Origin of the sequence: Priestia sp. TSO9 (genome assembly GCF_021029645.1) — a bacterium.
Taxonomy (GTDB): domain Bacteria; phylum Bacillota; class Bacilli; order Bacillales; family Bacillaceae_H; genus Priestia; species Priestia megaterium_E.
In genome coordinates, this window is sequence record NZ_JAJEKD010000015.1 from 230375 (window position 1) to 343518 (window position 113144).

At 38.7% G+C, this 113144-nt stretch carries 131 protein-coding genes, 2 pseudogenes, 2 riboswitches and 3 other annotated features (2 of these 138 running past the window's edge); of the genes and pseudogenes, 48 read left to right on the forward strand and 85 right to left on the reverse strand.

The features are described from left to right. The 8 genes from aroC to allC all read right to left on the reverse strand — a co-directional run. Positions 1 to 620, reverse strand: partial view of a chorismate synthase gene (gene aroC, locus LJC66_RS15920; protein WP_230932998.1) — the 5' portion only. 547 nt of this gene lie to the left of the window's left edge; the window shows 620 of its 1167 coding nt (coding positions 1-620); it begins with the start codon at positions 618 to 620; the stop codon falls past the left edge of the window. A 48-nt stretch (positions 621 to 668) separates the two neighbouring features. Next, positions 669 to 869, reverse strand: a binding site (T-box leader). 6 nt (positions 870 to 875) lie between these two features. Further along, entirely contained in the window at positions 876 to 1949 is a 1074-nt protein-coding gene (locus tag LJC66_RS15925) for a bifunctional 3-deoxy-7-phosphoheptulonate synthase/chorismate mutase (RefSeq protein ID WP_013057698.1), read from the reverse strand. Positions 1950 to 2075: 126 nt separating this feature from the next. Beyond that, positions 2076 to 2282: a binding site (T-box leader), on the reverse strand. Between the two features lie 70 nt (positions 2283 to 2352). Beyond that, positions 2353 to 2558 (reverse strand) — a binding site (T-box leader). Positions 2559 to 2758: 200 nt separating this feature from the next. Further along, positions 2759 to 3217: a GNAT family N-acetyltransferase gene (locus tag LJC66_RS15930; protein ID WP_230932999.1), complete on the reverse strand. Its 459-nt coding sequence runs from the start codon at positions 3215 to 3217 to the stop codon at positions 2759 to 2761. Between the two features lie 59 nt (positions 3218 to 3276). Then, complete coding sequence (locus tag LJC66_RS15935) at positions 3277 to 3807, reverse strand: chromate transporter (RefSeq protein ID WP_230933000.1); 531 nt, start codon at positions 3805 to 3807, stop codon at positions 3277 to 3279. Continuing rightward, the gene (locus tag LJC66_RS15940; protein ID WP_230933001.1) at positions 3804 to 4388 is read right to left on the reverse strand and encodes a chromate transporter; all 585 of its coding nucleotides are present in this window, start codon (positions 4386 to 4388) and stop codon (positions 3804 to 3806) included. Before LJC66_RS15940 ends, LJC66_RS15935 begins: the two co-directional genes overlap by 4 nt. 24 nt (positions 4389 to 4412) lie before the next feature. Next, the gene (gene ggt / locus LJC66_RS15945) at positions 4413 to 6023 is read right to left on the reverse strand and encodes a gamma-glutamyltransferase (RefSeq protein ID WP_230933002.1); all 1611 of its coding nucleotides are present in this window, start codon (positions 6021 to 6023) and stop codon (positions 4413 to 4415) included. A 43-nt stretch (positions 6024 to 6066) separates the two neighbouring features. Next, positions 6067 to 7317, reverse strand: coding sequence for a pyridoxal-phosphate-dependent aminotransferase family protein (locus LJC66_RS15950; RefSeq protein WP_230933003.1), 1251 nt, complete (start codon positions 7315 to 7317; stop codon positions 6067 to 6069). Positions 7318 to 7329: 12 nt separating this feature from the next. After that, complete coding sequence (gene allC, locus LJC66_RS15955; protein WP_230933715.1) at positions 7330 to 8571, reverse strand: allantoate deiminase; 1242 nt, start codon at positions 8569 to 8571, stop codon at positions 7330 to 7332. Positions 8572 to 8877: 306 nt separating this feature from the next. Between allC and LJC66_RS15960 the strand changes: the two genes are divergently transcribed. Then, positions 8878 to 10461: a PucR family transcriptional regulator gene (locus tag LJC66_RS15960; RefSeq protein ID WP_230933004.1), complete on the forward strand. Its 1584-nt coding sequence runs from the start codon at positions 8878 to 8880 to the stop codon at positions 10459 to 10461. A gap of 64 nt (positions 10462 to 10525) precedes the next feature. Here the strand turns inward: LJC66_RS15960 and LJC66_RS15965 are convergent, their stop codons facing one another. Together LJC66_RS15965 and LJC66_RS15970 are read right to left on the reverse strand one after the other, a co-directional pair. Then, positions 10526 to 10840, reverse strand: a complete 315-nt coding sequence (locus LJC66_RS15965) for an MTH1187 family thiamine-binding protein (RefSeq protein WP_013083795.1) — start codon at positions 10838 to 10840, stop codon at positions 10526 to 10528. 124 nt (positions 10841 to 10964) lie between these two features. Then, positions 10965 to 12140 carry a C40 family peptidase gene (locus LJC66_RS15970; protein ID WP_025751189.1) on the reverse strand — a complete coding sequence of 392 codons (1176 nt, stop codon included), beginning with the start codon at positions 12138 to 12140 and terminating at the stop codon, positions 10965 to 10967. 451 nt (positions 12141 to 12591) lie between these two features. On the opposite strand from LJC66_RS15970, the pseudogene LJC66_RS15980 reads away from it, so the two are divergent. Then, positions 12592 to 14116 (forward strand): annotated as a pseudogene (locus tag LJC66_RS15980) (catalase); the annotation flags it as partial. 217 nt (positions 14117 to 14333) lie between these two features. Here the strand turns inward: LJC66_RS15980 and LJC66_RS15985 are convergent. Continuing rightward, positions 14334 to 14735, reverse strand: a complete 402-nt coding sequence (locus tag LJC66_RS15985; RefSeq protein WP_013057709.1) for a hypothetical protein — start codon at positions 14733 to 14735, stop codon at positions 14334 to 14336. Between the two features lie 303 nt (positions 14736 to 15038). Further along, on the reverse strand, positions 15039 to 16376 hold the full coding sequence (locus tag LJC66_RS15990; RefSeq protein WP_230933005.1) for a sodium-dependent transporter: 1338 nt from the start codon (positions 16374 to 16376) through the stop codon (positions 15039 to 15041). A 172-nt stretch (positions 16377 to 16548) separates the two neighbouring features. Between LJC66_RS15990 and LJC66_RS15995 the strand changes: the two genes are divergently transcribed. Next, positions 16549 to 17001: a hypothetical protein gene (locus LJC66_RS15995; protein ID WP_230933006.1), complete on the forward strand. Its 453-nt coding sequence runs from the start codon at positions 16549 to 16551 to the stop codon at positions 16999 to 17001. A gap of 42 nt (positions 17002 to 17043) precedes the next feature. Here the strand turns inward: LJC66_RS15995 and LJC66_RS16000 are convergent, their stop codons facing one another. Continuing rightward, complete coding sequence (locus LJC66_RS16000) at positions 17044 to 17469, reverse strand: DUF6843 domain-containing protein (protein ID WP_195696599.1); 426 nt, start codon at positions 17467 to 17469, stop codon at positions 17044 to 17046. Positions 17470 to 17658: 189 nt separating this feature from the next. Between LJC66_RS16000 and LJC66_RS16005 the strand changes: the two genes are divergently transcribed. Next, positions 17659 to 17805, forward strand: coding sequence for a hypothetical protein (locus tag LJC66_RS16005; RefSeq protein WP_195696598.1), 147 nt, complete (start codon positions 17659 to 17661; stop codon positions 17803 to 17805). 18 nt (positions 17806 to 17823) lie between these two features. Here LJC66_RS16005 and LJC66_RS16010 read toward each other — a convergent pair whose 3' ends face one another. From LJC66_RS16010 to LJC66_RS16080, 16 genes are all read right to left on the reverse strand, one after another. Further along, complete coding sequence (locus LJC66_RS16010; protein ID WP_013083802.1) at positions 17824 to 18240, reverse strand: DUF350 domain-containing protein; 417 nt, start codon at positions 18238 to 18240, stop codon at positions 17824 to 17826. Positions 18241 to 18254: 14 nt separating this feature from the next. Beyond that, positions 18255 to 19514 carry a glutathionylspermidine synthase family protein gene (locus LJC66_RS16015; RefSeq protein ID WP_230933007.1) on the reverse strand — a complete coding sequence of 420 codons (1260 nt, stop codon included), beginning with the start codon at positions 19512 to 19514 and terminating at the stop codon, positions 18255 to 18257. Beyond that, the gene (locus tag LJC66_RS16020) at positions 19514 to 19834 is read right to left on the reverse strand and encodes a hypothetical protein (RefSeq protein WP_013057715.1); all 321 of its coding nucleotides are present in this window, start codon (positions 19832 to 19834) and stop codon (positions 19514 to 19516) included. Before LJC66_RS16020 ends, LJC66_RS16015 begins: the two co-directional genes overlap by 1 nt. After that, entirely contained in the window at positions 19834 to 20292 is a 459-nt protein-coding gene (locus LJC66_RS16025; protein ID WP_230933008.1) for a hypothetical protein, read from the reverse strand. The genes LJC66_RS16020 and LJC66_RS16025 overlap by 1 nt, the downstream gene beginning before the upstream one ends. A gap of 115 nt (positions 20293 to 20407) precedes the next feature. Next, complete coding sequence (locus tag LJC66_RS16030) at positions 20408 to 20869, reverse strand: hypothetical protein (RefSeq protein WP_013083806.1); 462 nt, start codon at positions 20867 to 20869, stop codon at positions 20408 to 20410. A 434-nt stretch (positions 20870 to 21303) separates the two neighbouring features. Beyond that, the gene (locus tag LJC66_RS16035) at positions 21304 to 22191 is read right to left on the reverse strand and encodes a sulfite exporter TauE/SafE family protein (RefSeq protein WP_013057718.1); all 888 of its coding nucleotides are present in this window, start codon (positions 22189 to 22191) and stop codon (positions 21304 to 21306) included. A gap of 250 nt (positions 22192 to 22441) precedes the next feature. After that, the gene (locus LJC66_RS16040; RefSeq protein ID WP_230933009.1) at positions 22442 to 23536 is read right to left on the reverse strand and encodes an oxidoreductase; all 1095 of its coding nucleotides are present in this window, start codon (positions 23534 to 23536) and stop codon (positions 22442 to 22444) included. A gap of 90 nt (positions 23537 to 23626) precedes the next feature. Further along, positions 23627 to 24181, reverse strand: a complete 555-nt coding sequence (gene lepB, locus LJC66_RS16045) for a signal peptidase I (protein WP_013057720.1) — start codon at positions 24179 to 24181, stop codon at positions 23627 to 23629. A gap of 254 nt (positions 24182 to 24435) precedes the next feature. Beyond that, positions 24436 to 24870 (reverse strand): CBS domain-containing protein, encoded by a 435-nt coding sequence (locus LJC66_RS16050; RefSeq protein WP_230933010.1) that lies wholly within the window; start codon positions 24868 to 24870, stop codon positions 24436 to 24438. A 35-nt stretch (positions 24871 to 24905) separates the two neighbouring features. After that, positions 24906 to 26048: a KdpD-like non-kinase potassium sensor gene (gene kdpDN / locus LJC66_RS16055; protein WP_230933011.1), complete on the reverse strand. Its 1143-nt coding sequence runs from the start codon at positions 26046 to 26048 to the stop codon at positions 24906 to 24908. 53 nt (positions 26049 to 26101) lie between these two features. Further along, positions 26102 to 26668, reverse strand: coding sequence for a potassium-transporting ATPase subunit KdpC (gene kdpC / locus LJC66_RS16060; protein WP_230933012.1), 567 nt, complete (start codon positions 26666 to 26668; stop codon positions 26102 to 26104). A 13-nt stretch (positions 26669 to 26681) separates the two neighbouring features. Then, positions 26682 to 28757, reverse strand: a complete 2076-nt coding sequence (gene kdpB, locus LJC66_RS16065; RefSeq protein WP_230933013.1) for a potassium-transporting ATPase subunit KdpB — start codon at positions 28755 to 28757, stop codon at positions 26682 to 26684. A gap of 21 nt (positions 28758 to 28778) precedes the next feature. Further along, the gene (gene kdpA / locus LJC66_RS16070) at positions 28779 to 30440 is read right to left on the reverse strand and encodes a potassium-transporting ATPase subunit KdpA (protein WP_195697030.1); all 1662 of its coding nucleotides are present in this window, start codon (positions 30438 to 30440) and stop codon (positions 28779 to 28781) included. A gap of 24 nt (positions 30441 to 30464) precedes the next feature. Then, positions 30465 to 30545, reverse strand: a complete 81-nt coding sequence (gene kdpF / locus LJC66_RS28050; RefSeq protein WP_195697029.1) for a K(+)-transporting ATPase subunit F — start codon at positions 30543 to 30545, stop codon at positions 30465 to 30467. Between the two features lie 381 nt (positions 30546 to 30926). Beyond that, a riboswitch (cyclic di-AMP (ydaO/yuaA leader) is annotated at positions 30927 to 31067 on the reverse strand. A 15-nt stretch (positions 31068 to 31082) separates the two neighbouring features. Then, positions 31083 to 31220: a hypothetical protein gene (locus LJC66_RS16075; RefSeq protein WP_153254884.1), complete on the reverse strand. Its 138-nt coding sequence runs from the start codon at positions 31218 to 31220 to the stop codon at positions 31083 to 31085. A 72-nt stretch (positions 31221 to 31292) separates the two neighbouring features. Next, positions 31293 to 31435: riboswitch (cyclic di-AMP (ydaO/yuaA leader) on the reverse strand. Positions 31436 to 31593: 158 nt separating this feature from the next. Further along, positions 31594 to 32661 carry an undecaprenyldiphospho-muramoylpentapeptide beta-N-acetylglucosaminyltransferase gene (locus tag LJC66_RS16080; RefSeq protein WP_230933014.1) on the reverse strand — a complete coding sequence of 356 codons (1068 nt, stop codon included), beginning with the start codon at positions 32659 to 32661 and terminating at the stop codon, positions 31594 to 31596. Between the two features lie 177 nt (positions 32662 to 32838). Here LJC66_RS16080 and LJC66_RS16085 point away from each other — a divergent pair, with 177 nt between their 5' ends. Continuing rightward, the gene (locus LJC66_RS16085) at positions 32839 to 33174 is read left to right on the forward strand and encodes a CHY zinc finger protein (RefSeq protein WP_050689852.1); all 336 of its coding nucleotides are present in this window, start codon (positions 32839 to 32841) and stop codon (positions 33172 to 33174) included. A 19-nt stretch (positions 33175 to 33193) separates the two neighbouring features. Here LJC66_RS16085 and LJC66_RS16090 read toward each other — a convergent pair whose 3' ends face one another. Then, a complete protein-coding gene (locus LJC66_RS16090) occupies positions 33194 to 33508 on the reverse strand; it encodes an ArsR/SmtB family transcription factor (protein ID WP_013083811.1) in 315 nt (104 codons plus the stop codon). A gap of 204 nt (positions 33509 to 33712) precedes the next feature. On the opposite strand from LJC66_RS16090, the gene LJC66_RS16095 reads away from it, so the two are divergent. The 4 genes from LJC66_RS16095 to LJC66_RS16110 all read left to right on the forward strand — a co-directional run bounded on the left by LJC66_RS16095 (position 33713) and on the right by LJC66_RS16110 (position 36090). Beyond that, complete coding sequence (locus LJC66_RS16095; RefSeq protein ID WP_013057729.1) at positions 33713 to 33997, forward strand: putative quinol monooxygenase; 285 nt, start codon at positions 33713 to 33715, stop codon at positions 33995 to 33997. Between the two features lie 29 nt (positions 33998 to 34026). After that, positions 34027 to 34764 carry an oxygen-insensitive NADPH nitroreductase gene (gene nfsA / locus LJC66_RS16100; protein WP_195696588.1) on the forward strand — a complete coding sequence of 246 codons (738 nt, stop codon included), beginning with the start codon at positions 34027 to 34029 and terminating at the stop codon, positions 34762 to 34764. Between the two features lie 92 nt (positions 34765 to 34856). Continuing rightward, positions 34857 to 35294, forward strand: a complete 438-nt coding sequence (locus LJC66_RS16105; protein WP_230933015.1) for a hypothetical protein — start codon at positions 34857 to 34859, stop codon at positions 35292 to 35294. A 115-nt stretch (positions 35295 to 35409) separates the two neighbouring features. Then, a complete protein-coding gene (locus LJC66_RS16110) occupies positions 35410 to 36090 on the forward strand; it encodes a DUF4397 domain-containing protein (RefSeq protein ID WP_025751171.1) in 681 nt (226 codons plus the stop codon). Between the two features lie 35 nt (positions 36091 to 36125). Here the strand turns inward: LJC66_RS16110 and LJC66_RS16115 are convergent, their stop codons facing one another. Next, complete coding sequence (locus tag LJC66_RS16115) at positions 36126 to 36659, reverse strand: GrpB family protein (RefSeq protein ID WP_230933016.1); 534 nt, start codon at positions 36657 to 36659, stop codon at positions 36126 to 36128. A 560-nt stretch (positions 36660 to 37219) separates the two neighbouring features. Here LJC66_RS16115 and LJC66_RS16120 point away from each other — a divergent pair. Beyond that, positions 37220 to 38968 (forward strand): N-acetylmuramoyl-L-alanine amidase family protein, encoded by a 1749-nt coding sequence (locus tag LJC66_RS16120; protein ID WP_230933017.1) that lies wholly within the window; start codon positions 37220 to 37222, stop codon positions 38966 to 38968. A 32-nt stretch (positions 38969 to 39000) separates the two neighbouring features. Here LJC66_RS16120 and rpsN read toward each other — a convergent pair whose 3' ends face one another. Further along, positions 39001 to 39270, reverse strand: coding sequence for a 30S ribosomal protein S14 (gene rpsN / locus LJC66_RS16125; protein WP_098600994.1), 270 nt, complete (start codon positions 39268 to 39270; stop codon positions 39001 to 39003). Between the two features lie 413 nt (positions 39271 to 39683). Between rpsN and LJC66_RS16130 the strand changes: the two genes are divergently transcribed. The 3 genes from LJC66_RS16130 to LJC66_RS16140 all read left to right on the forward strand — a co-directional run bounded on the left by LJC66_RS16130 (position 39684) and on the right by LJC66_RS16140 (position 41497). Next, on the forward strand, positions 39684 to 39959 hold the full coding sequence (locus LJC66_RS16130) for an AbrB/MazE/SpoVT family DNA-binding domain-containing protein (RefSeq protein ID WP_013057736.1): 276 nt from the start codon (positions 39684 to 39686) through the stop codon (positions 39957 to 39959). Between the two features lie 120 nt (positions 39960 to 40079). Beyond that, entirely contained in the window at positions 40080 to 40541 is a 462-nt protein-coding gene (locus tag LJC66_RS16135; RefSeq protein WP_230933018.1) for a DinB family protein, read from the forward strand. A gap of 188 nt (positions 40542 to 40729) precedes the next feature. Beyond that, entirely contained in the window at positions 40730 to 41497 is a 768-nt protein-coding gene (locus tag LJC66_RS16140) for a class I SAM-dependent methyltransferase (RefSeq protein ID WP_195696582.1), read from the forward strand. A 15-nt stretch (positions 41498 to 41512) separates the two neighbouring features. Here the strand turns inward: LJC66_RS16140 and LJC66_RS16145 are convergent, their stop codons facing one another. Beyond that, positions 41513 to 42193 carry an FHA domain-containing protein gene (locus LJC66_RS16145; RefSeq protein ID WP_230933019.1) on the reverse strand — a complete coding sequence of 227 codons (681 nt, stop codon included), beginning with the start codon at positions 42191 to 42193 and terminating at the stop codon, positions 41513 to 41515. A gap of 288 nt (positions 42194 to 42481) precedes the next feature. Between LJC66_RS16145 and LJC66_RS16150 the strand changes: the two genes are divergently transcribed. Beyond that, the gene (locus LJC66_RS16150; RefSeq protein WP_155727968.1) at positions 42482 to 42646 is read left to right on the forward strand and encodes a hypothetical protein; all 165 of its coding nucleotides are present in this window, start codon (positions 42482 to 42484) and stop codon (positions 42644 to 42646) included. A gap of 58 nt (positions 42647 to 42704) precedes the next feature. On the opposite strand, the gene cobT is transcribed toward LJC66_RS16150, so the two are convergent. Beyond that, entirely contained in the window at positions 42705 to 43742 is a 1038-nt protein-coding gene (gene cobT, locus LJC66_RS16155) for a nicotinate-nucleotide--dimethylbenzimidazole phosphoribosyltransferase (RefSeq protein WP_230933020.1), read from the reverse strand. Positions 43743 to 43904: 162 nt separating this feature from the next. Here cobT and LJC66_RS16160 point away from each other — a divergent pair, with 162 nt between their 5' ends. Both LJC66_RS16160 and LJC66_RS16165 read left to right on the forward strand, forming a co-directional pair. Continuing rightward, a complete protein-coding gene (locus tag LJC66_RS16160; protein ID WP_153254895.1) occupies positions 43905 to 44771 on the forward strand; it encodes a YitT family protein in 867 nt (288 codons plus the stop codon). A gap of 66 nt (positions 44772 to 44837) precedes the next feature. Beyond that, positions 44838 to 45194, forward strand: a complete 357-nt coding sequence (locus tag LJC66_RS16165; RefSeq protein ID WP_230933021.1) for a hypothetical protein — start codon at positions 44838 to 44840, stop codon at positions 45192 to 45194. 327 nt (positions 45195 to 45521) lie between these two features. Here LJC66_RS16165 and LJC66_RS16170 read toward each other — a convergent pair whose 3' ends face one another. Then, complete coding sequence (locus LJC66_RS16170) at positions 45522 to 45968, reverse strand: GNAT family N-acetyltransferase (RefSeq protein WP_195696578.1); 447 nt, start codon at positions 45966 to 45968, stop codon at positions 45522 to 45524. Positions 45969 to 46153: 185 nt separating this feature from the next. Continuing rightward, complete coding sequence (locus tag LJC66_RS16175; RefSeq protein ID WP_230933022.1) at positions 46154 to 47323, reverse strand: MFS transporter; 1170 nt, start codon at positions 47321 to 47323, stop codon at positions 46154 to 46156. A 358-nt stretch (positions 47324 to 47681) separates the two neighbouring features. On the opposite strand from LJC66_RS16175, the gene LJC66_RS16180 reads away from it, so the two are divergent. Then, a complete protein-coding gene (locus tag LJC66_RS16180; RefSeq protein ID WP_230933023.1) occupies positions 47682 to 48245 on the forward strand; it encodes a YitT family protein in 564 nt (187 codons plus the stop codon). A 27-nt stretch (positions 48246 to 48272) separates the two neighbouring features. On the opposite strand, the gene LJC66_RS16185 is transcribed toward LJC66_RS16180, so the two are convergent. Beyond that, positions 48273 to 49157 (reverse strand): diacylglycerol/lipid kinase family protein, encoded by an 885-nt coding sequence (locus LJC66_RS16185; protein WP_230933024.1) that lies wholly within the window; start codon positions 49155 to 49157, stop codon positions 48273 to 48275. Between the two features lie 188 nt (positions 49158 to 49345). Here LJC66_RS16185 and LJC66_RS16190 point away from each other — a divergent pair, with 188 nt between their 5' ends. Further along, the gene (locus tag LJC66_RS16190) at positions 49346 to 49810 is read left to right on the forward strand and encodes a DUF4306 domain-containing protein (protein WP_223260182.1); all 465 of its coding nucleotides are present in this window, start codon (positions 49346 to 49348) and stop codon (positions 49808 to 49810) included. 55 nt (positions 49811 to 49865) lie between these two features. Here the strand turns inward: LJC66_RS16190 and LJC66_RS16195 are convergent, their stop codons facing one another. Next, entirely contained in the window at positions 49866 to 50969 is a 1104-nt protein-coding gene (locus LJC66_RS16195; RefSeq protein WP_195696575.1) for a citrate synthase/methylcitrate synthase, read from the reverse strand. Between the two features lie 409 nt (positions 50970 to 51378). On the opposite strand from LJC66_RS16195, the gene LJC66_RS16200 reads away from it, so the two are divergent. Beyond that, positions 51379 to 52293 (forward strand): LysR family transcriptional regulator, encoded by a 915-nt coding sequence (locus LJC66_RS16200; protein WP_195696574.1) that lies wholly within the window; start codon positions 51379 to 51381, stop codon positions 52291 to 52293. Between the two features lie 113 nt (positions 52294 to 52406). Here LJC66_RS16200 and LJC66_RS16205 read toward each other — a convergent pair whose 3' ends face one another. Beyond that, the gene (locus tag LJC66_RS16205; RefSeq protein ID WP_050689866.1) at positions 52407 to 53324 is read right to left on the reverse strand and encodes a DMT family transporter; all 918 of its coding nucleotides are present in this window, start codon (positions 53322 to 53324) and stop codon (positions 52407 to 52409) included. Between the two features lie 144 nt (positions 53325 to 53468). Here LJC66_RS16205 and pdxR point away from each other — a divergent pair, with 144 nt between their 5' ends. Next, complete coding sequence (pdxR, locus tag LJC66_RS16210) at positions 53469 to 54902, forward strand: MocR-like pyridoxine biosynthesis transcription factor PdxR (RefSeq protein WP_195696573.1); 1434 nt, start codon at positions 53469 to 53471, stop codon at positions 54900 to 54902. 85 nt (positions 54903 to 54987) lie between these two features. Here pdxR and LJC66_RS16215 read toward each other — a convergent pair whose 3' ends face one another. The 3 genes from LJC66_RS16215 to LJC66_RS16225 form a co-directional block, all read right to left on the reverse strand. Then, positions 54988 to 55812, reverse strand: coding sequence for an STAS domain-containing protein (locus LJC66_RS16215; RefSeq protein ID WP_047932508.1), 825 nt, complete (start codon positions 55810 to 55812; stop codon positions 54988 to 54990). Beyond that, entirely contained in the window at positions 55799 to 56464 is a 666-nt protein-coding gene (locus LJC66_RS16220) for a cobalamin B12-binding domain-containing protein (protein WP_050689869.1), read from the reverse strand. Before LJC66_RS16220 ends, LJC66_RS16215 begins: the two co-directional genes overlap by 14 nt. Before the next feature lie 354 nt (positions 56465 to 56818). Next, positions 56819 to 57082: a hypothetical protein gene (locus tag LJC66_RS16225; protein ID WP_082178482.1), complete on the reverse strand. Its 264-nt coding sequence runs from the start codon at positions 57080 to 57082 to the stop codon at positions 56819 to 56821. A 152-nt stretch (positions 57083 to 57234) separates the two neighbouring features. On the opposite strand from LJC66_RS16225, the gene ytvA reads away from it, so the two are divergent. Then, positions 57235 to 58017 carry a YtvA family blue-light photoreceptor gene (gene ytvA / locus LJC66_RS16230; RefSeq protein WP_230933025.1) on the forward strand — a complete coding sequence of 261 codons (783 nt, stop codon included), beginning with the start codon at positions 57235 to 57237 and terminating at the stop codon, positions 58015 to 58017. Between the two features lie 238 nt (positions 58018 to 58255). Then, positions 58256 to 59089 carry an STAS domain-containing protein gene (locus LJC66_RS16235; RefSeq protein ID WP_195696571.1) on the forward strand — a complete coding sequence of 278 codons (834 nt, stop codon included), beginning with the start codon at positions 58256 to 58258 and terminating at the stop codon, positions 59087 to 59089. Positions 59090 to 59125: 36 nt separating this feature from the next. On the opposite strand, the gene LJC66_RS16240 is transcribed toward LJC66_RS16235, so the two are convergent. The 3 genes from LJC66_RS16240 to LJC66_RS16250 all read right to left on the reverse strand — a co-directional run bounded on the left by LJC66_RS16240 (position 59126) and on the right by LJC66_RS16250 (position 61131). Next, positions 59126 to 59608 carry a hypothetical protein gene (locus tag LJC66_RS16240; protein ID WP_195696570.1) on the reverse strand — a complete coding sequence of 161 codons (483 nt, stop codon included), beginning with the start codon at positions 59606 to 59608 and terminating at the stop codon, positions 59126 to 59128. 138 nt (positions 59609 to 59746) lie between these two features. Beyond that, complete coding sequence (locus LJC66_RS16245) at positions 59747 to 60223, reverse strand: hypothetical protein (RefSeq protein ID WP_195696569.1); 477 nt, start codon at positions 60221 to 60223, stop codon at positions 59747 to 59749. Positions 60224 to 60318: 95 nt separating this feature from the next. Next, complete coding sequence (locus tag LJC66_RS16250; RefSeq protein WP_230933026.1) at positions 60319 to 61131, reverse strand: GNAT family N-acetyltransferase; 813 nt, start codon at positions 61129 to 61131, stop codon at positions 60319 to 60321. 198 nt (positions 61132 to 61329) lie between these two features. Here LJC66_RS16250 and LJC66_RS16255 point away from each other — a divergent pair, with 198 nt between their 5' ends. Together LJC66_RS16255 and LJC66_RS16260 are read left to right on the forward strand one after the other, a co-directional pair. Continuing rightward, positions 61330 to 61593: a GlsB/YeaQ/YmgE family stress response membrane protein gene (locus tag LJC66_RS16255; protein ID WP_013083841.1), complete on the forward strand. Its 264-nt coding sequence runs from the start codon at positions 61330 to 61332 to the stop codon at positions 61591 to 61593. Between the two features lie 158 nt (positions 61594 to 61751). Continuing rightward, positions 61752 to 61937, forward strand: a complete 186-nt coding sequence (locus LJC66_RS16260) for an aspartyl-phosphate phosphatase Spo0E family protein (RefSeq protein WP_050689875.1) — start codon at positions 61752 to 61754, stop codon at positions 61935 to 61937. Positions 61938 to 61980: 43 nt separating this feature from the next. Here LJC66_RS16260 and LJC66_RS16265 read toward each other — a convergent pair whose 3' ends face one another. Then, positions 61981 to 62796 (reverse strand): STAS domain-containing protein, encoded by an 816-nt coding sequence (locus LJC66_RS16265; RefSeq protein ID WP_195696567.1) that lies wholly within the window; start codon positions 62794 to 62796, stop codon positions 61981 to 61983. 350 nt (positions 62797 to 63146) lie between these two features. On the opposite strand from LJC66_RS16265, the gene LJC66_RS16270 reads away from it, so the two are divergent. Continuing rightward, positions 63147 to 63416, forward strand: a complete 270-nt coding sequence (locus tag LJC66_RS16270; protein WP_013083843.1) for a GlsB/YeaQ/YmgE family stress response membrane protein — start codon at positions 63147 to 63149, stop codon at positions 63414 to 63416. 279 nt (positions 63417 to 63695) lie between these two features. On the opposite strand, the gene LJC66_RS16275 is transcribed toward LJC66_RS16270, so the two are convergent. The 4 genes from LJC66_RS16275 to LJC66_RS16290 all read right to left on the reverse strand — a co-directional run bounded on the left by LJC66_RS16275 (position 63696) and on the right by LJC66_RS16290 (position 65882). After that, the gene (locus tag LJC66_RS16275; RefSeq protein WP_013057766.1) at positions 63696 to 64112 is read right to left on the reverse strand and encodes a YhfM domain-containing protein; all 417 of its coding nucleotides are present in this window, start codon (positions 64110 to 64112) and stop codon (positions 63696 to 63698) included. Between the two features lie 161 nt (positions 64113 to 64273). Further along, on the reverse strand, positions 64274 to 64438 hold the full coding sequence (locus LJC66_RS16280) for a hypothetical protein (protein ID WP_195696566.1): 165 nt from the start codon (positions 64436 to 64438) through the stop codon (positions 64274 to 64276). A gap of 12 nt (positions 64439 to 64450) precedes the next feature. Beyond that, the gene (gene clpP / locus LJC66_RS16285) at positions 64451 to 65032 is read right to left on the reverse strand and encodes an ATP-dependent Clp endopeptidase proteolytic subunit ClpP (protein WP_230933716.1); all 582 of its coding nucleotides are present in this window, start codon (positions 65030 to 65032) and stop codon (positions 64451 to 64453) included. A 427-nt stretch (positions 65033 to 65459) separates the two neighbouring features. Continuing rightward, a complete protein-coding gene (locus LJC66_RS16290) occupies positions 65460 to 65882 on the reverse strand; it encodes a MerR family transcriptional regulator (protein ID WP_230933027.1) in 423 nt (140 codons plus the stop codon). A 199-nt stretch (positions 65883 to 66081) separates the two neighbouring features. Here LJC66_RS16290 and LJC66_RS16295 point away from each other — a divergent pair, with 199 nt between their 5' ends. Further along, positions 66082 to 66525 carry an HIT family protein gene (locus LJC66_RS16295; protein WP_195697027.1) on the forward strand — a complete coding sequence of 148 codons (444 nt, stop codon included), beginning with the start codon at positions 66082 to 66084 and terminating at the stop codon, positions 66523 to 66525. A gap of 32 nt (positions 66526 to 66557) precedes the next feature. Here the strand turns inward: LJC66_RS16295 and aspA are convergent, their stop codons facing one another. Then, positions 66558 to 67988 (reverse strand): aspartate ammonia-lyase, encoded by a 1431-nt coding sequence (gene aspA, locus LJC66_RS16300; RefSeq protein ID WP_014459383.1) that lies wholly within the window; start codon positions 67986 to 67988, stop codon positions 66558 to 66560. Between the two features lie 20 nt (positions 67989 to 68008). Then, positions 68009 to 68992 (reverse strand): asparaginase, encoded by a 984-nt coding sequence (locus LJC66_RS16305; protein ID WP_025751148.1) that lies wholly within the window; start codon positions 68990 to 68992, stop codon positions 68009 to 68011. A 268-nt stretch (positions 68993 to 69260) separates the two neighbouring features. On the opposite strand from LJC66_RS16305, the gene LJC66_RS16310 reads away from it, so the two are divergent. Beyond that, complete coding sequence (locus LJC66_RS16310) at positions 69261 to 69617, forward strand: helix-turn-helix domain-containing protein (protein ID WP_028409189.1); 357 nt, start codon at positions 69261 to 69263, stop codon at positions 69615 to 69617. A gap of 23 nt (positions 69618 to 69640) precedes the next feature. Here the strand turns inward: LJC66_RS16310 and LJC66_RS16315 are convergent, their stop codons facing one another. From LJC66_RS16315 to LJC66_RS16325, 3 genes are all read right to left on the reverse strand, one after another. Next, positions 69641 to 70033 (reverse strand): hypothetical protein, encoded by a 393-nt coding sequence (locus LJC66_RS16315; RefSeq protein ID WP_230933029.1) that lies wholly within the window; start codon positions 70031 to 70033, stop codon positions 69641 to 69643. Between the two features lie 146 nt (positions 70034 to 70179). Further along, on the reverse strand, positions 70180 to 70350 hold the full coding sequence (locus LJC66_RS16320) for a hypothetical protein (protein WP_013083852.1): 171 nt from the start codon (positions 70348 to 70350) through the stop codon (positions 70180 to 70182). A 286-nt stretch (positions 70351 to 70636) separates the two neighbouring features. Beyond that, a complete protein-coding gene (locus LJC66_RS16325) occupies positions 70637 to 72127 on the reverse strand; it encodes an MFS transporter (protein WP_195696562.1) in 1491 nt (496 codons plus the stop codon). A gap of 295 nt (positions 72128 to 72422) precedes the next feature. Between LJC66_RS16325 and LJC66_RS16330 the strand changes: the two genes are divergently transcribed. From LJC66_RS16330 to LJC66_RS16350, 5 genes are all read left to right on the forward strand, one after another. Then, positions 72423 to 72737 carry an ArsR/SmtB family transcription factor gene (locus LJC66_RS16330; RefSeq protein WP_013083854.1) on the forward strand — a complete coding sequence of 105 codons (315 nt, stop codon included), beginning with the start codon at positions 72423 to 72425 and terminating at the stop codon, positions 72735 to 72737. Between the two features lie 70 nt (positions 72738 to 72807). After that, positions 72808 to 73236, forward strand: coding sequence for a DMT family transporter (locus tag LJC66_RS16335; RefSeq protein ID WP_230933030.1), 429 nt, complete (start codon positions 72808 to 72810; stop codon positions 73234 to 73236). A 12-nt stretch (positions 73237 to 73248) separates the two neighbouring features. Next, on the forward strand, positions 73249 to 73701 hold the full coding sequence (locus LJC66_RS16340; RefSeq protein ID WP_013057779.1) for a DMT family transporter: 453 nt from the start codon (positions 73249 to 73251) through the stop codon (positions 73699 to 73701). 240 nt (positions 73702 to 73941) lie between these two features. Continuing rightward, positions 73942 to 74397, forward strand: coding sequence for a hypothetical protein (locus LJC66_RS16345; protein WP_014459377.1), 456 nt, complete (start codon positions 73942 to 73944; stop codon positions 74395 to 74397). 400 nt (positions 74398 to 74797) lie between these two features. Beyond that, positions 74798 to 76420 carry a glutamate/serine transporter AimA gene (locus tag LJC66_RS16350; RefSeq protein WP_025751143.1) on the forward strand — a complete coding sequence of 541 codons (1623 nt, stop codon included), beginning with the start codon at positions 74798 to 74800 and terminating at the stop codon, positions 76418 to 76420. A 30-nt stretch (positions 76421 to 76450) separates the two neighbouring features. Here LJC66_RS16350 and LJC66_RS16355 read toward each other — a convergent pair whose 3' ends face one another. From LJC66_RS16355 to LJC66_RS16380, 6 genes are all read right to left on the reverse strand, one after another. Then, positions 76451 to 76870 (reverse strand): Rrf2 family transcriptional regulator, encoded by a 420-nt coding sequence (locus tag LJC66_RS16355; protein WP_195696560.1) that lies wholly within the window; start codon positions 76868 to 76870, stop codon positions 76451 to 76453. Positions 76871 to 76969: 99 nt separating this feature from the next. Beyond that, positions 76970 to 77614, reverse strand: coding sequence for a hypothetical protein (locus tag LJC66_RS16360; protein WP_230933031.1), 645 nt, complete (start codon positions 77612 to 77614; stop codon positions 76970 to 76972). A 191-nt stretch (positions 77615 to 77805) separates the two neighbouring features. After that, on the reverse strand, positions 77806 to 78171 hold the full coding sequence (locus LJC66_RS16365; RefSeq protein WP_195696558.1) for a hypothetical protein: 366 nt from the start codon (positions 78169 to 78171) through the stop codon (positions 77806 to 77808). Beyond that, positions 78168 to 78473: an antibiotic biosynthesis monooxygenase family protein gene (locus tag LJC66_RS16370; protein ID WP_013057785.1), complete on the reverse strand. Its 306-nt coding sequence runs from the start codon at positions 78471 to 78473 to the stop codon at positions 78168 to 78170. The genes LJC66_RS16365 and LJC66_RS16370 overlap by 4 nt, the downstream gene beginning before the upstream one ends. A gap of 163 nt (positions 78474 to 78636) precedes the next feature. Further along, positions 78637 to 79869, reverse strand: a complete 1233-nt coding sequence (gene ystJ, locus LJC66_RS16375; RefSeq protein ID WP_050691453.1) for an NADP-dependent malic enzyme — start codon at positions 79867 to 79869, stop codon at positions 78637 to 78639. A gap of 267 nt (positions 79870 to 80136) precedes the next feature. Next, complete coding sequence (locus LJC66_RS16380) at positions 80137 to 80931, reverse strand: AAC(3) family N-acetyltransferase (RefSeq protein WP_230933032.1); 795 nt, start codon at positions 80929 to 80931, stop codon at positions 80137 to 80139. Positions 80932 to 81248: 317 nt separating this feature from the next. On the opposite strand from LJC66_RS16380, the gene LJC66_RS16385 reads away from it, so the two are divergent. After that, on the forward strand, positions 81249 to 82253 hold the full coding sequence (locus tag LJC66_RS16385) for a DUF3231 family protein (RefSeq protein WP_195696556.1): 1005 nt from the start codon (positions 81249 to 81251) through the stop codon (positions 82251 to 82253). A gap of 236 nt (positions 82254 to 82489) precedes the next feature. Beyond that, positions 82490 to 83020, forward strand: coding sequence for a GNAT family N-acetyltransferase (locus tag LJC66_RS16390; protein ID WP_050691450.1), 531 nt, complete (start codon positions 82490 to 82492; stop codon positions 83018 to 83020). Between the two features lie 40 nt (positions 83021 to 83060). Here LJC66_RS16390 and LJC66_RS16395 read toward each other — a convergent pair whose 3' ends face one another. Then, complete coding sequence (locus LJC66_RS16395; protein ID WP_230933033.1) at positions 83061 to 83810, reverse strand: SDR family NAD(P)-dependent oxidoreductase; 750 nt, start codon at positions 83808 to 83810, stop codon at positions 83061 to 83063. 199 nt (positions 83811 to 84009) lie between these two features. On the opposite strand from LJC66_RS16395, the gene LJC66_RS16400 reads away from it, so the two are divergent. Next, on the forward strand, positions 84010 to 84276 hold the full coding sequence (locus tag LJC66_RS16400) for a hypothetical protein (RefSeq protein WP_028409202.1): 267 nt from the start codon (positions 84010 to 84012) through the stop codon (positions 84274 to 84276). Positions 84277 to 84325: 49 nt separating this feature from the next. Here the strand turns inward: LJC66_RS16400 and cysI are convergent, their stop codons facing one another. Continuing rightward, complete coding sequence (cysI, locus tag LJC66_RS16405) at positions 84326 to 86047, reverse strand: assimilatory sulfite reductase (NADPH) hemoprotein subunit (RefSeq protein ID WP_230933034.1); 1722 nt, start codon at positions 86045 to 86047, stop codon at positions 84326 to 84328. A 22-nt stretch (positions 86048 to 86069) separates the two neighbouring features. After that, positions 86070 to 87878 (reverse strand): assimilatory sulfite reductase (NADPH) flavoprotein subunit, encoded by a 1809-nt coding sequence (locus LJC66_RS16410; protein WP_230933035.1) that lies wholly within the window; start codon positions 87876 to 87878, stop codon positions 86070 to 86072. 620 nt (positions 87879 to 88498) lie between these two features. On the opposite strand from LJC66_RS16410, the gene LJC66_RS16415 reads away from it, so the two are divergent. Both LJC66_RS16415 and LJC66_RS16420 read left to right on the forward strand, forming a co-directional pair. Beyond that, complete coding sequence (locus LJC66_RS16415) at positions 88499 to 88681, forward strand: YolD-like family protein (RefSeq protein WP_013083869.1); 183 nt, start codon at positions 88499 to 88501, stop codon at positions 88679 to 88681. A 25-nt stretch (positions 88682 to 88706) separates the two neighbouring features. Continuing rightward, positions 88707 to 88859 (forward strand): hypothetical protein, encoded by a 153-nt coding sequence (locus LJC66_RS16420; protein ID WP_013057796.1) that lies wholly within the window; start codon positions 88707 to 88709, stop codon positions 88857 to 88859. A gap of 34 nt (positions 88860 to 88893) precedes the next feature. On the opposite strand, the gene LJC66_RS16425 is transcribed toward LJC66_RS16420, so the two are convergent. Both LJC66_RS16425 and LJC66_RS16430 read right to left on the reverse strand, forming a co-directional pair. Then, positions 88894 to 90501 (reverse strand): MDR family MFS transporter, encoded by a 1608-nt coding sequence (locus LJC66_RS16425; RefSeq protein WP_230933036.1) that lies wholly within the window; start codon positions 90499 to 90501, stop codon positions 88894 to 88896. Between the two features lie 22 nt (positions 90502 to 90523). After that, on the reverse strand, positions 90524 to 90976 hold the full coding sequence (locus LJC66_RS16430) for a MarR family winged helix-turn-helix transcriptional regulator (RefSeq protein WP_050691444.1): 453 nt from the start codon (positions 90974 to 90976) through the stop codon (positions 90524 to 90526). Positions 90977 to 91134: 158 nt separating this feature from the next. Between LJC66_RS16430 and LJC66_RS16435 the strand changes: the two genes are divergently transcribed. Next, positions 91135 to 91896, forward strand: coding sequence for a MerR family transcriptional regulator (locus LJC66_RS16435; RefSeq protein ID WP_195696551.1), 762 nt, complete (start codon positions 91135 to 91137; stop codon positions 91894 to 91896). Positions 91897 to 92135: 239 nt separating this feature from the next. Here the strand turns inward: LJC66_RS16435 and LJC66_RS16440 are convergent, their stop codons facing one another. The 4 genes from LJC66_RS16440 to LJC66_RS16455 form a co-directional block, all read right to left on the reverse strand. After that, entirely contained in the window at positions 92136 to 92669 is a 534-nt protein-coding gene (locus LJC66_RS16440) for a GNAT family N-acetyltransferase (RefSeq protein WP_230933037.1), read from the reverse strand. A gap of 44 nt (positions 92670 to 92713) precedes the next feature. After that, a complete protein-coding gene (locus LJC66_RS16445; protein WP_050691441.1) occupies positions 92714 to 93085 on the reverse strand; it encodes a hypothetical protein in 372 nt (123 codons plus the stop codon). 42 nt (positions 93086 to 93127) lie between these two features. After that, complete coding sequence (locus tag LJC66_RS16450) at positions 93128 to 93319, reverse strand: hypothetical protein (protein WP_014459359.1); 192 nt, start codon at positions 93317 to 93319, stop codon at positions 93128 to 93130. A gap of 84 nt (positions 93320 to 93403) precedes the next feature. Continuing rightward, a complete protein-coding gene (locus tag LJC66_RS16455) occupies positions 93404 to 93676 on the reverse strand; it encodes a hypothetical protein (RefSeq protein ID WP_230933038.1) in 273 nt (90 codons plus the stop codon). 219 nt (positions 93677 to 93895) lie between these two features. Between LJC66_RS16455 and LJC66_RS16460 the strand changes: the two genes are divergently transcribed. Then, positions 93896 to 94129: a hypothetical protein gene (locus LJC66_RS16460; protein WP_050691440.1), complete on the forward strand. Its 234-nt coding sequence runs from the start codon at positions 93896 to 93898 to the stop codon at positions 94127 to 94129. A 15-nt stretch (positions 94130 to 94144) separates the two neighbouring features. Then, positions 94145 to 95254: a GerAB/ArcD/ProY family transporter gene (locus LJC66_RS16465; protein WP_195696548.1), complete on the forward strand. Its 1110-nt coding sequence runs from the start codon at positions 94145 to 94147 to the stop codon at positions 95252 to 95254. A 20-nt stretch (positions 95255 to 95274) separates the two neighbouring features. Here the strand turns inward: LJC66_RS16465 and LJC66_RS16470 are convergent, their stop codons facing one another. Then, complete coding sequence (locus tag LJC66_RS16470; protein WP_050691438.1) at positions 95275 to 95991, reverse strand: CPBP family intramembrane glutamic endopeptidase; 717 nt, start codon at positions 95989 to 95991, stop codon at positions 95275 to 95277. A gap of 219 nt (positions 95992 to 96210) precedes the next feature. Between LJC66_RS16470 and LJC66_RS16475 the strand changes: the two genes are divergently transcribed. Beyond that, positions 96211 to 97398, forward strand: a complete 1188-nt coding sequence (locus tag LJC66_RS16475; RefSeq protein ID WP_230933039.1) for a macrolide family glycosyltransferase — start codon at positions 96211 to 96213, stop codon at positions 97396 to 97398. A 32-nt stretch (positions 97399 to 97430) separates the two neighbouring features. On the opposite strand, the gene LJC66_RS16480 is transcribed toward LJC66_RS16475, so the two are convergent. Then, entirely contained in the window at positions 97431 to 97928 is a 498-nt protein-coding gene (locus LJC66_RS16480; protein ID WP_195696545.1) for a DUF6584 family protein, read from the reverse strand. Between the two features lie 80 nt (positions 97929 to 98008). Between LJC66_RS16480 and LJC66_RS16485 the strand changes: the two genes are divergently transcribed. Beyond that, positions 98009 to 98287: an RNA polymerase sigma factor gene (locus LJC66_RS16485; protein ID WP_230933040.1), complete on the forward strand. Its 279-nt coding sequence runs from the start codon at positions 98009 to 98011 to the stop codon at positions 98285 to 98287. Between the two features lie 21 nt (positions 98288 to 98308). Here the strand turns inward: LJC66_RS16485 and LJC66_RS16490 are convergent, their stop codons facing one another. Continuing rightward, positions 98309 to 98626 carry a hypothetical protein gene (locus tag LJC66_RS16490; RefSeq protein ID WP_195696543.1) on the reverse strand — a complete coding sequence of 106 codons (318 nt, stop codon included), beginning with the start codon at positions 98624 to 98626 and terminating at the stop codon, positions 98309 to 98311. Positions 98627 to 98835: 209 nt separating this feature from the next. Here LJC66_RS16490 and LJC66_RS16495 point away from each other — a divergent pair, with 209 nt between their 5' ends. Further along, positions 98836 to 98955 carry a DUF4023 domain-containing protein gene (locus tag LJC66_RS16495; RefSeq protein ID WP_013057809.1) on the forward strand — a complete coding sequence of 40 codons (120 nt, stop codon included), beginning with the start codon at positions 98836 to 98838 and terminating at the stop codon, positions 98953 to 98955. A gap of 171 nt (positions 98956 to 99126) precedes the next feature. Then, a pseudogene (locus LJC66_RS16500) lies at positions 99127 to 100167 on the forward strand (alkene reductase); the annotation flags it as partial. Between the two features lie 29 nt (positions 100168 to 100196). Here LJC66_RS16500 and LJC66_RS16505 read toward each other — a convergent pair. The 4 genes from LJC66_RS16505 to LJC66_RS16520 all read right to left on the reverse strand — a co-directional run bounded on the left by LJC66_RS16505 (position 100197) and on the right by LJC66_RS16520 (position 105383). Continuing rightward, positions 100197 to 100919, reverse strand: coding sequence for a GDSL-type esterase/lipase family protein (locus LJC66_RS16505; RefSeq protein ID WP_195696541.1), 723 nt, complete (start codon positions 100917 to 100919; stop codon positions 100197 to 100199). 244 nt (positions 100920 to 101163) lie between these two features. After that, entirely contained in the window at positions 101164 to 104202 is a 3039-nt protein-coding gene (locus LJC66_RS16510) for an efflux RND transporter permease subunit (protein ID WP_230933042.1), read from the reverse strand. A 122-nt stretch (positions 104203 to 104324) separates the two neighbouring features. Beyond that, positions 104325 to 104774, reverse strand: a complete 450-nt coding sequence (locus LJC66_RS16515) for a DUF6188 family protein (protein ID WP_195696539.1) — start codon at positions 104772 to 104774, stop codon at positions 104325 to 104327. A 33-nt stretch (positions 104775 to 104807) separates the two neighbouring features. After that, positions 104808 to 105383 carry a TetR/AcrR family transcriptional regulator gene (locus LJC66_RS16520; RefSeq protein WP_230933043.1) on the reverse strand — a complete coding sequence of 192 codons (576 nt, stop codon included), beginning with the start codon at positions 105381 to 105383 and terminating at the stop codon, positions 104808 to 104810. Between the two features lie 260 nt (positions 105384 to 105643). Between LJC66_RS16520 and LJC66_RS16525 the strand changes: the two genes are divergently transcribed. Then, positions 105644 to 105937, forward strand: coding sequence for a DUF3817 domain-containing protein (locus LJC66_RS16525; RefSeq protein ID WP_013083888.1), 294 nt, complete (start codon positions 105644 to 105646; stop codon positions 105935 to 105937). A gap of 47 nt (positions 105938 to 105984) precedes the next feature. Here the strand turns inward: LJC66_RS16525 and LJC66_RS16530 are convergent, their stop codons facing one another. Next, positions 105985 to 106359, reverse strand: coding sequence for a DUF7674 family protein (locus LJC66_RS16530; RefSeq protein WP_013057816.1), 375 nt, complete (start codon positions 106357 to 106359; stop codon positions 105985 to 105987). 75 nt (positions 106360 to 106434) lie between these two features. Next, positions 106435 to 107712: an imidazolonepropionase gene (hutI, locus tag LJC66_RS16535; protein ID WP_195696537.1), complete on the reverse strand. Its 1278-nt coding sequence runs from the start codon at positions 107710 to 107712 to the stop codon at positions 106435 to 106437. 413 nt (positions 107713 to 108125) lie between these two features. On the opposite strand from hutI, the gene LJC66_RS16540 reads away from it, so the two are divergent. Then, complete coding sequence (locus LJC66_RS16540) at positions 108126 to 108389, forward strand: hypothetical protein (RefSeq protein WP_013057818.1); 264 nt, start codon at positions 108126 to 108128, stop codon at positions 108387 to 108389. Positions 108390 to 108423: 34 nt separating this feature from the next. On the opposite strand, the gene LJC66_RS16545 is transcribed toward LJC66_RS16540, so the two are convergent. The 3 genes from LJC66_RS16545 to LJC66_RS16555 form a co-directional block, all read right to left on the reverse strand. Further along, positions 108424 to 109251 carry an LCP family glycopolymer transferase gene (locus LJC66_RS16545; RefSeq protein ID WP_230933044.1) on the reverse strand — a complete coding sequence of 276 codons (828 nt, stop codon included), beginning with the start codon at positions 109249 to 109251 and terminating at the stop codon, positions 108424 to 108426. A gap of 133 nt (positions 109252 to 109384) precedes the next feature. Then, positions 109385 to 109927, reverse strand: coding sequence for a GNAT family N-acetyltransferase (locus tag LJC66_RS16550; protein WP_195696535.1), 543 nt, complete (start codon positions 109925 to 109927; stop codon positions 109385 to 109387). Between the two features lie 101 nt (positions 109928 to 110028). Beyond that, on the reverse strand, positions 110029 to 110442 hold the full coding sequence (locus LJC66_RS16555) for a hypothetical protein (protein ID WP_050691427.1): 414 nt from the start codon (positions 110440 to 110442) through the stop codon (positions 110029 to 110031). 181 nt (positions 110443 to 110623) lie between these two features. Between LJC66_RS16555 and LJC66_RS16560 the strand changes: the two genes are divergently transcribed. After that, positions 110624 to 111403 carry an undecaprenyl-diphosphate phosphatase gene (locus tag LJC66_RS16560; RefSeq protein WP_195696534.1) on the forward strand — a complete coding sequence of 260 codons (780 nt, stop codon included), beginning with the start codon at positions 110624 to 110626 and terminating at the stop codon, positions 111401 to 111403. Between the two features lies 1 nt (position 111404). Next, positions 111405 to 111743, forward strand: a complete 339-nt coding sequence (locus LJC66_RS16565) for a hypothetical protein (protein ID WP_195696533.1) — start codon at positions 111405 to 111407, stop codon at positions 111741 to 111743. A gap of 29 nt (positions 111744 to 111772) precedes the next feature. Here the strand turns inward: LJC66_RS16565 and qoxD are convergent, their stop codons facing one another. The 3 genes in view from qoxD to qoxB are tightly spaced (at most 3 nt apart) and all read right to left on the reverse strand, a layout consistent with a single transcriptional unit that may run on beyond the window. Continuing rightward, the gene (qoxD, locus tag LJC66_RS16570; protein WP_013057824.1) at positions 111773 to 112081 is read right to left on the reverse strand and encodes a cytochrome aa3 quinol oxidase subunit IV; all 309 of its coding nucleotides are present in this window, start codon (positions 112079 to 112081) and stop codon (positions 111773 to 111775) included. A 3-nt stretch (positions 112082 to 112084) separates the two neighbouring features. Then, complete coding sequence (gene qoxC / locus LJC66_RS16575; protein ID WP_050691426.1) at positions 112085 to 112693, reverse strand: cytochrome aa3 quinol oxidase subunit III; 609 nt, start codon at positions 112691 to 112693, stop codon at positions 112085 to 112087. Then, positions 112693 to 113144, reverse strand: partial view of a cytochrome aa3 quinol oxidase subunit I gene (qoxB, locus tag LJC66_RS16580; protein WP_050691425.1) — the end only. The gene runs 1492 nt beyond the window's last position; the window shows 452 of its 1944 coding nt (coding positions 1493-1944); the start codon falls outside the window, past its right edge; it ends in the stop codon at positions 112693 to 112695. Before qoxB ends, qoxC begins: the two co-directional genes overlap by 1 nt.

Here is a 113144-nt window from a genome sequence, read left to right on the forward strand (position 1 = left end):
GCATCATCAATTGCTTTCATCATTTTCTGTCCCGCTTCTTCATCTAAGCAGCGAACAGGTGACGCTTCTGTTTTTTCCTGAAGTTCTGTCAGTGACTCATATGCCGTTTTTTCAGCTTTCACACCGCCGATTTCAAGTACGTGACATGCAATATTTACGCCTACAGCTTTTAGTACTTGTTTGGCAACTGCGCCTGTGGCTACTCGTACCGTCGTTTCACGAGCAGATGAACGTTCCAATACGTTTCGCATATCTCTGTGGCCGTATTTAATCGCTCCATTTAAATCCGCATGACCTGGACGAGGTTTTGTAATTTGTCGCTTCACTTCTTCATCATGATCAACTGGATCAGCACCCATAATATTTCTCCAGTGAGTAAAATCTTTGTTTTCAACGACTAAAGCAATGGGTGAACCAAGCGTCTCACCGTGGCGAACCCCGCCTTTAATCTGAACTTGATCTTTTTCAATCTGCATGCGGCGTCCGCGCCCATGTCCCTTTTGTCTTCTTGCTAAATCTTCATTAATATGTTCGGCTGTTAATTCAAGCCCTGCCGGTACTCCTTCAATAATCGCTGTTAATTGAGGTCCGTGCGATTCTCCTGCTGTTAAATATCTCATATTATCGATTCCTTTCTGTTATAAAAAATAAAAAACTCGCCCCTACGTCATAGGGACGAGTTTTTCTCGCGATACCACCCTAGTTGCAAACATTGCTTGCCACCTCGAATTGTTAACGATCCGCTGACCGCTCTATAAAAGAGTACTCAAAGAGTGTAATTCGCTCACATTTGTGTACTGACTTCCACCAACCGTCAGCTCTCTGAGACAGGGAAATGTTTGCTACTAGTTTCTTATCACTGTATCACTATGAAATTAAGATAATTTTACTGCTGCACCTTTTAATTCTTCCATGAATTTGTGGAATTCAGGAATGTTCATTTGCTGTGCTGAATCTGATAGTGCTACTGCTGGGTCTGGATGAACTTCTGCCATTACCGCATCTGCGCCGATAGCAATCGCTGCTTTTGCACATGGTAATAGTAAGTCTTTGCGTCCTGTTGAATGCGTTACGTCTACTACAACTGGTAAATGTGTTTCTTTTTTCAAGATTGGAACAGCTGAGATATCTAATGTGTTGCGTGTTGCACGCTCGTATGTGCGGATACCGCGTTCACAAAGAATAATGTTTCCATTTCCGCGAGACATAATGTATTCAGCAGCGTTAATAAATTCTTCGATTGTTGCTGCCAATCCACGTTTTAAAAGAATTGGTTTGTCTACAGAACCTGCTGCTTTTAATAGCTCAAAGTTTTGCATGTTACGTGCACCAATTTGAATCACATCTACGTAGTCTAGAGCCGTTTCAATATCTTGAGGAGAAACAATTTCACTAATAATTGATAGGCCTAGCTCATCGCCTACTTGACGTAAGATTTTTAACCCTTCCACTCCAAGACCTTGGAAATCGTAAGGTGATGTACGTGGTTTGAACGCTCCGCCGCGCATTAACGTAATGCCTTGTTCTTTAAGCGCTAAGCCCACTTCTTTTACTTGTTCGTAGCTTTCTACTGCACATGGTCCCATCACAAATTCTAAGTTTCCAGGTCCTACTTTTGTACCGTTGATGTCAACGATTGTATCTTCGGATTTCTTTTTACGAGATACAAGAAGTGCTTTGCGGTGATCGTCTTCTTGAAGCTCTAAGCTTGCTTTGAAAATTTCTTTGAAAATATGCTGAATTGTTGAAGCTTCGAATGGTCCATTATGGTTAGCTAAGATTTGATCTAACGATTTACGTTCACGAACTGGATCAAAGCGATTCACACCTTGTGTACCTTTTACTTTTCCGATTTCTTGTGCGATTTCACCGCGTTTATTTAATAATTCTAAAATTTCTAAATTTATTTCGTCGATTTGTCCTCGTAATTGTTCTAGTGATTTTGTCATTTTAAAAATCCTCCTTTGATTTTATAACCTTGAACGGATCTTCTCGTTTAGTTTGTATTGAAAAATCCGTTTTACACCTACACAGCCGCTTATGCGGATATACAAAAAGTCCCTACTGATTGTATCAGTAGGGACGAATTGATCGCGGTACCACCCTAATTGCAAGCATTGCTTGCCTCTTCATTAAGATAACGGCTATTGCCGCTTTTGACTATCGCCAAAAGAAAGCTCCAAGAATGTAATTCGCAATCTCTTTTGTACTGATTCGCACCAACCATCAGCTCTCTGAATACAGGGAAGATTTTGCTACTATGCTCTTTTCATCGCTTGTAATGGATATAAAATTATAACGGACCGAAATACAAAAAGTCCCTACTCACCCTTAAGATTTTTCTTAAGAGTCAGTAGGGACGAAAATTCGCGGTACCACCCTAGTTGCAAGCATTTTGCTTGCCTCTTCATTAAAATAACGGCCAGGCCGTCTTTTCCTGCTCGGAAAAGATGCTCAAGGAATGTACTTCGAAAAAATTTGTGTTCTGACTCGCAGCAACCGTCAGCTCTCTGTTACAGGGAAATTTTTTCTACTAGTGCTCCTATCAACGCTCAGTATTGACTATGTATGTGTACTTGGATAATCAGTTCCGATCGTTTGAAACTGTTTGTCGCTTCCAAGTTGTGTGTAATGTTGTGTGATGTTGATTTGTATTATGAATGGTTTTTTTATCTTCGTCAACACTTTTTATTAATTTTTTTTATTTTTTAAAAACCACAGCTCTTTCAAACCCTTCTCTATCAAGAGTTTTGCTGCTCTAATTTTTTTCAAACTTGTATTCCATTTCAGATTCACATTCAATAAATCCATGTTTTTGATACAAGCTTTTTCCAGCGGAAGAAGCATTTAACCATATTCGATTTACGCCACTTTTTTGGCAGTACTGCATCAAATGCTTTAAAACAGCTGAAGAATAGCCATGCTTTCGGTGATCAAAAGCTGTATACATGTTCATAACATATGCTTCTTTTCCTTGGAGGTTACTCGGTGAAGGCGGACGTATAAAAAATCCGATGCTTCCTGCTGATACAATTTCTCCATCCGCTTTTAAAATAGCCGTATAGCTATTTGGATTATTTATATTTGCAGTAAAATATTTTTCTGTAGCTTTTTGAAACAGCTCCTCGTTGCCGTTTAATTCTCCCAGTTCTTTCATGAGCAACATTCGCAGTTTAACCAAATCCTGAACGTTTTCTAGCGCTGCTTTTTCAACCATGACTTCCCCTCTTTTCGTCTCTTTTACACAAAAAAACTCTCATTATTTGAGAGCTTCATTTAAGCAAGAAAAACAGCTCCGTATACGAGTGCTCCGACAATAACGAACGCTGGATGCACACGCGATTTTTCCAATAAAAGAAAGCTGGCTGCTACTAAAAATAAAGTTTGCCATATCCCTGAATCACCGTATGAATTCATAAAAAATTCATATGCCATCAAGCCCAGTAAAATAGCGATAACGGGACGAATGTAGTTCGTCATTTTCTTAACATTTGGCGAATCTTTATACTTAAATAATATTCGAAGTAAAATAACTAAAAGTAAAACCGATGGAGCAATCGTTGCAAAAAGAGCAATCACAGAGCCTAAAATCCCAGCCTGCTGATATCCGATAAACCCCGCCATTTTTGTTGCAATCGGACCAGGAAGCGCATTTCCAATTGCCAGCATTTCACTAAACTCTTTGACCGTAAGCCAATGGTAGCGATCTACGACTTCTTTTTGAATAAGCGGAATCGACGCAGGTCCGCCTCCATACCCTAAAATATTTGAAACAAAAAACGCCATGAATAGCTGAATATAAATCATACCGATTCCCTCTTCTGCTTGTGTTCAGCACTTTCGCCTTTTTTTCCTTTTCGTTTTAGCGGAATCCAAGCTGCCGCCATAAGAACAATAATAATGACCGCTGGATGGATATGGGCAAATTCCATTAATCCTAAGCTAATAATCAGTAAGATAATAGCTGGCGTCCACCCTAAACCAGACGTTGATTTTTTAAAAAAGTCCCACGTCATACCCGCGAGCATAACTCCCACTACAGGAACAACTGCTTTAGTCATGCCCATAACCCACGGCTGATCTTTAAATTGCGTTAAAGTTGTTAACAGCAATACCATTAAAAAAACGGTTGGAATAACGGCTGCAAATAAAGCTGTCCCGAGACCCAAAATACCGCCGACTCGATAGCCGATGTATCCAGCCAGCTTTGTAGCAATAGGCCCAGGCAGCGTATTGGCAATTGCTAACAAATCGCCAAATTCATCGTCATCCATCCACTTGTACGTATCGACCACTTCTTTTTTTACGAGTGGAATAGCTGAAGGTCCGCCTCCGTAGCCGAGCATACCTGAGCGAAAAAACGCTATAAAAATATCCAATTGTCGCATTTCTCGCGCTCCTTTCTCTGTGATCTAATAAGCAACGACCGCTCCGTCTGTTCGCGCTTCTGTGCCGCCGTATAATACACCGGTTTGTTCATCTCTTAAAATAATCTGTCCTCTTCCAAACGTATGTCTGCTCGTAGCCACATGAATATCATGCCCTTTGCGTTCTAATGCTTCTACAATATGTGAAGGCATTTCTTTTTCCACAAGAACCTTTTTATGTTCAATCCACTGCCATCTTGGTGCATCTAAAGCTGCCTGAGGATTTAGATGGAAATCGATCATATTCATGACGACTTGCACATGTCCTTGAGGCTGCATGAATTTGCCCATTACACCGAATGGACCTACAGCGCTTTTATTCTTTGTTAAAAATCCAGGAATAATGGTATGGTAGGTTCGTTTTCCAGGCTCTAATCGGTTATGGTGCTGTGGGTCTAACGAAAAATTATGCCCGCGGTTTTGCAGGCATATGCCCGTATTAGGTACGACAAGTCCTGAGCCAAAATCCATGTAATTACTTTGAATGAATGATACCATGTTTCCTTCTCCATCAGCTGTCGCTAAATAGATCGTGCCGCTATGAGACGGCTGTCCGGCTTCGGGAATAAGCGCTTTTTCGCCAATCAGCCCTCTGCGCTTGTTTGCATAAGAATCATTCAACAAATCTTCAACTGCTACTGTCATTTTATCAGCATCTGTAATGAATTTTTGTCCATCTGCAAACGCTAGCTTCATGGCTTCAATTTGCTTGTGATATGTATCGACAGAATCTTTGGCATCGAAAGAAAAGCCTTTTAGCGTATTTAAAGCTAAAAGTGCAATAAGGCCTTGGCCGTTTGGCGGAATTTCCCACACATCATATCCTCGGTAAGAAGTTGAAATTGGCTTCACCCACTCTGCTCTAAAAGCTGCTAAATCTTCTTTTGCTAAAAATCCGCCGTGTTTTTTCGAAAAAGCTGCTATTTTATCAGCTAAATCCCCTCTGTAAAAAGATTCTCCATTCGTTTCGGCAATTTCAAGCAGCGTAGCAGCGTGGTCCGGTGATCGCCACATTTCCCCTACTTTAGGAGCAGATCCATTGTTGGTGAATGTCTCAAACCAGTGCTTATATTCGTCACCTTTTAACGCGTGTGTAAATCGTTCAAACGCTCGTTCCCAATTGTACCCTAAAATTGGGGAGATTGGGAACCCTTCTTGTGCATACGAAATAGCAGGCTGCAGCACTTCTTTTAACGACAGTCGCCCAAAGCGTTTTGACAGTTCCGCCCACGCACTCGGGGCACCTGGGACCGTAACAGGAACAAAACCGCGAACCGGCATCTCTTTTATCCCCATGGCACGCAGAGCCTCAATAGAGATAGAAGCAGGAGCAGGACCGCTCGCGTTGAGTCCGTATAGCTCTTCATTGATCCACACGAGAGCAAATGCGTCTCCGCCAATTCCATTTGACGTAGGCTCTACAACCGTTAAACAAGCCGCTGAGGCAATAGCAGCATCTACCGCATTGCCTCCTTTTTTCAACATTTCAAGACCCGCCTGAGCGGCAAGAGGCTGACTGGTTGCTACCATTCCATTTTTTCCAAACGTACACGTACGCTGCGATGCATAGGGGTGTGTAAAAAAGTATTCGCTCATAGAAAATCTCCTCTTTTCTTTATATGATGAATAAAACGAATCTTTACAGACTAGACAGCGCTACTTCTTCCTCGTAAACTTCTAATGCTGCTTGTAAAGCAGAACCTGCATTCACGGTTGCGCCGTTTCGAATAAGCACTGCTTCAAGACCAGCCAATGTAAAGAGAACGTTGTCTTTTCGACAGCTGTATCCCATTGTACCGATACGCCATATTTTTCCGTGCATCGGCCCAAAAGAACTTGCAATTTCAATCCCAAATTGTTCAAGGAGCGTAGAACGAACTGCCTCTCCGTCAATACCTGGGGGAATTAAAACACAAGTAACGGTTGGAACTTTTGAATCCTCATCTCCGAATAAAGATAATCCCATTGCTTTAATACCGGCTACAAGTGCTTTTTCATGGAGGCGATGCCTTGCAAACCTTTCCTCTAATCCTTCTTCTAAAATAACGCGCAGCCCTTCTCTTAAAGCATAGAGCATGGACGTTGCTTCCGTGTGATGATTTAATCTGCGCTCACTCCAATAGTCTTGAAGCTGACTCAAATCAAAATAGTTGCTGATAATATTCGGACGCAGACGAACAGTTTGAGCATCTGCTTTTGTGGCAATTCCTTTTTCAACTTTTTTACGTTCCATGATAATTTTTTCAATACGATCATTGTACGTAATAGGCGCCATACCCGACGGAACAGATAAACACTTTTGTGTGCCTGCAATCAATGCATCAATGTTCCACTCATCTACTTTTACATCCGTACCGCCAATAGTGGCTACTGCGTCGACGATAAATAAAACATCTTGGTTTCGGCATGCAGCCCCAATTTCTTTAAGCCGCTGTATTCTTCCTGTAGACGTTTCACCATGAACCATTGCAACAATTTTCGGATTTACTTTTTTTATTTCACGAATAACTGTTTCAGGGTCAAACACTTCTCCCCATTCGCATTCAATATTGTGTACATCAGCTCCGTAGCGCTCGGCAATTTCTGTTAATAAATAGCCGAAGCGGCCGAAAATCGGGACAAATACTTTATCGCCAGGCTCAATTACACTTGCAAGAACTGCTTCAATCCCAGCTCTAGACGTTCCATCAACGGGAAAAGCCCATTTGTTTTTGGTTTGAAATAGTTCACGAAGCATTTCCATCGTTTCATTCATAATGTGCGTAAATGCGGGGTCAAACTGACCTAAAATAGGTGTTCCTAATGCTCTTAATACGCGGGGATCTGCTTCTACAGGTCCGGGTGTCATAATCGTACGCGGCGGTGTATGAAGCTGTTTTGTTATAGTCATGTCAAATTCCTCCTAGTAGGCAAGTTTATATAATAGTTCTATTAAGACCTTTACTCCTTTTTCTAACTGTTCTCCTTTGGTGAATTCCTTTGGGGAATGGCTGATTCCATCTTGGCTCGGTACGAATAACAAACATGTTGGAATTCTTCGTCCAAATACCTGTGAGTCGTGTCCTGCACCGCTTACTAATTCTCGGGAGGAGATATTCTTTTCCGAGGAAATAATTTTGGAAAGTTCAGATAATTCTTCGCTCATGGCGACAGGTTTTTCATCCATCCAGCAGTCGATATTCACTTCTAAACCCCCTGCTGTTCGCTTTATAATCTCCTTCATTTCTCGTTCTGCCTCTTGTAAAGCCTCATATTCATGATGTCTTATATCGACCGTGAATTCTACATATCCTGGTATTACATTCGGTGCATTTGGAGAAAGTGTAATTTTGCCAACCGTTACGTATAAAGCGTTATGATATGTTTCGCTCAGTTCAATAAATGCTTTAGCAAGTTTGCAGCTCACATAAAATGCATCTTTTCTGATGTTCATCGGGGTTGTGCCCGCATGGTTACTTTCACCTTTAACAGATACTGTAAATCGTTTCTGCCCGACGATACTAGAAACAATTCCGATATCGCAACGAGACATTTCAAGCTGCTTTCCTTGTTCGATATGCAGTTCAATAAAAGAAGCGATGTCCGTGCGGTATGGCTCGCTGTGGAGGCCTTTTCCGAAATTGAGCTGTTTCATTGCGTCATCCAGCTTAACCCCTTCTTTATTTATAACATGTTTTGCATCACTTTTGCTGTGTAATCCATTCATATTACCTGATCCCCAATACGTAAGAGGAAATCTGCTGCCTTCTTCTTCACAAAGTGATACGACCTCTAAGGTTTTTGTGGGGAAGCCGTAATGCGCATATAGGTACTGCAGAGCAATGATACCTGCCACAACACCAAACGCCCCGTCATACTTTCCTCCGTTTATCACGGTGTCGATATGGGATCCTGTTAAAATAACTTGTTGTTCTGAACCCGTTCCTTGCAACCGTCCAAATAAATTTCCTACATCATCGTAATACGTTTTGAGATGAAGTTCCTTCATTTTTTCTTCCAATGCCTTTTGAGCTGCATTCCACTGTTCCGTATATAAAAGCCTCGTGACCCCTTCTTTTTCATCTAACCCAAACTGTGACAGCCAGCTAACGTTTTCTTCGATTTGCTGACAAAGCTTAGATTTCCCCGTCATATCTGCAACCATTGCTATCCCTCCTGCTATCTTCATTTTAAGAAAATGACTGATTGTTTTCATTAACACTTCCTACAATGATTTAGTGTTTTTTTAGCTAGTATCACTAAATATATAAAGTCTTATATACGTCACTTTTTCTAACATTATATGTTATTTATTTTATCTTACAGGATTGAATACACTTCTTCATTAACAATTTATACATTTTTTTCTGAAAATTTTATTTATTTTAACTAAACTTTCTTATAAAATAAAAGATAGATAAAGATACGCGCAGGGAAATGTGAGAATTTTTAACAAAAGGAGTAATAAATAATGGAACTACAAACTCTTTTACGCATTCCAATTTATGAGAAAGCATCTGTAGTAGCCGGGCAAAAAGGAGTCACCCGCAAAGTACATAACGTCAATATGATGGACGCACCCGATATTTTATCTTTTTTAAAAGAAGGAGAATTTTTAATTACAACCGGTTATCACTTCAAAGAACATGAAGAAAGCTTAGCAAAACTTGTAGAAGGAATGGCTAAAAAGAAATGTGCAGGATTGGCCATCAAAACAAAGCGCTTTTTCGAACACGTGCCTGCTTCTATTTGTCAGCTAGCTGATGAACTTCACTTTCCGATCATTGATTTCCAAACGGACGAAACGTTAGGCGCGGTTATTAACGAATCTCTCAGCTTTATTTTAGATAAAAAAACAGCCGAGCTTCAGCAAGCGATGGTCACACATCAGCTATTTTCCTCATACATCTTACAAGGAAAAGGCATTGAGAAAATTATGCAATCTATTCAAACGTTATGCAATGCTCACGTTGCCCTTTTTGATACCCATGGCCATGAACTCTTTTATACAAACAAACGCGAACCTTTTTCACTCCCGATGGAAGAAGCGGTAGCGGGTGCTAAGCAGCTGTTTTTACGAACGTCAAAATATACAACCTTTTCTTTTTTACACACCAAAAAAACCGTTACGCTTTTTCCGATTGCGACACATACAAGAAAGTACAGTTATTTACTTATTGAACACCAAGTTTCTTTATCCGATTCAGCGCTCCTAACGATTGAACAAGCGACAAACGTTTTATCCTTCGAAATGATGAGACAGCAGGCTTTGTATGAAGCTGAACGGCGACGAAAAAACGATTTTTTCAATCAGCTTGTTAACAATTATTATAAAACGCTAGAAGATGCTTCCTTTCAAGCACAGATGATGGGCTTATCAGCAGCAAACAGCTATATTTGCGCCGTCGGGAAAATCCATTCTACATTCACGCCTTACAGCGATGATGATATGATCTATGAGCTCCTTCACTATGAGTTATCAGCAGGTCATACAGAGGCCGTTTTGTTTTTCTATGACAATCTTTATATTCTTTTGTTTACACCTCATTCTCAACCTATGATTATAGAATGCTTGCATCGCTTGCAAGAAGCTGTTTACCGTCACTACGATAAGCGAATGTCATTTGGAGTTGGAAATCAAAGCCAATCCCTACTTACAATCGCTGACTCATATAAAGAAGCTGTTGAAGCTCTTGAAACCATCCATTTTAAAGATCAGTCGAAGCTTATTCAATTTTATCAACCAAAACAGTTTAAAGAACTGCTGAGGTTGCTTCCAGCAAACGATTTACAGGATTACTATTCTCAAACATTAGAAGGTTTGCTGCAGTACGATAAGAAAGATCGCTCCATCTTACTTGACACGCTGGAAACATATCTAAATTCCAATTGCCAAATCTCAGAGACTGCTAAGCAGTTATTCGTTCACCGGAACACGGTGATCTATCGAATTGAAAAATGCGAAGAGTTATTAAAAAGACCTATTCACACGTCAGAGGAAACCCTTCGGCTGCGCGTAGCTTTTCAAATTTTTTCTCTTGTGCATGCTAATTAAGTATAAATACAATAAAAAACGCCTGAGTGGATACTCAAGCGTTTTTTATTGTATTGCATATTTTTTATTTCGCTTTTAATTTAGACTGTACGGATTGTAATTTCCCAGCCATCGTATGATTTTCTTTATCACGGCGATCATCAATTCGTAAATTTGTACATACGCGCTGAATGCCATTTTCAAAAGGTACTTCATGCATCTCTTGAACAATGTTTAGCAGCGTGCTTAATTCCCCTTCAATCAATGTATTCATAGGGGTTAATTGATATGTAATTTCATCTTCATGCTTGGCCAACACTTTTTGAATATCAGCTACGTACTGACTCACGCTTGGCGTTTCCGTACCTACCGGAATAATGGTTACATCTACAATAGCCATGTTATACACTCCTTTTATTTGTTCCCTAGTTATCATACCAAATCGCGCAAAAATTTCCTACTTTTACGTTTATGGTGCATAGAAAAAAGGAATAGTTCTACAACTACTCCTTTTTGTTACACTCTTATAGGTAACGCTTTGCTCCTAAGTAACGTTTTGACCAGTAAGAGTTGCTTAGTGATGTGATTGTCACGCCTGTTGAAGAACCTGCATGCATGAATTGACCGTTTCCGATATAAATTCCAGCATGACTAGCTCCTGGTTGGTACGTTTCAAAGAAAACGATATCGCCAGGCTGAGGTGAACTTACACGCGTACCAGTTTGATAGATGCTAGCAACTGTACGAGGAAGACTTACACCTACTGCATTGCGATATACATAGTTAAGGTAACCACTGCAATCAAATCCTCCAGGCGCAGCTCCACCCCAAACATAAGGTGTTCCCATAAAACGTTTACCGTATGAAATAACTTTTGAAGCTGAGCTTGAGCTTGTGCTGCTTCCTGTTGATGTTGAAGGTTTTGAGCTGCTAGAGCTGCTTGAATTTAATTTATTCAGCGTATCTGGACCCGCTTCTCCGTCTACTAATAAACCATTTGCACGTTGAAATGATTTTACTGCACTTGTTGTAATTGAGCCAAAGTAGCCTGTTACACCAGCTGAGAAGTAACCTTTATTTTTTAGTTTTTGCTGAAGGCTGCTTACTGCTGAACCTTTCATACCTTGACGTAAAATAGTTGAGTTGCTAGAGCTAGAACCACCAGTTGAAGCGCTAGAACCGCCATTTTTTAATTTACTTAACGTAGCTGGACCCGCAATTCCGTCCACAGACAGTCCGTTTGCACGTTGAAATGCCATTACTGCATTTTTTGTAATTGAACCGAAGTATTGAGTCGTAGTTCCCTTAAAATAGCCTTTATTCTTTAGCTGCTGCTGTAAAGATTGTACGTTTGGTCCAGTTGAACCAACGCGCAGCAATGAACTTGAGCTAATTGATGAACTTGATGAGCTTCCGCTTCCTAGCAGTTTATTAAATGTAGATGGACCTGCAATACCATCTGCAGACAAGCCATTTGCACGCTGAAACGACTTTACTGCGCTAGTCGTGATTGAACCGTAATAGTTTGTTGTTGTACCGTATGTAAAATAACCTTTGTTTTTTAATTTTTGCTGTAATTCTTTTACATCTGAATTACTTGTTCCTGGGTGCAGCGTAGCATCTCCTAAAGCAGCTTCACTAATTGTAGGTACTACTGTTAAAGATCCACATAACGCTAACGAATATATCAACTTTTTCATAAAAAAAGGTTCCTCCAATGCCATAATCTACTAATCTATAAGACGTTTACATTGTAACAACACATTATTACAAAATAACATCACTAATATTACATTTATGTTACAAGAAACGACAGTATCACAGCTGCATGGTGTATATTGTCGTAGTTTATTGTCGTTTAACACTTAATAAGTTCGACAAAAAAGCTAATATATTCCAAAATTATTCCTTTTCCTACACTAATAATAGGTAAAAAATCACCCGTAACATTATCTTTATATTTCAAAAAAAACAATTTATTTTTTTGAAATGTGAAACTTTTTTAAAATTTATTCGTTTAGTGGATTTGTTCCCCCTCTCTAGTAAAACGGTTTTTCTTCTAAAAATTTATATTATTTCCATATTAATGAATAAAAAAGCGAGAGCTGAAAAAAATAGTCTTGTTATGTTTGAAACAAGGAGGATTATTTTATGAGCCATAAAGGCATTCATGGTACAAATGTTAGCGGATCAGGTGACTCGGAAGACAAACGCTATGCAGCCGGAGAAAACGAGCAGACGCTTACGACGCGTCAAGGTCACCCCATTCGTGATAACCAAAATTCTCGAACGGTAGGCAACAGAGGACCTGCTACTCTTGAAAATTACCAGCTGATTGAAAAACTTTCGCATTTTGATCGTGAACGTATACCGGAACGTGTTGTTCATGCACGAGGAACGGGAGCTCACGGATATTTTGAAACGTACGGAAAGCTTGGGGACGAGCCCGTTGAAAAATACACCCGCGCAAAAGTTTTTTCAGGAGCAGGCAAACAGACGCCCGTTTTTGTCAGATTTTCTACCGTAACCCATGGAAAGGACTCTCCAGAAACAATGCGAGACCCAAGGGGGTTTGCTGTAAAGTTCTACACAGAAGACGGAAACTGGGATTTAGTAGGAAATAACCTTAAAATATTTTTTATCCGCGATGCTATTAAATTCCCTGATTTGATTCATGCTTTTAAGCCCGATCCTGTGACAAACCGTCAAGATACCGAGCGTATTTTTGATTTTATTTCTCACACCCCTGAGGCTATGCATATGATTACTTTTTTATTTTCACCTTGGGGAATACCTGCTAACTATCGGCAAATGCAAGGTTCCGGTGTTAATACATATAAGTGGGTAAACAAAGATGGCGATGCGTTTCTTGTGAAATACCATTGGGAACCAAAACAAGGAATTAAAAATTTGACCCAAAAGCAAGCAGAAGAAATTCAAGCTAAAAATATCAGTCACGCCACTCAAGACTTGTATGAAGCGATTGAGAGCGGTAACTACCCCGAGTGGGAACTTTGTATACAAATCATGGCAGATGGAGAGCATCCCGAACTAGATTTTGATCCGCTTGATGACACGAAAATTTGGCCGGAAGACCAATTTCCATTTCTACCAGTAGGTAAAATGGTCCTAGATAAAAATCCAAGCAACGTATTTGCTGAAACGGAGCAAGTCGCATTTGGTACGGGTGTACTTGTAGACGGGCTAGATTTTTCTGATGATAAAATGCTGCAAGGAAGAACGTTTTCTTATTCCGACACGCAGCGTCACCGGGTGGGAACAAACTACTTGCAGCTGCCTATTAACGCGCCGAAAAAACATGTAGCAACAAATCAACGCGACGGTCAAATGGCCTATCATGTAGATGCTGCTCCAGGTCAAAACCCGCACGTGAATTACGAGCCTTCTTCTCTTGGAGGTCTTCAAGAAGCGCATGACCATCCAAAACCTCATCAGCCTTATGTTGAAGGAAATGTAAAAAAAGAAAAAATTGATCGTACAAATGATTTTAAGCAAGCTGGTGAACGCTATCGTTTACTAGAGGACTGGGAACGTGATGAGCTTATTCAAAATTTAGTAGACGGCTTAAAATGTTGTCACCATACCGTTCAAACAAAGATGATTGAGCTTTTAACTCAATGTGATTTTGACTATGGCAATCGAGTAGCAAATGGCATTGGTCTTCTAATGCATGATGATGGTTCCCTAGAAATTGAAATGGGAGCAGAAATGACTCCTACATACGGGAAATTGCCAAAAGAAGGCGGTTCACCGTTAGGAAGCAACAAAGCTGCTGATGCGGTAGAAGAAGCTAATGAAAAAGGACACGATGCTCATCCTTATTAACAAAAAACATCCTGCAGCGACAGCAGGATGTTTTTTGGGTTAAACGCTTATGACCAAGTAACGGCAAACACGTGGTAGTCATTTTTTAACTGTGGCGCATCAATGGGTGTCCCGTGCTGATATCCTTGTTTCACTCTTTTAGGATGTAAAGGTTGAACCCATTCTTTCACTTGCTGTTTTGTACCATTTGCTAAAATATATACACAATCAGAAAATGCCCCGTCATTGTTTGGACTATCAACTTTTAGTACTTCCACTAACACATCTTGGACACACGTTTTTCTCTGAATACACATAAGCGTATGGTAGATAATATCAGCGGACACATCGTTATTTAAACGAAAGCCCACCTTTTTTTGTTCAAAAAAAGACGAGAATGAGACGATTGGTAATGTCTTTTTTTGTTCATACGCTTGAGATAAAATCTTGACAAGAACTTCTCCACTCAAGATGATCCCTCTTTCTAAAAAACGCTTCATCACAACATATGTGAGCATTGATTATGCTCATAGGATAATATATTATCATAGTTTAATTCTGTGGTGTTAGTCTTTTTTGGGGTTTTTACACTGGGAATTATACCCGCCTATTTCTTGCGTTTCCCTGACGTTCTCGCTACTAGCAACACAATTATTAATAAAATAAATACCCCTGCCCCTGCAAACATATCATACAAGAAATCAAGCATCATAATCCCCCTCTTCCTTCAAAAAAACGCTGTTAAAACCAAGCGTTTTAACAGCGTTTTTTCGTTAGATAAAGCCTAGCATATTAATAAATACAATGATAATTAAAACAGGTGCAATGTATCGAATAGCAAGAAGCCATAAAGAGAACCAGCGCTTCACATTCGTTGAACCGTGCTTAAATTCTTCAATTAGTACATCTTTTTTCATTTTCCAAGGAACAAAGATGGCAATTAAAAGAGCACCTAGTGGCATAAGGATATTACTTACAAGAAAATCGAAAGCGTCAAAGATGCTTTTTCCAAAAATCGATACGTCACTTAATAAACCATACGATAGCGCTGAAGGTATTCCTACTATGAAGATTAGCAAGCCCGAAATCCAAGATAGCTTTATACGCTTATGTTGCTCTCCTTTGGCTAAAGAAGCAACAATAATTTCTAACATCGAAAACGCAGATGTCAAAGTGGCAAATAAAAACAGCGCCAAAAAGAAAGTTTGAAACACAATTCCGAACGGAAGCTGTTCAAAAATAGAAGGCAATACAATGAATAAAAGACCTGGTCCTTCCGTCGGTTTTACACCCATTGAGAAGACCGCAGGGAAAATTGCCAGTCCTGCTAGTAAAGAAATCAAAATATTTAACGCTGAAATTGAAATAGCCGATTTTGGCAAGTTCTGCTGCTTAGATAGATACGAACTGTACGTAACCATAACTGAAACGCCTACGCTAAGGGAAAAGAATGCTTGTCCCATCGCAAACAAAATGGTTTGGGATGTAAGCTTTGAAAAATCTGGATACAAAAAGAAAGATACGCCTTCCATTGCCCCGTCTAATGTTAAAGAACGAATAATGATAATAATAAATAAAATAAAGAGAGCAGGCATTAAAATTTTGTTTGCTTTTTCAATACCATTTTGAATGCCTCTTGCTACTACAACAATTGTTAAAAGAAGAAAAACAAATTGAGAGATAACAGCACTTGTTGGATTAGCAATGGTCGAGTTAAATAAACTCCCGTAGTCACTTACTCCATTCAGCTGACCCGTGACGCTTGCAAAAATATATTGCAAAATCCAGCCTCCTACTACACTATAGAAGGATAATAAAATAAAGCATGTGATCACACCTAAATACCCGATTCCTTTCCATAGGGAACCGGGAGCAACTGCATCATAAGCACGAATTGCTTCCTTTTGTGTATGTCTGCCTAGTACAAATTCAGCAAGCAAAAGCGGCAAACCAATAATTGCTGTAAACAAGATAAACAGTAAAAAGAAGGCCCCTCCTCCGCTTGTTCCGGCTACATAAGGCAGTTTCCAAATGGCTCCGATTCCAATTGCGGAACCGGCAGATGCCAAGATAAAGCCCAGTTTTGATGTCCATTGTTCGTTTTGACTCATTTTTTCTCACCATTTTTCTTTATTTATTCTGATTTGTCATACTATATCACACAACCCTTCTGTCGAAAAGGGTTTTTGTTGTTTTAACCCTCATCATGTGTTATGAATAGTATGTAGGTTTCATGATTTATTTTCGTAACTAAAAAAAGTTTGACAGTTAGAGGTACAAAAAATGACAAATCAGCAAGTAATACAGCAACAATTTTTAGATAAGTTCCTTGACTTTATCTTAGTAAAATGTCCAAACTGCGAACTATGTGCGCGAGTTGTAAAACTGGATAAAAAATTGAGCGGGTCAACGCACTCATGCACGTGTCCTCACTGCGGTTATCTAGACGTAGCCAATGCTGATAGCCAAGGACCGTTAGAACTTTCTGAAGCAGTAGATCCTTTTTTTCAGCTTCCGCTTTACTTAGAAACAATATGCCCTGAACGTCGACTTTGGGCTTATAACTTAGATCATCTTCAGTATATTGAGTCTTATATTGAAGTTAAAACATGCGGGGCTTGTTTCGACGAGCTGTCGGTTGAACATTCATTGCCAGATTGGGTAATTCATAAGCAAGAAGAAGCATTAATTGAAATTCAACGTTTAAAAGATACCGTCTTTTGCACATTCAAATGAAGATAGAAAAGAAACGTTGCCAAAGAGGCAACGTTTCTTTTTTTACGAAGGACTTTCTTCGGTAAGTTTTCTTCGATAGTCTCCGGCCTTATCGAACTCTTTTGCGGTGCCGACGAAAAAGTAGGTTACCGTATGATTTTTGTTACCTTGAGTCGTTCCATGAATCATCTTCCCTTGCTTCAATTGCTTTCGCTCTCCATTCTTATTTACATAGAAATATTTATTTCTTGCCCAGCCGCCGCCGCTTAAAAGCGTTTTGGTTTTCCCGACTCCCTGGTCATTTACTTTAAATACAGTGTAGTCTCCTTCTGTCTTGCTGGGATTTCCGTTATCTTTATCATATTCGACCATCACCCATCCTTTGTACCCTTCTGGTATAAGGAAAATGCTCGGTTGAGACGTTTCATCTGGGCGTCCACATCCAGCTGTGATTATAATCATTAAGCACAAAATGAGCCACCTTTTCATTTTTTTCAACTCCTTTCTCAATAAAAGACGTGCCTCTATACTGATTTTAGTTTTTGTTGAAGGTAAGATTATATTCTTTTTGCATCCCTCAATTTTTTCCAGTTCACCCAGTCAAATATGATATATTTACGTATTGTTTGTCACACACTATTAGCAGGCGTTTACAATTTACATGGGAGGATAACAAAAATGAGCTATGTTTTTTTATTTATTTTGCTCTTTGTCATTCCGCTTTACACACAGCAAAAAATTGTTCGTGCCGACCGTGAAAATACACGTACATTATCACTAAGTGAACACGAGCAATCTGGACATAAAAAAAGCGATTCCCCGTAAAACAGGAATCGCCTTCTTTTAATATGTTAAGCTTCCGGCCACAATAAGGCCGACGGCAACCGACGCTGCAAAAAGAGTTACTCCAACCGCTATATTTCCTTCTTCTACTTTTTTGGCTAGGCTCGTTTTAGGCGTCATGATAAATTCAATAATCCAATATGCCACTACTTGAGTAATGATACCTACTACTCCCCAAAGAGTTGCATCTACCAAATTTAAGCTGTTGCTCCATACAGTAAAAATGACAATAGCAAGCCCGATTCCTTTTCCCCATAATTTCAAAGCGACCGCCACATTGCCTTTTTTTATGAGTTCACGGTCATTAAATTTTGTTGTTAATTCAAATACCATAACTCCGATAAATAATAGCCCTAACCCTACCGCTACGTGAGATAAAAAACTTCCTATACTAGCCCAATCAATCCATTGTGTCATTTTTATTCCCCTTTTCATTTTAATCCAATCGGCAAATAATACGATTCGTTATCGGTAATTTGATTTCCAGCTCGTATTCCTACTGCGCTTGCTTTTCCATTTAATAAAAAGCACCCGTACATGATATGAGCCTCTATTGTTTGCGTTTGAGTCTTCATCGTTGCAGTTGGCAATGGAATAAACTGTTGATACACAGCCGTGTATTCTTGATATGTTTTATGCTGATCTTCGTCTATTTTGATTCCGTCTTCATTATAAATTTCAACGGTATCTCCCTCACGACCAAAAGATGGTTTCTTTACAAATGCTTGTTTTCTTTCAATAAATGGATCTTCTTCTAAATACGTTGGTAAAAAGTATGTTTCAATGATGTGATGCTCTTCTTTAGTGAAAAAAGGATGATATTGTTCATGCAAAGCCCAAATGAGGGCTTGAACGGCTTTGGACTGCAGCAAAAATGCAGAAGGCGGATTGATTATGGCTACTTGTTTTTGCTGTGCCAATGTTAAAAGCATATGTCCGACTTTTTCATGCGTACTCGGATCTTCATCTTCAATTAAATGTTCAAGCGGATACGTTTGGCGATAAAGTACGTCTATTTTTTGTCCATATTGATCATACACGCCCGCTTCTATATATTCACCTTCTTCCACTGTAGAGGAAGGGACAATTCGAAGCTGGGATAATGGAACGTATGTAGCATCTACATCGGCTAGCTTCATTAAGTAAAGAGTCGTTAGCTTATCTTCTTCATGTGTATCATGAGAAGAAAAAACGACGTTTGGATAGTTCGTTCTATCGAGCTCGTTATAAGCTTCAAAAATGGCGTGTTTTAATACTAAAGCAAGCTTTTTTTCTTCAAGCTTATTAGGGTTTTGTACTTGAAAATGCCGACAGACTAACTCATTTACATGAAATAATTCTTTAATAAACGTAGGCGTATCCGCATTTAGTTCTAAAAGCTTGATTTGATCAGTCGTAACAGCAAAATCAAGGCGCGAAATCACACTTTCTGTTTCCATCGTTTTCAGTCGTAGGTACGGGAGGCTGTCTTTTGGAAATCCTAAAGAAAAAAGCGTCTGATTATCTAATGAACGAAGTAAAGGTGCAGTTTTAAAAAATAATTCCCCAATTTGATTTGCAGCTTCTTTAATAGAATCAATGATATGAGAAGACTCTATATGTACGTCATAAAGAGCATACTCTGTTCCGTATAAATCGTGCCAAAAATCTTCAATTTCTTTATAAAACATTTCTCGCTTTTCTTTATGCATTACCCGCCAAAACCGCCTTTAGAGCCGCTCCCAATTCCCGATTTATACGAGCTGCTTGATTTAAATGATTTATAGGCCGATGATGAGGTCAACTGTTTTTTAGAGCCGTAGTAGCGGCCTCCATGATAATATGAGCCGCTGTGCGAAGAAGAAGAATCTGAACAGTAGTACGTTTGGGTATCTTCATCCCACTTCCACTTGTCACACGATTTATCTTTCGGTTTAGCTGGTCTTGCCTGATCAGTTGAACCACAGGCAACGAGCGACGTCATTAAAGCTGTGGTCAAAACTCCAGCCATCATTTTTTTTGTTTTTGACATTACACCTTCCCCCCTTCATACGTTACGCCTGTTTTTGTTACATATAAACTGTACACGCTGCGATCTTCATCAATTTCCGCAGAGTCTCTTTCCCATTCCCATCCATTGTAGTAGGTATAAACTGTTCCGATATAGCTTAATACGTCCAAATGCGTATCAAATGAAGAGATGAATAAAATCGGGTGTCCTAGAAGAGAATTCAGTTCGCGGAATTCTAATATAATCTCTCTGTGATCATCTTCTGCTTGCTCTTTCGGTCCATGTTCATGTTCTTTTACATAAATAATATGTATATCACCTTCGACTGCAGATGAAGTTTGTTTATACGTTACTCCTTCTTTAACAAAAAATTCGCATTCTCTTCTTGCTAAAATTTGTTCAAGTTCAATAGATTGATAGTGATAAATAGATACAAACGTATCATCAGGCTTTAGCAGTCGGTATTCTAACTTTCCCATTGTGCAACTCCTTTTGTGACTTTTTTGTGAACGTTCTTTAATAAATACGCACAGATTTTCAAAAAGTTTCAATTTTTCTCATATTAAAAGGTTTAGCTTTAAATAAGCTAAACCTTTATTTTTTTATCACATCTGTCACAACTTCATAACCGCCCGTGTATGGGTCGAATACATATTCAAGCATGCCGTTTCCACGATTGACTTTAAATAGATAACGGTATTTTTTAGGGCTGTCTTTTGCTGGATATACGTATTTTCCTTTTTGGAACTGACTTAGCAAGAGCTGTTCTCTTTGCGCAAGCATTTTTTTTGCTTCATTATAGCCATACAGCGGGAGATTTTTGGCATAGAGAACCGGTACGAATACAAGCACAACGACTGAAATCGTAATAAGCCCTTGTTTAAACCACCGCATAAATCTCTTTGGATTTCGCGAAAGTAGCATCGTGATGACAATTACTATTAACAAAGGAACAATATATACTTGAACATATGGAATGTTTGCAAATACAGGTCGATTAATCAATAAGACAATTACTTCGATAGCTGCTACTAATACTAAAATAAAATAGACCACTTACTCTTCACACCTCGACGATTCAATGAATTTTATATGTGTTAGAAAGTATTCCCACTCATGAATGAACTCGTCTATTGTATCATAAGATGCAAAAAAAATATCTACGCTTCTCTATTTTAAGGAATTCAGATAATAAAAGAGATTGAGACATAATGAAATCACCCCAATCTAAAGACGAACAAATGGGATAATACGCTAGTATGGCCCCCTTGTTACACCGCTGTTGATTTCCGTGCAAGCCTTCGCTTTCCGCAGGCGGCCGCTAAGCCTCCTCGTCGCTTGCGCTCCAATCAACAGCTAGAAGCCACTATATATATGAAACTACCTTCACCCTAAACATAAAAAAATCTGAACGCATTTGATTCTCCATCCAGAATCAAATGCGTTCAGATCTTCCTTTAACTAAGCTACTTTTATTCCATCCTCTTTTATTACGAAACTTCTACGTTTCGATTTTGATTATATTTTTTTCCTTGTAACAGTGAGTAAATGATTGCTGCTGCCCACACAATAAGTATGAATGCATATACAGCTATCTGAGTTGAGCTGCTTGATACCCAAGTGTTTAAGAGTGTTCGAGCATTTGTTAAAATGATAAACCCACCAACAAGTGAACCAAGCAAGTGAGCCGGGATAATACGAACAAACCATGCAGCAATCGGAGCTGCGATAATTCCGCCAATCATAAGGGCGCCTACCCAGAACCAGTTTACCTGCTCCCAGCCAAGAGAAATTAAAAAGCCAAGTGTAGCCGAGACGGCAATAGCAAATTCACTTGTATCCACGGTTCCAACGACTTTCCGTGCTGTTGTGCCTTTTTTAGCTAGCAATACAGGCGTTGCTATCGGCCCCCAGCCGCCGCCGCCTGTAGCATCAGCAAATCCAGCAATTAATCCCAACGGAATGGACTGCTTCGTCGATAAAGGTTTGGTGCTCTTTTCTTCGTTTGTTTTAAACGTAAATAAAAAACGAAATAACACATAAACTCCTAGGAGTAATAAGAATGTTGAAACGTAAGGCCTTACTGCATCTCCAGGTAAATTACTTAGAAAGCAGGCTCCTACAAAAGCTCCGATGGAACCTGGGATAATTAGTTTTAACACCATCGATTTATCTACATTTCCAAATTTAATATGCGAAACACCAGAAGCTGCTGTTGTTACAACTTCTGCTAAGTGAACAGATGCGGAAGCTACAGCTGGTGCAATTCCAAACGTTAAAAGCAGCGTAGTTGATGTCACCCCGTATGCCATTCCGAGTGATCCATCAATTAACTGAGCTAAAAAGCCAATAAGTGCAAACGTAATTAACTTTTTCATGTTGTCCCTCCACTTTCATCTTCTGTTAGAAAGCACAAAAAGGCCTCCAACAGTTGTTTGCTAGAAGCCTTCGGTATGTCCGATCAGCTGTCCGTTTTATGAATAAGTTGTTTATATTGTAATCCTAACTATTCCTAGAAGTCAACTGTGTTTTTGATTTTTTCTTTTAGTCTATGTACGCTGCTTGGTTATAGTATCAGTAAAATAAAATTCTTCTTGTTAAGTCAACAACATAAAAACGACCGCTCACTTAATAAGGGCGGTCGTTTTTATGCGTGTCTTTCCAATGAGCCAGCACTTCAGGAGGCAAACTCACATCTTTATCTAATGACGTCTCATCCATAGAAGCGGGCTCATCGCTATTTATCACTTTTTCTACCCAATCTGGCTGTACAACTAATGCTTGTTCAATCGTAATTAAAGCTAGCCCTTGCTCGAAAGCTTCTGCTACTTCTGTTGCCGTAAGTCCTCCTGTACCCACAAGAGGGACCCGATGATTGACGTGCTTAATAATCGAAGAAAGCAGTGAACGATTTTCTTCCCTATTTAAGGTAGGTTCATGCAAAGCACTGATATGTAAATAATCAATTTCTGTATGAACAAGACGATCAATCCACTCAAATGTATCTTCCACTTTAGTTCCTAAATAGCCTTTTTCTTTGGGTGCTAATGTATACCCCACAATAAATGGTTTGCCCGCATGTGCTGCTCGACGCGTCACTTCACGAATAACTTCAAGTGCAAAAGTGAAGCGGTTTTCTGCGCTTCCGCCATAAGAATCACTTCGTTCATTGGCTTGCCTTGACATAAACTGCTGCAGTAAACATTCATTTCCCCCGTCAATTTCTACTCCATCAAACCCTGCTTCAATAGCTCTGGTGGTAGCTTCGCCAAACGCTTGAACTACATAAGTTATATCGCGCTCGGTCATTTGAACAGGCTTTTTCCCTTTACGTTTATGAGGCTTTTCACTTGGGCTAATAGCTTGCCACTTATTTTCCATTTCTACACACTTTCTGCCCCCGTGCGATAGTTGAAGAATCGCTTTAGCTCCTCTTCTATGAATCATTTGGGTTAGTTGATGAAGCTTTCGTATGACCTGATCACGATGAATTCCGATTTGACCATGTGCTACTTGGCCATTTTCTGTGGTAAACGCGGGGCCGATAATTACCGTACTGACGCCCCCTACTCGTTTTTCGTAAAAAGACATATCAATATCAGACATTTCTCCGTTTTCCCGTGAAGCGTATATGAGGATAGGTCCCATTGCTAATCGGTTTTTCATCTCAAGAGCATCAACAAATTTAAAATGCTTAAATAATTTTTCATAGGCTGTCTTCAATTAATTCACACCTTTTTTCCTTAGCTTGCCCATCTAGAAGCCGAGTAGACATAGGCACAAAAAAAGAAATACCTTGGCCGGCATTTCTTTTTACGTTGTTTTTCTTATTTTTTTAATGGGGTAAAATACAAATTCGCTTTTTCCGACAATCCGTTTTTCATCAATGAGACCTAGACCGTTGCGGCTATCCATACTGTACAGACGGTTATCACCCATTACAAATACTTCGTTTTTAGGTATTTGAACGGGTTCAAAATCTCCTGTTAGCTCCATATCCATGTTATTGGCAATTTGACGATTCGTTTTTAAATAAGGTTCACTTACTTTTTTATCATCAATATAAAGCTGATCTTTTTTCATTTCGATTTTTTCACCTGGCAGACCGATTACTCTTTTTACATAATGCTTATTCTTAGCCTCATCTTTAATAATCACAATATCTCCGCGGCGAATATCATGGAGCGAATACGACAGTTTATTCACAAACAAACGCTCTCCGTTATGCAGCGTTGGGTTCATTGAAGCGCCTTCTACAATATACGGAGAAAATAAAAATGCGCGAATCATAAATACTAGAGCGATAGCGAAGATAATAGTTTTGAATATGCTGCGTAATTGATCGCTTTTTGTTTTTTCCGTAGTCAATATACTTTGTCTCCTTTGTACAGCTCACTTTTCTTATGTAAAAAAGCAAGAAACCTCTTACTTTAACACTTATTCTAACTTAACCGTAGAAAGAACTGAAATCAAATGTTTTATGTTATGTAAAAAAAGAACCTCTAACAAATGTTAGAGGCTTACATTACGCAAGTTTCGTCTTTACATCTTTTATTATAACATTAATTATATAAAAAGAGACTACCTTTTATGTAAAAATTATGTTTTTTACGTAAACTTAACTAAATCTTCATATTTAAAGGGGCTTCTCCACGTATAAAAAGTTGAGAGATGCAATACTCTATAATCTCTCTTCGCCGCACAAGTCCAATAAAAATGTTTTGATCATCTACAACTGGTACAAAATTTTGTTCCGCCGCGCGTGACAAAATACTTTCCATTTCGTCATTAATGGTGATAGGTTCATAATCGCGATGCCTTGGGACCTCTTCAATTCGCAGGTGTTCTAACTCATGGAGTTCTATATGTTCTAGGCTTTTTAGCTTCCATAGCAAGTTTCCTTCTGCCAAAGTCCCTTCATATTCTCCTTTTTGGTTAATGAGAGGTACAGAAGAGTAGCGATGATACTCCATTTTCTCCAATGCTTGACGGACAGTTGACTGTGTCGACAAGGTAACGACTTCTTTTTTAGGAAGTAAAAAGAACGCAATATTCACTTATATTCTCCTTTTACTATACATCCATTTTATTGTTATTGCTTTGCTGAATCTGAAACAATATGAATATCGATGTTATGAGTCTGCCGCATAATTGTATTCACAATAGAGCCTTTTCGAATCTCTTCCCACCTTGTCCTCGCTGATTGCCCTAGTAAGATTTGAGTAACGCGATACTGCTTGGCTACGTTCACAATCACTGCAGCTGGTTTTTGCTTTTTAGCTTCTTCAACAAGTAGCGATGCGTGAAAGCGATTAGCAAATTCCTGCCACTGTTTGATTTGTGCTTGATGCCTTTCAGTTTGCTCGCCTGTAAAAACATGAAGCAGCAGTAAATCTGCTTTCAATCGGTTCGCCATTCTCCAGCCTCGTCGAATTAATTTTTCAGCTGTTTCACTGTATTGAATACATACTAAAATGCGTTCGCAAATACCTGTTACGCCAATTTCATGGGAATGAATGAGTTTGCCGTCCACTTCATCCGCTATTTCTCTGAGCGTTAATTCACGAAGAGCATGGAGATTTGCGAGCTTAAAAAAAGACTGCAGGCTTTGTTCAATTTTATGGCCTTCGTATATTTTGCCTTCACGAAGACGCTTTTGCAGCTGTTCCGGCGTAACGTCGACAAGCTGAATTTCATCTGCTTGCTGAATAAATAAATCTGGCACTGTTTCACGAACTTTTACCTGGGTAATGGCATATACGAGATCATGTACGCTTTCCATATGCTGAATATTCATTGCTGACATGACTGAAATACCTTGGTTGAGCAGGTAAGAAACATCTTCAAAACGTTTTTTATGACGGCTTGTCGGAACATTTGTATGAGCGAGTTCATCGATAATTACAACTTTTGGGCGCCTTCTTACAATCGCCAGCAAATCAAGTTCTTGCAATTCTTTTCCTTTATAAAAAATGGTTTCTCTTTGGATTACTTCTAGATTTCCAAGCATCTCTTTAGTCTCGTGCCTGCCGTGTGCTTCTATATATCCAACTACGGCATCTATGCCTTCTTTGACTAAATCGTGCGCATCTTGAAGCATTTTATACGTCTTTCCTACTCCCGGCGCGGCACCGATGTAAAGTTTAAGCTTTCCACGCTTCTGATCATGAAGTTCACGCAATAGTTCTTCCGGAGTTTTTCTTCGAAAGTATGGATGAGCTTCTTTTTCTTTCATTGTTTGTACTCCTTTATCACACTCGCTTCAACATATGAAGCGAGTGCATGTAATTAGCGCTCTCGTTGAACAGCTAAATTCAGCTCTACTACATTTACTCGCTTTTCACCAAAAGCTCCTTGCTGAGTATGTTCTTTGATCAGCTCTTTTAGCCTGTTGGTGTTAATATGTGCTGTTTTTGCCACACGTTCTACTTGTGCATATGCAGCTTGTGGCGTAATGTCAGGATCGAGTCCAGAAGCCGAATTTGTGACGGCATCAATTGGAATTCCTTCTTTTGGCACCTCGTTTTCTTTTTTCCACGCCGCTACGGATTTCTCGATACGATTCGTAAGATCTTTATTTGAAGGTGCTAAATTCAACGACCCAGACCCTGCCCCGTTATAATCAATACTAGAGACTCTGCCATGAAAAAATGTATTGCTCGTAAACTGCTGCCCAATGAGCTCAGAACCGATAACTTGATGCTTGTTTGAATAGATTAAGCTGCCGTTTGCTTTACTTGGAATAGCCGTCTGAGCAATTCCTGTCATCACAACAGGATAAATAAGGCCACAAAGAATTATCATCATAATTGTTAAGCGAACAATAATGCTTCCCGTTCGTTCTGTTTGTATCATCGTTTCTTCTCCTCTACATTACAAATGAAAGTAGTAAGTCAATTGCTTTAATCCCAATGAATGGAACCAATACCCCACCTAACCCGTAAATGAACAAATTTTTTCGCAGCAGGGCGTTAGAACTCATCGGCTTATACGCAATTCCCTTCATGGCTAAGGGAATTAACAGCGGGATAATGACCGCATTAAAAATAAGCGCTGACAATACGGCAGATAGAGGTGAATTCAGCTTCATTACGTTAAGAGCCTCCATTTGCGGAATCGCCAAGGTAAACATCGCTGGAATAATAGCGAAATACTTAGCAATATCGTTTGCGATACTGAATGTAGTTAAGGCACCCCTTGTCATTAATAGCTGTTTTCCAATCGAAACGACTTCAATGATTTTAGTGGGATCAGAATCTAAATCCACCATATTTGCTGCTTCTTTAGCAGCTGAGGTTCCGCTGTTCATTGCTAAGCCAACATCAGCCTGAGCAAGTGCAGGGGCATCGTTTGTTCCGTCACCTGTCATGGCAACTAGCTTTCCTTGCTGCTGTTCGTATTTAATCACTTGAATCTTGTCTTCTGGCTTGCATTCCGCAATAAATTCATCTACTCCCGCTTCTTTTGCAATGGTTGCTGCGGTTAATGGGTTATCTCCTGTACACATGACTGTTTTGATACCCATTTTACGAAGTTCCTCAAAGCGTTCTTTCATTCCTGGTTTTACCGTGTCTTTTAAATAAATCAAGCCGTAAATTTTATCATCAGCGGCCACAGCAAGCGGCGTGCCACCAGCTCCTGCAATTTCGTTTGCTTTTTGCTGCAAATCAGAGGGAATCTTCCCTCCATTTGACTCTATCCATGCCGTGACGGCGTCCACTGCCCCTTTCCGTACAGATACATTCTGTAAGTCAATGCCGCTCATTCGCGTTTCGGCTTTGAATTCAACAAACGTTCCTTCGGTTTTTCTAAGATCTTCTACTCCCATGCGATTTTGAATAAAATCAACAACTGAGCGCCCTTCTGGTGTTTCGTCATAAAGAGAAGAAACAAACGCCCATTTGTAAAGTTCACGTTCGTCTATTCCTTCTACAGTCGTTAATTGATGAGCCATTCGGTTTCCAAACGTAATGGTGCCGGTTTTATCTAAAATAATTGTGTTGATGTCACCAGCTGCTTCTACTGCTTTTCCTGACATAGCAATCACGTTAAACTGCGTAACTCGGTCCATCCCAGCAATTCCAATGGCTGACAATAATCCTCCAATTGTTGTAGGAATGAGGCAGATGAGCAGTGAAATTAAAATAGCCGTGTCGAGTTGAAAATGTAAGTAGTTTGTAAAGACAGGAAGCGTCACAACAACTAATAAGAAAATAATCGTCAGGCTTGTTAAAACCGTATTTAGCGCAATTTCATTTGGCGTTTTTTGACGCTCTGCTCCTTCAACAAGCGAAATCATTTTATCTAAAAACGATTCACCTTGTTCACACGTAATTTTAACTGTAATTTCATCGCTGACAACTCTTGTACCTCCAGTTACAGAGTTAAAATCCCCGCCTGCTTCTTTCATAACAGGTGCCGATTCACCGGTAATGGCCGATTCATCAACAGATGCCAGTCCTTTAATGATTTCTCCATCTCCAGGAATCATTTCGCCTTGTGAAACGACGACGATATCTCCTTTTTTTAGTTGCGATGCCGACACTTGTATCATTTGCCCGTTTCGAAGTTTATTAGCTGTAATATCCCCTTTAGACTGTTTTAATGAGTTTGCCTGTGCTTTTCCCCGACCTTCTGCTAATGCCTCTGCAAAATTAGCAAAAACAATTGTAAAAAATAACACGAGGGATACGGCAATATTAAAGCCTGCGCTTACTGTACTTTCTCCGAAAAGGTCTGGAACAACAGCTAAAAAAAGCGTAATAACAAACCCGATTTCTACTACGAACATGATAGGATTTTTTATCATCGTTCTTGGACTTAGCTTGATAAAAGCCTGCTTTACTGATTGAATAAAAATCGATGAAGTTTGTTTATCTACAGAACCTTGAATGTGACTGTTACGATCCAATTCAAGATTATTCGTAAAATTCCGTTTATTCATTATAATCCTCCGCTTTCTTGATTACAGTGTCAAATACTCAGCAACCGGCCCAAGTACAAGCACTGGGAAAAACGTAAGTGCTCCTACAATAACGGTAGTTCCAATTAAAATGCCGCTAAATAAAGACGTATCCGTTTTAAATGTCCCAGGTGTTTCAGGAATAAGCTGCTTGGATGCTAGTGAGCTCGATACCGCCAGCATCGTAATTAGTCCGAAGTAGCGTCCAATATACATAACAATTGCCGTAGAAATGTTCCAAAACGGCGTTGCATCACCTAGTCCTTCAAAACCAGATCCATTGTTTGCTGCTGATGATGTAAATTCATACAGTGCCTGACTTAAGCCGTGAAAGCCTGGGTTTGATATACCTTCTATTCCCAAATGAGTAGTGAGCGCTACGGCTGTTCCTCCTAAAATTAGCAGCGGCTGCAGAATAAGCGTCACGGCGATGAGCTTCATTTCTTTTCCTTCAATTTTTTTACCTACGTATTCTGGTGTTCTGCCAACCATTAAACCTGATAAAAATACGGCAATGATGACGTACATCATCACATTCATAAACCCTGCTCCAACACCGCCAAATACGGTATTTAACATCATATTTCCAAGCGTCAATAACCCGGTAAGAGGCGTAAGAGTATCGTGCATGGTGTTGACTGCACCTGTTTCACTTGCTGTCGTCACGATGGCGTACAGAGTTGACATACCGACACCAAAACGGACTTCTTTCCCTTCCATATAACCGCTCGCTTCATTTAGGTGAAAAGCACCAAGTCTTGGATTACCGCCCCACTCTGTTACAAACGCTGTGCTTAAAATAACGATAAACAGCATACTCATCGCTACAAACAAGATGCGGCCTTGCTTACGCTGTCCGATCATTTTTCCGTACGTAAAAGGAAGTGCTGTTGGCAATAAAAGCATAAGGACGATTTGTAATACATTGCTTAACGCGTTAGGATTTTCAAACGGATGGGCTGAATTAACACCAAAAAACCCCCCTCCGTTGTTGCCTAGCTCTTTAATTGAAAGAAAAGAAGCAACTGGTCCCCTTTCTATTTGCTGTGTTGCCCCCTCTAATGTATGGGCAGTCACCGTTCCGCTTAACGTTTGAGGGACACCTAAAAACATAAATAAAATGCCTGTTATAAAAGCGATAGGAAGTAAAACACGCGTAATTGACTTTACAAAATCAACAAAAAAGTTTCCCATTTCCTTCCCTGCCAACCCGCGAATAAAAGCGATTGCTGCTGCAAGTGCCGTTGCTGGTGCAGCAAACATCATAAATACAACGGCTGCCATCTGCGAGAAATAGGACAAACCTGATTCACCGCTGTAGTGCTGCAAGTTCGTATTTGTCATAAAACTAATGGCCGTGTTAAAAGCAAGGGCCGGATCCATTCCTTTGATGTGGCTTGGGTTAAGCGGCAGTACCCCTTGAAACCGGAAGATAATGTACACCACAAAAATCATAAACGTATTCGCCAAAACGAGAGCAAGTGCATATTGCTTCCACGTCTGATTGTATCCTTTGATTCCTGCTGCTTTAAACATCACCGTTTCTATCTTTCCTACCAAGCTAGTGTTTTTATCGTTTGAAAACACATTCGCTATATAAATACCTACGGGCTTTGCAATAAGCGCTACAAAAACAAGCAGCAGCGCAACTGATAGTAGAAAAATCCCCACGTTTTATTCCTCCGCTTATTAAAAATGTTCTGGATTTAACAGTACATATACTAAATAAATTAAAACGAGAACTGAAATACCTAGCAAAATGAACGACATGTTCACTTCTCCTCTCTTTCATCTACTACATGAGACGACCAGCAAATAATTCCGTACATAGCAGCTGTTAATATGACAAGCGTTCCAAGCATGATCATATCCAAGTTGCTCCCTCCTAACTGTTTCTTACTACCAATGATTGTCTGAGCTTAGTGACTGTTACTGTGCGTAAAGCATCACGCCCAAGTGAGCTAGCTGCGAAAGGTTATCTTTGATTGTTTATTCCTCACGTATTGTTAATCACGTTTTAACAGCCCTACTATAGCCTCTTTACGGTGCAGACATAACCTGCTCTCCTGTTTTTTTATTAAAAAAACCGCAGAAGAGAGTCCTCTTCCGCGGTTTAATGCACGACAAATAAGCCGTGATCGACACGAATTTTTTTACTCCCAAAACGCTTACGGAGTTAGCTGTCGGATTCGGGTTATGGAAGTAACCCTACTCAGTTAAGAGATTCACCCCTAGTACATACGTACAAAATATTGGGTCCCCCGCTCATAATTGATTAAGCGTATATTTGTTATTTAATTTTTAGGCTTAATTATGTTTTTTACTGCTGCGTTTAATACTTTGATTAGCCAACGTAGACAAATAGCGGTTTGCTAGATCAAAAGATTGCTGATCGCATATTGCGCGATATTCAATCATTTGAATCATTTGCTTAGATAGATGCATCTTGACGCTCCTTTCACCTATATTTTGAAAGGAACGCGCTATCCGCTGTTATAGAAAACGACCACGATTACACCATCCTCTCTCTTAACGCTTACGAAGTTAGCTGACGGGTTCGGGTCAAGAAAGTAACCCTACTCAGTTAAGAGATTCACCCCTAATAATTGGGTCCTCCGCTCTTTCCCTCTCTTTCAGGAAAGACTCAGCGTTTCACTGTGGAACGTTTCATGAGAGTAATCTTACTCCTGTTAAAATTTACTGTCAACAACATTTTTTGAAATTTTAAAAGCTTTATTTTTTGCTGTTTATTCATTATTTTAAAATAATAGATTCAAAGAAAAAAAGCGTTCTTATCTCCTCGATAAGAACGCTTTTTTTAGCTCATTTTCTCAATTTCATTTACAAGAATTGAAATGGCATCCGTTTTTGTTGCTTCACGCATTGTACGCTTCATCGTACTTGCCTGCTGCTGAAGTTCATTTACTTCACGCAAAAACACTTCTTTTGTTAACTGTTCTTCTTCCACAACCATACAGTAGCCTTTTTTCTTAAAGGACTGTGCATTTAAAATTTGATCTCCTCGACTTTGTGCTTTTGATAAAGGAATAATCATCATCGGTTTATGAAGGGCTAAAAACTCAAATATGGCATTGGATCCGCCGCGTGTAATCACATAATCAGTCGCTGCTAGAACATCTGGAAGCTGTTCATTGACATATTCTAACTGACGGTAGCCCGACTCTTTTTCAAGGCTTGTATCAATATTGCCTTTTCCGCACAGGTGTACAATTTGAAATTTCTTTTGCAGTTCAGGCAAGGATTCTCGAACAACTTCATTGATGCGGCGTGCTCCTAAACTTCCGCCCATAATCGTTAAAATTGGGCGCTTATCATAAAAGCGAAGCCAGCTTTCCCCGTTCGCTGCGCTTCCGCTAAATAATTCTTTTCGAATAGGTGAACCAACAACCTGCACTTTTTCTTTTGGAAAATAGTTTGCCGCTTCATCAAAAGAAGTAAAAATTTTAGTGGCAAATTTCTGCGCAATTTTATTTGCCAGTCCCGGTGTTAAGTCACTTTCATGAATGAACACGGGAATGTTTAACGATTTAGCAGCCATTACAACAGGAACTGTGACAAAACCGCCTTTTGAAAACACAAGAGAAGGCTTTAACTTTTTCAGCACGCGACGTGCATCGCCAACTCCTTTTGCTACTCGAAATACATCTTTTACATTTTCCATATCTACGTAGCGACGTAGCTTACCGCTTGAAATTGCATGATATGGAACGTTTAATTTTGTAATTAATTCTTTCTCGATACCATTGTGAGAACCGACATAATGGATATCCCATTTTTCACTGTCTAATTCTTTCATAATGGCAATGTTTGGTGTTACGTGTCCAGCTGTTCCGCCTCCGGTAAAAACGATAACTTGCTTACTCATTTTTTCTTCCTCTCTTTACTTCACTTAATTGATCTGTTTTAACATCAATTTTTATCTGATCTTTTTAGCATGCAATCTGACATGTAAAACGATGGTTTTATTATAGCATTTTTCTTTTTACATATGTATGATAAGGCGTATAAAAGCATGCTATACTTTTCATAGGGAGTGATGATAATGAACAAATCTGCACCTGTCGTAAAAGGTGATACGGTGGATTCCGAAACGCGCTGCATGCACTATCGTACGGATAAAGATATTATTGCAATAAAATTTTATTGCTGTAATACATATTATCCATGCTATCAATGTCATAACGGACATGCTGATCATGATATTAAAACGTGGCCAAAAGCTATGTTTAATGAAAAAGCTATTCTTTGCGGAGTATGTAAACATGAGTTATCAATTCATGAATATTTAACCTGTAACTCGACTTGCCCTCACTGTCGTTCTTCTTTTAATCCCGGATGCAGCCTGCATGGACACATTTATTTTGAACAAAAAAGCTGAACAAAACGTAGTTCAGCTTTTAAAATAACTGCTCATCTATATTTATAATGGAAGGAAGCAGACCTGGGAACAATTCCTCAAGTTCTTCTAAACGCAAGGAATAATAGTGCTGCGTACCTTCTATACGTAGTTTGATAATTCCAGCTTCGCGAAGTACTTTAATATGATGTGATAGCGTTGATTTTGATACATTTAATTTTTGATAATACGAACAGGTCTGCTCCTTTCTTGTCGCTAAACACTGTACAATTCGCAGCCGGTTAGGATCACTCAACGCGTGTAAAATAGGCGTTAATTTAATTTCAGATTTCGGTGGTTGATAAGGTTTTCTCATGCTTAAAATATAACACAGCTTCTTTTGTGTATCAATGTTCGATAACTTTCGAACTAAATTCCTTGCACTGTTATTTAATCGGTGTTATAGTTTCATTGTTCGATGATATTCGAACTTATCTTCATTTTAATCATAAATTGAATGAAAGATTAAAAACAAAACAAATAATATAAAGCACCATCATTATTAAAGGAGGAATCACCCATGATTCATTTACAAGCTTCAATGAAAGTTAACCCAGCAAAAAGAGAAGAATTTTTAGAAAACGTACAAGAACTAATTAAGCATTCTTTACAAGAAGAAGGAAACAGCAACTATCAACTATTTGAAGATGCTTTTACACCTAACACATTTATGATGATTGAAGAGTGGAAAAGCGAAGAAGCAATTCAAGCCCACAATAAATCAGCTCACTTCCAAAGTTTTGTAGCATTTGCTCAAACTGGCGTACTTGTAGCACCTTTAGATGTAAAAACATTACAAGGTTAATCATAACTTCTTTGAAAGGATGACGCATCATGAATGAAGCAATTCGTACAATTCAAGATCACCGTTCTATCCGTAAGTATACAGACGAAGCAGTAAGTGACGAGCATTTAGATACGATTATTCAATCTGCTCAGTCAGCCGCTTCTTCTATCAATGGACAGCAAGTGACTATTATTAGCGTCCAAGATAAAGAAAAGAAGAAAAAACTTTCAGAGCTTGCCGGCAACCAAGCGTGGATCGACCAAGCTCCTCTATTTTTAATCTTTTGTGCAGATTTTAATCGTGCTAAGATTGCAGCTGAACTTAACGATGCCCCTCTTGGCGTAACTGATGGGCTTGAATCAATCTTAGTCGGGGCAACCGATGCTGGAATTTCTTTAGAAGCCGCAACAGTTGCAGCAGAATCACTCGGTTTAGGTACAGTCCCAATCGGAGGAATTCGCAGAAAGCCGCTAGAAGTCATTGAACTGCTCGATTTACCGGAATACGTATTCCCAGTAAGCGGTCTTGTGGTTGGACATCCGGCAGATCATTCTGCGAAGAAACCTCGATTGCCACAAGCTGCTGTGCACCATCGTGAAAGCTATAATCATGACTTAAAGTCATTGATTCAAGACTATGATGCTGAAATGGCAGAGTATATGAAAAAGAGAACAAACGGTGCTGATGACCGCAACTGGTCACAAACGGTATCAGCTATTTATAAGACCATTTATTACCCAGAAGTTCGAGCGATGCTTGAAAAACAAGGGTTTAAATTCGAATAACCAAAAGCTGCGATGAACATCGCAGCTTTTTTATCTACTTTAACAGCGTGCTGAATAGACTAAAAGTAATACTCAATAAATGAGGTGTTGGTATGGAGTTTATTTTAATTTGTAATTTTCTTTTAAGTGCAACCGCAGCGTTTTTATTGGTGCCGGCTGTTACAAAAAAGCACACTCTTCACGTGACTTTACTTTCTCTCCTTTTCTTCTTTTCAATTGTCCCGACTTTTCTTCTCGCTAATCCACATATCGGCGTTTTACCTTGGGCTATTCGAGACGCTCTTCTATTGTTCGCTGCATTCCTTTTGTTTTATTTAACCTTCACATTAAACAGTTGGAAAACGCTTTTGTTTTTTCTTCTATTTTTACTGTCGATTGCTCCTCTTGCCTACGTCGTATATGATGACTTTACGCATACGTATATAGATGCCAATATTGGGCTTAGCCTAGGCTTTTTATTGACATGGCTCTTAACAGCTCTGTACAATATTTTGGCTATTCTTCGATTTTTTCGTCAGAAATCTCAGTAAACACATCAAAAGTTAACAAACAAACGAATAGTTGATTTTATTTAGTATACGCTAACAACTGCACAGTCCTTCTCTTTACATAAAGCTGTGTATACTAAAAAAGGAGTGATACTTGATGAAACGACTATTCGTAATGGCAGCAGTGATTGCCTTCTTGGCACTTAGCCGCATGTTAGTATTTGCCGCTGAAACACCTCCTGCTGCAGATGAGCGAACAGCTCAAAATGCAGAAGTTCGCATCGTTCATGCTTCACCGGATGCTCCGGCTGTAGACATTTTTGTGGATGACAAAGCTTTAGTAGAAGGAGCAAAGTTTAAAGATGTCGCCAACTCTTTGCCTTTGGCAGCCGGTTCTCATAAAGTAGAAGTATACGAAGCGAAGACAAAAGGAACAAAAGATTCCATCATCGAAGCTACCCTTGTTGTAGACGGTGGAAAATCGTATACAGTGGCCGCTGTAAATAAAGCAGAAAACCTTGAACTACAGGCTTTCACGAATAATAAGCAAGGAATGGATGGGAAAGCAAGCTTACGTGTTGCTCATTTATCTCCTGATGCTCCTGCGGTAAACGTAGGTCCCAAAGGTGCTGCTCCTTTATTTAAAGATCTGTCTTTTAAAAGCATTTCAGGTTATCAAGTAGTAAATCCGGGATCGTATGATCTATCTGTTTCTACGGCAGATGGAAAAGAAATACTAAGTCTTCCTGGAACAAATCTTCAAAGCGGTAAAAACTATACGGTTCTCGCAGTGAATACTGCTGACAAGCTTGAGACCATTGTTTTACAAGATAATTAATTAAAAAAACGTCATTTCAATTGAAATGACGTTTTTTATAGACTGCGCTGAATGAATTCCTCTTTTTTGCACTCATAGGTAGAAATGTCGTTCCACAGTCGTTTTGAAAGCTCGTATTTCATACCTTCATATTTTTTTCTAGCACGTTCGTTCGAGCGTAACTGCTCCCTGAAATTAATTCGTTCGTTCCAGTAAGGTGATTCACTGACCGTTACGTACACATGACTTCTTCTCGCATCATGTGGAATGAGCTTACGGGCATTTTCAGCTGTCATAATTGTAGGGTAGTGTGCAGCTGGAACGCCTTCTTTTAATAAGACAAACATCTCTTTTTCCGCTACATATACGTGAGATTTATTTTTTAATATAGCGCGCACTTCATTTATATCTTCTTCGCGTTTGACTCCGATTAAAATATCAACGATTGGTGAACCAGCTAATCCTGGAACGGACGTGCTTCCAATATGTTCGATGTCTACTGAAAAATCTTTTAGTGTATTAAGCAACGCTTCTTTTTCCATTTGATACAAAAGCGACCACTTTGTTTCATACTGAACAATCTTTCGCATATCAGTTTCCACCCTTTCACTTTTTTATACTGTATCATGTTTTAAAATAAAAAGAAAGAATTTTCTAACTATTTACTTTTAGTTTATGCTACGAGCTTTACACCCCTCCAGACAGGCTTTGTATTATTTTATATATTTTTGTTATTTTTATTCTACATGTTTCATAATTGTGGATGTTTCCTCCTCCAAAAGATAGATACACTTTTAGTGTCTATCTTTCCTCTATCATATTCACACTCAGCTGTTTTATACTATTTTACCTTTTTGTTAGTAGAAGACATATCCTCAAAATGTAGATGAACAAAGGATTAAAGGTCTTTACTATCGCTAAATTACACCTTCAACATAATTATATTTTACATTAATGTAAAATTTTATCGTTAAGGATGGCAGATAGTTCAAATTCATTATACAATTGAATTTCGACATATAGTATGATGGATAATATCGGTATTATGAGATAATAGTAGATTTAACTCAAATTTTTGGGCTATTTGCCGATATATGCTTTGTATACTAATAACCTTATGTTGAAATTTGTAATTTGCAAGGAGGAAAAAATGAATAAAAAACATGTCATGTACACAGCCGTTTCTTCTGTTCTTTTAAGCTCTTCATTGCTTTTGCATTCAATTGATGCAAATGCAGCTGAATCGGCTAAAGTAACTGCTACATCGTTAAATGTACGTGCAACGCCTAGTACAAGCGGTGCTATCGTTGGAAAAATAACGAAGGGAAACACCGTTGATATAGTAGATGAAAGCAAAGGATGGGCTAAAATTACCTATAACGGTAAAGAAGCTTGGATTTCATCTCAATACATAAATAAAACGCAAACAAACAGTACGTCTACTGCAAATTCGACATCGAAGTCAGCGGTCGTGAATGCTAGCTCATTAAACGTTCGTTCTTCTGCAAGCACAAGCGCATCCCTCGTGACAAACTTACCGCGCAATGCAAAAGTAACCGTGGTAAAAGAAAGCGGATCTTGGTCACAGATTAAAACGGCAAGCGGTCAAACGGGCTGGGTGGCGAGTCAGTATTTAAAAACAGGCTCTGCTTCTTCTACGCCAGCTAAAGATTCTGGGTCCACGACGTCCAAGTCAGCGACCGTTAATGCGAGCTCATTAAACGTTCGCTCTTCTGCGAGCACAAGCGCATCCCTCGTGACAAACTTACCGCGCAATGCAAAAGTAACCGTGGTAAAAGAAAGCGGATCGTGGTCACAGATTAAAACGGCAAGCGGTCAAACGGGCTGGGTGGCGAGTCAGTATTTAAAAACAGGCTCTGCTTCTTCTACGCCAGCTAAAGATTCTAGCTCTACAACATCGAAGTCAGCGGTCGTGAATGCTAGCTCATTAAACGTTCGCTCTTCTGCAAGCACAAGCGCGTCCATTGTGACGAACTTACCGCGCAATGCAAAAGTAACCGTGGTAAAAGTCAGCGGATCGTGGTCACAGGTTAAAACGGCAAGCGGCAAAACGGGGTGGGTAGCAAGTCAGTATTTACAAACTGATTCCGGACAGTCTTCACAAACAGCCCAGTCGATTCAAATTACAAAAGCTTCAAATTTACGCAGTCAGCCGAGCTTAAATGCGGGAATTATTCGCGTAGCAAAAGCAGGTGAAAGATTCAAAAAAGTAGGCGAAGCGAATGACTGGGTGCAAATTCAGTACTCTGCGAGTCAAACAGCATGGGTATCAAAAGGGTTAACAGCTGCGGCTGGTTCTACACCTTCAGCTAGTTTGCCTTCTCCTTCTGCTGCTTTAAAAGATAAAATTATTGTAGTAGACGCTGGGCACGGCGGATATGACCCTGGCACTTCAGGCAAGTCATCGATTGAGAAAAATTTAGCGTTAACAACAGCAAAACTTGTGGCAAGCCGCCTAGCTAATTCTGGAGCAAATGTATTTATGACGCGTTCAAACGATACTTTTATTTCACTGAGCGGACGGGTGAATGTTAGTGAAGCAAAGCATGCAGATGCATTTATCAGCATTCACTATAACGCTTCTACTTCATCTTCTGCAAACGGCATCGCATCATTTTATTACAGTGAATCCAAAGATAAAGAATTAGCAAAATACATTCAAGAAAGCATGGCTGAAAACGCGCCTTCTATGAAGGATATGGGGGTTCGTTTTGGAGATTATTATGTTACTCGCGAAAACAACCAGCGGGCTGTACTTCTTGAATTAGGCTTTTTATCAAATGCTCACGATGAGCAAATTGTTTCTTCTAACGCGTATCAGCAGCAAATATCTACAGGTATTTACCAAGGAATTGCTCGATATTTTGCAGCTAATTAATAATAAAAGCCCTCATTATGAGGGCTTTTATACTACCAGCTTGCTTTTTTAACACCTGGAATTTGCCCTTTGTAGGCTAATTCCCTAAAAGCGATGCGTGACATTTCAAATTTTCTAAGGTAGCCTCTCGGACGACCAGTAACGCGGCAACGATTATTTAAGCGCGTTGGCGAAGAATCTCTAGGCAATTTTTTTAACGCTTCGTAATCTCCTTTTTCCTTCAGCTCTTGGCGCAATTGCGCATACTTCGCTACCATCTCTTGACGCTTTTGTTCTTTTATAACTTTTGATTTTTTAGCCAAATTCTTTGTCATCCTTTCGTTTTATTACTTTTTTATTTGAAATACGTAATCATTACGATTTAAATGTTTTGAGCAAGTCACTTCTCTAATCTAATCATATTCTCTTCATTCTTTCAACTTATTTGCTTCCACACTCACATGTAGCCTCCCCGCAGGCTGCTGCATAAACATAAATAAAATTGTATGTCAAATGTAATTAATTCCTGCATCTCCTATATCATACAAAGAGCCCTACATATTCCATATTGTAGGAGGATTTGTATTTACAGATAATATTTCAATAATATTACAGTTCATTTACATATTAATAACTTCGACAAATTTAGCGGTTATCTAGTATATAATCATCTTAGAAATTCCAAAAATAATATTTTGCGTACTCAATAAAATATAAAAGTAAAGGTGATTAAAAAATGAAATCGACTGGTATTGTAAGAAAAGTAGATGATTTAGGTCGTATCGTAATTCCTAAAGAGTTAAGACGTGTTCTTGAAATAGATGTAAAAGATCCTGTTGAAATTTTTGTCGAAACAGATCGAATTATTTTAAAGAAATATGAGCCGAACGGTGCTTGTGCGATTACTGGCGAAGTATCTTCTGATAACGTAACAATCGCAGATGGCAAATTAACTTTAAGCCGCGAAGGTATGGAGTTATTGCTTGAAGAGTTAAAACAACGTAATTTCTAATAATAAGAAAAGCAGCTGCTACTATGCAGCTGTTTTTCTTATTGATAAAGTTTTTTCTTCGCTTTCTGATTTTCAAATGCTATACTCAGAAGCGAATACATAATAAAGGAGCCTTTTATCATGACAGTCGAACAAATGACTCATCACTTTTTAGCACATCGAAACGTAACTAATGAATTAATCAACAAAATTGAAGCAGGTCACTACGAATACAAGCCTGCCCCGACATCTATGTCCGCTTTTGACTTATCTACCCATATTTTAACATCCGTTTATGCATTTGCATCAGTGGTAAAATCCGGTGATTTATCTCCACTTGGTCAAAAAGCTGATTTTGGCGGTAAGTCATTATCGGACCTTGCAGCTGAATATACGCAAAAAACAGTAGACGTATTACGTTCACTTAGCGAAGATGATTTAAACAAAACAATTGACGCCACTGCAGCGTTTGGAAAAAAGCTTCCCGGAAGACAACTTTTACAAATGGCCATTGACCATGAAATTCATCATAAAGGAAATTTATACGTCTACGTACGTGAGATGGGTCATACAGATCTTCCTCTATTTGTTCAGTTCGGTTAATGGTTAGAAAATAGTTCGTGCTTGTAAGCGCCCAAGCTAGAAGTTTGGTGCGCTTTTTCTTTGCAGTTTTCGGCATAATAAGTGAGATATATGGTATAATTCTATCAATAACTTCATATCTACTATTCAAAGCTTGTTTCTTCTTATAAAACGATAGTCATCATCTTTTACAAAGGAGGAATCACTTCATGAGTCAAACTGTTAACCAACAAAAAATTGCTCAAGTGTATCATCTTCCGTTTGTTTCTTCATTTGGAGGAAGTGCTATGAACCTTCTTTCTCCTCAAGCTGGCGAACATATTTTAGATATTGGCTGTGGCACTGGCGAATTTATTTCGCAGCTCAATAAGCTTCATGTCCGTGCAACGGGCATCGATTGCTCTGAAAATATGATTGAACAGGCTCGTCATCAGTACCCAACTCTATCCTTTGAACAGTTAAATGCCCTTAACCTTCCTTATTACGAACAATTTGACGCAGTTTTTTCCAATGCAACTTTACACGACATCCGTCCCCCTCACCTTGTCATTAAAAACATTTACAATGCTTTAAAACCAAATGGCCGATTTGTAGCAGAATTTTGGGGAAAAGGAAACATGGACGAAATTTTCACAGAAATCATTCGTCACTTTAAAACGTTTGATATCCCTTATAACGATGTAGATTTCCCATGGTACTTTCCTTCTGTAGCTGAATATTCTTCTCTTTTGGAATCACAGAATTTTCAAGTCACCACAGCCATTCACTACAGCCGTCCCTTCTTGTTAAAAGGGGAAAACGGCTTGCGTAATTGGTTAGAAACAAATGCAGCCCCTCTTTTTGCTCACGTGACGACAGAAACTAAAAATGTCCTCATTACGCGCTTAGAAAATCGAATGCAAGATAAACTATTTCAAAATGGATCTTGGCTGGCAGAAGCTAAACATATACGTGTACATGCTGTAAAACGAGATTAAAAAATGGACGTGATTCTATTCACGTCCATTTTCGTTAAAGTGCAGCCAATATCCTTTTCCTCGAATCACTTCGATTTCTAAATATGTTCCAATTTTTTTGCGAACCCGGTAAATCAGCGCATTCAGCTCTTCCGCTGCTACTAGAATTTCTCCATTTGACTCTACTCGTTCAGGCCAAACGCTTTTTTTTAATGCCTCTTTTGAAACAAATTGATTGTTGTATTCTAGAAGATAAGCTAAGCACGCGTATTCTTTATCTGACAGAATATACGTTTCCTCTTTTACTTTTACTTTCTGCAAAATTGGATCTAATGTGTAAAATGGCTTATTTATTTGTTTTAGCAAAGGTCCTAAATCGAGGGTTGCATCCATATCATCATTTCTAAATACTAAAGATGCTTCCTCATTTGCTAAGGTAATGACATCCTGCTCTTTCAATAAACGAGGGGTTCCAGGCTGTAACTCTTCTCCGTTTACTTTTGTCCCGTGTTTACTAAACAAGTCTGTAATGAAAAATGTATTGCTTTCGTACGTTACTTCAAAATGCTTGCGTGAAATGTAAGCACTCTGAAAGGCCAGATAAGGCTCCCATTCTTCACCGCTTCGTCCGATAATACAGGCTTTATCTTTTGGAATAGGCACGGAAGCTCCTTCATAAAAAGGAGCACCGTTCCGAATAATCAACATACCGTTCATTGTTTGCTCACACTCTTTTTTAAAATTTTCTGACTCTTATCATGTAATTATAACACTCACATTTATTGAGATTTCTTCCAACTTTGGATAACATCATAGTATAGTCAGTTATATGATAAAGGTTGTTGCCATGTAAGTAAACCTTTAGAGCAGTCCTTTTCTAACTGAAAAAATACGTATTCTTTACCCTGCTGTAACGGTGATACAATTTTTTTGTAAAATAATTTGATTTTTAGTAACTTTGACATATGTTCTCTCTTTTTAAAGCGGAGTAAAATAGGAAAATACGTGAAATATTTACATAATGGAGGAAGACCAATGGGACGTTTGCCAAAAGATAGAGAAATTCAAGCGATTAAACGACGCGTTGCACTGGTATTGTTAATTATTGGATCATTTATTTTAACAGGTGCTAGCTTTAGCATTTATTGGTTTATGATGTTAAAAATATAAGGTTTTTTTATAAAATAAAGAAAAAAGACATGGTTTTGTTTCCATGTCTTTTTTAGGTTTATTCTTTCTCAGACACTCCTGCAGATTGAAACGTGGCCATATTGGCAATCATCAGTGAAGCCGAGTGCAGCAGCGGAAATGTAACAGCAGCTCCACTTCCCTCGCCTAACCGAAGATTGAGATTGAGGAGCGGTTTCTTGCCAAGAAGCTTCATTGCACACGCATGACCTTGTTCAACAGATTCGTGACTAGCAAACATGTAGTCTCTTGCTTGTGTATTGATTTCTGTCGCTAGAAGGGCTGCAACTGTACAAATAAAACCATCTACTAAAATAGGAATACGGTGAGCAGCTGCCGCCAGCATAGCACCTGTCATCCCGGCAATTTCAAGACCCCCTATTTTACTGATAATATCAATCGGATCCTGAGGGTTGATGTGCCTGTTTTGCAGCGCTTCTTCAATCACGTTGACTTTATGGCGTAGCTGTTCGTCAGAAATCCCCGTGCCCATTCCTGCAAGCTTAGAGACTTTTTCTCCTGTCAATACAGCTAAAATAGCCGTGCTTGACGTAGTATTTCCGATGCCCATTTCTCCTACAATCAAACATTTAATTCCTTGGGCAATAAGCTCTTCAGCTTCTTCATATCCGACTTGAACAGCCAATTCTGCCTCACTGCGCGTCATCGCATCTTCTTTATAAAAACTTGCTGTGCCCCGCTTCACTTTGCGTTGTACAAGGTCCTTATGAGAAAGATCAGAAGCAATGCCGATGTCAATCAGTTTGAACTGTGCATCTATTTGCTGACTAAACACGTTAATAGCTGCTCCTCCCTGCAAAAAATTCAGCGCCATTTGTGCCGTTACGTCTTGCGGATAAGCTGAAACTCCTTCTTTTACAATCCCATGATCGCCTGCAAAAACGAGGACTCCTGGGGGTGTGACCGTCGGAAAAACTTCCCCGGTCATGGCCGCTAATTCAACTGCTATTTCTTCGAGTCTTCCAAGGCTTCCTATCGGCTTGGTTAATGTATCAATATAGCGTGCCGCTTTTTCGCCAGCGCTTGTTTGAAGCGCTGGAATATAAACGTTTATCATATGTACAGCTCCTTTATTTCAGCAAATGTCTACCGTTTAATTTAACAGGATTTTATTTATTCTGGCTAGTATTTTTTAAAATAGATAATTGGATAGAGTTCCCAAGACTTAGTTATACTAGTAAGAGTTGCGTATAGGCAGTATTTTGAAAGGAAAGATTTTATGACAACGAAACAGCACAAAAAGGAAAAGGCAGGTCGGCTCATTTATCGCTACATTATGATGTTAATTGGAGCTTCCTTGGCTGCCGTTTCTATCGAATTATTTTTAGTCCCAAATTCCGTAATTGATGGCGGTATTATCGGTATTTCTCTAATTTTAGTTTACTTAACGAAATTGCCGTTCAGTCTTCTTATCATCATCTTTAATCTCCCTTTTTTATATAGTGGGTACAAACAAATTGGTCGTAACTTCTGCTTCTCATCTATGTTTGCAGTCGTTGCTTTATCCATTGTAGAATCTCAATTGCACCATGTTCCAGCTGTAACATCTGAACCGCTTCTTGCTACTGTATTTGGCGGGCTGCTGTTAGGAGCAGGTGTAGGAACGGTCATTCGTCACGGCGGAGCGTTAGACGGAACTGAGATTTTAGGTATTTTATTAACAAAAAAAATCCCGTTTTCTGTGGGCGAATTTGTGATGTTTTTAAATATCTTCATTTTTGCTTGGGCAGGGTTTGTGCTAGGTTGGGAACAGGCCATGTACTCGATCCTTACGTACTATATTGCTTCTAAAACAATCGATGCGATTATTCAGGGTCTTGATGAAACAAAAGCAGCTTTTATAGTTTCAGATCACTATGAAGAGCTATCAGACGCTATTACGCATCGTCTAGGACGCGGCGTTACAAAGCTTTACGGTAAAGGCGGATTTGAAGGTACAGAAAAAGAAGTCATATACGTAGTTGTGACGCGTTTGGAAATTACCAAGCTTAAAACCATTATTTCCGAAATAGACCCACATGCATTTACAACCATTATGGATACCCAAGAAGCGCAGGGCGGCAAATTCAAATCAGCCATCCACTAACTATACATAAGCGTGGATTTCCCTGAGCATGCTAATAGCTTACTACCCGTAAAGGAGCTCACCACAATGAAAGAACAAATGTCCAACTTATTTCACCAATTAAAACAGTCGGTTTCCGATGTATCTGATAAGTTATATGACAAAGTACATACGCTGCAATCATCACCGGGAGTGAGTGCGTTTGAACTGTATGAATGGATTAAAGAAAACCCAAGCACAAGTGTACAAAAGCAAACGCTGCTCGGGATTTCGTACTCTTTCTATACACTCTACGCAGACGGCGTTTTTTTCTATATGGAAACGAAATATGATTATTTACTTTACATGACTATTTATAGTCCAACACGTCATTATTTCACCTATCATTCTTACAGAGATTCTTTATCAACCGTGACTCCCTTGACGTTTCCTATTACTAAATAATAAAAAGCTCCTCAATCGAGGAGCTTTCTTTATATGGTTATCTTCCTTTTCGGACTTTAAAGATAAACAGCGCAAGTAAAAAACCGCTCGTCGCAGTTACTATTTTCCACGCGTTTAAGATTGGATTTTTTTTCAAGGTCCTGCTCCTTCCTTGCGGCTATACTAAAAATAGGATGCCGCCTTTCAAACAGCTAGTCCAACTTCCCCCTACTATTGATACGATCATCTAACATATAGCCCACCGACATTTTCATCAATTTCACTTTTCATACTATAACATATTTTTGCCATTTAGTAGAAGTCTTAAAAGTAAAAGCTGCACTTCTCTTAAAAAAAACGGTATTGAACCCCTGCATTTTCTTTACCGTTCATTTTTTGATAAAGGTTTTGAGCCACTTTATTTTCACTGCTGCACTCAGCGGTCATACCTGCAAACTCATACTTTTGAGAATAGGCCAGACAGATTTTAAACAAACGTTCACCGATTTTATTTCCTCTGTTTAAAGGAGATACGTACAAGTCTTTTAAGATGGCTACTTCTTTAAAATAATAGGTGCTCCACGATACGTAAACCGTCGCAAAACCTACTAGTTTCCCTTCCAATTCAGCAACAAACTGGATACCATAGGAAGGATTATTCAATAAGCGCTTAATATGTAAAGTTAAAGCTTTCCGGGAAGGGGCAGGCTGCTCACAAAATTTCACTATATATTCTTGCATTAACGTAGCCAGTCGCTCTCGATCAGTTTCAACCGCCTGTCGAATGACAACCATTTAATCACTCCTTTTAGCTCAACGCTCTTAACATAATTCGATAGCCATACTTTTTTTCCTTTCGTTTTCGTGAAAAGCTCCCTACTTTTACACAAGGGATATTTAAAGCAAACAACCGTATACGGCGTATGGTTGAGGAGAGAAAATACGATGTTTTAAAAAAAGGTTGCAAATAGCAACCTTTTTTAGTTAGCAAGCGCATAATTTCGTAAGAATAAACCTACACAGCCGCTGATTACAATCAGTCCTCCTGCTGTTAGAAACGCCGCCGTCACATTTAGCGAAGCAACAGCTCCAAGCAGCAGCACCGAAAGCCCAAACGTCACATATGAAACGCTCAGCGTAGCGGAAAGTACCTTAGAAAGCTTTTCTAAAGGAACGGCCGTTTGTGTAAGCGTGTAAGAACACGTAGCGCTTATTTGAAGGGCAATGCCAATAGCAAAACTAAGTAAAAGTGAAAGAAAAGGAGCAGACATCACTCCGAACAATAATGTAAAGAAACCTGATAAAAGACTGCCTAGTGTTACGATATGATAAAGACTTTTCTCTTGTTCAACTGAAATCTTCAACAAAACGAAACCTCCAAGAACCGTTCCAACAAAAAAACTGCTGTTGATATATCCCCACCAAGCTTCATTTTTATTTAATATCTCTTTCACAAACACGTAGACAATTGCTGATGCCCAAACGCCGGCAGCCATCCCCTCTAAAACCTCCATGACTAATAAAACCCGCAGGCGCGGATAATGCCAAATTAGCTTCCATCCCTCTTTTAACCCTTGTTTTTGCTTCGTTTTAGAAGAATGAGCGTTAATGCGAATGGCCTGCATAAATACGATTGACAAACTGAATAATGAAAATGACAGCCATAAAAGGCTAGTAGCATCCCAGCTAATGATCAGAAAGCTTCCAAGCGGATAGGCTGCAATTTGAATCGTTTGATCCGTGACATTAAACATACTGTTCCATTTTAACAGCTTTTCTTTATCTACTAAGTGAGGAAGCATAGAGCTTTGAACAGGAGCTGCCCACCCATCGAAAAAAGCAATAAACGCCACGCAGCACAGCATGCTGATAAGCGACATATGCCACAAGAAAAACATAGATAAAACACTGGTTTTTAACAGCTGAGACACCACAAGAATACGCTTAGCCCTGTAGCGATCTATAAGAAAAGGCACAGTAAAACTGCTCAAAAACTTAGCAGTCGTAATGGTAAACGGAATGCATGAAAGCAGCACAGGAGAACTATTTTGAGCATAAAGAATGCTGATTAACGCAACAATATATAATACATCTGCTAAATTGGCTTGGCTTTGACCAAACCATAAAAAAAGTACGGAACGATTTTTCACGACAATCCCTCTTTCTTTTTAGTATGACTGAAAAGAAAGAGAATCCTACACGTAATCAACTCCTCTATATAGCGGCTTGCTTTTACCCACTTATTACAATCGTATGCTTTTTACAAAACACAACTTTTATATATATTAAAAAATACAAACAGTTAAACAGTATCGTAAAAAATCAAGAAATTGTCGTGAAAACGAAGTTAGATTAACTATAGAATATCAGAGTTATAGAATCAATACTTTTTACATAATTTTCTTTTTTTCTTCTTTACTTCTAAATAACCTAAGCTTGCCATATACATAGATGGACGAGTACTCCTATTAAAATTTAACGTATAGGGTGAGGAATATTTTTTCGAGAGTGGTTTCGATTTGCTGTGGCAGCTTATTAATTGGACTAGGGCTAAACGGATTTATTGCTCCTTATCACTTACTAGACGGTGGACTTATAGGATTTGGGCTTATCGTATATTATGTGTTTGGAACTCCTATCGGACTGTCCATTTTCTTTTTGAACGTACCTGTCTATTTATATGCTTTTTTTCGTCATCGTCAAAACTTTTTTTATGGAAGTATAGGTTTAGTTGTTTCTTTTTTTATGACAGAATGGCTGTCTATTCTCGAAGGTACGCTGGAGCTTCCTTTGCTTTTTAGCTCATTGCTTGGAGGCGCACTCGTAGGAATGGGAATAGGACTGATGCTTCGCTACGGCATCAGTTCGGATGGGCTTGATTTAATTGCCATTATTGTATCGAAAAAATGGAAAATCAATATTGGAATAACCATTTTCATCTTAGACAGTACGATTATGATAGTGGGCTTACATATTATCGGATTTACTGCTTTTTGCTACTCCATGCTTGTTGTTACGATGAGCAGCATAATGATTATGCTCTTTACTTCTCCACGATGGCTCTCTTCATAAAAAAACGCTGGAAGTTCCAGCGTTTTTTTATCTGTTTCCGACTATCATATTTATGTGATTGTGGAGAACCGTAATCGTTGAAGGTGTTGTCGTTTCTTTTTCTCCATCACAATCTACCGTTTTTTCAGGAGTAGTTTCAATATGGACTTCTTTTGCACGAAAATGCATAAGGTTGCTTTCGGGGTTAAGCTGTTCTTCATCAGGGTTTGTTTGTAACCATGCCATAACAGGCTCGATTCCCATTTCTTTAATAACGAATACGTCTAATAATCCGTCTTGAAATGAGCTGTTTCCTAGCATAGCGCGAGTTCCTCCTAAAAAAGGACCGTTTCCAATTAACACCATAACAGCTTCTCCTTCATAGGAAGCTTTTTCGCTCGTCATTTTTAATTGAAAAGGCTCTGCTTGATTTAAAGTTCTACCTACGCTCATGTAGTAAGAGAGCTTACCAAATTTCTCTTTATTTTCTTCCAAAATATTTTCAGATACATCAGCTACGAGGCCGATTCCCCAAAAGTTTAAAAAATAATCTTCGCCATGTTTTCCAACATCTACTGCTTCCGTCTGCTTTTCAATAATTTGCTCCACTGCTTTTAAAGGATTTTGATTCATTCCAATTGCACGCGAAAAGTCGTTGCACGTTCCACCAGGTAAAATAGCAAATACAGGACGTTGCTGCAGCGGAGCAAGAGCATTGATAAGTTCATAAATTGTCCCGTCTCCTCCTGCTCCAATAATGACATCCGCTTTGCCTTCCAATTTTCTTACCAGATCGGCACCATCTCCAGGTTGCTCTGTTTTATATAAAGTAACCGTCTCAAATGCAGTGTTTAACCGATCACATATAAAGTCAATTTCATTTACTAATTTTTTGTTTCCTGCGTTTGGATTCAAAATCACTGCTGCCTTCATCTTTCTCTCTCCTCTATTCATATCTTCCGTTTCACCTTTTTTCCCTTTCTAAAAAAAAAACAAACCTTTTCAAATATGAACGTTTTATGAAACCATTCCAATAGTACTTTTTTTACTTTCAAAACCTGCTATAATAATTTTCGGACTTGTATTAACAAAAGATGGTTATTGAGAGGAGCTTTCTATACGTGTCAATAAAATGCATGACGCAGCTATTTGCAAGTTGTTTTGTTTTTTTACTTTCCTCAGTCGCTACTTGGTATAACGGCTCTTCGATGCTTGAAGGACCTTTATCAGCTAGTTTGACCGGAGGGCTAACAAAGTCCTCGGCGGTTCATCACTATTCTCACATCGATTATTTGTTATATACAATTAAATTCCATCCTCAGTTTCCAATTATGATGATGGTGAGCGGGATTTATTTGATTGTATTACTATCTATTATTGGCTTCAAAAAGCGGTATGGATTGATTAGCTCCTGCTGTTTATGTATCACAGCTCTCTTATGCTACAGCAGCTATAAACTTTCACATACCCCTACAGAAGGTGAGCACGCCATGATTACCTCTAGCTTAGCTGCAGCAAGTTTATGCTTAGCAGTCGGATTATTCTATTTATTAAAGCGATTTTATTCTCAAAAAGAATATATTTAACCATATGAAAAAAACGTCGGATCTACCGACGTTTTTTATGTGAAACCGAGTTTATTTATTGATTTTGTTCAACTGGCGTATAACCTGTATACGCAGACTGAGGTCGGTAAATACGATTATTTTCTGACTGCTCTACGACATGAGCTGTCCAGCCAACTAAACGGCTTGCTGTGAAGGTTGGTGTGAATAGTTCAGACGGAAGCTCAACCGCTTTCATAACCGCTGCAGCGAAATATTCTACATTGGTATAAATGCCTCGACCCGGCTTGTATTCATTGAGTAATTCAATGGTTTTATCTTCAATCTTAACAATTAAATCAAATAACCCGTTGTCTCCTGAGATTTGTTTCGATACTTCTTTTAATGCTTCTGCTCTTGGATCATGTGTACGATAAACGCGATGACCAAATCCCATGATTTTCTCTTTATTATCTAACTTTTTACGAACCCAAGGCTCAATATTCTCTTCACTTCCAATTTCATCAAACATGGTAATAACACCAGAAGGAGCTCCTCCATGAAGAGGACCTTTCATCGCGCCAATTGCTCCGCAAATAGCTGAAACCATGTCAGATTCGGTAGATGAAATAACGCGTGATGAGAAGGTTGAGGCGTTCATTCCATGCTCAATTGTCAAAACAAAATATGCGTTCAGCGCAGTAACCAAACTTTGATTTGGAATTTCTCCGTTAATCATGTATAAATAGTTTGCTACATGATCTAAATGCTCGTTAGGCTCTACTACTTCTAAATCATTCATTTTACGATACCAATACGCAATAATGGTAGGTGTTACCGCTGTAATCGCAAGCGCCTGCTCTTTTGTCGGAGGCCAGCTGTATGAAGGGTCTCCTAAAGCTGAAATACATGTGCGAAGCGCGCTCATCACTTCTGTATCTTTTGGCAAACAGTCCATTAACGCAACAATATTAGCTGGAAGCGTACGATGAGTCACCATTTTTTGTTTAAATGCTTTTAACTCATCATGATTTGGCAACGTGCCGTTCCAAATTAAATAAGAAACTTCTTCAAAAGAATAATTGATTGCCAAATCTTTTGCCCAATATCCGCGATAAATCAGCTGACCTTTCTCTCCATCAACATGCCCTACTTTTGTTTCAGCTGCAACGATTCCTTCTAATCCTTTAACGTATGTCATCTCAACCACTCCCCCAATTATTTTTAACAAACCGGCCCTTTTTTCTATGTACGGCTCGTTTGCAGAATGAATAGACTCACCTTAGTGGTGCACTATACCATTTTATTCCTCTTTCTTAATTGTCAGAACAGTATACAAAATGAACATTTCAACACGTGTTATTTCTGCGCTCGCGGCTTTGTTTTACGGGAGGAAAAAATATTTTTCTAGGATTTTCTTCGAGGGCGCTTTTTTGTTAACGCTTACAAACATGCGGGTTTCTAACGTATTTAGAGGAATTTGATGTACTATTTTTAGATGAATCACTATTCATTTCCTTATGTAAGAGTTTACATTTATTTGAATCATAAGTAAAATAGATAAATAGAATAAATAGTATGAAAACTAAGAATACTAGTGAGGAGAATTTATGGATATTCGAGAACTGCAACATTTCATGGAAGTAGTTAATCAAAAAAGTTTCACGAAAGCAGCAGCTACAATTCACTTGTCTCAGCCAGCATTAAGTAAAATTGTAAAAAAACTAGAAGAAGAACTCGGCGTAGATCTTTTTGATCGCTCTACTCGAAAGCTGACGTTAACCGATGCAGGACAGATTGTGTATGGGCAAAGCCAAAAGCTGGTATCCACTCTTCACGAGCTGCATGCTCTGTTAGATGATTTACGAAATCTGCCTACAGGAGATATTAAAGTAGGAATTCCTCCTTTAGTAGGGACTGTTGTTTTCCCGATGATTGCAAAAAACTTTACAGCAAAACATCCTCAGGTGAAATTAGAGCTTGTGGAGCTTGGTGCAAAGCGAATTGTCGAACTTGTAGAAAACGAACAAGTAGACCTTGGCATTATCGTGTTGCCTATTCAAAACCCTCTTTTTCACGTCTATCCGTTTATTGAAGAAGAGTTTAATTTATACATTCATCATGAGCATCCGCTGGCAGCTAAATCAATTGTTGCTTTGAGCGAGCTTAGAGAAGAGCCGTTTGTTCTGTTCAGCAAAGATTTCTCTCTTCATGATCGCATTATTCATGAGTGCATTCAAGCGGGTTTTCATCCAAAAATAGCGTACGAAAGTTCTCAATGGGATTTAATTATTGAACTAGTTGCTTCTGAATTAGGTATTGCTATTTTACCAAAGTCCGTGTTTCCGAAAATCAATAATCCCTTTATTAAAAGTATTCCAATTGCCGCACCTACTCCAATGTGGGAGCTCGGCATTATTTTGAAAAAAGATCGCTATATGTCATATGCTACACGAGAACTTTTGTCCTTTCTCGTCGACCAAGATATCATTTTACCATCTCATACGATGTCAGCAAACTCTTAACAAAAAAGCCTCTTCTTTCATTAGGAAGAGGCTTTTAGTCATCTTATATATCTTTCTTCAATCTTTTTTGTCTTGCGATCAACTAAAAACAAGTCAGCAAATGGCGACTTGCTTTACAGCTGCTTTTTGAATAGCACACCTTTTTTAAAATGTACTCCCAAAGCTTCACGATTGGCCATAAACACTCCTATTAAAATAAGAAGGCCTCCGCCAATAATAGAAGGCGTGATAGCTTCATTTAAGACTACATAGCCGATTAACACTGCGATCAAAGGAGATACATACAACCAAGTAGATGGAAAAACCGGATTTGTTTGGGCGATTAGCCAATAATATAAGCCGTGGCCAGCAATTGAACCAACAAAAATTAAATATACAATAGACCATACTGCGTTCCAAGGCATAATAGTTGAAACATGGATCTGCTCTGTACACAAAGATAGCACCAGTAGAAATATTCCCCCGTAAAACATTTGGATACCGTTAATTAAAAACGGTGACACTTCTTTTAGTTCATTTAATAAAGCTTTCGAATAATTGCTGCCTATGCCGTAAAATACCTCTCCTACTATGATAATAATACACCCTAACGTCCACGAATAAGACATAGTGGCTGTCACATTGGGAAGTGAAATGCAAATAACACCGGTAAAAGCCAGAAGCAAAGCGAATAACTGCTCTTTTTTTAATTCCATTTTTCTTTGCATCACTTGAATAAGCAATATCATCATTGGCCCAGTAGCAGATAAAACAGCTGCAAGACCCGATGTCACATGTTGTTCTGCCCAATAGAGCGTTGAAAATGTCATAAAGGTCAAACAAAACCCTACCATCATCACTTTTTTTGAAAATAATAACGAGCGTCGAACGTCTTTTTTATATGCAAAGTACGAGATTACTAAGATTCCTGCTAAAAGAAAGCGAGTTCCAGCTGAGAAAAGTGGAGGCATTCCTGCTTCAATCCCTAATTTAATAGTTAAAAATGTCGTGCCGAAAATAAAACAGATAAGTACGTAATTAATAATAATCATATATCTTCCTCCTTTAAATATGCCACGAGTATAAAAGAAAGGAAGTATAACAGTAAAACCTTGACTATAACAGTTGCTGTTTTTCCAGTTGCGCCCATGCTTATTTTGAGGTTAACTAAAGAAAAAGAATAGTTAGGTGACACAATGAGATTTAATGTACATAAAAAATCTTCTACCCCCATTTATCAGCAAATCTATGAACAGATTCGTTATCGCATCCAAACGAGCATGATAAAACCTGGTGATCAGCTCCCTTCTTTACGCAAGCTATCACAAGAGTTAGAAATAAGCTTATTAACGGTACGAAAAGCGTATCAGCTCTTACAAAAATCAGGATTAATCGTAATACAGTCAGGAAAAGGAGCTTTTGTTAAAGGGGTTACTAAACGTTCTTCCAAGGTATTAAATAATTTTTCATGGCAAGATGAATTAAACGTAAATATCACGCGCTCTCAGTATAGCTTAAATCGTGATCGTAAATATTATGATTTCTCTCAGGCTATTCTTTACCCTCGTCTCCTTCCTAATCAGTTTTTAGCGCAAGAAATGCAAAGTCTGTTACGTACCAATGAGCTTGTTTTAGCCACATACGGTCCAATTCAAGGAGACCGGGAGCTTCGCATAGAGTTTTCTTCTTATTTACAGAGAGAGCAAGGAATAAAAGCTGATCCTCATGAAATTATAATTACAAGTGGCGCTCAGCAAGGTATTGATTTAATTGCTCAAACGCTTTTAAAGCCAGGGGATACGGTTATAGTAGAGAGTCCATGCTACGGAGCTGCAATTGATGTCTTCACCAATAAAGGTGTCAACGTCATTTCAATTGAACTAGATGAAGAAGGAATACAATCTGATTTAGTAGAAGAATGCTGCCAAAAAATAAAGCCTTCGCTTTTGTACGTGAACCCTTCTTTTCAAAACCCTACAGGTATACTAATGAGCAGACAGCGCCGCAAAGAACTAGTTGATTTGGCCGAATTGTATCACTTTTTTATTGTTGAAGATGACTCGTTTGGAGAGATTTATTTCGATGATATATCGGTGCCTCCACCGATCAAAACGTTTGATAAAAATGGGCATGTTTTGTTCTTGAAGGGGTTTAGTAAAACGTTGGCTCCAGGACTTCGAATTGGATTACTTTATGCACAAGGTTCTGTATTTGATTGGCTATATGCGGTTAAAGCACTGATGGATATTGGTAGTCCCTTGCTAACTCAAAAAGCCGTGCTAGCTTTTTTACGGACTGAGCGAATGAAACATCACATGGAAAAACTGAGGACCGCTTTGCAGCTGAGAAGAGATCATGCAAGCGACCTGCTTTCGCCTCTTTCCGAATCCGTTCAATTCCAAGTTCCTAAAGGAGGATTCAACTTATGGTTAAAACTGCCTCAAAAAATAAACACATTTGGGTTATTAAAAAAAGCCCAGGAGCACAATATCTGCTTTTTACCTGGTGAAGCTTGTTTTGTTCACAAACCGCTTCATGCTTACATTCGAATAAGCTATTCCCTCCTTAGTGATACTGATTTGAACACGGGACTTCAACGTCTTAACACCATTCTTTCAGCTGAAATATAAAAAGATTCTTTAATAGATGTTTAATTATAAGAAAAGAAGTGTATACAGAAAGAGGAGAAGAATAACTTTCTTCTCCTCCACTCTTTTAACTCACATTTTTATTCACAGCAATAATTTCACTCAAGTTATTCATATAAATAATTTGGTCACCAAACGTTCTATTTTTCAGAGCAGCCGTATGGTGCGGCTTCATGCCAATAATATAGCATGTGATACCCATGAGATAGAAGGACTGCATAAAGCCTGCAAAAGCTTGAATTCCTTCGGTCGTTAATATATCTAGTCCCCCAAAGTCAAATAGAAGCGTGGTGTAATTTCCTTCATGCGCAAAGTTTTGCAAAATGGACGTATTTTCAGCTACAAGATCTGTATCTAAGTCTCCAAAAAGAGGTATAAGTCCTACTTTAGAGGATAACTTAATAAAAGAAGCGGACAGTTGCTTAATTTTTTGTAACGATTTTTCAAGACGTTCTTTTTGTTCAAGCAGTTCAAAATCTGTATCTGCTAATCGTTTCCGATGGTCTTGAACAAGACTCGTTAGCTCTTGTATACGTTCATCTTGGCGAATACAAACTAAATGACCTATATCGCTATCCCATTGAATTAAGCATTCAAACAGTGAATAAGGCGAATCATTGGTTTGCATCACGAGCTCTACTTTCTGAATAGCCTGGCCTCGGCTTTGGACAAGCGTTTGCTCATCGTGGGGTTCGTCTACAGACAATTCTCGAGAATCTTTTTGGCGCAAGCTTAAAAACTTTCTCGCCTTTTCTTGACTAAATACGTCTACAAGATCTAAAAAATTAGCTGAAGGCTTAAATAAATGACCTGATTGCTGCGACCATTCCAAAATATTAAATTCAGTATCCACTAAAAAGTAAGGAATTGGAACATATTCAAGCATCGACATTAACTTCCACTCCTTTGTGATAACTGAGTAACCAGTTATTTAGTTGGTGAAGATCCGGAATTAGGCGTGTATGCTCAGAACAGTAAGAACGGAAATCAATTTGAGAAACTAAGCGCCCTCCTACCATTACTGTTGGTCTTGGTTCTAATTTGTCCAAAGTTTTGGTGTATTCAGCAAGCCTCTCAATATGATAGGGGATGCTGACGGATAATCCTACCATGTGAGGCTTCCATTCTATAGCCATTTTCTCAGCGTATTCCAGAGGTAGATTGGCCCCTAAAAAGCGAGTATTCCAACCGTGTTCCTCAAACAATAAAGCCACCATCTTTAAACCAATGAAGTGCTGTTCTTGTTCCAAGCATAGAAGCAGTGCCCTTGGAGCGGTGTCTGAAGCGTGTCCCTGAATTTTTTTATAAAAGCGATAGCGAGTTAGCACATAATCACATGTCGTAGTTGCAACATGCTCATCAGCTACAGAAATGATATTTTCTTCCCACATATCTCCAGTTACTCGCATTGCGGTTGTAATTAAATTTTCATAAATATCTAGGCTGTTCTTTCCCTGTTGGATTTCTTCTAGCACAACTTCCCAAGCGCTGTCTTGATCACCAGCTAATAAATAGCCTACAAATTTTTGTACTTGAGATTTCATTGTTTCACCTCAGTAAACGTAAAGCTTTTAAGAAACTTGAATAAAAGCTTCTCGTCTCTCTTTTTCAAGATCGCCTAAAATGTATACCACTTTTAGACTAACACATGTTGCTAATAGCAACAACCTAAAAATAGAATAATAACTTTTTATTTTACTACACTCAGTAAAACATGACTAGTATTTCTCTAAATATTCTCCTTTCCCTTTCATTTACGAAAAACACCTCGGCATCTTGTACCGAAGTGTTTTTCAAGTTGTTATCATTTCGTCGGCTAAAAGAATGTAAGTGCGTCTCTTTCTCTTTTATGCATCTTTCCTTTTTTCCACTTTTAATAGACTTTTAAACATATGTATTTATGATTCTTCTGCTCCAACCATAATACTGATAAGGTAGAGCGCTGTCATAACTGAGCCGATTGTATTGCATATCAAATGAATATATTGGCTGGTCGCCATAAACAAGTATAAACTTAACGACAGCAGCACTGTTCCGAATAAAAAAGACCATTTAAATAATGACAGTGGCCGCTTGAACTTTATACGCAAACAAAAAATGAGAATAAAGCCTGCTAGCGCCATCACAAAGAAACTAACATTAAATAAATTGATGGTTATCACATTTGTTCACACTCCCTTTGCCCCTGAAACTATTATAACATATTTTTCCTTATCTTCATTCTTTCTCTAGGAACAAACGCGTCGAAAATTGTTTTTTTGACATGTTTATGTCACAATATTTTTATAAAAATTCCAAGGAATGAGGGAATGCATTGACTACACCTGAAGCTCAAGATTCGAAATGGTCCATTTTAAATAAAGCCCTTCATAGCTCACAATCTGGTATTATTGTGACGGACCCTTCTTTGCCTGATAACCCAATTATTTACCTCAATCACGGGTTTTCCCTTATGACCGGCTATAAGGAAGAAGAAGTATTAGGAGAAAATTGCCGTTTTCTACAAGGTCCTCTTACAAACCCGCACCACGTTGATGAAATTCGCAGCGCTATCAGCCGCAATCAGTCAGTCTCTGTTACGCTTGTTAATTATCGAAAAGACGGCTCTTTCTTTCATAATCAGCTAACGATTGACCCGGCATATGTAGAAGAAGAAGATAAATACTACTTTATTGGTGTTCAAAAAGACGTAACAATAGAGATTACAGCTCAGGAACAGCTTCAGCAAGCTTTGGAAGAAGTTGAAAGGCTATCCACCCCTGTCGTGCCAATAGAGGAAGGAATCTCTGTTCTTCCATTAATCGGAACGTTAAACGAACGTCGTATAGAAATGCTATTTAATAGCTTCACCTCGCGTAACACAAGCAGCAAAGATCGTTATTTAATCCTAGACGTCTCAGGGTTAGCGCAATTTAATGATTCATTCGGCCGTGATATTCTTAATATTTACAATTGGCTGAAGCTCATGGGAACTCAGCTTGTTTTAACAGGAATTTCTCCTAACATGGCCATACATATGAGCACTATAGAAGATGATATGTCCTTTATTTTAGTCTATCAAAGCATTAAAGATGCCTTACGGAAGCTAAAGTTATAAGCACAAGAAGTGGTTCTTTATGAAAAATAGATAAAATGCATGAATATGGTAGTTAAAAAATGTTTATTTTTTAATAAATTGGGTTTGAGAGTATACAGTTAGGGAAAACAAGGCGTATAGGAAAATAAATGCGCTTCATAATGGATTTATTTATAAGCATCCTCACTCTAGATCAGGGGATGCTTTTATGCCTTTATTTATAAAACAATTAGACTATACATATATAAGGAGAGTCTTCATGCATAAAAATCAGGACTTATATCATTTTTTCAAAGAACATTCTCTTCAATTAACTGAAGACTGGTACAATCAGCTCGACGATGAAAATGAGTTCTCTGTCTATTCGAGTAAAAATCCAGCAATTGTGAAAGAACTGAAGCAGCAAAATCAAGATTATTTTCAGCATTTATTTGATGTATTTATAAGAGATGAGGATTATTTTTTTTCGGATTTTCAGCAGTGGTCGATAGAACTAGCGCGTGATCCAAAGCATTTAAGTACGCCTCTTCACTTTATTATTCGAGAATATTTTAATTCACAAAAAATTGCCGTTAATTACTTAAAGAAGTTTATCTCTTTGCATTCGGATGAGGTAAGCGTAGATAAGATATTTATGTGGTATGACATTATTGTTAAAGCTTTTGATCTATCTATTTATATCTTTATTCAAGAATATCATAAAAATACGCAAGAACAGCTGAACGCTCAGAAAGACTTAATTAATGAATTAAGTTCTCCTGTGATCATGCTTCAAAATAAAGTTGCACTTCTGCCTCTTGTGGGGGATATTGGAACGGTCAAAAGTCAGTTTATTTTAGAAAACACGCTTCAGCAATGCTCGGAAAAAGGCGTTGAACATTTATGTATTGACCTGCTCGGTGTAGCTACGATTGATACGATGATGGCACAAGAGATTTTTAATTTGGTAAAAGCTCTTCGTTTAATTGGTGTGCAAACAATTTTATCTGGAATTCGACCGGAAATTTCTCAAACTGCCATTCGCTTAGGGCTTTCATTTGAACAGGTTAAAACTACTTCTTCTCTTGCACAAGCACTTAATTCCATTAGTTAAGCACATGGCTCTCTATTACAGCATAGAGAGCCATATCTATGGTGTTTCAAATTTTACTGGAGTATAGTAGACACGCCCGATTAACTTTTTTCCCTTGTTATCTTTCCAATCTGCTACGAGTATATACCGATCACTGTCACTGTGAGAGGCAGAGTCTACTGTAATAGCAGATGTTTTTTTTATGTCCTTTTTTTCTACTATGTTTTCATGAATAGACTGATTGCGAATTTGTTTGTAATAAAGCGCATTAGGTTTTTTACCATCTATTTTAATGGACACTTGACCATCTTGAGAGACGGGAATACTATCTTTCATAACAATTTGTCTAAAATTTTTTCGTTCGCCAAAATCAGCTTCACATTCGGTCCAGCAAAAGAATAAAGGCTTGATGATGGCTTCTTTGCCTTCAGCTATTATTTTTATAGCGGGTGGATAAGGATCTTCAAGCGTTTCAGCTGTAGGAACCTGACATGCGGCTAATGAAAACAAACTAAATAGGATGATCACCACTTTTTTCATACTATGTCCTCCCTTTTTTGTAAACGTGGTGCACGTAAGCGAGTGGGTGCATAGTATACTCTTTCGCCTGCAACCAAAAGATTCCTTTTATAATCAACAAAAAAACAGCTGCCTATTTGTTTAGACAGCTGTTTTGTTCTATTTACTTAGCATGCTTATTTCTTTTTTCATATCTTTTTCTACATATTCCATTAAATCAGATACGTAGGTTTGAAGCGGTTTTGTTGCGTCTTTGTGATCATTCATCGTTAATTCATAGATGCTATCGATATTATCAATCATCAGTTCCATATCATCGATGACGCCCGTATGCTTATACATCGTTTTTATCGTAGGATCAAGGGAAGCTAATTCATTATATTCATAGTTTATAGTATTTGAAATATCATCGAGTTCATTGATAAATTGCTTTTTGGTTTTCTTTTCGGCCATCAGCTGATTATACTCTTTAAAAGCAGTTTGAAGGTTTTTCTGAGAGGCAGTCAATACTTTCAGCTGTTCTCGTCCTAAATAATAATCGTAAATACTAGTAACAGTAAAATATCCCCCAAATGTGAGCGCGATTCCAACAACCAAACCTATCCAAAACGTGCTCGTTTTAAAAAAATGTTTCATAATGACTCCTTTTATCTGTGTTCTATGTACAACACTAGCTCATGCTGCTACTTTGTCCTAGGATACACCAAAAATGAAATGGAAGCTACACTTTTTTAAAATTTTGTCGAATTTTGTCTCTTTTTTTCGTGAACTGCAGCACATTTTGTTCCATTCCTATTTTTCCATCTGTATACATCAAATTCGTTAACCGCTGTAAAACCAAGTTTCTCATAGGCTGGCTTTCCTGCACTTGTAGCATGCAAAATACACGTATCCGCCCGTTTTTTTGCTTCAGTAAGAACTTCCTTCAAATATGCGGTGGCCAGGCCTTTTCTCCTCATATGTCTAGCTGTAGTGATACAATACAAACCCGCTGTACCATCATAAAAAAAGAGAGACCCAGCTACAGCTGGCCGGTTGTGATAAAGACCCAGATATAAGTGATATTGGTCAGCGTGTTGCATAAGCTCCCTAAACCTTTCAAGAAAGTCAGCTTGATATTCTTTTGGTTTTTGATAGCCGTCTATGTATACCGTTATCCATTCTTTCAATTCAGCTTCTGAGCTCACTCGCTTACATTGAAACCCTTCTACTCCTGTATGTATGTATTCTTTTTCTTGAATGTGCTGAATCATTCCGATCCATTTTTCATAAGGAACAAATCCATTTTTATGAAGAACTGGCCCAAGGTTATCATATGAAGATGGACCAACAATCCATAGAGGTTCCTCCCCTTCCCGAGAGCATATCCCTAGCGCTGGCTCAATATGACGGGTTCCTGCATATATACCCCGATTGTAAGGAGATGCAGAAATCCATTTAGTTTCTGATGTATCCACCTTCACAGATTTCTTCGTATGCTGAAAATACATCCAGTGCTGAATCAAGTGCTGTTCTACTACATCGCTTTGATTTTTTATTTTCACTTCATGTCTCCTTTCTCTTCTAACCTATGTTTCTTTTTCTATTATATACTAGTTAGTCTATTTTCTATGACTCTATCGCAGTTCTTAAATCCTTTTAGAAGTTTTTTTATTTTTTTTTGTTATTCTATGAATAGTTTTCTCTTAAGTGGGGTATTAACCTATATAAGCAATACATCATTAAAAAGGAGGATGATATTCATGTCATTTTTATGGGCACTTATTGTAGGTGGTATTATTGGGTGGCTTGCCGGATTAATTACGGGAAGAGACGTTCCGGGAGGTATTATTGGTAACATCATTGCCGGTTTTATCGGTTCTTGGTTAGGTTCAGCCATCTTTGGAAGCTTCGGACCAGTTGTAGGTGGATTTGCTATTATTCCTGCTATTATCGGATCAATCATCTTAGTGTTAATCGTAAGTTTCATTATGAGAAAAATGCGTGGTAGTCATAAACATGCCTAATAAATTATTATATTAGAAAAAGAACCTCTGTTGAAAAAGAGGTTCTTTTTTTATATGAAAAATTCTTAAAATTTACTATTTTTAATTTCATAATATTGAAAAATAAACCTATTAATGTTAATTTAACCATAATCACTATAGAAAAAAGAGGAATTAACATGCTGCTTTCAACCCACTCAAAAGACAAATCCATGTACCAAATACTAATAGAAGAAATCGAACAGACACGAACGTTAATGATTCAAACGGCTGTCCGTGAAGGAATGACAAGTCCTAACACACTTCAAGTTAGTCAATCATTAGATGCTTTATTAAATAAGCTTCAAATTTTCTTCCACCAATAAAAACCCATGATATGGTTACATACTCATGGGCTTTTGTGTTGTATTAATCCTCTTGATTAACGTATTCCACTGCTTGGTGAAGGCTACTGAAAGTCGTAATGTCAGCCAAATCTAACCCTAAGTTCACCATCGTCTGAGCAATTTCAGCACGAATCCCGCTTAAAACCACTTGAATTCCTAATAATCTTAAAGCACCGATTACTTTAAAAATTTGGTCCGCTACCATCGTATCAATAATTGGAACCGCGTATAAATCAATAATCAACCAATTTAGCTTGTAGTCGCTGCCGTGTTGAAGCGCATTTTCCATTAGAATTTGAGCGCGGTTTGTATCTAAATCGCCAACAAGAGGAATCACGCCAATTTCTTTCGTAATGCGTACCACAGGAATTGAAAGTTCATCGATTGCATAGCGAGCCGATTGGATTTTGTTTGCAAAGTCGGTCATATATGATTTACTAACCCAGTGTACGGCCTTATCTACTACTACGTTGAAACGAGAAATAACTTGATAGAAGGCATCAAACGTAAACGTTTCGGCTTTTGCCTCTTCTTTAATAATTTCCCCGATAAGATTTCGGTAATAGCTGATTTCTTCTAATGCTACATCCAAAGGAAGCTGAAGGACAACGAGTAAATTGGCTACTTCTCTTCCCCACTCCTCAAGCACTTCAACGTTTTTTGTATCATTTGTTGAGACAGAATCAGCATATATTTGAATTAAATGAACGCGCCACGGTTCTAACTGTTGTTGAATATCTTTTTCTTCATATTGTTTTTGTTTTGAGAACTCTTCTTTTTTTTCTAGAATTAAATTCGTAATGTGTTTAAGCTTTTTATCTAATAATAATGACTCCATATTGTTCTCCCGTTAAGAATTTGTTTATTTAAAATGATATCACAAATACCGTTAAAAAAAGTAAAACTAGGGGAAAAAGCTTTAAAAAGTGAACCGGATGTCCCTTTTTACGAATAGAATGAGCTAAATTGAATTTAAACCGTACATAAGCTGAACTTCTCTCCTTCGTTTTATCGTTACTTTCACAGTGAATTCTCATACATAACTCTTCAATTTAATGTTAGGCTATCTTAGCATATATGATAAATAAATAAAAAAATGTAAAAGGGTTTGCAGCAAGCATGTCGCATGACAGGGTGTGTTTTAGGAAAGAATGAAAAGGAATTCCCTATAAAAAGGAGGTTAGGTATATGTCATTTATTTGGACGCTTATTGTTGGAGGGCTTATCGGCTGGCTTGCTGGTGTGTTAACGGGACGAGATGTTCCAGGTGGAATTATCGGAAACATCATTGCTGGGTTCATTGGAGCATGGTTAGGCTCTCTAATTTTTGGAGATTTCGGTCCAGAGATCGGCGGATTCGCAATTGTTCCTGCTATTATTGGTGCTGTTATTTTAGTCTTAATTGTGAGTTTTGTTTTACGCAAAATGCGCGGAAATAACAATCATCGACATGCCTGAATGAAAAAGAGAAATCAGCGTTTTGATTTCTCTTTTTCCCTTACTTCTTGTAGCAAAATGTTTTAACAATGACGTACCTGTAAGTGTAATTTTTTATTGCTACATTTAAAAATTGCTGCTTGTCACCTCTCACATTTAATACTTCTATATCCCCATATCAAGCGCGTTAGTAATGAGTAGCTCTGTCCCTTCGATATCCTCAAGCATATCGGTGAAGATAGCTTCAATATGAACGGGTGCAGTTTTAGCTTTTATTGGACATTGTTTTATAGCTGCTTTCTATTTCGGCTCTACTAATTCAATAAATGATCTTGCTTGTTTGCCCTTTAACTGTGCGTAGTGTGTATCTGTAGCTAATTCAACGGTTTCGTTCCCTAAGTTGACCCACATCCGATAAGATTGTACCTTTATATCCTTTTTTGTTTCTACCGGTTCAAAGTGAAGAATGTAGTTAGGTTTTCGAATCATTTCAGCTTTTTCTTCTCTCCATGATACATCTTTTAACCACTGCTGCACTTTCTGCACTTGATTTTGGTCTTTCATTTTAACCGCATGGCCATATTGATTATCGGCTATGTATTTTTCGATTACGAGCTTTTGTTCAACAGTACCGCTTGAAGCACTGCTTTGCTGACATCCTGTTATCACCCAACAAATAGCAATGAGAACAACTAATCCAGACCATACTTTTTTCATTTACATCTACCTTTCTTTTTGTAATTGAAATGAGATGTTCTTGCTGAATGATGCTACCAGCTGCTCGTTTTTAAATCTCTTTTTGCATTCTCTTTTCTTCATCTAAATCCCTGCTTCATTTACCCAAAAAAACTGAATCCCCCAAAGGATCCAGTTTTTCGTTACGATTCGACATCTTCTATGACATGAACAGCGCGAATAGAGGCGTTTACTTTTGTGTGTTGAATGCGCTCTTTTGCTTCCTGTATAGTCATTGCTTCTACTTCTTGATAAAAAATCACGTTCGCCCATTCATATTCTACTGAATAACGATTTATTTTTTCCACACGGTACCCTCCTTATTGATGAACTAAAATTTGATCAATCAAGCCATATTCTTTTGCTTCATCCGCTGTAAAGAATGTATCTCGATCAGTGTCTTTTTTAATTGTTGAAAGCGATTGTCCTGTTCGTGCAGACAGAAGTTCATTTAGGTGATCTTTTAACCGTAAAATACGCTTTGCTCGAATCTCAATTTCAGCTGCTTGCCCTTTTGCTCCTCCTAGCGGCTGATGAATCATCACTTCGCTATTAGGAAGAGCAAAACGTTTCCCTTTTTGACCGCCCGCTAGTAAAAATGAACCCATAGATGCTGCTAGCCCTATACACAATGTGCTTACATCTGCACGTATTAGCTGCATCGTATCAAAAATAGCCATGCCAGCTGTAATAGATCCTCCCGCTGAATTAATATAAATGCTGATATCTTTTTCTGGATTTTCTGCATCTAAAAATAAAAGCTGAGCGATAATGCTAGTAGCCACTTCATCCGTAACTTCACCTGTGAGCATAATCACTCGGTCGAGCAACAGCCTTGAATAAATATCATAGGCACGCTCTCCCTTGCTTGTTTGTTCCACTACATATGGAGTTAAGTTCATGTGACCGCCTCTTTCCCCTGAATTAGTACGAACAAATTTTTTCACTTTTGTACTGATTTCATGATTTAAAAATGAATCCCCTATCAAATCTTCATCCGTAAATTTAATCATTAGAGAATGTCTTTCTTGCTGCATATGCAAGCTTTCATCCCGGTAAGTCACAGCAACTGCAACCTCTGCGTGTGGATATAAAAAGGCCTCTTCCGTGTAGAGCTCTATTAATAGAGGTTCGTCGTCGATATGTTTTACTTCGATTTGCCCCTGTTTGTTTTCCCGGTATCCATTTAAGTTTGTCGTTTTAAACAGACCTTCGGGCAGCTGAATATCAATCGTGATGTTTGTTACTTTTACTTGCGAACGTTCAAATGCAATACAAAGGTGGTTCATTCCTTCTTCTTTTTCCATCACTGATTTTGCTAAGGCTAATTTAATCATGCGATGAATGATCCTTTAAAATCTGAGTAACAGACTCAATCACTTTTTGCCGTACGTCCGCTGATAAATTTCGGTTCATAGCGACAAATACATCTTCATTCACTTGATGCATTTCTTGATTTTGAATTTGTTTACTTTGGTAAAGAGGAAGCTGCGCGCCGATGTTTTTTACTTCTTCATCACTCATTGAACGCAATGTTTCTTGAATGGAAGCTAATGAATCCCCTGCTTTTGATAATGTTAACACAGCTCGAAAGTAGTGAACGTGCTGATCTGTATACACGCGTTTATTCCCTACTAGCACTAGCGGAGGAACGATTTCTATTTGCGTGTAATATCGTACCGTACGCAGGTTCAGGTCCGCACCTTCACTATTTAATAACTCCGTAATTTGCTTGCCTGTATATGTATTCAAACAATCCCCCCTTGTTAGTTACAGTTAACTGTTACACCGTCATTATACTGTAATTGTTTTATTTTTACAATTAAAACCATGGTAAAAATTTGTAAAATATAAGAGAATTAAAAAAGGGAATGCAAAAAATAGCTGCTTATATCTCAAGCTACTACTTCTAAAAATTACTATTATATACTTTATAAAAAGGAGAGAACGCATAGTGGGGAATCAACGTATAAATTGTTTAGGATGTCGATTAGCAAATAACCAAGAGAAATCACATGTGATATTTGAAGATTTATTTGTGACATGTCTGTTAGACCACAAGCCATTTAACGAAGGCCACCTCTTAATTCTTCCTAAAACACATATAGTGGAAATCGACGAATTTGATACTGAACACGTACTGGCCGTGATGAAAGCAGCGAAGCTAATGACAAAAGCAGTGAAGACACTCTTTGTTCCAGACGGAGTTACTCTCTCTCAAAACGGGGGAATGTTTAACGAGTTAACTCATTTTCACATGCACATCGTTCCACGCTACCAAGAGGAGTGTTTCGGAGATTTTTATACGCAAATTCCCCAATTTGCTGAAAAAGATGACGCTTTGGCTGCAACAGCTCAGAAAATGCGCTCAGTCATTCAGCAAATGTCTTTATAAAAAAAACGGCTTCCTTATGGAAGCCGTTCTTTTTACTGACGATCAAACAATGAACTTCCTGCAATACCAGGATTCGTCATTTCAAATGGATTTAAAATGAGATCTAATTCCTCTTCTGTTAACACATCGTATTGAAGGCAAAGCTCACGAATTGGTTTTCCTGTTAAAATCGCTTCACGCGCAATACGCGATACGACTTCATAGCCTAAGTGAGGGTTAACAGCTGTAATAATTCCTACGCTTTTTTCTACATATTCTTTCATGCGCGTTTCGTTTGCTTCAATTCCTGCTAAACAGTGATCTGTAAAGCTTCTGAAACCGTTATTCATAATGCTGATTGATTGAAGCAAGTTAAATACAAGCACAGGTTCCATGACGTTAAGCTCCATCTGACCTGCTTCTGAAGCAAGAGAGATCGTTTGGTCATTTCCCATTACTTGAAACGCAATTTGATTGATTAATTCAGCCATAACCGGGTTTACTTTCCCTGGCATGATTGAAGAACCAGGCTGACGAGCAGGAAGGCTGATTTCTCCTAGACCTGCACGAGGTCCAGATGCCATTAAACGCAGGTCATTTGCGATTTTAGACATATTCGTCATACAGATTTTAAGGGCTGCAGATACTTCTGTATAAGCATCTGTATTTTGAGTAGCGTCCACTAAATGCTCTGCATGCACAAGAGGCAGACCGCTGATATCGGCTAAGTGCTTGACTACATTTTCAATATAGCGAGGATCTGCGTTTAAGCCTGTTCCAACAGCTGTCGCTCCCATATTTACTTCATGCAAATGGTCACGCGTTGCGCTGATACGCTTAATGTCGCGCGCCAACACGCGGCTGTATGCTTCAAACTCTTGACCAAGGCGAACGGGTACAGCATCTTGAAGGTGCGTACGTCCCATTTTAATTACATGATCAAATTCTTGCGCTTTTCGTTTAAACACATCGTGCATATCATTCATTGTAACAAGAAGTTTATTTAATAAGTTCAGCGTTGAAATATGAATAGCCGTTGGAAATACATCATTTGTTGACTGAGACATATTCACATGGCTGTTAGGGCTTAATTTACCGTATTCGCCTTTATTGTCTCCCATAATTTCAAGGGCACGGTTTGCAATAACTTCATTAGCATTCATATTCATTGACGTTCCTGCTCCACCTTGGATAGGGTCCACAATAAAGTATTCATGCCACTGACCTGCTAAGATTTCATCAGCTGCTTGCACAATCGCATTTCCAATACCCTCATACAAGCGCTTTGTATCCATATTTGCAAGCGCTGCCGCTTTTTTTACAATAGCAAGCGCTTTAATCATTTCTTCATGTACTTTATAACCTGTAATCGGGAAATTTTCTACGGCACGTGCGGTTTGTACACCATAGTATACGTCTGCTGGGATTTGTTTTTCTCCTAGAAAATCAGCTTCTGTACGATATCCTGCTGTTTCTTGTTTCATAGCTGTACCTGCTTTCTTTTTTAATTAATATCTTCTGCAATCGACGTTTCCATCATCTTTTTAACTTGGTGAGGGTCTTTGGTTTGTCCGAGCACCCACATTAATTTAGGAACAATGGCTTCTGTATTCATGTTTTTTGAGCGAACGACGCTATCATGATTAATCATTCGGCCTACTTCATAAATGCCCATGTCTTCTCCTTCTTCAAGACACTGAGTCGTAATGACAACGGATACACCGTGGTGTGTTAACTCAACAAGCTTGGCTAAAATGTTGCGAACTTGAAATGGAATACCTCCACTTCCATAGCTTTCAACAACAACGCCTTGATATACATCCTTTAATCCATCGAAAAATTCGGGTTTAATGCCGGGAAACAGTTTAACAACCGCTACATCCGTACAAAGAGATGTATTAACCGTCAACTCTTCTTTACTAGAGCGAACGGGTTTTGTATATTCCACCGCATTATCATGGATAGACGCCACGTATGGATAATTAATGCTTTCAAATGCATCATAGCTTTTTGTACGAAGCTTGATTGCTCTTGTGCCTTGAATCACACGACCGTCAAAGACTACATAGACTCCGCCTGTTTCTTCACAAGCAAAGCGAATCGCATCTGCAATATTGCGCTTCGCGTCCGTTTTACTAAATGAAATAGGAATTTGAGATCCTGTAATCGCAATTGGTTTTTTAGAATGCTGAAGCATGTAAGAAAGAGCTGCCGATGTGTAGGCCATTGTATCAGTTCCATGGGTAATAACAAAACCATCGTATTCATTATAATGCTCTTCAATCGCTTTTGCCATCTCTATCCAACATTCTGGCTGCATATTTGTACTATCAAGATTCATAAGAGATTTGCTGTCAATTTGACAATGTTCATTTAAATCAGGTATGTAGCTTAGTAATTGATCTGGCTCCATTCCAGGAACAAGTCCATTTTCACCTTCAAGTGAAGCGACCGTTCCACCAGTTGATAACAATAATAGTTTTTTCAAAACCGACATCCCCTTTGCTTAATTTTTGTAAAAAAACCTGACAATCTATCAAATAAATTATATTCATTTCGCGTACTTCACCTGTAATTATAGTAACCAAAAATCAATAAATCAAGAGAAAAATTATTCGTTTCGCGTACACTTTTTTCTGCAGCAATGATATAATGAATAAAAATGTAAATTAGCTCACGGTTTGATTACAAAAATCTGCGCGCGAGCTGAATGCCTCGGTTTTTTTACATACTACACCTACAAAGGAGCGTCATGAATGTTAAGCAGATTAGCTCAACTCAGGAAAGAAAAAAAATGGTCTCTTCAATATACAGCTGACCAGCTTGAAATTGCTAAAAGCACATACGCAGGATACGAATCTGGCTATCGTCGTCCTTCTCTTGAAGCACTCGTTACAATCGCAGAACTATTTGATACATCAACAGACTACTTGCTAGGTAAGGAAAAGGAACCTCATTCTCTTTCAGATGCATCCATTGAATTAACCTCGCCTCAACCTCATACGATTACAGTCGACGGTGCCGAACTATCTCAAGAAGAAATTCAGCAGCTGACGGCTTTTATTCGTGCTAAAAGACAAATTGAAAAAGAAACTGCACCTTCTTCAATTTAAAGAAGATTAGAAGCAGGGTGCTTCTAATCTTCTAGCTGCATTTCTAAATACCCTACTACTTCTTTTGTTATTTCCTCTTCTGTTTCTTCCAGCAGCTCGCCGGTTATCTTACTGCCTGGGAGCTTCCTCGAAGAACGGATGCCCCAAAACGTGCATACACAGTGCCAGATAGGAATAAAAAGACCGTCTAAAAACTCACCTTTTTCCAAAATACCCACTTGAATGGTGGCGTGGTAACCAGGCTGAAAAGGATTTGCCCCTTCACGGATCACATCTACAGAAAGCTCCATCCCTTTTTTTTCAAAAGCTTCTTTATATTGTGCATATATTGATTTGAGAAGTTCTTGCATAGATCTTTCAACTGTATGTATATGTTGTTCTAACTGCGGCGTAAATTGTTTTGCGGTGTATTCCATCTATCTCCCTCTTCTTTCGGTTCCCTACCCCTTATTTTAGCGACTTTCATTTTATTGTATCATAAGAAAAGCGTTCGTCTGTCTAGAAGAAAACCCCGCTTTTTTATAGAAAAGCGGGGTTCATACATACCTTTACTAGCAATACCTTACATTGCTTTATCTTGTTTAGAAGATGATTTTAATTTTTTATTTTTAGTTGGATCTGGCTCATTTGAAGACATGATAATGTTTCCTTCGCCGTTGCACACTTTGCACTTTATCAATCCAAATTTCTTACCGGCTCCTTGGCATTGTGGACAAACATATCGAATTGGCATAAACTGTACCTTCCTTCTTTCTAATTTATACCTGCGCCTTGAAAGCGCCTGTGGTTAGTTTATAGTTTCATTATAAGTTGTACAATCCACCCTATCAAGACGTGCCAAATTGCACATCTTTAATGGTAAGAAATCCTTCCTTTCTAAAATTCACCTGAAAAATGAGTCGATAGACAGGAGAATTTCTTTTCTTGTCAAAAGGCAATACGTCAGAGGAAGTTTCTTATTGGATATAATTAGCGATTGTTTACGCTGAAAATTTTGCGCTTTTTGGTGAAGTCATAGGTTAAACAACCGTTTTATCTCGAATTCCTTTTGAAATGGTTACGTCTTTCCAAAGCTGTTCGTATTTATAACCCGTTAAACTTTCACAAACCGCTTTCGCTTCAGGAGTAACGTCTTTCGCTCGGCCTCCCTTTTTTCTTCTTTGAATTTCAGTTAATAAGATTTTGTGATTTTTCGGACTTATTTTAAACCATACGGTTGCGATAATTCCAGCGAGAATCAAAATAGCAGGTACAATCATGAAAAGCTTTTGTAAGCCGGCTAGCGTAGACGCTGACTGCTCAGCGTTTGGTACATAGCCAATATTCTTTAACGCAACGCCTACAAGAAAAATCGCAAGCGCCTGAGAAGATTTTCGAATAAACGACATCAGCCCTGCATACACGCCTTCTCTTCTTTTTGTCGTAATCATTTCATCTACATCTGATACGAACGGCAGTACATTCCATGGAATCATAATTGCTCCAGAATGACCGCTTCCTAAGAAAAATGCCGCTAAGTAAATAAGAACTAACGAGCTATCTGTTGTTAGAAAACTGAATAAAATAATGCCCGTTCCCCAGATGATCATGCTGAAGTTATAGGTTAATTTATTTCCTAACTTAATGGCTATGTACGTAACAAGAGGAATAAATAGCACTTGTGTAATTTGCACAAAGCTAAGGGTGTCTGCATAGATCGCTTCGCGCAGCATGTAATAGGCAATAAAATAAAAGAAAAGGGCATTAAATACATCCATTGCAATGTAAGATGCTAAGTACATGGCAAGATACACGTTAAACGACTTATTTTTAAATGCACTTCCAAAACTGATAAAAAGCTGCTTAAATTCTAACCAAAATCCGTTTTGCTTTTTGCGTTCCACTACTTCTCCGCTATCCCATGTTCCCTTATAGACAAAAATCCATGGAAGAGCAAAAAGAAGACCAAAGATAATGCCCATGATTAAATACCCTTGTCCACCTGGAAACGCATCAATGATTCGTTTTGGGAAGAAAGCGCCTAAAAATGAAGCGCCTTGTGAAAAGACCATGCGTATTCCCGTCATTTTCGAACGAATGCTATAATCTGTCGTCATCTCCGCTGCTAGCGTATTGTAAGGAACCATGACCATACCAAACGCCGTGTTAAATAAAAGGTAGGCTAAGATAAAATAGGCGTATTTGAACATATGCGAGCCTTCAATAGGAATCCACAGCATACTGAACGTGATCGCAACTGGAATGATTCCAAAAAGAAAAAAGACTCTTCTTCGTCCTTTTTTTGTCTGAAGATGATCAGATATGTACCCAATGGTTGGATCTAACAAAGCATCCCACACTTTTCCAAGAGCTACAATCGTTCCTGCTTCTACAGGAGAAAGCCCGACTACATCCGTTAAAAAAACCATAAATAATGTGCCGATAATAAAAAAGGATCCTCCGCCAAACAAATCCCCAAATCCATACGCTACCATATTACGAAAGCGCACTTGTTTTGTTTTCCCTTGCATATGCAGCCCTCCCCCTGAGTAAATAGACTAGCTTCTTTTGTTATTCACTTTTTTCTATTTTACTAAACTATCCCTTGAAAAATAAGGAATATGTCACCTTTTCTACTCAAAAAAATAAGATACTTTTTGATCCTATACATAGAAAAATGACTGAGTAAACCGTTCTTCTTTACCCTCTATTATAAGTTGACTTTTTTTGCGCAGCTGTTATAATTCAACCCATCGCTTGTCATTCAACTATAAAATGCAAACTTGAACATTTGACATCTGAGCTGTTACGAATAAAATAATAAGTATGAAACCTATTGATATTTTCAAAGCATTATCTAATGAAACTCGATTAAATATATTGGAGTGGTTAAAAGAACCTGAAAAGCATTTCAAAGATAAACAAGCACATTTGCCTAAGGAGGTCAGCAGCAGAGGCGGTGTTTGCGTGGGAGATATTCAGGAAAAAGCTCAGCTGTCTCAGTCCACAGTGTCCAGTTATCTTTCCATGATGCAAAAAGCAGGTTTGTTAGAGTCAATTCGGCACGGTCAATGGACATACTATCGCCGAAATGAAGAAACGCTTCAAGAGCTTTCTTCATTCTTACGAAAAAAACTTTAACGAGTTTTTTTCACTTATTATATCTATTTTTCTAGATATACAAATATAAAGAAATATTGGAGTGATAAACGTGAAGTTTTTGGTTTATTTAGTTGCGGTTCTAGGCGGCGCTGCTTTAAGTATGGAAGGCGCTATTGCCGGAGAACTCGGAAAAACAGTGGGGAAACTTGAAAGCAGCTATTATATTTTTATCATGGGAACGCTCATTTTAGGTCTGACCACTTTATTTGCTGGAAAGGGAGATTTACCTTACGTCTTAAAAGCCCCTAAGTGGAATTTGACGGGCGGATTATTAGGTACGTTTTATTTAACGATTCTAGTTATTAGTATTCCCTTTATCGGAATTGGGATTTCAATGGTTGCTGTTATTGTAGGGCAAATCATTACAAGCATGATCATTGAGCATTTTGGTTGGCTTGGCAGCAGCAAAATTAAAATTAACAAAGAACGCGTAATGGCTATTGTATGTATGGGAATTGCGCTTGTACTTATTTTCTAGGAGGGTTTTACGATGAGTTTATTGATGGTGATACTTACCTTAATAGGAGGATTAACGCTAAGCGCTCAGTCTTCTATTAACGGTACACTAAGTAAAAAAACAGGTACGTTTGAAACAGCTTTTTTAACCTTTGCGACAGGTGCCATGATTTTAACGATTGTCGTTGTATTCTTTGGTCAAGGAAACATTCTCTCGGTTTTTGATGTCCCTAAATGGCAGCTTACCTGCGCTTTATTCGGAGCATCTTATTTATTTCTAACGGTTTTAGCTGTACCTAAAATTGGTGTAACAGCAGCTAATATCTCAACTGTTATCGGTCAGTTATTTGCAAGTATGATTATCGACCATTTCGGCTGGTTTGGAAGCAAGGAAGTACCCTTTGATCTATCCCGCTGGATTGGTGTAGCATTTATGTTATTAGCTCTTTATTTTATTTTCAAAGGCAATAAGAAAACAGCAGCATAAAATATTCATGAAAATAGCCAAATGTCCCTATGTAAAGGAGCACTTGGCTATTTTTGTACGTAAACCGCATTTGAATTTTCAATTAATTATTTAGAACATATTTTATTTAAACTAAATTGATTTTAAATAAGGTAAATTCCACAAAAAAAATTGTGCATACCTTCCTGCCTTTGTTCAAAAGATAAAAAGGCAGATCTAGTAAATCGGCTACATAAACGAACAGGTAAGGTGGGTTTTTTCGTGGGAAAATTTCTATTTTTAGCAGCATTTGTCTTTTTTTGTTTTACGCTTTCCATTTCCGCAGAAGAAAATATACCAGAAGAAAATATAGAATCACACGTAAGTCAGCCTGTTGTAAAAGATTTTATTTATCAATCTCTTGAACCTTGGGTACATCAAGATATTACTTCTCATTATGAGAAGGTTTACGGTAAACAGCATAAAAAAGTAAAAGTTCGCCCGATTAAAAAAGATGATATCGGGATACAAATGGGTGAAATACAGCCCGGTAAAGGCGGTAAGTTCACTCATATTGTGCGGGTGAAAATCTTAAACTTAAAAGTAAAACCTGAGGGAGAAGATGAATTTTTTGCAACGGATACGCTTATTTATAAAGTGAATATTAACGAACTTTCTGCTGAAAATGATGTAGAAAACGTTGTAAAACTGCTTGAGTATAAGCATCAAGAGAGATAAAGATCTGATTAGCTAATATTTACCCCTTTTGAAGGTAGTGACTTCCCTATTCAAAAGGGGCTTTATTATGAAACATGTTTTTTTTTACGTTTTTAGGGAACATAACTACCACTTATCCCCTAATTTTTTCATATTGCTAGTGCATAAGGTATGAACTTGATAACTTTTTGTCGGTTTCTATCTATTTCTGTAGGGTTTCCTGTAGGATGAAAAAGAAAGTAAAGCGCTTTAATTACCTTGGCAGAAAGGTTGAGGATAGCTGTCCTATATAACTGGAAATCAATAGGTACCAAGAACTTCATGTAACGACAAAAGTTGACAACTAAAGATTTCAGAATAATAATAATAAAGCAACAATGTTTAATTGAAGGACTTATTTTACATGAAAGGTGTTAGTCAGATGAACAATTTACATCGAAGAATGGGAACATTCGCGTTAACCATGACGGGACTTGGATCAATTATTGGGTCCGGCTGGTTATTTGGAGCGTGGCGAGCAGCTCAAATTGCAGGTCCGGCTGCTATTTTATCATGGGTCATTGGAATGGTCGTTATTTTATTTATTGCACTTTCTTACAGTGAATTAGGATCCATGTTTCCCGAAGCCGGCGGGATGGTCAAGTATACGCAGTACTCACACGGTTCGTTTATTGGTTTTATCGCTGCTTGGGCAAACTGGATTGCGATTGTATCCGTTATTCCAGTCGAAGCAGTAGCTTCTGTACAGTATATGAGTTCGTGGCCTTGGAAGTGGGCACAGTGGACAAGCCACCTCGTAGAAAAAGGAACGTTAACTGGCGAAGGATTAGCTATCGCTACGGTGCTATTGATTATTTACTTTTTACTGAATTATTGGACAGTTGGACTATTTTCCAAGGCCAACTCGTTAATCACTATTTTTAAAATTGTTATACCGGGACTTACAATTGGAGCACTTTTATTTGTAGGCTTTCACGGTGAGAACTTCACTTCTGGAAGCAGCATCGCACCAAACGGCTGGGCTAGTGTGCTAACAGCTGTTGCTACATCTGGAATTGTATTCGCTTTTAACGGTTTTCAAAGTCCCATTAATATGGCTGGAGAAGCAAAGAATCCTGGAAGATCTATTCCAATTGCGGTTGTAGGCTCAATTTTAGTGGCTACAGTCATTTATTTGCTTCTACAAATTGCCTTTATCGGGGCAGTAAATCCTTCTGATATTGCGAAGGGATGGAGTCATTTAAATTTTAACTCTCCATTTGCAGATTTAGCCATTGCCCTTAACATTAACTGGCTTGTCATTGTACTGTATGCAGATGCGTTTGTTTCACCATCTGGAACGGGTATTACGTATACAGCTACTACTGCTCGAATGATTTATGGTATGGAACAAAATAAATATTTGCCAAGTGTTCTAGGACGCCTTCATCCTATTTATGGTGTTCCGCGTCAAGCCATGTTTTTTAACTTAGCTGTTGCTCTTGTCTTTTTGTTTTTATTTCGGGGCTGGGGCGTGCTTGCTGAAATTATTTCAGTCGCTACGCTTATTTCTTACATTACAGGTCCTGTTACGGTTATGACGCTAAGACGAACTGGAAGCGATTTATATCGTCCCCTTCGTTTAAAAGGATTAAGCATTATTGCGCCGCTCGGCTTTATTTTTGCTTCATTAACGCTATATTGGGCGCGCTGGCCGCTAACTGGACAAGTTTTGTTTATTATTTTAATCGGCCTGCCTATTTATTTTTATTATCAAGCAAAGGCTAAATGGAAGGGATTCCGCCAGAACTTCAAAGGCGGCGTATGGATGGTTGTATACTTACTGTGTATGATGACTATTTCATGGCTTGGAAGCGAAAAGTTTGGGGGCCTTAACGTCATTAAATATGGATGGGATATGGGAATTATTGTTGTTGTTTCTCTTCTCTTCTACACATGGGCTTTAAAAAGCGGCTTCAAAACAGAGTATTTAGAGAATGGAAGAAAAGTAAATGACGGCTTAAAAGCAGCAGCTGCTGAAACAGCCGCTTCCAAAGAGTCATAACAAAAGCACCTTGCTCATGCAAGGTGCTTTTTAGTGAGCAGTTTTAACTTTTTTCAGCACGTCTTCGATCGTCATTTGATCTAAATGCCTGATTACGCTTTGCTCACTCTCTGTAAAAATGTCGTCCATCACTGTTTGAATGTTTGATTTGACAATACAGTCAGCGTCAGGGTCGCCGCTGCACCAGTGAGGCTTCAGTGTTCCTGTCGATATAACTCGGTAAATCAACCCAAGACTTATTTCAGCAGGGCTGCAGCCTAAAGTATAACCGCCGCCTAGCCCTTCTTTTGTCCGAACCAAGTTGTTTTTTCTGAGTGTACTCATTATTTTCCGAACCCGTGCAGGATTGGTACAGATGTTATAAGCAATCGATTCACTGCTTGCTCGGTGATCTGGTAAATTTGCTAGGAACACTAAGCTGTGCACGGCAATGGTAAATTCACTGTTCATCTTCCATAAACCACCTTTTTTCTTTCTCTACTGTAACGTTAAGTGACACAGTTCGAAAAGTCAAGAGAGCAAGGAGGGAAAGAAGAACTGTAGCTTTATTTATTCACGATCTTCTTTTTCTATACTTTCTACTTCGTTAGCTGAGTTGATTTCAAGGTATACCGTCTTTTCTTTTAAACTGCCTTTTTCTTCTTTTTCAAAGTCTGTGCTTTTTTGATACGTTTTTTTGCCGTTTGGAACTTTTACCGTTAGGTGTTTGTTACTTTCCTCTATAAAAACACCCACAATTTTACGTTCGTTTCCATCTTGTTCATACACGCCATCTTTATCTGCTGTTGCTTTTGGAGTTAATTCAATACTAGTTGCTTCTTGTTTAGCTGCGTCAATTTCAGCTTCTACTTCTTTATTAATCATATCTTTTAGCTGTGAGCCTTCCACTTCCATCCCAGAGCTTTTTGGTACTTTAACGAGTTGACCATCAATATTCAGCGTCATTTCTTTTTCAGCGTCTTTTTTTAACGTACCGATCAAGTCAAAATCTTCATCTTTCCCTTTTTTAATGTCTGGGTCGCTCGAATACTGCTGTAGCTTTGTCAATTCTTGACGGTCTTCAATTGGTTTTTCCTCTGCTTTATGATTATCAGATTTTGTTTTGTTAGCTGGTTCACCTGAACAAGCTGCCGCACTTCCAATCATACACATAGCGATTAAGAACATGATTCCTTTTGTTAGCTGTTTTTGCATATGTATTCTCCTTTTTCTTTTTTATTTCCACCTTTATACATATGTAAAACAAAAAAGTGAGACATAACTACATACAGAAAACTTGCGCTCACCCTACCAATAAAAAAATCCGAACGGGTTGAATTCTTTATCAAGAATCAAACCCGTTCGGATTTTCATTTAACTAAAACACTTTTGTACTAGCCTCTTTTTTAAAGCTGCTGTTGCTTCAGTATATGATTTGCTTCTTCTAAGTAAGCCACATACGCCTGTACTTGTTTGTCACCATAATTATCTAGTTCAAACATCGCTTCTTGTATAAAATTAAAATTATCAATAATATGCTGTGTTTTCATGCCTCGGCTTGTGAGTAAATTGTTTAACCATAAGGCATAGTCGGTAAAAATTTGCAGGTTGTCTAACTTATATGTTGTCTCAAGATACTTCATATGGTAGTGATTATCTTCATGACATCTTTCTTTGCCGCGCTCTCCAAATTTTTCGAGCAAAGAAGGTTCTAACTCGTAGATTTTCTCCGTTACTCTTTCGACGATCTTATTAACGGGAAGTGAGCTCATCGTGCCACCACTTTGTACTGAGAAACTTTTGGGATGACGGCTGCCAGTTCTTGATCAGGGTACTTTTTCTCTAAATCATGAATACGCTTGAAATCTTCGCTTCGTACCCAGCTTAAATAATTCTCTTTCGTATCAAATGTAAGCTGAACGGTGAGCTCCCCTGCTCGCTTATCGTTTTGAAGAAGTAGAAAGTCTACAAATCCTGGAGCCTCGTCGACTGATTTTGAACGATTTTTATAAATTCCAATCACTTCTTCAGCTTTTTCATCCGGTACATTAAATGTTGAAAATACGGTGTACATCTTTGTTCCTCCCTTTATGATACAAAACCTGGGTTCTTTTCTCTTTATTGTACATCATATGGGAGATGAAATGGTGTTACGTTTAGATTTCACAGCGGTTACAGCAGGTCTTTAAAACAAAAAGCCCTTTGAAACAGCGTTTCAAAGGGCTTTTTTACCGTTATTAGTTTTCGATTTTTGTTAATTGTTCTGTATGTGTTTTTACACGTGCTGGATCAATTGTAATGCGGGCAACGCCTGAATCCATTGCCGCTTTTGCTACAGACTCTGCTACAGCTGGCGCTACGCGAGGATCAAATGGTCCAGGGATAACGTAATCTGCGTTCAGCTCTTCTTCTGTAATAAGGGCTGCAATTGCTTCAACAGCAGCTTTTTTCATTTCTTCGTTGATATGAGTAGCGCGAACGTCTAACGCACCGCGGAAAATTCCAGGGAATGCAAGAACGTTATTTACTTGGTTAGGGAAGTCTGAACGACCTGTTCCAATAACAGCCGCTCCTGCTTCTTTTGCAGCATCCGGCTTGATTTCTGGATTAGGATTTGCCATCGCAAAGATAATTGCATCTTCATTCATTGATTTAACCATCTCTTGAGATAATGCATCTGCTGCAGATACGCCGATAAATACATCTGCGTCTTTAATTACATCGCTTAGCGTACCGCTTTCTTTGTTTACATTTGTATAAGAAGCCACTTCCGCTTTTACTTTGTTCATACCTTGAGGGCGTCCTTCATAAATAGCACCTCTTGTATCACACATAATCATGTCACGCACGCCGTAAGAATAAAGAAGTTTTGTAATGGCAATGCCGGCAGCCCCTGCTCCGTTTAAGACGATTTTTAAGTCTTCCATTGATTTGTTTACAATTTTTAATGCATTTACAAGTCCTGCTACCGTTACGATTGCTGTACCATGCTGATCATCATGGAATACAGGAATATCTACTTCTTTTTTCAAGCGCTCTTCAATTTCAAAGCACTGTGGAGCTGCGATATCTTCTAAGTTAATGCCTCCGAATGTGTGAGCCATTAATTTCACAGTTTCAACAATTTTATCTGTATCTGTTGTATCAAGTGCAATTGGGAATGCGTCTACGCCTGCAAAGCTTTTAAATAAAATTGCTTTTCCTTCCATAACAGGAAGTGAAGCTGCAGGTCCGATGTTTCCAAGGCCAAGAACAGCCGTACCATTTGTCACAACGCCGACCATGTTTCCTTTCATTGTGTAATCATACACCGTTTCTGGATGTTCATGAATTTCTTTACAAGGTTCTGCTACTCCTGGAGAGTAAGCTAAGCTTAAATCTTGAGCGTTTTGAACTTCAACTTTTGATTTAACTTCTAACTTACCTTGTTTTTCTTGATGCATATGTAGTGCTTGATCACGTAGTGACATAATTGTATTCTCTCCTTTTTTTCTATACATTTAAATTTTTTAATGAATTTATTTAACACTTGCTTTTTATCTCCATAATTGTAAGACAACCTGACCGAATAAATTCACTGCCAAGTGCCATTATGAAACAAGGAATATAAAAAGTAAACTATCTTGCTTAAACCACTTATGCGCTTTGTTAATATAAAGTCTGGACGCGGCGACTCATGTTTGTCTCACTTTAAGTTGTCTGATATACAGACAACTTAGAAAGCATACAACCGCTCACTATAGCGCTTTCAAATGCGTTTCAGCAAAATCGACGGCTTTAGGCATTGAAAAGAAGTATGCACATGCTGAACCAATTTTTTTAGCATTTATTCCTTTTGCTTCAATAAACGCTTCACCTATCTTTTCAAACAGCTCTTCTCTAAACTCTAATTCTTTATACGTCTTCCATACTCGCTTTCCTGCATCCATAACTGGAGATCCTTTTTGAATCACGTTTCGATATGGAATACGATATTCTGCTAGATGAAAAGAAGTATTGTTCCCAAACCCGACACCTAATAATAAAACAAAGGCATGTTTTTTGTAAAGCCTTTCAAGAGGAGAATTTTCGCCTAAACTGAATTCAAGGGGATGATCTCTTAAGATGTCTTCGCTGTCCTTTCCCCAAGCGGCGAATGAATACATTGGATGGCTGCTTCTTCTTACGCCAGGGTATGTTCGAAAAGTTTCCACGATTTGTCCCATACCGCTTGTTGGCGTATGAGCTGGATCATATGCGGGCATCGTTTCCCGAATCGTTTCCCACCACTCTTTTGGCACAGCCGGATTGCCCCATTCTGATGGATCCGAAAGATCGACCGACTGTGACGGCATCACGATCGTTCCTTCCTCTGTCACTGTCTCCATTAAAGCTTGAACAACGGCTACTGAACCTCCGTTTACCCACCCTAATGAAGATAGCGAAGAATGAACCATGATAGTCATCCCTTTTGTTATGCCTAACCTGCGTAAATCTTCTTTTAATGTATCTTTCGTTCTAGGATGATCTGTTGCTTGGACAATGTGCTTCATCGTAAGCTCCTTACTTATGGTGCTGCTAGAATTTGTTGCCGAACTCTAGCAATATATGTAAAACTTATGTTTCCATAATAGTAAGAATAACATCAATTGTCAAATTATTTAAAGTAATAGAAAAACTTAGTTTTATTCATATCAGTTATCATACAACTGACTTGTTGGTAAGCTTTATTTCCTTCAACTATCTTACTATAATAACCGCTACTGAAGCTTTTAAATAAATTAAAAAGAAGCATATTCCTATAAATAAAAGAAATACTAATGAAGCTATACATATTTACCTATCACTATTTTCAGGAGGAATGTGTACAATGAGCACATCAAAACTTCCGCCGCTCACGTCCTCGGAGCTTGCTAACTTATGGATGACTTATCAAGAAAAAACGATGATTTTGAGGTTTCTAGAATATTTTCTGGAAGATAAACAAGATTACAAAGAACTTTTTGAGCTATATTATAGCCGATCTTTAAAAAGTGTAGCTCGAATTAAAGAAATATTTGAGAACGAAGGCGCTGTTATCCCAATTGGTTTTACGAAAGATGACGTGAACGTAGGAGTTCCTAAACTATATGACCACATGTTCGAAGTCATGTATATACGCTTAATGTCTCAAATTGAAACAGGACTGTTTGCTTTGCATTCGACCATGTCTTACCGAGAAGATGTCCGAAATTTCTTCGTAGAGGCAACAGCAGAAGCACAGGACATATACAATCAATCCACACAAGTATTGTTAGAAACGGGTGTCATCGCAAAACCCCCATACGTTTCTATGCCTAAGGAAGTCCATTTTGTCCATGAACAAAACTATATAGGCGGATTGAGCTGGTTTAGCGAAAAACGATCGCTGAATACCATTGAAGTGTCACTTATTCAACATGCTGTTGATACAAATCTTGTAGGAATGCAGCTGATGATTGGTTTTGCTCAAGTGGCCAACAACAAAGAGGCACAGCAGCATTTTGTCAGGGGTATGAAGCTTTCGAAGAAAATTGAAACAGAACTAGGTGATATTTTACGCCATAGCTACATAGAACCCCCGGCTACTCATGCCGGAAAAGCGACGAATTCAACCGTTCCTCCTTTTTCAGATAAGCTGATGATGTACAATACGAGTCTTTTGAGTACGTTCGGTCTGGGGAGTAATGCTTTAGGAGGAGCCTTTAGTTTAAGAAGTGATTTGCCATTAAAGATGCTCCAGCTTGCAAAAGACATTTACAGTTTGGCGAAAGAAGGCGGCAAAATTATGATTCAAAACGGATGGCTTGAAGAGCCTCCTCAAATTGAAGATCGCAATCAGTTAACTAAAAAATAGGTTCTTTCCTGCAGGAAAGCTAGCTGCTCTACGTGCAGCTAGCTCTATTTGTTTTTTTAGTATACTGTTTTTAGTGCTAGTACGTAACAAATGTTTGCGTTATTTAGAAGCTGTTCCTGTCTTTTTCTTAGTCGTTTAGCTCATATTTCTACTTAATTTATAACAGAAAAATAAAATAAAAGGTATTTTCTCTGAGCTGACGAAATCTTTCTATATAAAATAGAAAGGAGAAAAGTATGTTTCCTATTCTTCGTACACCTCGCACTACACTGCGTGAAATAACAGAAGCGGATGCAGATACTATTTTTGACTGCTTCTCTCAGAAAGAAGTTATTAGATATTACGGGCAAGAAAAATTTACAACTATTCAAGAAGCTCTGGTTCTAATTGATATTTTTGCTGAAAATTACAGAAATCAAAAAGGCGTGCGCTGGGGAATTGAACGGCTCGATACGGGGGAACTAATCGGGACAGTTGGATTTAATCAGTGGAACCAAAAGCATAAGCGCGCGGAAATTGGCTATGAGCTACACCCTCAGCACTGGGGTCATGGCTATGCTTCAGAAGCTGCTTCGGCTGTTATGGCTTATGGATTCGATACCCTTCAGCTAGTGCGGATTGGAGCTGTTGTGTTTCTTGAAAACAAAGCATCACAGCATGTTCTTGAAAAGCTCGGGTTTCAAAAAGAAGGAGTGTTAAAAAACTATATGTATCAAAACGGAAAAGCTCACGATACGTTTGTTTATAGTTCACTGCCTACTACATAATAAAAAAGGATTCTTTTCTTAAAAAGAATCCTTTTTCGTTTTATTTAAATGCCGCATACCCATCATCAGCCATGATGACGCTGCCGTTTACAGCTCCCGCTTCTTCTAAGGAAAGCAAATAAACCATATCTGCAATTTGTTTTGGTGCAGTGAGCTCCCTGCTCATCGTTTTCACTTTCATTCCTTCAATCATACCGCTGTCTTTATAGCCTTGAATAATGGGCGTATCAACAAATCCTGGTGCAATGGCGACGACGCGAATACCGTATTTAGCGAGATCTAGCGCAGCTGATTTCGTCATCATCACAACAGCCCCTTTTGTTGCGTGATAAGCATACGTTCCGGGTGAGGCTAAAAAGCTAAAAATAGATGCCGTATTAATAATAACTCCTTTAATACCCAACTCTCTCATTTTTCTACTCGCCGCCATAATCCCGTATGTAACGCCGTGCTGATTTACATTAATAATACGGTGATATTCTTCTAAATCTTGATCTAAAATAGATGTTGGACGTCCAATACCTGCATTGTTAAACATAACATCAATTCGACCAAATTTGTTCACCGTTTTCTCAATTAGTGCTTCTACTTCTTCAAACTTTGTGACGTCCGTTCTCACAAACAAAGCGCTACCGCCAGCTTCTTCAATTTTTTGAAGAGTCTCTTTACCTTTCCCTTCATCATAATCAGCAATGACGACGGCGTCTCCTTTTTGCGCAAACTTTAAGGCAGTTTCTTTGCCAATTCCGCTTGCTCCCCCTGTAATAACCGCTACTCGTTTTTGCTGCATGTTTCTCCCTCCTTGGTGAAAATTCCTTGCTTTTACATTATAGCATTCTTTTTTTCTATCAGCTGTTTCTATCAATTACTTCATTGCCGTGAAATTGGTTAACTGGGACATAGTTGAACGCCTTTTTTAATAAAAATCAGCGTGTGTACAAGCAGTCTGTCATTTTTGGCATTTACTATAGTGTAAGGAGGTGATGGCTATGCATGAACACACAGGTAATGTATCTATCCCACGTCCTCCGGATGTGGTGACAATTCTGTGGGAGCGAAATCCTTTGGATAGACAAGCTCCTCGTACTGTCGTAGAAGCAACAGTAATCGGCAGCGCAAAGCCTTGCGGACGCTTGTTAGCTCAAGGTCAGCGCTACCGCACTGCAGCTCATTGTTTACTTGACAACGGCTTTGAACAAATTACTGCTGAAAGATTAGGAGTATTTGGAGTAGCTGTATTTGTTAGAGAATATTAAAATAGAAAAAGGGACCTTTCTGTAAGTTAGAAAAGTCCCTCTATACATATTACGCGTGGAAATTCGTGCCGTCTGTTACAGCTTCAATTACTCCAGCGCGGATGACAAAGTCACCAAAGTGCTCCCCTTCTTCTCTTTCTTTTGCATAGCGAGGAAGTAAGACGCGCAGTTCATTTAAAATTTCTTCTTCACTGATATTTTCACGGTACATTTTGCTTAAACGGCTGCCGTCAAATGCTGCTCCAAGATACATATTGTATTTACCCGGTGCTTTACCAATAAAAGCAATTTCACCTAAAGCAGGACGTGCACAGCCGTTAGGACAGCCCGTCATACGAATCGTGATTTCTTTATCGCGAAGACCATTTTCATCTACAATTGCTTCAATTTTCTCAAGAAGAACTGGGAGATAACGCTCAGCTTCTGCCATCGCAAGCCCACAAGTCGGAAGCGATACGCAAGCTAATGAGCTGCGGCGAAGAGCCGAATAATGCTTGCCGTCAGTTAATCCGTATTGTTCGATAAGATCACTAATTTGTTTTTTCTTTTCAGTTGATACGTTCGCGATAATTAAGTTTTGATTGGCCGTTAAACGGAAATCACCGCTATGAACTTTTGCAATTTCACGAAGACCCGTCATAAGCTTATAGTCTTCAAAGTCAGCAATACGTCCACCTTGAACAAAAAGAGTAAAGTGCCATTTTCCTTTTACACCTTTTTCCCAGCCGTAGCGGTCGCCGTTGTGATCAAAGTGATAGGATTTTGCTTCGTCTAAGCTCCAGCCCAGACGCTTTTCAAGCTCTTCTTTTACCGTTTCTAATCCAAGACGATCAACCGTGTATTTAAAGCGCGCGTTTTTACGCACAGAGCGGTTTCCATAATCACGTTGAATCGTAATGATTTTTTCCGCTACTTCTAGAATTTGGTCAGGTCGACAGAACCCAATCACTTTTGCAAGCTGAGGGTACGTTGCTTTATCTCCGTGCGTCATGCCCATACCGCCGCCGATTGCTACGTTAAATCCAACAAGTTTCTCGTCTTCTAAAATGGCAATAAGTCCAAGGTCTTGTGAATACACGTCAATATCGTTAGAAGGTGGAACAGCTACGCCAATTTTGAACTTTCTTGGTAGATATAGCGGACCATACATTGGTTCCACTTCTTCTTCCACTTCCGGTGTACTGATCACTTTTTCTTCATCTAGCCAAAGTTCGTGGTACGCTCTTGTACGAGGCAATAAGTAATCACTTAATTTTTTTGACCATTCGAATACTTCAGCATGTACTTCTGACTGATACGGATTCGGATTGCACATTACGTTACGGTTTACATCTCCACAAGCTGCAATTGTGTCTAATAAAGAAGCATGAATTTCTTGAATCGTTTTCTTCATGTTCCACTTTAAAATGCCGTGCATTTGGAATGCCTGACGAGTTGTCAGCTTTAACGTTCCATTTCCGTATTTTTGTGCTAAATCATCCATCACTAGCCACTGTTCTGGTGTTGAAACACCGCCTGGCGTACGGACGCGAAGCATGAATTGGTAAGCTGGCTCTAGCTTTTGTTTTTGACGTTCGTTACGAAGATCTCGGTCATCTTGCAAGTAGCTTCCGTGGAACTTCATTAAACGATTATCGTCTTCAGAAATACCTGAGCTGATGCGGTCGAGCATTGTTTCTCCTAATGTACCGCGCAAATAATTACTTTCATCCTTTATGCGCTCAACGTCACTTGGAGGACCTTCGGGCGCTTTTAAAATTTTGTTTACCATGTTGAAAATCTCCTTTCAATCCTCAGTATACATCACGCTGATAACGTTTTTGTTTCTTCATTTCAGCAAGGTAACCTTCCGCCTGTTCACGGCTCATCTTGCCTTCTGTTTCGATAATTTCAACTAGCGTGTTGTGCACGTCGCGTGCCATATTTGTTTTATCTCCGCACACATAAAAAGATGCGCCTTCTTCTAACCATTGGAATAATTCTTTACTATGTTCGAGCATACGGTTTTGTACGTATACTTTCTCTTCAGTATCGCGTGAAAACGCCACGTCCATTTTTGTCAGTACGCCATCTTTTAACCACTTTTGCCATTCTGTTTGGTAAAGGAAGTCTGTTACGAAGTGCTGATCTCCAAAGAACATCCATGACTTACCTTTTGCTCCTGTTTCTTCACGCTCTTGCATAAACGAGCGGAACGGAGCCACACCTGTACCAGGTCCTACCATAATAATTGGCGTTTCTTGATCTTGAGGAAGCTTAAAGTTTTTATTGCTTTGAAGGTATACAGGAATCGTATCGCCTGGCTGCAAACGTTCTGAACATAGGACTGAACAAACACCTTTACGCTCGCGTCCATGCGCTTCGTAGCGTACCGCTCCGATTGTTAGATGAACTTCATCAGGGTTTGCTGATAAACTGCTTGCAATCGAGTAAAGGCGCGCTGGCATTTTACGTAAAATGGCTACAAACTCTTGTGCCGATACGTTCCATGGGCCGAAGTCACGAACTAAGTCAATCACATCACGGCCTTGTGTGTATGCTTTTAATTCCTCGCGATTTTCTACAAGCGCTTTTAACTTATCGTTTCCAGTAAGCTCAGCTGCTTGCTTTAAAAGCGGTTTTGTTAAAACGGTAATTTCAAAATTAGAGATTAGCGCTTCTCTAAGAGGACGCGTTTCTCCTTCTTTATTCACCGTTACACTTTCACTTGCATCCCACTTGAATTCGTTAAGAAGAAGATCAACAAGCTCCGGGTCATTTTCAGGATAAATACCTAAACTGTCTCCTGGTTCATACGTCAAACCTGAACCTTCTAGAGATAGTTCTAAGTGTCGCGTTTCTTTATTTGATCCGCGGCCGTTTAAGTTTAAGTTCTCAAGCACTTCTGCTTTAAAAGGATTTGTTCTTGAATATGGTGAAGTTCCTGCAGGAGCTTCCGCTGGAACAGCTGCCGAAGCGCTGTGTCCTTTCGCTTCGCTTAATCCGTCAATAACACCTTTAAGCCATTTATTCGCGGGCTCTTCAAAATCTAAATCACAGTCAACGCGCGGATACAGTCTTTCACCGCCAAGTTCCGCTAAGCGCACATCAAATTCTTTTCCTGTTTGACAGAAAAATTCGTATGAGCTGTCTCCAAGCGATAAGACAGAGAAACGGAAGTTCTCAAGTTTTGGCGCTCGACGGCCGTGAAGAAATTCATGGAAAGATAGCGCATTATCAGGCGGCTCTCCTTCTCCATGTGTACTTACGACAATTAATAAATTTTCAAGTTTCTTTAAATTATTTGGTTTGAAATCATTCATAGAAGATACAGTTACATTAAAACCTTTTGCTTCAAGCGTTTTGCCTGTATTTTCAGCAAGTCCTTGAGCATTTCCTGTTTGTGATCCGTAAAGAATCGTTACGTCTTTTGAAACCTTCTGTTTCGTTTGATCAGGCGCTGCTGTAGAAACGTCTGGCGTTCCTTCGGCAGACGTAGATTGAGATGCTGTTAAATAACCGCTCAACCACATTTGTTGTGCTTCTGTTAATGTCGGCAGAAGGCGATTAAGCAAATCTGCTTGTTCTTGATTAAAAGGGCTGTTTACTACCTTAAGTTGCAACACTGTCCACCTCACAAAAATATATAATTTAAATATGTATGCTTTTACGAATCATCTTCAACAACATTTAATACCTGTGTCTAATTAATCAATGATGTTTCCCTTCATACATTATTATTCCTATAGATTATATCAAATTTAATTATATAAATCATTAGAAAATTCTTATCAAATTCGTCTACCTGCATTTTATCGGAGAAGAATAAATTAGTAAAATACATATAATTGATAACTAGTATTAAGATGATTAATAATTGAAGCTGTCATTACGTTTTTTATAAATGCAGTTACTTCCATATTTGTTCATTCTACATCCTTCACATGAATATGAATATTTTGTAATTTTTAGAGAAGTTTTGTAGAAACGGTTTTCTTTCTCATCAGAATGTTACATAATAAATGTAACATTAATCCTTTTAAAAAACACTATACAGAAAAGACAGTATATTCTGAAACTTAGGACAGTTTATAGATGAGCTAGCAACCTTTTATTCGATCTATTCATACACGTTAGAGAATATAAAGGGAAGCTTTTGCAGTACATACAATTCCCTTTTGCTCATCTCAAATGAAAGGACTGGCTTTTAAATCAGGTAATCTTTTTTAAGGAGGCTTCTTAAATGTTTTTACGAGAATTAACGAAAAGTGGGACGATAACTGTTTCTTACTATAAAGATGGAACGTTGCAAACGTGCAAAGGCCGCGTGCACAACTTAAATCTCCATCAGCAAATTCTATCCGTAAAAGACGAAAATGAAGCCGTTGTTTCCCTTTTGCTTTCTGATATTAAATCCATTCATTAGTATGTAAAATTAAGGAGGAATTACCATGTGGAAAGATAATAAGCAAGCGCTTACAGATTTTGTGTCAGAAGATAGGTTTGAACTGAACTTATATTTAACGTATTTACTTGATCAAATTTCGTATGACACGTCTAAACAATCCCCTTTTCTTCGTAAGCCTAATGAAACCACTAGTTGATATAGAAAAAAGCGCACAAATTTGTGCGCTTTTTTTAATGTGATGGCTCTACTTCAGCAATGCCTTCTTCTGGTTTTTCTTCGGCTTTTTTATTTGAAAGGTTGATCTGCCTTAAGAATAATGTGCATACCGCCCCTAAAACAATAAAAGCTAAGCCCATGAAAAAGACGCTGTGCAATGCGCTCATTAGCGAGGTCTTCAAAATTGGCACAATGCTGTCTGAAAGCACAGCTGGAATACTCTTTAGCGCCTCAGGGCTAAACAGCATCTGCAGCACACTTTCAGGATTCGTATCAATTGCTTTTTTAAATCCGTCTGCAAAAGCACTTGCTTGAGCAGGCAATGTGTTTAAATATGGAACGAGTTTGTCAGTAAGAAGTGTACCTGATTTTGCATTCATTACCGCTCCTAAAATGGTAATACCGAACGTTCCTCCGATTGAACGGAAAAATTGACTTGATGATGTAACCACACCGAGCTCTTCTTTTGAAAAGCTTTCTTGAAGAGCAAGCGTTAAAATTGGCATCACAAGACCCATTCCTAAACCGATTATGGCCATATAAGAAGTGGCAACAAGCTTGCTAGTACGAAGGTCTAAAGTTGTTAATAAAAAGAACCCTCCTGCCATAATAAGCATACCCGTTACGATTTGAGGTTTGATTCCAACTTTATAAACAAGCTGCCCTCCAATAATACTCGTTACGATCATTGAAATCATCATCGGCGTCATAATGGTACCTGATTCCGAGGCACTGACTCCAACGATTCCTTGCATAAAGAACGGAACAAACGTAATGGCTCCGAACATGCCGATGCTCATAAAAAAGCCAATGATATTTAAAAGCGTAAACGTTCGATTCTTAAATAAATACATCGGAAGAATCGGCTCTTTTGCTTTCGTTTCCACAATAATAAAGCTTATGATCCCAACAACAGCAAGTGTAAATAGACTAACAATTTGCCAAGAGTTCCAGTCATAGTCTTTTCCTCCAAAGCTTAGGGCCAGAAGCAAGCTCACTACTCCGATAACCATTGTGAACATACCGGCTACATCGAATTTCACAGGTCCCGTATGTTTCTTTCCTTGAAGTCCCAGTGCAATAAAAACGGTAGCGAGTATCCCTACCGGCAAGTTGATGTAAAACACCCATTTCCAGTTCAGTGAATCAACAATCCATCCGCCAATTTGTGGACCGATGACAGAAGCAAGACCGTAAATTCCTCCGAATACTCCTTGAAACTTTGCTCGTTCTTTTCCTGTAAATAAATCACCAATTACAATCATTGCCATCGGCATCATAACGCCGCCGCCAATTCCTTGTAATGCACGGAATAAAATAAGCTCTGTCATATTATTTGCCATTCCACATAAAGCAGAAGCAACCATAAAAATAATAAGTCCTGTAACATAAATTACTCTGCGTCCTACTAAATCAGCGAGCTTCCCTGCAATCGGAACAACCGTTGTGGATGTTAACAAATAGGCTGTTGTCAGCCATGTCATCATGCTTAAACCACCAAGGTCTCCGACGATTCTTGGCATAGCTGTTCCGACAATGGTTCCATCAAGTGCAGAAAAGAACATCGCAATAATTAAGCCAATTAATAAAAGCGTGCGCTTTGAATTTTTTTGATTTTCCATCGTGTGTCTCTCCTCTTTTTTGTTACTGCTGCTTATTTTTATAAGAAGCAGCTGATGTTGCAAGCTTTTTCGTAATAGAAGCCATCATGGAAAGCTCTTCTTCTGTTAGATGCAAAAGATAGCGGTCCATAATGGCTTTTCGACTATTCAGCACATCTTCAAGCTTGCGATGCCCAAATTCCGTTAAAGTAATATCAACGACTCGTCTGTCCTCTTTATTATGTTCTCTTACAACAAAATTGTGCTGTTCGAGACGATCTACTAAAAGAGTCACGGCGCTCGGTTTTACATCCATTAGTTCTGCAATTTGAGAAACCTTACTGCTCCCTACTTTCTTTAAATAAGAAAGAACAAATAATTGCGTAGGAGTCATCTCATGCTCATTTAAACTCTCCATCATTTCGGGCTGCATTTTTTCAAATAGCACTTGAAGCGATGAACGAATCTCTCCAAGATACTGATTGCTTTTTGTCACATCTATTCCTCCAGGCTTGCTTATTTATTTCATGTCATAAATAGTTAATGCTAATTAAATATAAATGCGTATAAACTAAAAGTCAATTATTTCTTTTTTAGTATTGACCCTTACGCTGCGTTATATTTTATAGTAGATTTCAGAAGGGAGATGAAAGAATGAACAGAAAAGTAAAAGAAGTTGCTGACTTAGTAGGAATCAGCGTCCGCACGCTACATCACTATGATGAAATCGGGCTATTAAAACCTGATGCCGTTAGTGAATCCGGCTACCGGCTTTATTCACCGGCTAATCTGGATATGCTTCAGCAAATATTATTTTTTAAAGAGCTTGGCTTCCCTTTAAAACAAATTCACGAGATTATAGCAGACCCGACGTTTAATCGCACAGAAGCGTTGATACTGCAAAAAAACATGCTGATTGAAAAACGCAGTCGGCTCGATCAAATGATCGTAACCATTAATAAAACGATTCAATATGAAGAAGGAGCGATTGAAATGAACGAAAAAGAGCGGTTTAACGGACTGGATTTTTCGCATAACCCATACGAAGAAGAAGCACGGAAGCGCTGGGGAAACCAGCGGGTAGATGAAGCGAATGAAAAAGTACAAAGCTTCTCACAAAAAGAACAGCAGCACATGTCAAACGAATGGGAAAGTATCTACACTCACTTAGCTTCGCTTCGTGATCTGTCACCCTCTTCTACAGAAGCTCAAAAAGCTATTGCGACATGGTATCAATTTTTAAATGAGAACTTTGGAACGTATTCATTAGAAGCCTTTAAAGGTCTTGGAGAAATGTATGTGCAAGATGAGCGGTTTACAACTACCATTGACAGCTATGGAAAAGGATTAGCCAAATTTATGAACGAGGCGATGAGTGTATTTGCAGACGCTAAAAATAATAAACCCAAAGACTGAGATATAACTAGGTCAATTCAATCTAAAGAAGAACAATTAGCATATATGATCTGACCTGCTTGTTCCGCCGCTGTTGATTTCCGTCCAAGGCTTCGCGTTCCGCGGGCACCGCTGAGCCTTCAAAACCGCTAGAAGCACCTGCCTATATGAAGCCTATGTTCATCACCACAATGAAAAAATCCGAACGATTCATCGTTCGGATTTTCATTCACTTGATATACTTTTGTTCCAGCCTCTTTTTATAAATGAAGACCCATAAGCATTGTATTATAGTACACGCCATTTATATAGGTGTCTTTTTCTTTTAATCCTTCTGTTTGAAACCCTAGCTCCCTGTATAAAGAAATAGCTCTTTGGTTATCTTCTCGCGTCACAAGTTCGATTTTTTTTGTTTGTTTATTCGTACGTGTCCATTCAATCAGCTCAATCATTAGCTGTCTGCCTAACCCTAGCCCGCTATAAGATTTCTCTACTACAATACCGAGGGTTCCCACATGCTTATTACGCGGGTTTTGAGACGAGGTGATGGATGCAATACTAATGATTTTCTCTTCTTTTTCAGCCACAACTATAAGAGCATTTTGCTCTTGTTTTACAGAAGCTAAAAACAGTCCGTACTCTGAAAGAGGTGTAAGAAACTCACCTTCTCCAAATGAAAGAAAATCGCTTTCTCCTCCTACGCGGTTGTAAAAAGCAATCATTTTCTCTGCGTCTTTCGGTGCTGCTTCTCGAATGCTGACGCCTATACCGTTCTTTAATGTACGTAGACTCATATACTTATCTTCCTTTTGGTTATTCTTGTTTGCTTAGCCGAGTTTTAGCGCTGTTTTTCTCTCCACTGATCTAACCACATGCGATTTCCTAAAGCTGTAAAATCATTTTCATCGGCGTAGCGTTCAATGACGGAAAGCGCGTTGTCCTCAAGCATTGGTGAATAGCTCATGATTTCTAAAATATGATGTGCAGCCCATAGGTCAATTCGGTAAGTAGGATTCGTCAGCAGTGTTGCAAATTCAAACAGCATGCCTGGATAATATAAATGAATGAGCTGCGCAATTTTTTTCATATCCTCTGCAGCTCGATTGCCTTTTTTTACAGATTTTTTATTTCGATAATCGATTTCATAATGAATTTTGGCGCTTTTTTGATAAAGATCAACTAGCGTTTCATACGTACGGTGTTTCCGCATTTCTCATCTTCCTTTGCTTCTAGATTTCCTCGTTTGAAGATGCTATAGTTCATTTTTAGGTTTCATATATTCAAATAAATGCAGCAAAAATATAATACTTCCGCCAATACACATCACAAAACTTAACGTAGCAGGATACTGAATAAAGAAACCGACAACACCAAAAATCAGCATAGCAAGCGCTCCTATCATCATAAACAGATGATAAGCCGGTGTATTTTCTTCATTATTCATACATAACTCCTTTTCACTATTTTTTAAGTTATTAAAAAGATATGACACTTCTTTTGGACTATGATCTTTTATTTTGCTGCCGCTTTATTTCTTTAGCTTAGCACGAAGTAACGTGAGAAGGCCTCCTCCAAACATGACGCCACCCACAATTTGATACAGATGTATGTAGCTTTTTATCGTTTCAAGATACAGATCCGTGTCTGCGTTCCCTTGACTTTCTAGCCATTTTTGACCCATGACCTGCCCTGTTGCAACGCTTTTTAACAAAACGACCAGGCCTCCAAGCATGACAACAGCGGCGATAATAAGCTGCACCTTTTCTTTGTCATCTAGCATTTTTTTGAGCTCATCTGCCATATATATCTCTCCCATCCTTACCTTGTTATGTATCTACTTGTTTGTACTCATGCTGTTTTTCTATTATAACGCTCAACTTGGTCATTATAACACGGTTTTGCCCTGCCTTTAGTCTTACTTTTCATAAATGAAGCCTTTTTGGGTCATACTATCTTTGAAACACAGGCGTCTTTAACATCCCTTGATCATTTTTAAAGGGTTACTAATCGAGGTTGATACATGCTTATATTTTTAGGGATTTTTTTACTTTGTGCAGCTGTTTGTTTAGTAGAAATACCTTATTTAAAAAAAGTGAACAGTAAAAAAGAAAAGCGAATGTTTTGGAGTTTGTTCATAGTAAGCATTTTAATTGTTAGTTTAAAGTACGGCGGTGTGGAGATCCCTAACCCTGGGGACGGCATTGCTTTTTTATTAAAACCTTTTAGTGATTTTTTGTTCAGTCTGTTGAAATAAAAGGAAGTGAACAACGTGCACAGTCAGATGAAATTATCCGCAGCACAGTTTCGAATACTCGTCATTTTTTATAGTTTAGGCGACACTATTTTAGTTGTGCCTGGAAGCTTAACGGCTGACTCTAAACAAGAGGCATGGATTCCAGCTATTTTAGGCGTAGGTGTAGGCGTTTTACTTGTATGGATGTATATCAAACTCTCTAGCCTTTATCCGAATAAAACGCTCATAGAACTAAACGAAGCCATTTTAGGAAAGTGGCTAGGAAAGTTTGTCTCTCTTTTATTTGTCGCTTCTACTCTTCTTTTTTGCAGTCAAGTTTTGTTTTACGTGGGCTCGTTTCTAACAACTCGTATTATTATTCAAACGCCTATGCTTGCTGTTCATATTTTGTTTATGGGAATTGTGATTGTCGGTGTTCGGCTTGGCATTGAAACGATTGCCCGCTGTGCCGAAATTCTCTTTCCATGGTTTGTTATTCCGTTCTTAATCTTAGTTTTTTCGATCTTCCCTCAAATTCATTATGAGAACTTGCAGCCTTTGTTAGAGGTAGGCGTTAAGCCTATTATCAGATCTATTCTGGTATTTACAAGTATTACGTCTCTCACTTTTATTGTATTGCTAACCGTTTTCCCTGCTCACGTAGGGGAACCAGATCAGCGAAACCGCGCTTTTTTTACGGGAAGCTTAATCGGCGGAGGCATTATGATTATTATCTTATTACTTGGCATTCTTGTACTTGGAAATACGTATACACGTATTGCTTTATATCCAAGCTATGAGCTTGCAAGACGGATCGAAGTTGCGGATTTTCTAAAAAACATTGAAGTCATTATGGCTATTATGTGGTTTTTATCTCTTTATTTTAAAACATCTCTCTACTATTATGCGACCGTTTCTGGACTCGCTCAAATTCTTGAATTAAAAAACTACCGAGTTTTAACTCTTCCGCTAGGCATTATTGCCGTTACATTTTCACTTATCGTGTATCCAAGCATTCCATATGAACAAACGTGGGACAGAGATACGTGGATTCCGTACAGTCTGTTATTTGGATTGTTTTACCCTCTTGGATTATTAATAGTTGGGAAAATTCGCGTAAAGCATTCTGCGTCTTTATCCAAATAAAAAAGCCGCTTAAGCGGCTTTTAAAAGAACACGGTTATACTCACTAATCCATTCCACAGCATATGTAAAATCATAGATGGAAAAATAGATTTTGTTCGGTAATAAATAATGGCAAAGACAAGTCCCATGACGGTAGCTGTAATCGGAAAGCCAATATGTAAAAGACCAAATACAAGAGCGGAAACGAAAATGCCCACAAGCATGTGGTGGCGTTTAGTTAAGAAACCACATAAAACACCTCTATAAAGCAGCTCTTCTTTAATAGGGGTGATAACTGCTACACTTATAAAAAATATCCAGCTCGAAAGCAGCGTTTGATTAAAACTGCCTTGATTTAAATCTTTTTGCTGCTGATCTGCGCTTTCTACGTTTAAAAATGAAAGCATCACGTACTGCACCGCGGCTACAATTAAAAAGCCTACTACAATATATACATACGTTTTTCTTTCTTTTAATACTGAGAAGTTCCACATAGGCTTTAAAAATCTGCGCACAGGCCTGTACAGCACGGCAACGCCTAGAAAAAACGCCGCGTCTACCAGCAGAGCATATGGTCCTTCTAATAAAATTCCCGTCATATTTGAACCTGTAACTTCATCGTAAATAGCTACTCCAATTCCGGCTATAATCTGCAGGCCAAAGCCCAACACAATAAATAGAAGCAGCGTGAAGTAAGTAAACTCTTTTTTCTTTTTAGGCTTTAAAACCGGTTCTGAATTTGTTGATAACGTACTCAAAATAGCAACCTCCAAAAATGATTCTTTCTCTCTAGTGCTCTCAAAATTCTACCATAATCTCCGCTTAATTATGTTATTTTTTAGGAAAAAAGTTATATTTTTTCACATTTTACACACAAAGGTAGAGTTTGAAAAGATAAATGAGCTAGTCAAATTAGTTGTCAACTTCCTTATATTTGATTACGCTTGAAGAAATCTTACCGAAAGTGAAGTGAAAAAATGGCAAACATTTTAATGATTAATTTTCCCGCTGAAGGTCACGTAAACCCAACGCTTGGAATGGTAAAAGCTTTTTCAGACCGAGGTGATACCGTTCATTACATTACGGCCGAGCGTTTTAAAGAGCGCCTTGAAAACGCCGGGGCTATCGTACACACTCACCGAGACTTATTAAGCGGTGTATCCATCAAGCCTGAAACTCCTCAAGGAATCAACGCGTTTTTAAATATCCACATCCAAACGTCTTTAGATACACTGAAGCTTGTTCATACATTATCAAAAAAAAATGACTTTGACTTTGTGTTTTACGACAAGTTTGGAGCAGGCGAATTAGTGCGTGATTATTTGCGGATTCCCGGAATTGTATCCTCTGCTTCTTTTTTAATGCCAAAAGAACGCCTAGCAATGATGCCTCTGCATCCGGATTCAGGCGTTCCATTTAAACCTGACGAAAAAGCTCAGTACGGGCTCAGCTTGCTAAAAAATCAGTTTGGCGTAGAACCTAAAAATCTGCTTCAATTTATGAACAATGAAGGAGAATTAACGGTCGTATATACAAGCCGCTTTTTTCAGCCGCTTCATGAACATTTTGATGACTCGTGTTTATTTATTGGGCCAAGCTTTCCAAAGCGTCGCGGCTCTCACGATTTTCCGCTAGAAAAGCTAAAAGACGAAAATGTTCTTTATATTTCAATGGGAACGGTGCTTCATGATGTAGAAGGCTTTTTCAACCTTTGCATCGACGCATTTAGCGACTTTGATGGAAAAGTTGTGATTGCAGCAGGAGACCGGGCTGATTTTAAAAAAATAAAAAAAGCACCCGAGCATTTTATTATTTCCCCCTATGTTCCCCAGCTTGACGTGTTAAAAGAAGCGGACGTTTTTATCACGCACGGCGGCATGAACAGTGTGAATGAAGCTATTCATTTTAACGTACCGTTAGTCGTTTTACCTCACGGAAAAGATCAGCCGCTCGTTGCTCAAAGGCTCGTGGAGCTAAACGCCGGTTATCGCTTAGCAAAAGAAACGGTAAATGCCTCTCTTTTACGGAGTGCCGTTGACGAAGTCGTCCGTGACGACCGCTACAAAAAAGGAATTCAAGAAATCAGCGCAAGTTTCCAACAGGCATCCGGTCCGGCTGCAGCAGCTGAAACAATTGTAAATCACATAGTGAAGCAGCATTCATAAAGAAAAGGTGCACATCTTGTGCACCTTTTTTATTAAAACAGCCATGTACAAACTGTATATACGCCAATGATTAGTAAACTGACGACTGTAAGGAAAATCAATGCACATCCAGCTGCGATAAGTTTATCACCTATCGTTTCTTCCTCCGGCGGTTCAATCAATTTTTCTATTACCGTACGCTGAGTTTGTGAGAGCATTTCCTGTATGCGTAAATCGTGAATTTGCTCTTTATCTCCTTTGAATTTTAATGCTCTTGCAATCATAGCTGGATTGTCGCCACACTCCTTTTCAAAGAGCTGACAAGCGCGAATCATTTCCACCGTTTTTTCTTTTTCTAAATACCAGTAGCGTCCCGCCATTTGAAGATCTTGAAGATGAAAATAAATATCTCCGAGTTCTTTTCGCAAAGACAGCTCATTTGGATACGTAACGAGCAAACCGTGCAGGCGGTCTCTCACTTTCCCCAAGTTCCCTTGTTCGATATCTCGTTGAATATTTTGTCTTGTTTTTTTTGATACTACATCGCTCATAAGCCTCTCCTTTTTAGGTGTTTATACTCACCTTAACAAGGGTACAATGAACTATAATTGATTTTCGAAGGGGCTCGGTTATGAACAATGATCTTTTACTCATTCAGGAGATAAAAATCCGAAAGAAAGAAGCACTTCATCAGCTTTACAATCGATATGAATTGCTTTTGTATCGTCTTATCTATTCAGCAGTAAAAGATCCACATGCTTGCGAAAGCATCTTAACGGAGCTATTCAAAGAAATTTGGCATTCCCCTGATCTTTTGGTCAAAGAACGTACGCTTTCTCTTTCATTGTGCAAGCAGTGTGCAAAAAATATAAAGAAGCACAGCCAGAACTCAGAGAGGATCTCGTCGTAAATCATTTGTTTGCTGTACATACTATGAATATAAATCCATATGACTAAAATAATCAAAAATGTGATGGAAATCTGTAATCTTTATGCTATGAGTGCTGTAAGCAACGATTATTTCAGCCAGCATAAGAACGAATAAAATGGCCAATAGCACCTTAACAAGCGGAAATTGCCGGAACTGAGGAGAAAAAAGCAGCTTACTGACTGTATACAAAAACAGCAGGATAAAGTAGATCATCATGGCATTTGTCGCCTGAAGGGGCACATTCCAGACAAATATGTACACGCTGAATGTCAAAATTAAAATAAACGACATTTCTTTCCCGCTAAAAAAATCACTCATTGCGTAACACCTTTTCTTGTTCATGAATGAATAAGAATTTATAAACTCACGAAACATTAACGTTATTTTTACAACAGTATACACGATTTTCCTGTTAATTTCTATATACCGGTGGATATATGGAGCGGCTTTTAGCGAATTGGCGTCATGTTTTTACAGGCAATGGGTTATAGTAACAGGGAAAGGCTCATAAAGGAGGTTTAGATAATATGGAAAACACAAATGAATTTGTTCAAAAGCTGAATGATAATCAAGAAAAGCAGCGTAAAAATAAGCAGGGTCAAGCTACTGGACATCCTGAGAAAAAACTTCCTAATAAACAGCATTAATGTTGTAAAAGTTGGCTGTAAAGACAGCCGACTTTTTTTTGAACTTTTTTCGGAAGTCGAAATGTTTGAAGATAAAACAAATCCCCTGTTACAATAAACTGAACCCGCTGCAAAACGTTCGCAGCTATACTTTCCTCTTAAGGAGCTGAATATAAAATGAGTACATTTGAAAAACTATTCCAACCAACAAACATTGAAGCATTTGATTTACACACTCGTACAGCAATGGCACCGATGACAAGATGCTTTGCTGATCCAGAGACAGGCGTAGTCGGTCAAGACGTTGTAGACTATTACCGCCGCCGCGCAAAGGATGGTATTGGCTTAATTATTAGTGAAGGAATTGTTATCAGCGAACGCGCTAAAGGAAATCCTGGCGTTCCGGGTATCTATACCCAAGAACAAATTGATTCATGGAAGCCTGTAACGAAAGCTGTTCACGAAGAAGGCGGCACGATTATCGCTCAAATTTGGCACGTTGGCCGCTTGAGTCATTCCGGGTTAATCAATGGACATAAACCTCAGGCACCTTCCGCTATTGCAGCACAAGGCCAAGTGCCTCGTTTCCGCAAGCCCTACGAAGAGCCTGAAGAAATGTCAAAAGAAGATATTAAAGAAGTTGTAGGACAGTATGCTCAAGCCGCTAAAAATGCCATTGAAGCAGGATTTGACGGCGTTGAAATTCACGGTGCTCACGGCTATTTAATCGATCAGTTTAATTCAGACTGGTCTAATAAACGCACTGATGAGTACGGAGGCGACCTTGCACAGCGATTAACGTTTATGAAAGAAGTGATTTCTGCTGTTATCGACGCCATTGGAAAAGAGCGCGTTGTGATTCGCTTCTCTCCTCATAAGCTTGATAAACCCGACTATCGCTGGGACGACACTGAAAAAGCTATTCAAACATATACAGAAGCATTTAAAGAAACAGGAATTGAGATCATTCATCCGTCTATGCTGGACTTTTATGAAGATGTTCAAAACGGTCAAAATCTTTATGAAATTACGCGTAAGTACTGGGATGGACCGATTATCGGTGTAGGTGACTTAACGCCTGAATCAGCTGAAAAAGCGCTGCAAGCCGGCTGGATTGACGTAGCTGCTATTGGCCGCCCGCTTATTTCAAATCCTGATTATTTACAGCGCATTAAAAACGGTGAGTCTCTTGTCGAATACGATGCTAAAAAACATTTACCAGAGCTTATCTAAAAAAAAAGCGCTCCTTCCGGAGCGCTTTTTTATTGGTTTACGTATGCCTGAACCTCTTGTTTCCAAATAGCATAGCCTTGGCCTTTTAAATGAAGACCATCAACCGTGAAATTACTTTTTAACTGATTATGTGTAGATACTTTCGAATACAGGTCAATGTAAGAATCATTGTGTTTCTTAGCCAGACGCTCTAAATAGTTATTTAATGCGATAACATCTTTATTGTCCACTGCGTCGCCGCATTTTTTATTGTTCACGGGCAGTACACTTTGAATGTAGACTTTTGTATTTGGTGATTCTTTATGAATACGTTCAAGAATTTCAGCGTAATTGGCTTTGGTTTTTTTTACAGATTTTTGCTCGTTTAAATCGTTAATGCCAATCATTAAGAAAATCTTTTTTGGCTTAGCATCTGTAATACTTTTTAGACGATGCAATACCCCTTCTGTTGTATCATCGGCTACGCCTCGATTGACAATCTGCTTATTATGAAAAAGTTCGCTCCATTCAGAGCGCTGGGTAATGCTATCACCGAGAAATACGATTGACTCTTTAGGAATACTTAATTGCTTAAACAAAGTGGTCCGTTCAATGTAATAAGGATTATCTTTATAGCTTTGCTTAGACGAATCCTTAGATGACAGCGGATTTTTCATTGCGCTGCTGCTTGTGGCATAAAAAGCAAAAACACCTATGAAAAGGACATTTAAAATAATGGAACTGATAAATACAACTTTCTTTGTTGAACTCACGAAAACGACACTCCTGTACTTTGTATGTTTTTAGATAACTCTACGAGGATATAGTAAAGCTTCCTGTTAACACTCTTTCCCTCCATACAAGACATTTAATCATTTTTTGTAAATAATGATTTTACACAAAAAAGAAACGGCGCTCGAAAGCGCCGCTTCTTTTTCTATAATATAAGGGGTTAAAACGTACTTTTATTATAACATATAGTCTATGGTCATATTTTCCTCTATTAGAAAATAGTTCTTATGTCGTTTCTTTTTCCAGCTGTTTTTCTCTTTTTACTTGCTTTGCGAAGAAGAGTTCGTATACCACTGGAATAATAATTAAGGTAAGAAGGGTAGATGACGTAAGCCCCCCGATTACCGTGATAGCTAAGCCTTTTGAAATCAGCGTTCCACTTGACGTAGTAAGCGCCAGCGGAATTAATGCAGCAATGGTAGCAAATGCCGTCATTAAAATTGGACGCAAGCGCGTTTTCCCAGCTTCAATAAGGGATTCGCGGATTGTCATGCCTTTTTGTTCACGATTTTGGGTAATTCGATCTACAAGCACAATCGCGTTTGTTGTAACAATTCCGATCAGCATTAAGAATCCAATCATGACGCTGACAGATAGCGGTTCTTTTGCAAGGACTAGGCCAACTAACGAACCGATTGGCACAAAAATGAGTGACGATAAAATGATAAATGGAATGCGCGCTTTTCCAAACGTAACGAGCATCGTTAAATACACAAGGCCAATTGCTGTTAAAATAGCTAGACCTAGAGATTGGAAGACTTCCACTGTCTCGTCGCTTCCGCCTCCACCGTCCAAGCTCACATCTTTTGGCAAGTCTAACTTTTTCACTCCATCTACAACATCTTTGGTCACAGCTTGAACATCGTCGCCTTTAATGTCTGCTTCTACTCGCGCAAATACTTTGCCGTCAAGCTTTTGAATAGAAGTGAACGTATCAATTGTACGAACGTCAGCGATATCTTTTACTAACACAGGCCCTCGCTCTGTAAATACTTGAAGATCTTTAATTTCTTTTACTGAACTAAGATCTTTATCGTACGAAAGCTGAACCGCTCGTTTTGTATTGTCTAATTTTAAGTCTCCAACGGATACTGGTTTGGTTTGATCAGAGATTGTACCAAGCAGCTGAAATCCAGATACTCCGTACTCTGCGGCTTTATCAGGATCTACTTCTACTACAAGCTGCTTTTGCTTATCTGAGAAGTTATTTGTTACATATTTAAGACGTTTGTCTTTGTTTAAGTGGTTTTCCACTTGCTTAGCTGCCTTTTGCAAGTCATCTAAATTGGAAGAATATAAATCAACCGTTACGTTATTATTTGTAGGAGGCCCTCCTGTTGATGCTTCTTGCACATTAACTGTTGCTTTCGGTGATTCTTCTTTCGTGATGCTTTCCATTTTCTTTTGAACTTTATCAATAAACGTATCAACATTCACGCCTTCTTTTACGTTCAAGAAATAGCCAACTTGGTTCGGGCGTTTTACACCTGTTGAAAAGTCGCGTGATCCAACTTCCGTGGTCACATCTGAAATTTCATTTTGATCCGCAAACATCTTTTCAATTTTTAAAGATACATCGTTTGTTTTTTCAAGTGATGTAGATGCCGGTAATTGAACATTGGCTTGAAGCATTTTTTGTTCTTCATTTGGAATAAACGTAAAGCCAAGTGAAGGAATAAGCGCAAATGAGCCAAACAGTAAAATAAAGGACAAAATTAAAATTTTGATTTTATGATTAAGCGACCATGCAATCGCTTTTGCATATCCGCGCTGCAGCTTTCCTTCTTTTTCTTCAGGCGGAACTTTTTTAAATGCAAACTTTGCTAGAATAGGCACGATTGTAATCGCTACAAGAAGAGATGCTAACAGTGAAAAAACAACTGTTAAGGCAAACGGCAAGAAGAACTCTCCTGTAATTCCTCCAACAAAGCCGATTGGCAAGAATACCACAACCGTTGTAATCGTAGACGAGGTAATGGCTTTTAAAATCTCTTTTGTGGACGATTCGACAAGCTCATTGCTCATGCCTTCTTCTGAACGGCGTACGCGTCTGAAAATATTCTCAATCACAACAATACTGTCATCCACTACGCGCCCAACGGCTACAGCCATTCCGCCTAGTGTCATAATGTTAAGTGAAATATCAAGCTGGTTTAAGAAAATAGCTGATACTAACAGCGATAATGGAATTGATATAATCGCAATGATTGTAGCACGGAAGTTACGCAAGAAAATCAGCACGGCAAGTGACGCAAATAATGCTCCGAGCAATCCTTCACGCACTAATGTTTCAACAGACTTTTCAATGCCTTCAGCTGAGTCAAAGCCGATTGCGTAGTCTAACTGATCGTCATATTTTTTCAAAATTTTCATCGTTTCGCTTGCCACTTCAACCGTATTGGCATCTTGTTTTTTTGTGATGGCCATCGACAGCGCATCTTTGCCGTCATAGCGCGTATATTCGCCTTGTTCTGTTACGGCTTCGACTTTGGCAATATCGCCAAGCTTCACAGGCTTTGCTTCAGGATTCATCGTAGATTTCAGCTGGATTTTCTTTAATGCATCGATCGTCGCAACTTTTTCTTCTACTCGCACTGGAATTTGAAGCTCTTTTCCGTTTAATGTTCCTGCTGGGAATGAAACAGCTTTTTGATTAATTTGTTCTTTCATCTCATCAAGCGTTAAGCCAGCTTGAGCTGCTTTTTCTTTATCGACCGTAATTTGTAAAAGGTCCTCTTTCACGCCGCCAACTGAGACGGAGTTAATGCCTTGAATTTTATTCAATTCAGGAATCACTTCATCGTTTAATACTTTTTCAAGATTTGCATCATCTTTCGCAAACAGTGAAATGTTGAAAATCGGGAATGAACCAAACGAAAAACGATTTACGTCTACATTTGATGACTCTGGTAAATCTAATTCTTTTATCGACGAGTTAATTTGCTGTTCAACTTTATCTAAATCCGTATTAAACGGGAATTCTAAATTAATAATACCAACGTTTTCATACGATACGCTTTGTACGCTTTTAACGCCTTCAATTCCTTTCACTTGGTCTTCGATTTTCGACGTGACGCTTTCATTTACGTCATCAGGAGAAGCCCCGGGATACGTTGCTTCAATGGACAGCTGCGGAAATTCGATATTCGGCAGTAAATCAATTTTTAGTTTTGAAAATGAATATAGCCCCGCTAAAATAAGTAAAAATGAAACGATAAACACAGCTACCGCATTTTTTAAACTAAATCTCGTCAAAAAATTCATCTTTTTCCTCCGTTACGTAACTAAGTTATTTGAGAAGCCTTCATCCTTTAATAGCTGCAGACCCGTTTTAATTTTTCAACAATTTTAGAGTACCCACGGGTCAGTTTTTCGCAAAAAAAAACTCACCTCCTTTCATGTGCTGATGAACTGTCTATACAAACTGAAATTTGATGGTCGCACGCTCCTCCTGGCAGCGAGATAAAGGAAAAGCCGTCTTGACCATATAAATCCCAACCTTCAAAAAACGAGCTGTCGTGAAACATATCTAGCGCATACCCATTAGAAAACGTAATTCGAAGTATACCGATATCTTCATACCACTGTATAGAAATAATGTGCTGGCCAAGCAGCAGCGCTTCGACTTGCTGACGCTGCTCGGCAGAATGTAGCGATTTCCAGTCCGCTTGACCAAGCAAGATGCTGCGTTTGTTTTTTATTCTCCATGGACATTCTGCCACAAGTCCACCTTTACTAAATCCAAGAGAAAACGGCAGGGTATTGTCTGTGTTAACCTTGGTAACGGTTTGTTCTTGAAAATATGAAAAATTAATTACTGTGCTGCTGGTATTCATCATATCCCTCCATTATCAACCAGTACCGACGAGTCATTTTTGGGTCTCAAAATGGCAGCCTTCAATGTATAAGTTCACAATGAACTCCGCATAGTTCATGATATCTTCTTCTGTTATATCATCATCGGAAACGATATCCATCCTATACCCATTTAACATGCTGCAAAACGCTTTTGAATGTAAAAAAGCATTTTTTATTTTCTGCTCTTCAATCAATTTAGCAACAAGCCCGTGATAATCCTCAAAAAATTGATGAAGAAGACCCATCATCTCTGGCATTTGGTGAGGGGCTTGCCAAAAAGAGTCGGGATATTTTTTAGTTTCATAAAAAAAGAGCAGATGATGCTTCGCAATTGAATACAGCTTTTCATGAAACGTTTGGCATTCATCCGTTCTTCGCTTTGCATGATACAAAAACTCCTCAAACGAACGATTGTTCACAGCGATATAAAGCGACTCTTTAGACGAAAAGTACAAGTAAAGCGTTCCTTTAGATACACCGGCTAGTTTAGCAATATCAATCATTTTTGCTTCATAGTAGCCTTTGGATCCGAACACTTCAAAAGCAGCATCTAAAATTTTCTCTCTCTGCTGTTTTCGGTTTGTCATGGTAAAAAATCCTCTCATACGTTTTCGATACTATACATATAAAATAATTAAACTAACTTGTCAACACGTAGTGTGCTCTTTTATCCCTTGCATCACAAGAGTATGTCAGTTTTTTAAACCAAACACTTCTATAGAGCAAATTAAAGCGTTTTCGACTTTTTTGTGACAGATACAAATGATGCTTGTATATGAAGAGCCCGCTATGGTACATTTTTGTCATTGATACAGAAATTTATTCCGTCGTTACGGGAGGAGAAAACATGGTTCTTACATCACCAATCGGTCGCCTGCGTTTAGTAGGAATTTTAGAAGGAATTTCATTTTTACTGCTGCTTGGCATTGCTATGCCCCTAAAATATGCAGCAGGCATACCAGAAGCTGTATCAGTTGTAGGCGCAGCACACGGTGCACTTTTTGTGCTGTACGCTCTTGCAGTCGTTCATGTAAAATTCGCGCATAAATGGTCAATCGGCCGCTCTTTATTTGCGTTTCTTATGTCGGTTATTCCGTTTGGCCCTTTTATTTTAGAGAGACAGCTGAAAAAAGAACAGTAAAAGAAAAGAACGTCACGGACATCATGTTTCCATGACGTTCTTTTTCCTTACTGTTCACCACTGTTTTCGCTAAAATGGTCAATCGTTTTCCACCACTTCAGTGAGTGAGGTTTTAATAGCATTCCGATTTCTTCTGGACTAATTTGCTGATCTATAATCATTTCATGCATTGCTTGAAAGAGTCCCGTTGTAACAGCTTCTTTCACATCAGCTTCACCTTCTATATACAGCTGTTCAATCGCTTCAAATACGTCCGGTTCACGCTGGAGCTGGCCGTTATATTCTAGAGAGATTAAATGACCCGCAACACGGCTTAATTCATGCTGCAGCTCGTCTTTATCGTTGAGGTCCACTTCTTCGCTTGGCTCAAAAGATGGGCAAGCTTCTTTTAGTAATGGAATAACATTTTGTTTTGTAATCATATCTAAATTCCCTGCCTTTGCATATGTGACAAATTCTCTATTCTTTACCCTTTTCTCTTTTTCTATAAACTTGTTTTACAAAACTTTTCCGTTTTCTACAACTACTTCTCCTTTTTTCACTACGCAGTCAATATGATTTAAGCCATACTGATATTGAAGGGTTCGATAACTAGAGACATTAAAAATCGCTAAGTCAGCCTGTTTTCCGGCTTCAATACTCCCAATCTTATCTCCTTGATTAATAGCATGCGCTGCGTTAATAGTTGTGGCTACAAGCACTTCTTCAGGACTCATGTTCATATTCATACATGCCAGGTTCATCACAAATTGCTGTGAAGTCGTTGGAGATGAACCTGGATTGCAGTCCGTAGAAAGAGTAACCGGAACGCCTAAATCGATCATTTTTCTAGCATCTGGCCATTTCATTCCAACAAATAAGGAATTCCCCGGTAAAAGCGTGGCTACGATCCGTTTTTCAGCCAGTTTCTTTAATCCTTCATCAGAAGCATACAAAAGATAATCTGCTGATATCGCTCCTACCTCTGCTGCGAGCTCTGCTCCTCTGCAGTATTCAAAGGGGTCGGCATGTATTTTAGGAAGCATGCCATGGCTTTTCCCGGCTTCGAGTATTTCTTGACATTGTTTGAATGAAAAAGCATTCGGAAGACATACAGCATCATTAAATGCTGCAAGCTTATAAGAAGAAATTTGAGGAATCATTTCGTGAATAAGTAAATTGACATATTTCTGCGTATCTTTTTTATATACAAGAGGTACGACGTGGGCGCCTAAAAAGGTACTTACTACATCAACTGCGTGCGTATCATTCAGCATTTTAGCGATTTGCAGCTGCTTTAGTTCTGTTTCTAATTCTAAGCCATACCCGCTTTTCACTTCTATAGTTGTGACTCCGTGAGCTAGAAAAGACGTAAGACGCTCATAGCTCTGCTGATAAATCCGGTACGCATACTCTTCCTGTGTTTGAACGACAGTGGAGTGAATACCTCCGCCTTCTTCTAATAAATCCAAGTAAGAAGTTGGCCTCTCAAACCGCCTATAAAATTCTTCTTCACGCGAGCCAGCGTACACAGCGTGTGTATGGGGATCAATCAGACCCGGAGTCACAATTTTATGAGAAGCATCAATAATCGTTGCATCATTTCTTTCCCTTTCATATTTTTGTTCTAGCTCTTTTGTTGTACCTACGGTCACAATTTGATCTCCTTCTATCCAGACTGAGCCATTTTCAATCACCGTCAAGTTTCTCATTTCTTTTCCAGCTAAAGGACCTTTATCTTCTTTGGCCGTTACAACTTGCGAAGCATTTTTAATCCATAGCGCTTTTTTTGACATCGTTGAATTTCCCCCTTTTCTAGCGTTTACCACGTTTTGGGGCCTCATGTTTACCGTAAACTCATTTAGATTCACCTACACATTTCGCATCTCTGCCTTCTTTCTTGTAGGTAGAAATTTGAAAAAGCATGTCCATGGTCTGAAAAGCGTGTTTTTAAGTCTTTAAAGCTAGATAACTTATATTTTTTTCAATTATATACGCTTTTAGACCCTTCTTTTCTCCGTTTTCTTACTTATTGACTTTCGTTTTATACAAATATATCCTTATATACTAAATCTTTTATCACATGTATTTTATGAACACCACGGCGAGTTCCCTTCAACAGGATAAATAATAGATTTCTAGGAATAGAACGTTTATAATATTCTTTGAAGTTTTACTTTTAGAAAGATTCACTAATGGAGGAAGAAATATGATTGTCAACTATAAAAACCAAGCAACCGGTCATCGCATGAATAACGGCTGGAATCTTTTCTACGCGTCAAACTTAACGATGTGGCGCAAAGATGAAAAGTATTTGCTTTTAGATGAAAACCAAGATGTGGTGATGATCTTTGGCTTTAAAAAAGATGAAATCATTCTAGATAAATTGCAAACGTGGGGCTATACATTTGGTGTCCATCCAGAGAAAAAACAAATTTCCTGCTTGCAGCGTCAAGAAGAAATTGGTGAATAAAAAGAGGGCTGAATTTCTTCAGCCCTCTTTTTTATTAATGGGTTTGTTGAAACATAGCGCTCAGCTGTTTTTTTTCAGATGGTTTGACAACATAATACCATGTACCATCTACCACTTGCCCTTCTCCCTTTACCGTTACCGTTTCGAAATCGGGCCGTCCATTCTTAATGATGTTATACATCGTAAATGCATCGCTGACATCAATATTCGTTCGAATATGCTTCTTTACAAGCGTGAGGAGACTTGGAATGTTTTTCACCGTTGACATATTCATTCCTTTATCTAATAGGGCTTCCACTACTTGGCGCTGTCGATTATTTCTTCCTAAATCTCCTTTTGGATCTTCGTGTCTCATCCGCACATAGGCAAGAGCTTTTTCGCCGTTCAACGCATTTTCTCCTTCAGGAAAGATAAATGAATCAAACACAAAAGGAAACGGGTTCTTAACGTTTACCCCGCCAAGTTCATCTACCACATCTTTAAAGCCTTCCATATTTACTTTCACATAATAATCGACATCGATATCTAAGAAGTTCTCAACCGTGCGTACGGTTAAAGGAATGCCTCCGTATCGATAAGCATGATTAATTTTCTCATCCGTTCCTTTTCCATCAATGTGCACGCGCGTATCTCTAGGGATCGGCATAACTTTTGCTTTATTGTGGCTCGTATCTAAGTTAACCACCATTAATACATCTGAGCGGCCTGTATCTCCTGGCCTTTCATCTACGCCCATCATCAGTACATTAAATGAGTGAGGCTGCTCTTTAGCAGATGTTTGCTGTTGATAGACAATTCCAAATCCAGCGGTTCCTAAAAGCAAAATACATGCCGCTAAGATCCCTATTTTGTATTTTTTCATTCATACGGTCTCCTTTACACGTCACTTACTCTCTATATGCCTTAATGAATGAAAATTTATACCTTTTTAGAGAAATTTAAGCACACGTCAAAAAAGCCTGCTTGTTGAGAAGCTGGCTTTTCACTAGTAGATGTTAGCTTGATTTTTGATGCACATCACGCTGTGCCCATTCACTTTCTAACATACTCATTTCAATTAAGCTCCAGTACTGTCCATCTACAAGTCGGACATCTCGAAGAAGGCCTTCGCGTGTAAAGCCAATTCGTTCATAGGACTGAATCGCCCGCTCGTTAAAGTCAAAGACGCCGAGCGAAATTCGGTGAAGACCCAGTTCTTCAAAACCGAAAGCTAACACTTTTTCAAACATGTGCGAGCAAAGTCCTTTTCCTCTATACTTTTCACCAAGCAGCACTCGGCCAATTCTTCCTGTTTTATGATAATAATCAATGTGAGCCAAAGAAATATGCCCAATAAGCTGTTCATTGTCATCTATGACCGAAAAAGCATAGGTAGAAGCACCATCTTCATTTGCATATCGAATGTAGTGTTTTAACTGTCTAGGAGTAAGCGGAAAAGAAAAGCTAGAGCCGCTCCATTGCACCATAAATGACTCGGAGGGAATCCACTCCATTAGCTGTTTAAAGTCTTTTTTGGAGAATGGTCGTAAAGCTATCACATAATTCTCCCCCTTATTATTTCTGACTTTTCTAAATATATTACATTTATCATAATAAACTGTCAACTGTCTATGTAAAAAAAAGCCATCATTTCGATGACTTATAGCTGTAATGCTTTTCTGAAAAGAGTTAAATCATGAGTAAATTCAAAAAAATAGGTTCTATTTTCATTGTCAAATACCATCATGATTGGTTTTTGGTTCGGCTCAAGAACAAAAATAACTTCACTTGCCAGCGTGTTGATCGCACTATTTTCAATTTTTACGGCTGGATCAAGAGGTACTTTAACAAGATAGCCTTTTTTAGGAAGCGGACTTGCCTTTTTATATAAACCAGTAATGGACGCAATACTTTTTTCGGCTTCTTTTTGAACACTTGGAGGTTTGGGCGTTGAACGAACGACTCTGCCCGTTTCAATTTGAAATACCTCTACTTTTGGCTGTTCAGCACTTACTGCCTGCGGAAAAATAAAAGCAGCGAATACGACGCATACAGCAACCCATTTTCGTATCATTTTTAGCACCTCTTTCCGTTATGGAGGAGATAAAGATAAGAATGGTCGTCTCTTCTTATACTATGACCTATTTTTATGTATTTATTTCACTAAATGAATGCCTATACTTCCATGTTTTTGTCATGTTCTCAGAACTTCCTCTATACACTACTAATAAGGACACGCTGTATGAGGTGATAAGATGTCGTGGTTTGAAGCATTTATTTTGGGAATCATTCAAGGGCTTACAGAGTTTTTACCGATAAGCAGCACGGGGCATTTGTATTTAGGGCGCCACTTGTTTGGTTTAGACGATGCAGGATTGTATTTAGATACGATGCTCCATATGGGCACTCTGCTTGCTGTGTTTGTCTTTTATAAGCGTGAGCTATGGCATATTATTCGTCATCCGTTTAGCAAGCTTACAGGGCTTTTAGTGATAGGAACGATCCCTGCAGTTGCGATTGGTCTTTTGTTCAAAGACTATTTTGACAGTATTTCGAAATCTGGCTTAACGATCGGCTGGGAATTTCTTGCGACGGGACTGCTGTTATGGTTTGGTGATTCCGTAAAAAATGGCTATAAAAAAATGGATCATATTTCATACGGAGATGCCTTTTTTATCGGCTCATTTCAAGCAGCTGCGATATTCCCTGCTGTATCCAGGTCAGGCTTAACGATGGTAGCTGCGTTAATGCGAAAATTAGACCGTGAAACAGCCGCTTACTTTTCATTTTTATTGTCGACTCCGGCCATTTGCGGAGCGGTGTTACTTCAGTTAAAAGATGTAGTCACAGGTGAAGTCGAGCAGCTTTCCGTTTTCTTTTTATTCGTCGCCACCCTTTCATCTGCTTTATTTGGTTATGTAGCGGTAAAATGGATGATCAATTATTTAAAGAATCATTCATTAAAAACGTTTGCAATTTACGTTTGGATATTAGGTGCAGTCGTGCTGGTTTGTCAGTTTACGGGGGTGTTTTAAAATGAAGATGAAAGTCCGGACGCTTTTTTTAGTATTGTTTTTTGCCGGCATTTTAGTCGTGACAAGCTATATTGATAACAATTCCCAGCAGTCGTTTGACAGCTTATCTCACCTTTCACTTGATGGAGGAGCTGTTGAAACCTCTGCAGATGAAGACGAGGCGGAACAATTAAATATGTCAGTCAAAGAAGTTCATGTTAAAACAGAAAAAAGAGGCGGATACCGAATTGAAGTGTACGAACAAGTAAATGTTTATAGCGATGATAAAGGAAAAGTAGTAAAAAAAGTTCCCACGGGAGAATATCAAACGTTGAAATATAAACTGAATGAAAAAAAATAAACCACTTACCGAAGTAAGTGGTTTTATTTTTAATGGTTAAAGTGAGCTGCAAGAATCCACAGTGTACCAACAACGATACAAAGTGCAATAAAGAAACTGTAAAGAATATTTGCAACCTGTACTTTACCATTTTCACTTTCAGTCATGTGCATGAACATTACTAGCTGCATTGCTGCTTGTAATAACGCTAGGATCATGATAAGAGTCATCGTAATGCTTCTTGATAGATCAGCTAGCACTACTAAACCAAGCGCTGCGAATGTTAAGGCTAGTGAAAGGATAAGCCCAAATACATGACTAAGCGGAAAACCTGCTTTTTGGCCTTGTTTATTTTCCATGTCTTATCCCACCAATCCGTTCAAGTATACAAGCGTGAAGATGAAGATCCATACAACATCAAGGAAATGCCAGTATAAACCGATAATAAATACTTTACGAGCAGTAACTGGTGTTAATCCTCGTCTTACTAATTGAATAATAATACTGATTGCCCAGAATACACCGACTGTTACGTGAAGACCGTGCGTTCCAAGTAGTGTAAAGAACCCTGATAAGAAGGCACTTGTTTGCATTGTCGCACCTTCGTGAACTGCGTACACGTAAAACTCACGAATTTCGTAGAAAAGGAATCCTCCACCAAGCACAAGCGTAATAACGAACCAAACTAAAAGTCCTTTTAAATCATTATTACGCATTTTAAAGATGGCAATTCCCATCGTGAAACTACTGAATAGTAGTAACAGCGTTTCGATCATAAAATCTTTAACAACGAACAGTTCTTCTGCAGTAGGGCCACCCGCTGTGCGCGTATGGTACGTTAAGTACGTTACGAACAGCGTAGAGAACAACGCGATCTCGGCACCTAAGAAAATCCAGAATCCAAGGATATTCAGGCGACTTTGTTCTTCTTGGTATTCTAACGGCAATGATTTATCTAAATGCCCTGCCATTATTTGTCACCCCCTGTAATTCCTTCAACCTTCTTAATTTCATCTACTTTTACATAGAAGCCCGGATCATAATCAAATGAACGAGCAAGCATACAAGCAAAAATACCTGCTAAGCCGAAGATTGCTATTGGCATCCATTCAAATACTAAGCCAAATCCACCGATAAACCAGAAAATACCTGAGATAAACGGCACGCCAGAGTTGCTTGGTAAGTGAATTGGTTTTAAGTCTTCTGCTTTAATTTCTGTTTCATTACGTTTTTTCATGTGCCAGAATGCATCCATTTCTTTCACATGAGGAATTACTGCAAAGTTGTAAGCTTGAACTGGTGATTTAGTCCACCACTCAAGTGTACGGCCATCCCAAGGATCGTTTGCAGTGTCGCGTTTGTTTTTCCATGCACTGTATAATAAGTTAACTACTAATACGAAGAAGCCAAGACCCATTAAAA

Coding starts and splice junctions, on each gene's coding strand:
- LJC66_RS15925 (WP_013057698.1), bottom strand. CDS start 1,949: ATGACAAAATCACTAGAACAATTACGAGGACAAATCGACGAAATAAAT.
- LJC66_RS15930 (WP_230932999.1), bottom strand. CDS start 3,217: ATGGTTGAAAAAGCAGCGCTAGAAAACGTTCAGGATTTGGTTAAACTG.
- LJC66_RS15935 (WP_230933000.1), bottom strand. CDS start 3,807: ATGATTTATATTCAGCTATTCATGGCGTTTTTTGTTTCAAATATTTTA.
- LJC66_RS15940 (WP_230933001.1), bottom strand. CDS start 4,388: ATGCGACAATTGGATATTTTTATAGCGTTTTTTCGCTCAGGTATGCTC.
- ggt (WP_230933002.1), bottom strand. CDS start 6,023: ATGAGCGAATACTTTTTTACACACCCCTATGCATCGCAGCGTACGTGT.
- LJC66_RS15950 (WP_230933003.1), bottom strand. CDS start 7,317: ATGACTATAACAAAACAGCTTCATACACCGCCGCGTACGATTATGACA.
- allC (WP_230933715.1), bottom strand. CDS start 8,571: ATGGTTGCAGATATGACGGGGAAATCTAAGCTTTGTCAGCAAATCGAA.
- LJC66_RS15960 (WP_230933004.1), top strand. CDS start 8,878: ATGGAACTACAAACTCTTTTACGCATTCCAATTTATGAGAAAGCATCT.
- LJC66_RS15965 (WP_013083795.1), bottom strand. CDS start 10,840: ATGGCTATTGTAGATGTAACCATTATTCCGGTAGGTACGGAAACGCCA.
- LJC66_RS15970 (WP_025751189.1), bottom strand. CDS start 12,140: ATGAAAAAGTTGATATATTCGTTAGCGTTATGTGGATCTTTAACAGTA.
- LJC66_RS15990 (WP_230933005.1), bottom strand. CDS start 16,376: ATGAGTCAAAACGAACAATGGACATCAAAACTGGGCTTTATCTTGGCA.
- LJC66_RS15995 (WP_230933006.1), top strand. CDS start 16,549: ATGACAAATCAGCAAGTAATACAGCAACAATTTTTAGATAAGTTCCTT.
- LJC66_RS16000 (WP_195696599.1), bottom strand. CDS start 17,469: ATGAAAAGGTGGCTCATTTTGTGCTTAATGATTATAATCACAGCTGGA.
- LJC66_RS16005 (WP_195696598.1), top strand. CDS start 17,659: ATGAGCTATGTTTTTTTATTTATTTTGCTCTTTGTCATTCCGCTTTAC.
- LJC66_RS16010 (WP_013083802.1), bottom strand. CDS start 18,240: ATGACACAATGGATTGATTGGGCTAGTATAGGAAGTTTTTTATCTCAC.
- LJC66_RS16015 (WP_230933007.1), bottom strand. CDS start 19,514: ATGCATAAAGAAAAGCGAGAAATGTTTTATAAAGAAATTGAAGATTTT.
- LJC66_RS16020 (WP_013057715.1), bottom strand. CDS start 19,834: ATGTCAAAAACAAAAAAAATGATGGCTGGAGTTTTGACCACAGCTTTA.
- LJC66_RS16025 (WP_230933008.1), bottom strand. CDS start 20,292: ATGGGAAAGTTAGAATACCGACTGCTAAAGCCTGATGATACGTTTGTA.
- LJC66_RS16035 (WP_013057718.1), bottom strand. CDS start 22,191: ATGAAAAAGTTAATTACGTTTGCACTTATTGGCTTTTTAGCTCAGTTA.
- kdpDN (WP_230933011.1), bottom strand. CDS start 26,048: ATGAAAGAAAAAGAAGCTCATCCATACTTTCGAAGAAAAACTCCGGAA.
- kdpC (WP_230933012.1), bottom strand. CDS start 26,668: ATGATACAAACAGAACGAACGGGAAGCATTATTGTTCGCTTAACAATT.
- kdpB (WP_230933013.1), bottom strand. CDS start 28,757: ATGAATAAACGGAATTTTACGAATAATCTTGAATTGGATCGTAACAGT.
- kdpF (WP_195697029.1), bottom strand. CDS start 30,545: ATGTCGTTCATTTTGCTAGGTATTTCAGTTCTCGTTTTAATTTATTTA.
- LJC66_RS16075 (WP_153254884.1), bottom strand. CDS start 31,220: ATGCATCTATCTAAGCAAATGATTCAAATGATTGAATATCGCGCAATA.
- LJC66_RS16080 (WP_230933014.1), bottom strand. CDS start 32,661: ATGAGTAAGCAAGTTATCGTTTTTACCGGAGGCGGAACAGCTGGACAC.
- LJC66_RS16085 (WP_050689852.1), top strand. CDS start 32,839: ATGAACAAATCTGCACCTGTCGTAAAAGGTGATACGGTGGATTCCGAA.
- LJC66_RS16090 (WP_013083811.1), bottom strand. CDS start 33,508: ATGAGAAAACCTTATCAACCACCGAAATCTGAAATTAAATTAACGCCT.
- LJC66_RS16095 (WP_013057729.1), top strand. CDS start 33,713: ATGATTCATTTACAAGCTTCAATGAAAGTTAACCCAGCAAAAAGAGAA.
- nfsA (WP_195696588.1), top strand. CDS start 34,027: ATGAATGAAGCAATTCGTACAATTCAAGATCACCGTTCTATCCGTAAG.
- LJC66_RS16105 (WP_230933015.1), top strand. CDS start 34,857: ATGGAGTTTATTTTAATTTGTAATTTTCTTTTAAGTGCAACCGCAGCG.
- LJC66_RS16110 (WP_025751171.1), top strand. CDS start 35,410: ATGAAACGACTATTCGTAATGGCAGCAGTGATTGCCTTCTTGGCACTT.
- LJC66_RS16115 (WP_230933016.1), bottom strand. CDS start 36,659: ATGCGAAAGATTGTTCAGTATGAAACAAAGTGGTCGCTTTTGTATCAA.
- LJC66_RS16120 (WP_230933017.1), top strand. CDS start 37,220: ATGAATAAAAAACATGTCATGTACACAGCCGTTTCTTCTGTTCTTTTA.
- LJC66_RS16130 (WP_013057736.1), top strand. CDS start 39,684: ATGAAATCGACTGGTATTGTAAGAAAAGTAGATGATTTAGGTCGTATC.
- LJC66_RS16135 (WP_230933018.1), top strand. CDS start 40,080: ATGACAGTCGAACAAATGACTCATCACTTTTTAGCACATCGAAACGTA.
- LJC66_RS16140 (WP_195696582.1), top strand. CDS start 40,730: ATGAGTCAAACTGTTAACCAACAAAAAATTGCTCAAGTGTATCATCTT.
- LJC66_RS16145 (WP_230933019.1), bottom strand. CDS start 42,193: ATGAACGGTATGTTGATTATTCGGAACGGTGCTCCTTTTTATGAAGGA.
- cobT (WP_230933020.1), bottom strand. CDS start 43,742: ATGATAAACGTTTATATTCCAGCGCTTCAAACAAGCGCTGGCGAAAAA.
- LJC66_RS16160 (WP_153254895.1), top strand. CDS start 43,905: ATGACAACGAAACAGCACAAAAAGGAAAAGGCAGGTCGGCTCATTTAT.
- LJC66_RS16165 (WP_230933021.1), top strand. CDS start 44,838: ATGAAAGAACAAATGTCCAACTTATTTCACCAATTAAAACAGTCGGTT.
- LJC66_RS16170 (WP_195696578.1), bottom strand. CDS start 45,968: ATGGTTGTCATTCGACAGGCGGTTGAAACTGATCGAGAGCGACTGGCT.
- LJC66_RS16185 (WP_230933024.1), bottom strand. CDS start 49,157: ATGAAGGCAGCAGTGATTTTGAATCCAAACGCAGGAAACAAAAAATTA.
- LJC66_RS16195 (WP_195696575.1), bottom strand. CDS start 50,969: ATGACATACGTTAAAGGATTAGAAGGAATCGTTGCAGCTGAAACAAAA.
- LJC66_RS16200 (WP_195696574.1), top strand. CDS start 51,379: ATGGATATTCGAGAACTGCAACATTTCATGGAAGTAGTTAATCAAAAA.
- LJC66_RS16205 (WP_050689866.1), bottom strand. CDS start 53,324: ATGATTATTATTAATTACGTACTTATCTGTTTTATTTTCGGCACGACA.
- pdxR (WP_195696573.1), top strand. CDS start 53,469: ATGAGATTTAATGTACATAAAAAATCTTCTACCCCCATTTATCAGCAA.
- LJC66_RS16215 (WP_047932508.1), bottom strand. CDS start 55,812: ATGTCGATGCTTGAATATGTTCCAATTCCTTACTTTTTAGTGGATACT.
- LJC66_RS16220 (WP_050689869.1), bottom strand. CDS start 56,464: ATGAAATCTCAAGTACAAAAATTTGTAGGCTATTTATTAGCTGGTGAT.
- LJC66_RS16235 (WP_195696571.1), top strand. CDS start 58,256: ATGCATAAAAATCAGGACTTATATCATTTTTTCAAAGAACATTCTCTT.
- LJC66_RS16240 (WP_195696570.1), bottom strand. CDS start 59,608: ATGAAAAAAGTGGTGATCATCCTATTTAGTTTGTTTTCATTAGCCGCA.
- LJC66_RS16245 (WP_195696569.1), bottom strand. CDS start 60,223: ATGAAACATTTTTTTAAAACGAGCACGTTTTGGATAGGTTTGGTTGTT.
- LJC66_RS16255 (WP_013083841.1), top strand. CDS start 61,330: ATGTCATTTTTATGGGCACTTATTGTAGGTGGTATTATTGGGTGGCTT.
- LJC66_RS16260 (WP_050689875.1), top strand. CDS start 61,752: ATGCTGCTTTCAACCCACTCAAAAGACAAATCCATGTACCAAATACTA.
- LJC66_RS16265 (WP_195696567.1), bottom strand. CDS start 62,796: ATGGAGTCATTATTATTAGATAAAAAGCTTAAACACATTACGAATTTA.
- LJC66_RS16270 (WP_013083843.1), top strand. CDS start 63,147: ATGTCATTTATTTGGACGCTTATTGTTGGAGGGCTTATCGGCTGGCTT.
- LJC66_RS16275 (WP_013057766.1), bottom strand. CDS start 64,112: ATGAAAAAAGTATGGTCTGGATTAGTTGTTCTCATTGCTATTTGTTGG.
- clpP (WP_230933716.1), bottom strand. CDS start 65,032: ATGAACTTAACTCCATATGTAGTGGAACAAACAAGCAAGGGAGAGCGT.
- aspA (WP_014459383.1), bottom strand. CDS start 67,988: ATGAAACAAGAAACAGCAGGATATCGTACAGAAGCTGATTTTCTAGGA.
- LJC66_RS16310 (WP_028409189.1), top strand. CDS start 69,261: ATGTTAAGCAGATTAGCTCAACTCAGGAAAGAAAAAAAATGGTCTCTT.
- LJC66_RS16315 (WP_230933029.1), bottom strand. CDS start 70,033: ATGGAATACACCGCAAAACAATTTACGCCGCAGTTAGAACAACATATA.
- LJC66_RS16320 (WP_013083852.1), bottom strand. CDS start 70,350: ATGCCAATTCGATATGTTTGTCCACAATGCCAAGGAGCCGGTAAGAAA.
- LJC66_RS16325 (WP_195696562.1), bottom strand. CDS start 72,127: ATGCAAGGGAAAACAAAACAAGTGCGCTTTCGTAATATGGTAGCGTAT.
- LJC66_RS16330 (WP_013083854.1), top strand. CDS start 72,423: ATGAAACCTATTGATATTTTCAAAGCATTATCTAATGAAACTCGATTA.
- LJC66_RS16340 (WP_013057779.1), top strand. CDS start 73,249: ATGAGTTTATTGATGGTGATACTTACCTTAATAGGAGGATTAACGCTA.
- LJC66_RS16350 (WP_025751143.1), top strand. CDS start 74,798: ATGAACAATTTACATCGAAGAATGGGAACATTCGCGTTAACCATGACG.
- LJC66_RS16355 (WP_195696560.1), bottom strand. CDS start 76,870: ATGAACAGTGAATTTACCATTGCCGTGCACAGCTTAGTGTTCCTAGCA.
- LJC66_RS16360 (WP_230933031.1), bottom strand. CDS start 77,614: ATGCAAAAACAGCTAACAAAAGGAATCATGTTCTTAATCGCTATGTGT.
- LJC66_RS16365 (WP_195696558.1), bottom strand. CDS start 78,171: ATGAGCTCACTTCCCGTTAATAAGATCGTCGAAAGAGTAACGGAGAAA.
- LJC66_RS16370 (WP_013057785.1), bottom strand. CDS start 78,473: ATGTACACCGTATTTTCAACATTTAATGTACCGGATGAAAAAGCTGAA.
- ystJ (WP_050691453.1), bottom strand. CDS start 79,869: ATGTCACTACGTGATCAAGCACTACATATGCATCAAGAAAAACAAGGT.
- LJC66_RS16380 (WP_230933032.1), bottom strand. CDS start 80,931: ATGAAGCACATTGTCCAAGCAACAGATCATCCTAGAACGAAAGATACA.
- LJC66_RS16385 (WP_195696556.1), top strand. CDS start 81,249: ATGAGCACATCAAAACTTCCGCCGCTCACGTCCTCGGAGCTTGCTAAC.
- LJC66_RS16390 (WP_050691450.1), top strand. CDS start 82,490: ATGTTTCCTATTCTTCGTACACCTCGCACTACACTGCGTGAAATAACA.
- LJC66_RS16395 (WP_230933033.1), bottom strand. CDS start 83,810: ATGCAGCAAAAACGAGTAGCGGTTATTACAGGGGGAGCAAGCGGAATT.
- LJC66_RS16400 (WP_028409202.1), top strand. CDS start 84,010: ATGCATGAACACACAGGTAATGTATCTATCCCACGTCCTCCGGATGTG.
- cysI (WP_230933034.1), bottom strand. CDS start 86,047: ATGGTAAACAAAATTTTAAAAGCGCCCGAAGGTCCTCCAAGTGACGTT.
- LJC66_RS16415 (WP_013083869.1), top strand. CDS start 88,499: ATGTTTTTACGAGAATTAACGAAAAGTGGGACGATAACTGTTTCTTAC.
- LJC66_RS16420 (WP_013057796.1), top strand. CDS start 88,707: ATGTGGAAAGATAATAAGCAAGCGCTTACAGATTTTGTGTCAGAAGAT.
- LJC66_RS16425 (WP_230933036.1), bottom strand. CDS start 90,501: ATGGAAAATCAAAAAAATTCAAAGCGCACGCTTTTATTAATTGGCTTA.
- LJC66_RS16435 (WP_195696551.1), top strand. CDS start 91,135: ATGAACAGAAAAGTAAAAGAAGTTGCTGACTTAGTAGGAATCAGCGTC.
- LJC66_RS16440 (WP_230933037.1), bottom strand. CDS start 92,669: ATGAGTCTACGTACATTAAAGAACGGTATAGGCGTCAGCATTCGAGAA.
- LJC66_RS16445 (WP_050691441.1), bottom strand. CDS start 93,085: ATGCGGAAACACCGTACGTATGAAACGCTAGTTGATCTTTATCAAAAA.
- LJC66_RS16450 (WP_014459359.1), bottom strand. CDS start 93,319: ATGAATAATGAAGAAAATACACCGGCTTATCATCTGTTTATGATGATA.
- LJC66_RS16455 (WP_230933038.1), bottom strand. CDS start 93,676: ATGGCAGATGAGCTCAAAAAAATGCTAGATGACAAAGAAAAGGTGCAG.
- LJC66_RS16460 (WP_050691440.1), top strand. CDS start 93,896: ATGCTTATATTTTTAGGGATTTTTTTACTTTGTGCAGCTGTTTGTTTA.
- LJC66_RS16475 (WP_230933039.1), top strand. CDS start 96,211: ATGGCAAACATTTTAATGATTAATTTTCCCGCTGAAGGTCACGTAAAC.
- LJC66_RS16480 (WP_195696545.1), bottom strand. CDS start 97,928: ATGAGCGATGTAGTATCAAAAAAAACAAGACAAAATATTCAACGAGAT.
- LJC66_RS16485 (WP_230933040.1), top strand. CDS start 98,009: ATGAACAATGATCTTTTACTCATTCAGGAGATAAAAATCCGAAAGAAA.
- LJC66_RS16490 (WP_195696543.1), bottom strand. CDS start 98,626: ATGAGTGATTTTTTTAGCGGGAAAGAAATGTCGTTTATTTTAATTTTG.
- LJC66_RS16495 (WP_013057809.1), top strand. CDS start 98,836: ATGGAAAACACAAATGAATTTGTTCAAAAGCTGAATGATAATCAAGAA.
- LJC66_RS16510 (WP_230933042.1), bottom strand. CDS start 104,202: ATGAATTTTTTGACGAGATTTAGTTTAAAAAATGCGGTAGCTGTGTTT.
- LJC66_RS16515 (WP_195696539.1), bottom strand. CDS start 104,774: ATGAATACCAGCAGCACAGTAATTAATTTTTCATATTTTCAAGAACAA.
- LJC66_RS16520 (WP_230933043.1), bottom strand. CDS start 105,383: ATGACAAACCGAAAACAGCAGAGAGAGAAAATTTTAGATGCTGCTTTT.
- LJC66_RS16525 (WP_013083888.1), top strand. CDS start 105,644: ATGGTTCTTACATCACCAATCGGTCGCCTGCGTTTAGTAGGAATTTTA.
- LJC66_RS16530 (WP_013057816.1), bottom strand. CDS start 106,359: ATGATTACAAAACAAAATGTTATTCCATTACTAAAAGAAGCTTGCCCA.
- hutI (WP_195696537.1), bottom strand. CDS start 107,712: ATGTCAAAAAAAGCGCTATGGATTAAAAATGCTTCGCAAGTTGTAACG.
- LJC66_RS16540 (WP_013057818.1), top strand. CDS start 108,126: ATGATTGTCAACTATAAAAACCAAGCAACCGGTCATCGCATGAATAAC.
- LJC66_RS16545 (WP_230933044.1), bottom strand. CDS start 109,251: ATGAAAAAATACAAAATAGGGATCTTAGCGGCATGTATTTTGCTTTTA.
- LJC66_RS16555 (WP_050691427.1), bottom strand. CDS start 110,442: ATGATACGAAAATGGGTTGCTGTATGCGTCGTATTCGCTGCTTTTATT.
- LJC66_RS16560 (WP_195696534.1), top strand. CDS start 110,624: ATGTCGTGGTTTGAAGCATTTATTTTGGGAATCATTCAAGGGCTTACA.
- LJC66_RS16565 (WP_195696533.1), top strand. CDS start 111,405: ATGAAGATGAAAGTCCGGACGCTTTTTTTAGTATTGTTTTTTGCCGGC.
- qoxD (WP_013057824.1), bottom strand. CDS start 112,081: ATGGAAAATAAACAAGGCCAAAAAGCAGGTTTTCCGCTTAGTCATGTA.
- qoxC (WP_050691426.1), bottom strand. CDS start 112,693: ATGGCAGGGCATTTAGATAAATCATTGCCGTTAGAATACCAAGAAGAA.